Consider the following 115,256-nt stretch of genomic DNA (forward strand, 5'->3'; position numbering starts at 1 on the left):
CGATTCCTTGCGGGCGCGGCGCAGAGCTTCGGCGTCGAGGGACGCCGAGTACATGCGTCGCGCGCGTTCGACCAGGTTGTGCGCTTCGTCCACCAGTACGCCGACGCGCCAACCTTGCTCGAGTGCGAGTCCATAAAGAAACGCGCTCTGATCGAAGTAGTAGTTGTAGTCGCCGATGATCACATCGCTCCAGCGCGCCAGCTCCTGCGACAGAAAATACGGGCAAACGCGGTGTTCGGCAGCCACGTCATCGATGACTGCGCGCGTCATCGTGCCGCGTTCAAGCGCCGCCGCTCGCGCATCCGGTAGCCGGTCGTAGAATTTCTTTGCGAGCGGACACGATTCGCCATGACACGCGGCGTCCGGATGTTTGCAGATTTTTTCGCGCGCGGTGATTTCCAGAACCCGCAGCTTGACCTCGGGCGGTATCAATGCACGCAGCGCATCGAGCGCGAGCTGGCGTCCCGTCGTCTTGGCGGTGAGATAAAAGATGCGATCGATCTTTTGCGCGCCCATCGCCTTGAGCATGGGAAAAAGCGTGCCCATGGTCTTGCCGACGCCAGTAGGGGCTTGCGCCAGCAGGTGCTCGCCCATCACGGCCACTCGATACACCGCTTCTGCGAGCTGGCGCTGGGCTGCATAGAAGTCGAACGGGAAGGCGAGCGATTGCAGCGCCTGGTCGCGGGCCTCACGATGCGCGCATTCCGAGCGGCCCCACACCGCGTATCGAGAACAATGCTGTTCGAAAAAGGTTTGCAGTTCCTCGGCCGAGCAATCCTGCGTCAGCACCGTTTCTTCTTCGCTGTCCACATCGAAGTACACCAGCGCCAGGCGCAGCTCGCTCAGCTGCTGCTGACGACACAGCATTGCGCCATACATCTTGGCCTGAGCCCAATGCAGTTCGCGGTGGTTCTCCGGCATGCGGGACAATTCGCCGCGAAAAGTCTTGCACTCATCGAGTCGCCGCTGGTTCTTGTCATAACCATCGGCGCGGCCGCGCACGTGCAAGCCATCATGAACGGCTTCGAGCGTCTTTTCCGCTTCATACTCGCGCCCGCGACGAGCCGCCACGATACCGTGGCCCGCGATGCCTTCGCGAGCGCTCGGGGCAGGCGTGAAACGCAGGTCCAGATCGCCGCGCTTCGCCGTGAACTGGCACAACACTCGCACAGCCACCGACATGCAGGTGGACGCGAGAGTGACAGCGGCGGGCGCTGACGCCGGCGTCGGGGATTTCCCGGTCGACATAGGAATATGGAATTTCTGTGGTTATATACAGTAGCATCGACTCCGGTGTGAGTTCTACGTGCCCGGCAGGCGCAACGCCGGCAAAGGTGGGTTCCGTGCCTGAAGGCATTCAGATTCGTCGCCTCGAAGTGTTTGGCGAGCGGGAAGTTCAGGGCTTGAGCGACGTGCTGATCGACTGCGTCGAAGGCGGCGCTTCGGTAAGTTTCATGCTGCCCATGACCCGCGACAAAGCGCATAGCTTCTGGTCGAAAGCGGCAGAGAGCGCGGCACGAGGCGAGCGCATGATCTTCGTCGCCGAGGACAGTTCGGGCGCCATCCTCGGCACCGTACAACTGCTCATGGATCAGCCGGAGAATCAGCCTCATCGAGGCGACATATCGAAGATGCTGGTGCACCGACGCGCGCGGCGGCTCGGTCTTGGTGCGGCGTTGCTAACGGCCGCCGAGCAGGCGGCGTTGAACGCCGGCAAGACGGTGCTGGTGCTGGATACCGCAAGTGAAGACGCTGAACGGCTCTACCGACGACAAGGCTGGCAGTACTGCGGCCGCATTCCCGACTACGCGCTCATGCCGGACGGCGCGTTCTGCGACACTCACGTCTTCTACAAGTTGCTCGCCCCTGGCTCGACATAACGACGTCCGAGTCTGTCGTACAAAGTGAACGCCTGTCGGGAACTTTCCTGGACGTCCGAGCGTTCCTCCCGTCATGCCAATGAATAAGCTGCGGCCGGGGCTCCCCTGACGCCGTGGCAACGGCCCGGCGGAATCCAGCAGCGACATGCGCAAACGTTTCGAGAAAGAGACGCACGACGGTTGGTATGTGTTCATCGCGGCGAGCATGCTCGCGATCTTCGTGGTCGACCTGCAGACCCGGATCGGAGTGGCCACGTGGCTGTTCTATCTGATCCCGCTCGGGGCATCCATCTTTCTGACCCGGCCCGGCGCGCCGCTGCTGGTGGCCGGCCTTTCGACCGTGCTGATCGTCGTCGACTATCTGTTCTCGCCGGAAGGGGAGTCCGCGCAGATCGCGATGGCGAACCGCAGCTTCGCTACCGTGGTGATCTGGGCCTTCGCCATCCAGACGCGTCTCACCATCATTTCACGCCAATCGCTGCGCAAGCGAGATTGGATGCGGGTGGCGCAGTCCACACTCTCGCAACGAGTGCTCGGCGAGCTGACGCTCACCGAGATCGGCGACCGGATCGCCACATTCATCAGCGAGTACCTCGGCGCCAGTGTCGGCGCCCTGTATGCGCGTCAGGGCGCCGAGGCGGTCCGCATCGGTGGCTATGCTTTGCCTGCGCAGCACCTTGCACGCGACAGCATCCCAGTACACGAGGGGCTGGTCGGGCAGGCCATCAAGGATCGCAAGCCCATCCATCTGCAATCGATACCGGCGCACGAGCTGGAGATCACCGGCGCGCTCGGTTCGATTCGGCCCAAGACGCTGACCGTCACCCCGTTGATCGCCGATGGCGAAGCAGTCGGTGCGCTGGAGCTCGGCTTCATCGAATCGATCGGCGCGGCCGATCTGGAATTGCTGGAACTGCTGAGCGAATCCATGGGCATCGCGATTCGCACGGCGCGTTTGCGCAGCGAGCGTGAAGAGCTGCTGCGTGCGACCCAGCAGCAAGCCGAGGAACTGCAGACTCAGCAAGAAGAGCTCCGCGTCAGCAACGAGGAGCTCGAACAGCAGAGCAACATGCTGCGCGACAGCCAGGCCCGGCTGGAAGCGCAGCAGGCGGAGCTCGAACAGAGCAATGTGCAGCTCGAAGAGCACATGCAAATGCTGGCGCACCAGAACGACGACCTGGACGCTGCGCGGCGCGAGCTGATCGCCAAGGCCTCCGAGCTGGAGCGTTCCAATCAGTTCAAGTCCGAATTCCTGGCCAACATGTCGCACGAGCTGCGCACGCCGCTCAACAGCTCGTTGATCCTCGCCAAGCTGCTGGCCGACAACGCGCAGGGCAATCTCACCGAGGAACAGGTGAAATTCGCCCGAAACATTTATTCGGCCGGCAACGATCTGCTGGAGCTGATCAACGACATCCTGGATCTGTCCAAGATCGAGGCGCGGCAAATCGATCTGAAGCGCGAAAAGGTCGGGCTGCAGTCGTTGCTCGACAATCTGGCGCAGACCTTCCGGCCGATCGCGAGTCAGAAGCGCGTCGAGCTGCAGCTCTCGGTGGCGCCGGATACGCCGGCGGAGCTGGAGACGGACTCGCAACGCTTGCGGCAGATCCTGCGCAACCTGCTGTCCAACGCACTCAAGTTCACCATGCAAGGCCGGGTATCGCTGCGAATCTTCAGCAAAGCGGGCAGCGGCGACCTGGCGTTCGCGGTCGAGGATACGGGCATCGGCATCCCGGCCGACAAGCAGGAAATCATTTTCGAACCGTTCCGCCAGGCCGACGGCACCACCAATCGCCGTTTCGGCGGCACCGGGTTGGGTCTGTCGATCTCGCGTGAGCTGGCGGCGATGCTCGGCGGTCGTATCGAGTTGCGCAGCGAGCCCGATGTCGGCAGCACGTTCACGCTGATCCTGCCGCGGACCATGCCGGAGCAGGAAGAGAAGCCCGAGCAGGTCGTCGCGCCTGCACCGGTTAGCGCTCCAGTGCGGGCTCGACGCAGCTCCATCTCCGAGACAGCGATAGAAGCGGCGCCGACCAGAGCAAATACCAGCAATGCGCGCTTGTTGTTGATCGTGGAAGACGATCCGTCCTTCGCGCAGACCATCGCGACGCTGGCCGCCGGATTGCAGTTCGAGTGCATGATCGCGCACACCGCCGATGAAGGCATCGACCTGGCCCTCAAGCATCGGCCCACCGCAATCGTGCTCGACATTCGTTTGCCGGATCACACCGGTCTGACGGTGCTCGATCGACTCAAGCACGATCCAGCGACGCGTCATATTCCCGTGCAGGTGATCTCGGGCCACGACTACACGCACGTGGCGCTGGAAATGGGCGCCGCCAATGTCATGAGAAAGCCGGTGGAGCGCGAGCAACTGCTCAGCGCACTCGCCAATCTGGCTCACAAAGCGAACGACGCCAACCGCGCGGTGCTGATCGTGGAAGACAATGCCGTGCAACGGGACAGCATCGAGCGTCTGTTGCATTCCGAGCAGGTCAACACGGTGGCGGTTGCGTCGGCGGCGGACGCGCTGGAGAAGCTGCGCACCTCCACCTTCGATTGCATGGTGCTCGATCTGGCGCTGCCCGACGCTTCGGGCTTCGAGCTGCTGGAGCAAATGGCGACCAACGAGTCGTACTCGTTCCCGCCGGTGATCGTCTACACCGGGCGCAGCTTGTCGGCGGACGAAGAGCAACAGCTGATGCGTTACTCCAAGTCCATCATCATCAAAGGCACGCGCTCGCCGGAGCGCCTGCTCGATGAAGTGACGCTGTTCCTGCACCGAGTCGAATCGTCCTTACCGCCCGAACAACAACGGATGTTGCGCGTGGCGCGCAGCCGGGAATCGGTCTTCGAGAAACGGCGCATCCTGCTGGTGGAAGACGACGTGCGCAACGTATTCGCGATCACGCGAGTGCTGGAGCCGCACGGCGCGATCATCGACATCGCACGCAACGGCCTGGAGGCGCTCGAAGCATTGAAGCGGCAGCCGGACGTCGATCTGGTGTTGATGGACATTATGATGCCCGAGATGGACGGCTTCGAGGCCACTCGCGCGATTCGCGCCGAAGGCCGCTGGGCCAATCTGCCCATCATCGCGCTGACCGCCAAGGCCATGCCCGACGACCGGCAGAAATGTTTGCAGGCGGGCGCCAACGACTACATCACCAAGCCGATCGACATCGAAAAACTGCTGTCGCTGCTGCGCATCTGGATGCCGGCGCGACGAGGTGCGCCGCGTTGAGGCTGGAAATCTCGGAACCCGAGATTGCCCAGCTGCTGGAGATCATCTATCAGCGCTATCACTATGACTTTCGGCAATATGCCGCGGCTTCGTTGAAGCGGCGGCTGCAACAGGCGCTGACGCACTTCCGCTGCGCAACTCTGCAGCAGTTGCAAGACCTGCTGACCAGTGACGAGAGCGTGTTTCCGCGCTTGCTGGAATATCTCACGGTGCAGGTCAGCGATCTGTTTCGCGATCCGGAGTTTTTCCTGACGCTGCGCCAGCAGGTGATGCCGCTGCTCGCCACCTATCCGTCGTTGAAACTGTGGATCGCCGGCTGCAGCACCGGTGAAGAAGCCTATTCGTTCGCCATTGCGCTGGCGGAGGAGGGCTTGCTCGATCGCACCAGGATCTACGCCACCGACATCAACGACGGCAGTCTGCGCAAGGCGCAGAAAGGTGTGTATCCGCTCGATCGCATGCGTCAGTTCACCATGAACCATCGCGCCGCCGGCGGGCACGGCTCGTTGTCGGACTATTATCATGCGTCCCACGACAGCGCCGTGATGTCGCCGACGCTCAAACAACACATCACCTTCGCGGATCACAGTCTCGCCACCGACAGCATTTTTTCCGAAGTTCAGCTGGTGTCGTGTCGCAACGTTCTGATCTACTTCGACCGGCTGTTACAGGACCGGGCGCTCGGCCTGTTCCACGACGCGTTGTGCCGACGCGGTTTTTTGTGTCTGGGGACCAAGGAATCGGTGCGCTTCTCGGCTTACGCTCAGCGTTTCCAGGAGCTCAGTCCGGAACAGAAGATCTACCGGAGGGTCGATTGATGGACGTGCCTGGCGCCGTGGTCATCGGCGGCTCGGCAGGAGCACTCGACGTGCTGCGCGCCATCGTACGCGCGCTGCCGCCCGTCATTCCGTGTCCGGTGGTGGTCGTCATTCATCTGCCCTCGCATTCCAGCGGACTCGCGGAACTGCTGGGCGCGGAGACTTCACTGAAGGTGAAGCAAGCCGAAGACAAGGAACCGCTGGTTGCCGGCGTGATCTACATCGCGCCGCCCAGTTATCACTTGTTGATCGAGTCCTCCGGCACGTTCGCGCTGTCGGTGGATCCGCCGGTGCATTACTCACGACCGGCGATCGACGTGCTGTTCGAGACGGCGCGCGATGTTTACGGCCGCAACCTCATCGGCGTGCTGTTGAGCGGCGCCAGCGAGGATGGCGCGGCCGGCTTGCAGGAGATTCACGCGGCCGGCGGCACGACCATCGTGCAAACGCCGCTTTCAGCCGAGGTCGCCATCATGCCGGCGGCGGCCCTCGCATTGTTTCAGCCCACCTATCTATGGTCGCCCAACGAGTTAGCTTCGAGCTTGAGTCAGTTGCTGAGCGGGAGCGCGATATGACCGAGCGCTCGCGCATCCTGCTGGTTGACGACATCGAGGAGAACCTGGTCGCGCTGGAAGCGCTGCTGCGTCGAGACGACGCGGACATCGTTACCGCACGCTCCGGCACCGAAGCGCTGGAGCTGGTGCTGCAGTATGAATTCGCGCTGGCTTTCATCGACGTGCAGATGCCCGAGATGAACGGCTTCGAGCTGGCGGAATACATGCGCGGCGCGGAGCGTACCAAATATATCCCCATCATCTTTTTGACAGCGGGCACGGGCGATGCGAATCGCGTGTTCCGCGGCTATGAATCCGGCGCGGTGGATTTTCTGTTCAAACCGGTCGATCCGACCGTCCTGCGCCATAAGACCGACACGTTCATCGGCCTGGATCAGCAGCGCAAGAAACTCGCCCTGCAATATCAGCAGTTGCAGGAAAGCGAATCGTTGTTACGCGAAGCGGTACAGGCGCGCGAGGACGTGCTGGCCGTGGTGTCGCACGACATTCGCAATTTCCTGCAGGCCATCAAAAGCGGCGTGCAAATGCTGAACAAGCCGCCGGAGAAATTGGGGCCCGAGGCGCGGGCGGCGATTCACGGGCGCTTATCGAGCACGGTGGATCTGATGAGTCGAGTGATCGCCGATCTGCTGGACATGGCCAGCATCCGCTCGGGCCGGATCGAAGTGGAGCAGCGGCCGCAAATCGCCGGCCAGCTGCTCAACGAAGCGGTTGCCGTGCATGAGCCGCTGGCGGGCCAGAAAGGGATTGTGCTGGTCGGCGAATGTGACGTCGCCGGCTCGGTCGTGCTGTGCGACCGGGAGCGCATCCTGCAGGTGTTTTCCAATCTGCTCGGCAACGCCATCAAGTTCTGTCGCCATGGCGATCGGATCAAAGTCACGATGCGCCAGGTCGAGGATTGCGTGCAGGCGTCGGTGATCGATACCGGCCCGGGCATTGCGAGCAGCGACCTGCCCCTGGTGTTCGACGCCTACTGGTCGGGCGCCACCAACCGGCGCAGCGGCACCGGTCTGGGGTTGTATATCACCAAGCGCATCGTCGAAGCGCACGACGGGCGCATCTGGATCGAGAGCGAGCCGGGCAAGGGCACGGCCGTGCACTTCACCCTCTCGCTTGCGACCGGGGCGGCTGTTACCAGTTGAACAGCGTGCCGTCCTCGAGACGGTTGACCGGCAGGCTGGCGGGCCGATAGGGATATTTCGCGGCCAGCGCTTCATCGATGTCCACGCCATGGCCCGGCGCCTGGCCGGGATGCAAATCGCCGTTCGAGAACGTGTAAGCGTGCGGGAACACCGCGTCGGTTTCGTCCGTGTGGCGCATGTACTCCTGGATGCCGAAGTTCGGTACCCACAGATCGAAGTGCAGGGCCGCCCCCATGCACACTGGGGACAGATCGGTCGCGCCATGGAAGCCGGTCCGCACGTTGTTCAACTCGGCCAGGTGAGCGATTCGACGCACGTGGCTGATGCCGCCCGCGTGCACGATGGTCGTGCGGATGTAATCGATCAGCTGTTCGTCGATGAGTTGCTTGGCATCCCACACGGAATTGAACACTTCGCCGACGGCCAGCGGCGTGGTGGTGTGCTGGCGGATGGTGCGGAAGCCGGCCTGGTTTTCGGCGGGCGTGCAGTCTTCCAGCCAGAACGGACGGAACTCTTCGAGATCCTTGCCCAGCCGGCCGGCTTCCAGCGGCGTGAGACGATGGTGCACGTCGTGCAGCAGGTGCACGTCCCAGCCCAGCGCGTCGCGCGCGGCAGCAAACAATTTGGGCACGGTCGGCATGTACTTGATGGTCGACCAGACATTCTCGGTCGGGCGCGCCGCGTCCGCCGGCTCGTAGAACAGCTTGTCCTTGGACACGCCGTAGGTGGAGGCGAGGCCCGGCACGCCGCTTTGCAGGCGGATGGCTTTGTAGCCTTGTTCCTTGTAGCGCTTGGCTTGCTCGATGGTCTCGTCGATGGTGTTGCCGTTGGCGTGACCGTAGACCATCACCCCGGTACGGCTCGCGCCGCCGAGCAGCTCGTACAACGGCATGTTGGCGTTCTTGGCCTTGATATCCCATAGGGCCACGTCGACGGCGGCGATCGCGGTCATGGTGATGGGGCCGCGGCGCCAATACGCGCCTTTGTAGAAGAACTGCCAGATGTCCTCGATCTGACGCGCGTCGCGCCCGATCAGGCACGGCACGACGTGATCGTTCAGATAACTCGCGACTGCCAGCTCGCGGCCGTTGAGGGTGGCGTCACCCAGGCCGTAGACACCGCTTTTAGTGGTGATTTTGAGCGTGACGAAGTTACGGCCCGGGCAGGTGATGATGACGCGGGCGTCGACGATGGTGTGCATGGTCAGAAGAACGGCATCAGAACATTGGTCATGCCACTCTGGCCTGACCAATGGGCATTGTCAACGCCAGGACGGGCGATTCTCACCGAACGCGACCCAGGTCGCGTTCGGGCGCTCATTGGCTGGCGGCGTAGCGCTTGCGCTGTTCGGCGATCTGCTGCCGGGCTCGTTCCAGCTCCTGCACCTCCGTGGCCTTGAGCAAAGCGTCGATGACCCGGGTCAGGTGCTCTCGCATGGCTGCGCGGGCGCCCTCCGGATCGCGCTGGCGAAGCGCTTTGAGAATCGCGGTGTGCTCGTCGATGCGCGGCTTGACGCCGGTGGCGCGCACCTTGGCGCTGAGCGACCGGCTTTGTGGCGAGCGGGTGCGAGCGTCCCAGAGCATTTTCACGGCGGCGATCATGCCGCTGTTCTGGGTGGCCGCGGCGATGGTCTCGTGGAAGCGCCGGTCGGCGTCTTCACTGAGCATCACGTCCTTCTCGTTCTCCGTGCGCATTTCAGTGAGCAGCGCGTTCAGTTCGGCCAGCTGCGCATCGTCGATGCGAGTGGCGGCGAGGGCGCATGCTTCGCCTTCGATGGAACGTCGCGCTTCGAGCAATTCGAACGGGCCGATGTCGGTTGCGCCGGCCTTGCCGCCGGGCGGCTCGGTGTTCGTGACATAAACACCGGAACCTACGCGCACTTCCACGAGGCGATCCAGCTCCAGGGCAATGATTGCTTCGCGAACCGTGGGGCGGGAGACGGAAAAGGTCTGCGCCAGCTCGCGCTCCGAGGGCAACCGCTGGCCGATCTTGTACTGACCGCGCGAAATATCGTTCGCCAGCTTCTGCGCGATGCGCTCGTACAGTCGCTGTGATTCGGCGGGCATGGGCGGCGCTGCGGGCTCGGGCGTTACGGAATGCCTCGATTATTGCTGGCTTGACCAGGGGGCTCAAGCCGGGGCGAGGGAAAGGTCGCTGGAATTGGACTGGCCAATTTCATAATTGGTAAGACCAATTTCCGAATGCATGTCGGTTATGCTTGCGCATCGCTCACACCTGGGATTGCGATGCATCTGGGCATTCTGGAGACCGGCGCGCCGCCGGGCGACCTGAAAGATCGGTTCGGTTCGTATGGAGACATGTTCCGACGTATGTTGGGACCGGACTACCGCTATTCGTACTACGACGTGCGCACCGGGCGGCTGCCCGAGATCGGTCAGCACACGGCGTACCTGATCACCGGTTCCGCTTCCGGCGTGTACGACGGCGATCCCTGGATCGAGCCGCTGAAGGATTTCATTCAGCAACTGTCCGGGCGCGTTCCGCTGGTGGGAATCTGTTTCGGACATCAGATCATGGCCGAAGCCTACGGCGGGCGAGTCATCAAGTCGCCCAAGGGCTGGGGCGTCGGACTGCACAGCTACGATATTCTGCGTCGCGCCGGCTGGATGAATTCGGATCGTGAGTCGACGTTGAGCATCCCGGTGTCGCATCAGGATCAGGTCATCGAATTGCCCAACGGCGCGACGGTGCTGGCCGCGAGCGAATTCACACCGTACGCGGTGCTCGAGTACCCGCAACGGCGGGCGATTTCGTTTCAGGGTCACCCGGAGTTTTCTCCGGAGTATGCGACCGCGCTGATCGATCTGCGTCGAGGCACTCGCTATCAGCCGGACTTTGCCGATGCCGCCGCGGCGACCTTGAAGAAGCCGAACGACGCGCAGCGAGTGGCCGGTTGGATTCGCAACTTCGTCAGCGGAGCGCGCTGACGTCGGATGCGGGCCAGGCGACCGTGACTTTCAATCCGCCCAAGTCGGAGCGCGTCAGCATAATGGCGCCTCGGGTGGCCTCGACGAGGTCGTTGGCGATAGCCAGGCCGAGGCCGTGACCGGAACCGGCCTCGTCGAGTCGTCCACCGCGCATCAATGCTTCCGTGATTTTCTCAGGCCCGATGCCCGGGCCGTCATCTTCCACCAGCAACACGCCGCCACCAGCCGATTCGCCCGTAATGCGCACGCGCCGGTGCGCGTAGCGCGCGGCGTTTTCAATCAAGGCGCCGGCGATCTCGAGCAGATCTTCGCTTGCTACTGGCAGGCGCAACTCGTCGGGAATGTTGACTTCGAATACCAGCTTCGAGCCGAACTCGGTCTTTTCGACGACGCCTACCAAAGACTCGATCAGTGGTAACGCCGGCGTGAGATCGCCGCTCGGAGCAGCGCGAATCGCGGCTGCGCGGCTGCGAGCCAGCTCACCTTCGATGGCAGCTCTGGCTGCCGCGATGGCTTGATCGAGCCCATCGGCTGCTTCAGTTGCGCCTGCTTCTCGTGCGCGACGACTCTGTGCGGACAGCGCAGCCAAAGGTGTTTTGAGTCCATGGGCGAGATCGGCGGCGCGTCGACGAGCGCGGCTCAGGTCTTTCTCGCGAGCGTCAGCAAGCTCGTTGATGGCGAGCGTGAGTGGCTCGATCTCCGCGACGTGGGCTGCCGTGATGCGTTCGCGAGGATTTCGCTTCAGCGTCTCGACTTCGTTGCGCACGTGGCGCAGAGGACGCAAGCCCAATTCAACCTGCACCCACGAGGCCGCCGCCAGGATGAGCCACAACATCGCCAGAAACATCGCCAGTTCGTTGCCGAATTCCTGGCGCGCGTCATGCAATGACTTTTGTTCGTGCGCCAGCTGAATCAAAACATCGGCGCCGCTGCGCTCGGGCCGAATGATGCGTTCAACCAGCAGGATCTGTTGATCGAACGGCCCGTCGACGATGCGATTGCGCCATTCCAGTGAACTGGCGTTGACGGGGGCGGGCAGATGCTGATCCCACAGCGAGCGGGAGCTTTGCGCGCCTTTGCCGGTGGTGACCTGCCAATACAGACCGCTGGCAGGTTCGAAGAAGCGCGCATCGCCGGGCTCCTGTTCGAGCGCCGGAGTTCCGTCGGGTGCAATCGAGAGCGCGGCGGCGAGCTGCAATCCCTCACGGATCAGGTCGGCTTCGATGCGCCGCTCGACGTGCCGCTCGAACAGCAGCGTCATCGCCACCCATGCAGCGGCAAGCGCCAGGAAGATCGCGATCGCGGCGCTCAGCAGCAGCCGAACGCGCAGGGATCGGGGCATCACCCACCATCACCCGCGAGCAAATAACCGAAGCCGCGTCGGGTCTCGATCACCTGCGGGCCGATCTTCCGACGCAGGCGGACCACCAGCGCTTCGATGGCGTTGGAATCGCCCGGCTCGTCGGCGCCATACAGATGTTCGGCGAGCTCGCCCGCCGACACGGCGCGGCCCGATTGATGCGCCAGATAATCGAGAAAGCGGAATTCCAATTGTGACAAACGGATCGGCCTGCCCGCATAGGTCGCGGACATGCGATGGGTATCGAGCACGAGTTGGCCGACTTCGATGGTCGAGGAGGCGCGCCCGGCCGCACGCCGCACCAGGCCGCGGATGCGAGCGATCAGCTCGCCCATCTCGAAAGGCTTACCCAGATAATCGTCGGCGCCCGCTTCGATGCCCGCGACTTTTTCGGTCCAGTCGTTGCGAGCCGAAAGGATCAGCACGGGAAACGTGCGCTGCGCGCTGCGCCAGCGCTTCAGCACCGACAGGCCGTCGATGCGGGGCAGGCCGAGATCGAGCACGGCCACGTCGTAATCCTCGACGCTGCCCTTGTACCAGGCGTCTTCGCCTTCGGCGGCGATGTCGACCACGAAGCCGGCGCTGGACAAGGCTTGCGCCAGATCCTGAGCCACCGCCGCCTCGTCTTCTATCACCAGCGCACGCAATCAATCGTCCTCGATCTCGAGCACCTTGCCGGTCCGTGCGTCTATTTTCACTTCGCGCACGCGACCGGTGCCAGTGAGTATTTTTATTTCGTACACCAGCGCTTGTTTCTCGTCCTCGAGCTCCACCTCGATCACGTCGCCCGGCACCTGCTCGTTGGCGATGGCGAGGATCTTCACCAGCGGCAGCACCTCGCCGCGCTGTAAGGCTTCGCGCACCACGTTGTGCTCGTTCTTCTTGTCTTTTTTGCCGGCCAATCCGGTGGACATGCCTAGCGACAGGCTGCTCAGCAGCACGATCAGAAGGGCGGAATATCTGGGTTTCATGGCGCCTACTGTGACGATGGGGACCTGACGCCAGGCTGACGCCCCACGACGGGCTGTCGTCAGGGGCGTGCTCGTACATTACGGCCCATGGCACAAGGTTCAGGTTGGTTCGCTTCCTGACCAGTCGCCCATTTTTCAGCAATTTACACAGGAGCACCCAGATGAATATTCAGACGCGTTCGACCGGCCTGCGTACCGGGTTGATTGCCGCTGTTGCCAGCCTGGCCGCGGTGGCGGGCGTGGGTTACGCGCAGACCCAGCAGGCCGCCCAGGAGAAGCTCGTCGAGGTGCCGGCCAATGCACTGAGCGCCGGCGACATCGAGAGCCGCCTGACGGCCCAGGGCATCAAGGTCAAGGAGATCGAGATCCACGACCTGATCGCCGAGGTCGACGGTTACGACGCTCAGGGCCGCGAAATCGACGTGGTCGTCGATCGCCGCAACGGCGAGATGCTGGCGCATCGGTTCGACGATTGATCGAGCCCATCGATTGAGCCCATCGGGGGAGCGCGAGTCAGCGCTCCGATCGAGCCCGCCTCTTCGTCACCGAAGGGGCGGGCCTTCTCACATCAGGGCGAGGACAATCCCAGCGTAATTTGGTTGGCCGCGTTCGCATGCACGGCCGCGAGCGCGGCCATGTTCACGATACGGCGCACCGTCACCGACGGTGTCAGAATGTGCACCGGCGCGGCGCAGCCGAGCAGGATGGGCCCAATGGCCACGTTCTGACCGGCGGCAGTCTTCAGCAGGTTGTAAGCGATATTGGCGGCGTCGAGGTTCGGCAGCACCAGCAGGTTGGCAGGGCCCTGCAAGGTGGTTTCCGGCAGCGCTTTTTTACGGATGGCTTCGTCCAGGGCCGAATCGCCGTGCATTTCGCCATCGATCTCCAGCTCCGGCGCACGCGCGCGCACCAGTTCCAGCACCTTGCGCATTTTCAATGCCGAGGGCGCATCGCTGGTGCCGAAGTTGGAATGTGAGATCAGCGCGACCTTGGGCTCGATGCCGAACTTGCGCACGCCGTCCGCCGCCATCAACGTGATCTCCGCCAGCTCCTCCGCCGTGGGATCCAGATTCACGTGCGTGTCGACGATGAACAGTTGTCGATCCGGCAGCACCAGCGCGCTCATGGCGCCGTAGGCGGAGGTGCCCGGCTGTTTGCCGAGCACCCGATCGATGTATTTGAGATGTCGGCTGCTGCTGCTGATGGTGCCGCAGATCATGCCGTCGCCTTCGCCTTTTTTGAGCAGCATCGCACCGATCAAGGTGGAGCGACGGCGCATCTCGAGCTTGGCGTATTTGGCGGTGACGCCCTGGCGCCCCATCATGCGACGATAATCTTCCCAGTATTCGCGATAGCGCGGATCGTTCTCCGGATCCACGTGGCCGAAATGCTCGTCGCGTTTCAGGCGCAGCCCGTATTTCTGGATGCGTTTGTCGATGACGGCGCGGCGGCCGATCAGGATCGGGCGTCCCAGCTTTTCATCGACCACGATCTGCGCGGCGCGCAGTACGCGTTCCTCTTCACCTTCGGCGAAAATGATGCGCGCTTTCTCCGGAGCCACACGGCGCGCGGCGGCGAACACCGGCTGCATGAACGTGCCGCTGTGATACACGAACTGTTGCAGCTTCTGACCGTAGGCGTCGAAGTCGTCGATGGGCCGAGTAGCCACCCCGCTGTCCATCGCGGCCTTGGCGACCGCCGGCGCGATCTTCACGATCAGGCGCGGATCGAACGGCTTCGGAATGATGTATTGCGGCCCGAACGTCAGATCTTCCGTGTTATAGGCGCTGGCCACGATGTCGTTCTGTTCCTGCCGCGCCAGTTCGGCGATCGCATGCACGGCCGCGACCTCCATGGAGCGCGTGATGGTGGTGGCGCCGACATCGAGCGCGCCCCGGAATATGTACGGGAAGCACAGCACGTTGTTCACTTGGTTCGGATAATCGGTGCGCCCGGTCGCCATCACCGCATCGCTGCGCACGGCTGCGACTTCTTCGGGCAGGATCTCGGGCGTGGGATTGGCCAGCGCCAGGATCAGCGGCTTGGGCTTCATGGCCGCCACCATCTGCGGCTTGAGCACGCCGCCGGCGGACAGGCCCAGGAATATGTCCGCATCGACGATGATTTCCGCAAGCGTGCGCTGCTCGGTGGCTTGCGCAAAACGTTCCTTCTCCGGATCCATCAATTCCTTGCGGCCGGCATAGACCACGCCGGCAAGATCGGTGAGCCACACGTTCTCGCGCGGCAAGCCGATGTCGACCAGCAGATCGACACAGGCCAGCGCCGCCGCGCCAGCGCCGCTCACCGCCAGCTTCACCGACTTGATGTCCTTGCCGACCACCTGCAGACCGTTGAGCACGGCGGCCGCGACGATGATGGCGGTGCCATGCTGATCGTCATGAAACACCGGGATCTTCATGCGCTCGCGCAGGCGGCGCTCGATGATGAAGCACTCCGGCGCCTTGATGTCCTCGAGGTTGATGCCGCCGAAAGTCGGCTCGAGCGCGGCGATCACGTTGACCAGCTGCTCGGGGTCGTTTACGTCCAGCTCGATATCGAACACGTCGATGCCGGCGAACTTCTTGAACAGCACCGCCTTGCCCTCCATCACCGGCTTGGACGCCAGCGGGCCGATCGCGCCGAGGCCGAGCACGGCGGTGCCGTTGCTGATCACGGCCACGAGGTTGCCGCGCGCGGTGTAACGAAATGCATTGAGCGGATCGGCGGCGATGGCTTCGCAGGCCGCGGCTACACCGGGTGAGTAAGCCAGCGCCAGGTCACGCTGGTTGGTCAATTGCTTGGTGGCCGTGATGGCCAGCTTTCCGGGCGTGGGGCGCTCGTGATAGTCGAGGGCCGCCTGGCGCAGATTGTCCCGCGCGTTCGCTGACAAGGAGCTGTCTTGACTCATTGAACGTGGCTGAAGGATCGACCGTGAAATGGGGGCGTCACTGTATTCGATTCGCGGCATTCCTGCATGAAACTTGCGCAAAAGGGACTGGAGCCGACTGCCGCGAGCGCCTATCCTATGCCCGCCTACCGATAAGTAGGTGTACCAGCACTTGAGTAATCACTCGGATATGACCCACTCCTGTGACTTCGTGGCGCCCATCCGCCGCTCGAAAGAGGTGAAGGCGGTTTGCGCGGCCTTGCGTGCCCTGGTGGAGCGCGGCGCGTTGCGCGGCTTTCAGGAAGGCAAGCTGCGCGTCGGCCGCATGCCTTTGGACATCGAATGGCCGGACGGGCGGGTCAGCCGTCTACGCATCGATATCGAAGCGGCGACCTTGACGTTCACCGGCCTGCTTGAAGCGGGCGCCGGCTCGGCGTTGTTTCGAGACTTGAAAGCTCTGGTGCGCACGGCGCAAGCGCCGGCGCGCGATCCTGTTCGCCTCGATGTGGGGCGCGTCGACGCGATCCGAGTGGATCCTGGCCGGGCGATGTTGCGCATGACGGAGCAGGGTGGCGCTGTGTCGCTGGCCATCATCGTGACTCGCGGCGAATATGAATATTGCACCCGGCGCCTGATCGAGCTGGCGCGCGAGGCGCTGGCATTGGCGCTGGAGCCAATGCCGCTTGCCCAAAGCTATTCGCCCGCGCTCGCGAACCAATAGGCGTTCGGTCGCTCGATCAGAACGACCTACCGTCCACCGGCTTGCGCTTGACGCTCGCCAGGTCGAAGTTCTCCAGACAGCGCACGTTGACCGCGGCCATCTTGCCGCCGTCGGGCTTGGCGCCCACACCGAACGGCGCACAACCGCAGCGCTTGCAGAAGTGGTGATGGATCACGTGCTTGTTGAACGTATAGGTGCCGAGGCTCGCTTCGCCCGACTTGAGCTGCAACTGCTCGTGCGGCACGAACGTCAGTAGATAACCCTTGCGGCTGCAATGCGAACAGTTGCATTCGATGACCTCATCGAACGCGGCTTCGAACTCGAAAGCGATTTCGCCGCAATGACAGCTGCCTGAATATTTCATGGGTCCTACCTGCGTGTTAGAGCTGCACGGGACGTTGGAAGACCTTGCTCGGTGAATAATCGGTCACCGTCATGATACGGTCTTCGATGTCGCCCACCAGCTTCCCGTGCTGCGCGCCGGTGCGCTTCTTGATTTCGGCCCATTCCTTGTCGGCCATGAATTTGGCCCAGCGATCCTGCAAGGTGATCTGGTCCGGCCACTGCAGCAGATACACGAACTCGGTGCGGCCGTGAAGTTGCGTTTCCCACATGGCGACGATTTTGAAATCGTACTTGGCCATGATGCGCATGGCGTGATGGCGAAAGCGCTCGTGAAACGCCTGCTTGTTGTTTTCGAAGATCTCGTACACGCGCAATTGATGGATGACTTCCGGCGGCTGCGCAGCGCTCGCGGTCGGTGGCACAGCAGCGAATAACAATGCGGCCAGCATTGACAGAATTGCACGAAACAGACCCGCGCGACGAAAGCAACCCGTAGTCATCCCGATCTCCTGCACGATTCATTCAGTGTGTCGTTCCGCGCCAAGCGCGGTCGAGGCTGGCGTGTGCGCACCAGTACGCGCGTTCAAATGTTAGCTGCTTCCGGGGGCTGCGTCAGGAGCGTCGCCGCTCGTCGTGGTGAGCATGGCTTGCAGATCTGCAAGCGTGTCCGCTTCGCTGGCGGGCTTGTCGGTGCGCCAGCGCACGATTCTAGGAAACCGAAGCGCGATGCCCGACTTGTGTCGTCCCGACGCCGCGATGCCTTCATACGCCAGCTCGAACACCTGCGTGGGTTCGACAGAGCGCACCGGGCCGAATTTCTCCACCGTGTGCGCGCGGATCCAGCGATCCAGTTGCGAGATTTCTGAATTGCTCAACCCTGAATACGCCTTGGCTACGGGCACCAGCTCTCCGTCGCGCCATACGCCGAACGTGTAGTCGGTGTAGAGATTGGAGCGGCGACCTTGACCGGGCTGCGCGTAGATCATCACGGCGTCGAACGAATGCGGATCGATCTTCCATTTCCACCAGGCGCCGCGCTGGCGCCCGGTGCCGTAGCTGGAATCCAGCGCTTTGAGCATGAGGCCTTCGACATTGCGCTTTCGCGATTCGGCGCGCTCCGCAGCCAGTGCTTCCCAAGTCGGTGCGGCGACCAGGGGTGACACTTCCATGAGCGGAGATGCCTGCTGCAGCAACTTCTCCAACTGCTCGCGACGCTCACGCAGCGGCGTGGAGCGATAATCCTGGCCATCGAGCTCGAGCAAGTCATAAGCGAGGAATCGCACGGGCACGGTCGATAAGATCGCGGCCGTCAACTTCTTGCGTCCGATGCGCTGCTGTAACAAAGCAAAGGGTTGTACGCGGCCGTCTTTCCACGCGACCACCTCGCCGTCGAGCACGACGCCGTCGGGCAACGAACCGGCAGCATCGACGATCTCAGGAAAGCGCTCCGTGATGCGCTCTTCGCCCCGCGACCAGAGATGACATTCGCCGGCGCGGCGAATGAGCTGGCCACGAATGCCGTCCCATTTCCATTCGGCTTGCCAGTCGGCACGCTCGCCCAGTTGAACCGGGTCGCCTTCCAGCGGCGAAGCGAGAAAGAATGGATACGGCACGGCAGGATCCGAACGTGGACTTTCCGCAGCATGCAGCGTTTGCCAGAACAGCGCGCCGGGTTGCCACTCGCCCATGAGGCGCCCTGCGAGCTCGGTGCGCTCGATGCCCGTGACATCCGCCAACGCGCGCGTCACCAATAGTTGCGAGACGCCCACGCGCAATTCACCTGTCAGCAGCTTGTTCAACAGGAAACATTGGCGGTAGGGCAACTCACGCCACCAACCTGTAATGGTTTGTCGCCGCACGTCGTCGCTGGCATCTCGCAGCGGCAACAGTCGCTCCTCGAGCCAGTCGGCGAGGGCCGTATCGTCCGAGCTCGAGTCGCCATGAGCGGTGCCGGCGGTCAGCAGGGCAATGGTTTCTGCCAGGTCACCGACCGAGCTGTATGACTCGTCGATCAGCCACTCGGGCAATGCGGCTTCTTCGATCAGCCAGCGCTTCAACAAGGCCGGGCCGATGAAGCGTTTCAGCCGCCGACCCGACAGAATGTAAGTGGCCCAGGCGGCGTCGGCCGGTGGCGCTGCGCGAAAGTAACGTGACATGGCCGCCACCTTCAGATTGGTGGATTGCGTGGTGTCGAGTTCTTCGTACAGCGCGGCGAAGGCTCTCATTGCTGCTCCTCGTCGCCGTACGCCGTCTCGAGTGCGCCGGCTGCAATGCCGAGCTCATTCAGATAGCGAGCGAGCGCATCGGAGTAACCGTGAGTCAGCAGGATCTTACGGGCGCCAGTGGCCTTGAAAGTTTCGATGAGTCCAGGCCAATCGACGTGATCCGAGAGCACGAAGCCACGATCGTACCCGCGCCGGCGACGATTGCCGCGAACTCGCATCCAGCCGGAGCAGAAGCCGCTGGAATGGTCGCCAAACCGACGCATCCAGGGCGTGCCGGCGGCGCTTGGAGGGGCAATGATCAAAGCGCCGCGATAGTCGCTCTTGCGTTCGCCGGTGACCGGCATGGTCGGCAACATCGCGAGGCCCTGCTGGCGATACACATCGGTCAAGACGTTGACGGCACCATGAAGATAGACCGTCTCATCTGTGAACGCGCGCAACTCTGCGAGCACGCGCTGCGCTTTACCCAGGGCGTAGCAAAACAGCACGGAGGCCAGGCCGCGCTCGCGATTCGCCCGCCACCACTCGTAGATTTCTTCGACGACCTCGCCGGTGGGCTGCCACTGATACACGGGCAGCGCAAACGTCGCTTCGCTGATGAACACGTCGCACTGGAGCGGCTCGAACGGCGCGCAGGTCGGGTCGGGCTGACGTTTGTAATCGCCCGAGACCACCCACACGTGGCCCTGGTGCTCTATGCGCACTTGCGCCGAGCCCAGGATATGACCGGCGGGATGCAGCGAGATCGTGGTCGCGCCCAGCTGCAGCCGCTCGCCATATTTTATCGGCGCGAGCTCGTGATCCATGCCAAGGCGATGGCGTGCGATGGCCACGCCGGGCTCGGCCAGCAGGTAACGCGTGCTGCCGTAACGTAAATGGTCGCCGTGCGCGTGAGTGATGACCGCCGTGGGCACAGGTCGCCACGGATCGATGTGAAATTCACCGGCCGGGCAGTACAGGCCGTTCTCGGTGACCGTCACCAGCGGAGGGGGCATTGCGGGCATCTATGGATGAAGCGAGTCCTCAGGCGGCGAGTTCCCGCGCCCGCCGTAAATCATCCACCAGGTGGGTGCGCAATGTATCGGCGTTGGCGGCGTCCGCTCGCAGGATAGCGGACGGATGGTAGGTGCAAACGATGTGTGCGCCGCTGGCATGTGAAATTTGCAGCTGACGGGCGGAATCGATCGAATCCGTCAGTCCGCCGATGGCGCGCAGCGCCGACGCACCGAGCGCCACGATGATGCGAGGCTTGACCTGTGACACTTCGGCTTCGAGCCAATGATTGCAGGCGGCGATTTCTGCCGCTTCGGGTCGCTTGTGCAGTCTGCGCTTGCCACGCGGCTGCCATTTGAAATGTTTGACGGCGTTGGTGATGTAGAGCTCTTTGCGCTCCAGTCCGGCATCTCGGAGTGCAGCATCGAGCACGCGGCCCGCTGGCCCGACGAACGGCCGACCGCGCAAATCCTCCTCGTCACCGGGCTGCTCGCCGACCAGCATGATCGCGGCCGAGTTCGAGCCTTCGCCGAGGACGGCCTGGGTCGCATGACGCCAGATATCACAACGCCGGCAGGCCGCCGGTCCTCCGGAGTAATCGGGCAAGTCGGCCAACGCGCGCTGCATGGCGCGAGCTTTGGTCAGCTCTACGTCGATCGCTTCGCGTTGGCGCTGCTCGAAGCTCGCCTGACCGTCGCGCAACAGATTCTGAATCTCGATCGATTCGGGGAGGTTGCGCCAGTAGCGCTGGGGCATTTCACGCCGCATGGCGGGTGGGTTGATGCGCGAAACATTGCAGATGTTTCGATAGTACGTGCGCCACAGCCCTTCGTGCGCGTCGGCCTTGGGCAGTGAGGACTTATCGGGCGTCTCGATGAATTGCAACGCGCCGTCCTGCCACAATGCCGTGCCGTCGGGCGTAGCGATCATCCATTCCATGTTCGGGAAGCGTTTGCAGAAGAACGGCGCGCCGAGACGCAGCACTTCATGCGTGGGCTCGAACCATGCGAAGTATTTCTTTTCGCCTTGCTCGTCGGTCATTTCGCGGAAGCGCACGAAGGCATGCATCTTATGAACTTCGCGATTGACCGCGTTTTCCATCTGCATGGCGCGGTGGACGTCAGGATCGGCGGCGTCTTCCAGCAAATGTGGGTGCCGCAACCAGCGCCAGGCCAGGCGATACATCAAATCCCATCGACCGTCGTGGCGAAAGCAGCTGATGGTTTCCAGCAGCTCCACCAGGCGACGCGAGAGTCGCAGAGGCGCCGTGTTTGCGATGGCGGTTGCAGGGTCTGTCCACGCCAGAGGCTCGAAGCGCGGACCCACGCGCCATTCCATGTCCTCCGGGACGATGCCGGCGGTGAGCAGCGGACGCGCCACCTCTCGCCACTGCACATATTGTTGCACGCTGGCCGAATACATACTCAGAACAACGATTGTTGCTGCGGGTTGCTGATCAATGCGCGGCGCAGGCCGTCCGAATCGCGCTCGCCCTGCGATGGTCGATAATCGACGGTGCAGATGAAATGGCGCGCGCGCTTGAGCGTTGCGCCCATCGTTTTCAAGTCCTGGTAGCGCAGCCGTCGGTGGCGACGTGAGCTGATGATGCGATCGATCACGCGCACCCCCAGTCCAGGAACTCGCAACAGCATGTGCCGCTCGGCGGTATTCACGTCGACCGGAAACTGATCGCGATTGGCCAGCGCCCAGGTCGTTTTGGGGTCCACGTTCAGATCCAGTTTGCCGCCCGGCATGGCCTGGGAAAGCTCGCTCAGCGAAAAATCGTAGTAACGCATCAGCCAGTCGGCTTGATACAAACGATGCTCGCGCATCAGCGGCGGCGCGCGATTGGGCAGTCGGACGGAGGCGCGCTGAATCGGGCTGAACGCGGAATAGTAGATCCGGCGCAGTTTGTATGAGCGATACAGCGTGTCGGCCGTCTCCATGATGGACGCATCCGAACTGTCGTCCGCGCCCACGATGAGCTGCGTGCTCTGACCGGCCGGAGAAAACTTCGGCGCTTTGGCGCCGGCTTCGGCCTTTTCGTCGAGCTTCAAGCGGATCTCGCCCATGGCGCGCTTGATGGAAACATCGCTTTTTTCCGGCGCCAGCGTGGTCAGCGCCTCGCGCGTGGGCAGTTCGATATTCACGCTGAGTCGATCTGCGTAGCGCCCCGCGGCTTCGACCAGCTCCGGACTGGCTTCAGGGATGGTCTTGAGATGGATGTAACCGCGGAACTCGTGTTCTTCACGCAGGGTGCGGGCCACCAGCACCAGTTGCTCCATCGTGTAGTCGGCGTTACGGATGATGCCGGAGCTGAGAAACAGACCTTCGATGTAGTTGCGCCTGTAAAAGGAGAGAGTCAGGTCAACTACTTCCTGCACCGAGAAGCGTGCGCGCGGGATGTCGCTCGAACGGCGGTTGATGCAGTAAAGGCAGTCGTACAGGCAGAAGTTGGTCAGCAGGATCTTGAGTAGCGACACGCAGCGACCGTCGGGCGTGTAGCTGTGGCAGATGCCCATGCCGGTGGTCGAGCCCATGCCTTTGCCCGGCGCGGCGCTGCGCTTGGGCGCGCCGCTGCTGGCGCACGAGGCATCGTATTTGGCGGCATCGGCCAGAATGGCCAGCTTGGTCTCCAGCTCCATGTCTGGCTGTATATACAGTCGGCGCGGCGCGCGCAAGCTGGCACGATCGCTGTCAGGGGAACGCGCTCAAGACGCTAAAAAATGGCAGGTTTCAGCGTTCGAACTTGGTGGACAGCACGATCGACGAGGTGGTGCGTTCGACGCCGTCGAGCTCGCCGATGGCGTCGATCAGTTCGTCCATATCGGTGATCGAGTCGGCCACGGCGAGCGCCATCATGTCGAACGAGCCGCTCACCGCTTGCAGGACGCGAACCTGGCTCAGCTTGCGCACTTCGCGCTCGACCTGGCTGGCGTGTTTTGGTTTGACCGTGATCATGATGTAGGCGTGAACGGCGCCGCGCTCCTGCGCTTCCGACAGGCGCACGGAGTAACCGGTGATGACCTTGGAACGCTCCAGCCGTTCGATCCGGCTCTGCACTGTCGTGCGCGACAGACCGAGGCTGCGCGCCAGGGCGGCGGTCGGGGCGCGAGCATTCTCCCGCAACAAGGCAATCAGTTGCTGATCGACGGAATCCAAAGGTTGCGGGCGCTGCTTCATGCGAAATCGAACGAGTCCACGGCGAACTGACGAGGATAACCGACAAAACGCCGAAACACTGCCGGCAGCTCGGCGCTTTGGCAATACCGGCTGGCGCTGACCTTCCCGACAATGGCCGCATGAAACACATCGTTGTCGCAGGCGCCGGCAAGATCGGCGTCACCATTGCCGATATGCTCGCCGCCAGCGGCGACTATCGAGTCACCCTGGCGGATCGCGCGGTGGGCCGGTTCAACGGCTTGAGCCCGAGCATCGAGACCAAGGCGGTGGATGTCACCGATCCGCGCGCCTTGAGCGAGTTGCTCAAGGGCAGCTTTGCGGTGCTGAGCGCGGTGCCGTTCAATTTGACGGGCGGCATTGCCGTCGCTGCCAAGGAAGCCGGCGCGCATTATCTGGACCTCACCGAAGATGTCGCGACCACGCGCAAGGTGAAGCGCCTGGCGGAGGGCGCGCAGACGGCGTTTATTCCTCAGTGCGGCCTTGCGCCGGGCTTCATCACCATCGCTGCTTACGATCTGGTTCGTCGATTCGACACGCTGCATGACGTGCGTATGCGGGTCGGCGCGCTGCCGAAGTTTCCCTCCAATGCGCTCAATTACAATCTGACGTGGAGCACGGAAGGGCTGATCAACGAGTACTGCGAGCCCTGCGAAGCCATCGTCAATGGCGAGCGTCGCGAAGTGCCGCCGATGGAAGAGCTGGAGGAGTTTTCGCTCGACGGTGTGACTTACGAGGCGTTCAACACGTCGGGTGGCTTGGGGTCGATGTGCGAGACCTTGCAGGGCAAGGTGCGCAATCTCAACTATCGAACGATTCGTTATCCCGGGCATGCGGCCATCATGAAGGCGTTGCTGAACGATCTGCGCCTGCGAGATCGGCGCGATGTGCTCAAGGACATCCTGGAGAATGCGTTGCCGGCAACGTTGCAGGATGTGGTGATCGTGTTCGTGACGGTCAGCGGGATGCGTGACGGGCAGCTGGTGCAGGATACGTACGCGAACAAGATCTATAGCGCCGAGGTGGGTGGGGTGATGCGGAGTGCGATTCAGATCACCACGGCGGCGGGGATCACTGGCGTGCTCGATCTGCTTGCCGCGGGGCAGATTCCGGCTCGCGGTTTCGTTCGGCAGGAGGACATCGATCTGTCGACGTTCCTCGCGAACCGCTTCGGGCGCGCGTACGCGCCCCGCTCATAAAAGTTGAAAGTTTTGGCGCCGCCTCCGGCGGCGCCCACGTCTGGAGAGGCAAGCCGCCTCCGTTGGCTCGCCCGCCCGGAAAGGATGCAGCCGCCGACGGCGCTCCCGTCGGAAGAAATGTTTCTCGGCCTGGGCCGGGCCGTCGCAGGGAACCGATTCCGGCGGTGCCCTTCGCAGATTGCGATGGCCGCATCCGGCGGCGCGCTTGTGCAGCCATTCATTGACAGGATTCTTTCATGACTCAATCGAACGTCATCCAAGATGTGACCGAAACGTTGGCGCGCCTGGGCGTGCGGGCGGAGCGATTCAGCAACGGCAGTCTGCCGGCGAGGTCGCCGATCAGCGGTGAGATCGTGGCGCGGGTGCCGGAGTGCACGGTGCAGCAGGCGAGCGAAGCGATCGAGAAGGCGCATCTGGCATTCATGGCCTGGCGTGCGGTGCCGGCGCCGAAGCGCGGCGAATTGGTGAGGTTGCTTGGAGAGGAGTTGCGAGCGGCGCGTGAGGACTTGGGGAGACTGGTGACGCTCGAGGCGGGCAAGATCCTGTCGGAAGGGCAGGGCGAAGTGCAGGAGATGATCGATATCTGCGACTACGCCGTGGGCCTGTCACGCCAGCTGTGTGGTCTCACAATCGCTTCCGAGCGCCCCGATCACCGCCTGATGGAGAACTGGCATCCGCTCGGCGTAGTCGGCGTGATCTCCGCATTTAATTTTCCGGTCGCAGTGTGGTCCTGGAACGCCGCACTGGCGTTGGTCTGTGGCAACCCGGTGGTCTGGAAGCCATCGGAAAAAACTCCGCTGACCGCAATAGCAGTGCAGACGCTGTTCGAACGAGCAGCAGCGAAGTTCGGCGGCGTGCCCGAAGGCCTCTCCACACTGCTCATCGGCGGAAGAGCCGTCGGCGAAGTCCTCGTAGATCACCCGCGCGTGCCGCTGGTCTCGGCCACGGGCTCCACGCAAATGGGTCGAACAGTCGCGCCGAAACTCGCCGCAAGATTCGCTCGTTCCATTCTCGAGCTGGGCGGCAACAACGGCGCAATCGTTGCGCCGACCGCCGATATGAACCTGGCGCTAAGAGCGATCGCGTTCGGCGCGATGGGCACAGCGGGGCAGCGCTGCACGTCGCTTCGTCGACTGTTCGTGCACACCGCGGTCTACGAAGACTGCGTGGCGCGTCTGAAAAAGGTTTATGACTCCGTGGCCATCGGCGACCCGCGACGCCAGGACGTGCTGATCGGCCCGCTGGTCGACAAGCAGTCGTATCAAACCATGCAGCAGTCTCTGGAACAGGCTGTCGCCATCGGCGGCAAGGTGCTGGGCGGCACGCGCGTGCAACCGGAGCTCGGCGACGACGCTTACTACGTGCGCCCTGCGCTCGTGGAAGTGAACTCGCAAGACGACGTGGTGCGCCGAGAAACCTTCGCGCCGATTCTGTACGTGATGAGATACGAGAATCTGCAGGACGCCATTCACCTGCACAACGAAGTCCCGCAAGGCCTGTCGTCCTGTATCTTCACCAACGACCTGCGTGAAGCGGAATATTTCCTGTCGGCGCTCGGCTCCGACTGCGGCATCGCCAACGTGAACATCGGCCCCTCGGGCGCGGAGATCGGCGGTGCGTTTGGCGGCGAGAAAGAAACGGGCGGTGGCCGCGAAGCAGGCTCCGATTGCTGGAAAGGCTACATGCGCCGCGCGACCAACACCATCAACTACGGCACCCGTCTGCCGCTGGCGCAGGGCGTGAAGTTCGATATCTGAACTAACGACGCCGCCACACCAGCAGCCGGTTGTTGGCCGGCATGGTGTGGTCCTTGACGAGCTCGCAACCGATGCCGTTGGCCAACCGGTCAACGGCTTCGAAATCGCGGATACCGCTCGAACCCGAACGTTGTTTGAGCCAGCCATCGAACTCACGGTTGCTATCGCTCGTGTACGCGCCGCCATAGTTGAAGGGCCCGTACACGGCGAGCACGCCTCCTGGCTCAAGCACACGACCCACGCCCGCGAAGAATTGCTCCACGGCCGTCCAAGGCATGATGTGCAGTGAGTTCGCCGAGAACACGGCGTCGAATCGTTGTTGCGGCCATGGGCCCGTCACATCGAGTACGAGGGGAGGCGGCAGGTTGGGTAATGCCGCATCGTCCAGCCACAGGCGAATGCCGGGCAGATTCTCCTCGACATCGGACGTCTGCCAGATCGCATTCGGCAACGCCGGCGCGAAAAACACGGCGTGCTGGCCGGTCCCGCTGCCGATCTCCAACACGCGCCGGCGATCGTGGAAGTAGTGCCGGAGCACTTCCAGAATAGGCCCTTGATTGCGTTCGCAAGCGGGTGCGATGGGTTTTTGCGGCGTCATGGCGGCGAGCTTGGCAGTGCGAGCGTGACGGCCTAGTCTACGCCGCTTTTGGGCCGCTTTCGGGCCGCTTTTGGCGAGGACCACGCATGCAAGCAAAGACGTTCGCAATTCTGCTGCTCATGTTGCCAGGCGTGCGCGCCCATGCGCAGAACTGTCCGGACATTGCGCCCTATCAACCGGCGAGGGAGGTGATCGAGGATCTCGGTCGCATCGTCGCTCCCACCGGAGTGCAGGAGTCCTACAAGGCGAGCATCGGTGGCATCGAGCAGTGGATCACGGTGCGTGGCCAGGATCGCGCCAACCCCGTCATCCTGTTCGTCCATGGCGGCCCGGCGTCGCCGCTTACGCCGACTCTGTGGCAGTTCCAGCGACCGCTGGAAGAATATTTCACCATGGTGACTTGGGATCAGCGCGGCGCCGGCAAGACGTTCGTCAGCAATGCGCCCGAGCCGGTCGCCGACACCATCCATATTCCGCGCTACGTCGATGATGCCATCGAGATCGCCGAGCATGTGAAGAAGCGCTACGGCAAGAGCAAGCTCATTCTGATGGGGCACAGCTGGGGCACGGTCGTCGGCATGCACGCGGCGCTGAAGCGGCCCGATTTGTTTCATGCCTACGTCGGCATCGGCCAGGTGATCAACGTGCGCGACAACGAAGCGTTGAGCTTCGAGCACGGCTTGCAGCAGGCCAGGCTGCACGACAATCAAGAGGCGCTGAAGGAGCTGCAGAGCATCGCGCCTTATCCCGGCAATCAACCGCTGAGGCGCGAGCGGATCGTTCTTGCCCGCAAGTGGGCGCAGTTCTATGGCGGCATGAGCGCGTATCGGGAAACGTCCAGATATTTCTTCCGCGCCGGCCGACTGTCACCGGAATACTCCGCGGCCGACGTGTGCGCCATCGATCAGGGCAATGTGTTCACGCTCGAAAAGATTCTGCCCGAGTTCCTTCAGGTCGATTTCAAGGGGGTGCGGAAGTTTCCGATTCCGGTGGTGATGTTCATGGGCCGGCACGATTACACCACGCCCTCGCAACCCACCGAAGCGTGGTTGAACAAGGTTTCCGCGCCGAACAAGAAAGGAGTTTGGTTCGAACGCTCCTCCCACATGATTCCGTGGGAGGAGCCAGGAAAAATGCTCGTGAGTCTGTTGGAGCACGTGCGTCCGCTGGCGAGCCCACCGGAAGGCTGAGCCTTCGCGGTGGGCTGCGGGTACGCGCTTTAGCGCCTGCTTGCGCCGTTGAAGCGGAGCTTGCGGGCGCTGAGCTCAGCTGACTTGTGGCTCACGATCGCGGGCGCCCCGAGCGGCTCGTAATCGTAGAAGCGGACCAGCGTAGTCGGGATGCCCTGGTCCAGCGTTCCTGCAGGCGGCGCGGTCTGGCGGTACTCCATCCAGTAATAACGGTTGCCGTTGCGCGCCAGCGGCACGAGGTGGCGCATGTCCCAAACGATGCAGTCGGCATCGATGAGCGCGCAGCCATACACGTCATCCACGATGTGATACGTGTGCTGGATGACCACGTCTTCGCCGTCCACGATCCAGGAGAAGGCGAGCGATGGCGAGTTGCTGTCGGTCTCGGTCATGAGATCGTCGCCGTCGATACGGTCGTTCTCGAGCGAGCCTGCGCCGCCATCGTTGAACCGCAGGCGGAAGCCCTTGGTGCGCGAATCGCTGGAGCCTTCGATGCCCATGCCGAACTGGTAGAAGCGGCCCGGCATCTCGGCCGGGTTGAACACCAGCGGCAGCTCGGGGTCGGCATACACGGACGCGCCGGCGTCGACGAAGCGGGCGCTCGGTGTCTCGATCTCGTAGAACAGATCCGTGGTCACCAAGTCCACTTCGCCCAGCGACCGATAGCGGCCGACGCTGCCGTCGTCGAACGAGATATCGACGATGCGGCTGGTCGCGTCGAGCGCCCAGGTGAACGACTTGTTGAAGGCCCAGGTGGTGCCGGTGCCATCGGCGTTCAGATCGGCCACGTCGGCTCGCACCCCGAGGCCGTCGACATAGACATAGATCGACTGGCTCGAGTCGTCCAGATCGTCCGGCCCAAGCACCTCGAAGTCATCGTCCGAGAGAATGGTGCGAGCGACTGTCGTGGTCTCGGTGCGCGGCTCGATGTCACACGGATAAGAGATCTCGCTGGTCTCGGTGATGGCCAGCACCCGATCGCTCAGCAATGTGAGCTTCACGCCGTTGCTCGTGTATGTCACCTCGGTCTGGATCGCGTCGCCGGGACATACCGCGGGTTCGTAGCTAGTGACCTCCACGGTCGAGCCGTAGGTGATCACGACGCTCGAGCCCTCCACGGTCCAGGTGGTCTGCCTGTGCCAGTCGCCGGCCGCGGCCGTGCCGGTGCCGTCGGTGTTGAACGTGTAGTTGTGGACGCGATTGCTGTAGTTGAACGTGAAGTCGGTCGCATCGGACAGCATGGCCGCCGTGAGCGAGGCGGGCAGCGTCTCCGCGCTCACCGGCTGCGTCAGCGCGCTGTCGTTGACGATCGCGCTCTGTGTGCTCGAAAACATGGCCGGGTTCTGGTTGTAGGTCGCATCGACGAACTGCTCGCGCTCGGTGCTGTCGGAGATCAGATCGAGCAGCGAAGTTTCGCCGTCGGGCATCGGATAATTGTCGGCGTCGTCGACCAACAGCTTGATGGCGGTGGCGAGGTCGAGCACTTCCTGGCTGTTCAGATTTGCCGACAACGAGCGCAGCAGAGCTTCGCTGGTCACGGGCTGGCCATCGTTGGCTTCCCGGAGCAGCACGGCCTGGGCGGTGCTCACGTTGGTGATCTGCGTGGCGAAGTTCTCGGTGTTTGACAACGTTTGATCGCTGCCGGCCTGAGACTGTAGTGAAGCGAACGTGCCGGCGAGGCTGGTGAACTCGACGTACGACTGCGAGCCAACGCCGCGCGCGGACAAGGTCACGAAGCCGTCGGTCGCGCCTTCTTCGATTTCGATCTCCAGGCTGTAGTTGCCGTTGGCGTCGGCGTTGACGGTGAACGTTTCAGCGCCGACGGTCGCAGTCACCACCGCGTTAGCGATAGGAGCATCGGTGACCGTGCCCGTCAGGGTCAGGCGACTGAGGGTCGGCGCCGGCGGATTCGGATTGGGGTTGCTGGTCGGCGGCGGGGTCGAGCCGTTGTTGTTATTGTTATTGTTATTGTCGCTGCTGCTGCAGGCCGCGAGCGCCATCATCAAAGTAGACAGCACCGCCGTGCTCAGACGGCGGCTGTGCCGGGAGAAAATCATCGGATGCTCCTGTAGTGCCAGTTTTTTGTCAGCCGCGCGAGCGGTATGCGGGCCACGGTAGAGAGCCGCGTTTTTCAGCGCATTGCCAATTTGGGATACGTGGCTGGCCGATTTCGCAATCTGTGAAATCGACCTCGCGGGCAATGAGAAGCAGGTCGCATCCAGTATCATCCGAAGCCAGTCGAAAGGACGGAGTCACATCGTGCGAACAATCTGGACGGCATGCATTGCGAGCTTGGGGGTGGCAATGAGCGCGGCTGAAGCCGGCCCACGTTGGGCGATTGTCGTGCATGGCGGGGCGGGCGTGATCGAACGTCAGCAACTGACCGCCGAGCAGGAGCGCGCCTACCGAGACGCCATGCGCAAAGTCACGGAGCACGGGGCCAAGCTGCTGTCGGCTGGCAAGCCGGCGCTGGATGTGATCGAGGCCACCATTGGCCTGATGGAGGACGACCCGCTGTTCAACGCAGGTCGTGGCGCGGTGTTCACGGCCCAGGGCCGTAACGAGCTCGATGCCGCCATCATGGATGGCGAAACGTTGAAAGCGGGCGCGGTCGCTGGCGTAACGCGCACGCGCCATCCCATCTCGCTGGCCCGTCGTGTCATGTCAGCGTCGCCGCACGTGATGCTGATGAGCACAGGCGCGGACGAGTTTTCGCGACAGCAGGGGCTGGAGCAGGTCGAGCCCGGCTATTTCTATACGCAGCGCCGTTGGGATGCGTTGATCAAATATCTCGAGGCCAACAAGTTGCCCGTTCCGGCCAAGCCGACCGGGATCCAGAGCGAAGATCCGGCCAAAGGCCTGGCGCATGACGAAGGCAAGCAGGGCACCGTCGGCGTGGTGGTGCTCGACAGTTCAGGCAATGTCGCGGCGGGAACCTCGACGGGTGGCACGACCGGCAAACGTTGGGGGCGCGTCGGCGACAGTCCCATCATCGGCGCGGGCACCTATGCATCCAATCGATCCTGCGCCGTGTCGGCGACGGGCACCGGTGAATATTTCATCCGTCTCAGTGTCGCGCACGAGATCTGCTCGCTGGTGCGCTATCGCGGCATGAGTCTGCAGGCCGCGGCCGATGAAGTGATCCAGAAGCAGCTCACCCAGCTCAAGGGCGACGGCGGCATCATCGCGGTCGCACCCGATGGTCAGATGGCCTGGAGCTTCAATACGTCTGGCATGTATCGAGCACGGGCGGCCGAAGGTCAGCCGGTGACTGTCGGCATCTTCAAGGATGAGAGCTGACGCGCTTGTCTTCGTCGGGCCTGCTGTGCTCGACATCGTCGAGGCGATCGAGCACGGTCACCAGCCATTGCGTGACGGAGTGACGCGATTTGACCAGGCGCGAACTCGACACTTTCATGTCACCTCAAGAGACTTGCGACTGATGCACGGCGGAGCTTGATGCCGCCTCGCTATCGGCGTCCGACAGCTCGAAATAGAACGTCGTGCCGCCGGGCCCGGTGTCGAAGCCGATCTGCCCACCCAGCCGTTCGATGATGGCGCGACTGATGGCGAGCCCGAGCCCCGTGCCGGTGCGGCTGCGTGAGTCGGACGAGTCGGCCTGAGAAAATTTCTGGAAGATGCGCGGCTGAAACTCCGGCGGAATACCTTTGCCAAAGTCGCGCACGGCCACGCGCACCTTGCCCCGATGGCAACGTGCAGTGACTTCGATGGCCGAGCCGGGTGGCGAAAATTTGCTGGCGTTCGACAGCAGGTTCGCCATGACTTGTAAAAAGCGCGTCGGGTCGACCAGCACGGCGGCATTGCAAAGCGGCTCGGGCGTCACGAAGCGCACGTTCAACGAATGCGCGAAGCCGGCATTCTCTTCCAGCGAGCGCATCAACAGCTCGCTCACCTCCATGCGCCGCACATCGAAGCGCTGCTTGTCCGACTCGAGCTTTTCCATGTCCAGGATGTCGTTGATCAGCATCGTCAGGCGCTCGCAGTTGTTCAACGCCATCTGAACCAGACCCGCTGCGCGGTCGGGCAGCTTTCCAGCAACGCCTGCGGCGACCAGTCCGAGCGAACCACGAATCGACGTAAGCGGTGTGCGCAGTTCATGCGACACCGTCGCAACGAACTCGTTCTTCATGCGCTCCACACGCTGTACGTCGGTGATATCCCAGATCAGTCCTGTCATGCGGGTGGCGCGGCCGCTGGCGTTACGCAGCGTCAGGCCTGAAGCGCTGATGACGCGCTCCTCGCCGCTGGGACGGATGATGCGAAACGTCGTGCGCAACTGCGGTTGTTTGCCGCTGAGCGCGGCGATCAGCTCGCCGCGCGCACGTTCGGCGTCTTCCGGATGGAAGACGCGCATCATGTATTCCATGTTGGGTGTCAGGTCGCGCGGCGCGCCATAGATTTCATACATGCGGTCGTCCCACGTCAGCGTGTCGCCTTGAACGTCCCAGTCCCAAATACCCATGCCGCCGGAATGAGTCGCGAGCACGAAGCGCTCGTTCAAGTCACGCAGCTGATGATTGGCGACGGCGAGCGCGCGCTCGGATTGTTCCTGAACGCGTTGCTGCTCGCTGGCCTGCAGGCGTAGCAGAATGTTCTCTCGAATGTGCTGACTCAGGCGCAGGCCGGCCGAACCGATTACGTACGCATACAGCGCGGTCATCATGCCCATCGTAGTGCTGAACGCACCCGGCTCGAGCAGCAGTCTGATCGACAGCGGCATCACACAGGGCAGCACGAAGCCCAGCGCGGCGCGTTTGTCGGCAGCGAGCGTGGTCACCGCGCCCGCCGAAACGCCTGCGATCAGGAACGCTAGAAAGGATTGCGCATCGGTATCGCCCTCGGGAAATACCAGCACCGCGGCCGTGCCCCAAGCTGCGCCGGCGACGATACAGCCAGCATGGAACAGCTCCCACCATGCAATGTTTTCACGCCGAGGGTTGCGACGGTAGGCCAGCAACAGCGCGAAGCGAGCGGCAGTGACGCTGCCGATGCCGATTGCCGCGATGAGTGTGAGCTTCATGTCGACTTCGCCGGTCAATTCGGCTGCGGCGATCGTCAACAGCAAGAGCACGAGCGTCGCGAGCAGCGAGGAGGGCAGCGCTGCAAACAGCAGCTGCAGCTGCTCGTCTCTGATACTTCGTTCTGTGGGGTCCGGTCGGTCCAAAGACGTTCCTCGTGACCGTGCGACTTGTCGATCGATCTGGCCGTGAGTGCCGATGCTGGCGCCGATTGCATCGAACATAAACGGAACTACGGGAATCACTCATGCCAATGCTGTCGGTGACCTGCTGTCATGCGGCGCAGGCGGCCGCGCGGCATAAGGCGCTGATATGCCTACACAATGCGATCGCTTCGATGAGCCAACCCCCGGAACTACACGCGGCGCGGCCCTCGAACTGTTGCATGCTCAATAGTTTCCTGTCGTCATCACCGCTTGGCGGATGCCGCGCATGCATGGCATTCGGTTGACCGAGACTCTGCGCGGCTCCGTTTCCTGCTTCGCGGCGCACTTGAGCAAGGCAGTCGCGCCTCCACAATGACGAGTCCGCAATGAATCGAGACAGCCTGCGCGAGATTCTGTACGTCGACGACGAGCCCGACATTCGGGAGATCGTGCAGATGGCGCTGGGCCTGGTACCCAGCTGGTCGGTGAAGACGGCGGACTCGGGGCTGCAGGCGCTGCAGAGCATGCAGTCGAGCCGGCCGGACCTGGTGCTGCTCGACGTCATGATGCCCAACATGGATGGGCCGACCACCCTGCAGCAGATGCGCAGCCAGCCCGAGTTGCAGTCCATTCCGGTGATCTTCATGACGGCCAAGGCCATGCCGCAGGAAGTGGCGCGCTTTCGCGCGCTCGGAGCGGCGGCGGTGATCGCCAAACCTTTCGATCCCATGCTGCTGGCCGAGCATGTGTTCGGTATCTGGGAAGCCCTTTGAATGCCCGACCCGCCGCAGGAACTGCGCGCCAGAATGATCCAGATCGCCGGCCGCTTTCTCGACCGGGTGAGCAGGGAGATCGTGCAACTGCGCGGCATGATCGATGCCGCAGCCGGTGGCGATCTCACCATGGTGCGCGAAATCGAGACGCTCGCTCACCGCATGCATGGCAGCGGCGCGATGTTGCGATTCAACGAGATCGCCGATCGCGCCGGCGAATTGGAGCGGCTGGCGGCAAGCTTCGTTGCCGCCGGTACAGTCGATCAGCCGCGCATGCTCGATTTGTATCGGCAACTGCAAGCGGCGATCGAGAAGGCGTGCGCGGCCCGGGCGGCGTCAATCCCGCCGCCTTGACGTCGTATTCAGCGCGGCTGTAAACCCAGCTCGAACAGCTCGATGAAACGCTGGGCGATTTCGCTGGCCGCGAGCTGGTCGTCGCTGCGATACCAATGCGCGATCCAGTTCAACGCGCCCGCCAGCGCGAACGCCGTCATCTTTTCATCGCAGGGACGGATCGAGCCGTCCGCGACGCCGGCGCGAATCAGGCTGCGCAGACCCTGGTCGATCTCCGACTTCAGCGCCTTCACCTTGCGGCTCATGGTCGGGCTCAGGTCCTGGTTTTCCGCCTGCACCATGCACCAGCCAAAATCCGAAGTGATGGCTTCGGCGTAACGCGCGATCACGGCAGCGAGGCGCTCGCGCCCGGTCGCGGTCGATTCCTGCTGTGCTTCGATGCCGTTCATGATCAAGGCCAGGCCGGCCCGAAAACATTCGAACAGCAGCTGCTCCTTGTTTTCGACGTAGTGATAGACGGTCGGCTTGGTGACGTTGAGCTCGCTGGCGATGTCGTCCAGCGAAGTGTTGTGATAACCGCGCTCCCGGAACGCCCGCGCGGCGGTCATGATGACCGCATCCCGCTTGCGCTCCCGATCGCGCACCCGCGCCCCCACCGAGGCCCACAGGGCCGGGCCGCTGGCCCGTTGCGGAATGCTCTTGCGCGCTTGTCGACCTGCCACCGGGAATCCGCTCCTTCAAGAGAATCGACGCCGATCATAGCCTGACGCCGCCGCGCTCGGGGCTCTGATTGACCGGGCGGGGTGGCTCTAAATATACTCGTCGGTAAATTAGGATCCAGCCCCCATCCGTCCTTGAAATGCTCTAAATCGCCCCGAGGCGAGCCGCTATGAACACCGCCGCCCAAGCTTCCAATGTGTTGCCGTTCCGTGCCGACAATCGCGCCACCCGCTCGGAGGCGCATCCGTTGCGGTTCGTCAGCGCCGCGTCCTTGTTCGACGGGCACGACGCCGCGATCAACATGATCCGGCGACTGTTGCAGTCCCATGGCGCGGAGGTCGTGCACCTCGGCCACAACCGCAGTGTCGCGGACATCGTGCGGGCGGCCATTCAAGAAGACGCGGATGGCATCGCCGTGTCGTCTTACCAGGGCGGACACAACGAATACTTCGCCTACATGGTTGACATGCTGCGCGAGCAGGGCGTCGAGCACATACGCGTGATCGTCGGCGGTGGCGGCACGATCGCGCCGCATGAGGTGGAGGCGCTCGAGCGCCACGGCGTCGAGAAGATCTATACGCCCGAAGACGGCCGCCGCCTCGGTCTCGACGGCATGATCGACGATGTGATGAAGCGCGTCGCTGCGGCAGCCAAGCCGAACTACATGTTCGATGCAGGCAGCGCGTTGGATCCTCGCGATCATCATCGGCTCGCGCAGGCTATTTCTCTGCTCGAAGCGTCGGGCGAGGAGGATGCAGCGAGTCAGGAGATCCGCAAGGCGATCGCCAAGGTGCAGGGCGGCGCGCCGGTCATCGGCCTGACAGGTACCGGGGGCGCGGGCAAATCCAGCTTGAACGACGAACTGTTGCAACGGTTCGTCCGTCACTTCCCGGATCGAAACATCGCCGTGGTTGCGATGGATCCGACGCGTCGTCGCTCGGGCGGCGCCTTGCTGGGCGATCGCATCCGCATGAACTCATTGGCGGCGCCGAGCGTATTCATGCGTTCGCTCGCGACTCGCCGGCAAAACCTCGCGACTAGCGCGGTCCTGAAAGATGTGATCGGACTGCTGCGCCTGGCGAAGTTCGATCTGATCATCGTCGAGACCGCCGGCATCGGTCAGTCGGACACCGAGATTGCCGACATGGTCGATATCTCGGCCTATGTGATGACCAGCGAATACGGCGCGGCCAGCCAGCTCGAAAAGATCGACATGCTGGATTTCGCCGATGTGATCGTCCTCAACAAGTTCGAGAAGCGCGGCGCTGAAGACGCGTTGCGCGATGTGCGCAAGCAGTGGCGTCGCAATCATCCGGATCGCGCGCGCCTGCCGGACGAGCAGCTGCCGGTGTTCCCCACGATCGCCAGCCGCTTCAACGACCCCGGCGTGAATCATTTGTTTGCCGAGCTGTGCACGCTGCTCAATGCCAAGCGGCCGGAGCGGAGCGATCGGCAGTGGTCGCCAGGCGATGTCGGGCCAACCAAGTTCGTGTCGCGCGATCCGCTGATTCCAGGCACTCGCAGCCGTTATCTCGCCGAGATCGCAGGCGCGGGTCGCAAAGCTCGCGCGGACATCGAAGCGAGGGTCGACGCCGCGCGGCGCGCCTCGGGACTGTACGAGTCGCTCCGCGCATTGCATGACCCGCGATTGCCGGGACCGCTGGACCGCTTCCCCGAGGAGGCGCTCAACGATGAATCCGTCGACGCCACCCGACGCGAGCTGCGCGCCGCTTATAACAAGGCGCTGGATGAAGTCGGCGCTGAAGGCGTGGGCGAACTGAAACGCTGGCCGCAGCGGGTCAGAGGCGTCAGCGACGAGAAGTATTCATACAAGGTGCGCGACAAGGTCGTGACTGGCGACAACTACGTCACTTCCTTGAGCGGCAACGCCATGCCCAAGATCGCCGTGCCGCGCTTCAAGGACTGGGGCGAGACGCTGCACTTCATCCTTTCGGAGAATCTGCCCGGCAGCTATCCATACACTGGCGGTGTGTATCCGTATCGCCGTACGGAAGAAGACCCGATTCGCATGTTCGCCGGCGAGGGCGGGCCCGAGCGCACCAATCGGCGCTTCCACTATCTCGCCAGCGGTCACGGCGCAACGCGCCTTTCGACGGCGTTCGATTCCACTACGTTGTACGGCGAAGACCCGGATACGAGGCCGGACATCTACGGGCGCACGGGCAATTCCGGCGTATCGATTGCCACGCTCGACGACATGAAGAAGCTGTATTCCGGCTTCGATCTGTGCGCGCCGACCACGTCGGTGTCCATGACCATCAACGGGCCCGCGCCCATGCTGCTCGCCATGTTCATGAATACGGCGATCGATCAGCGGGTCGAACGGTTCCTGCGAGCTGAAGGTCGCTGGCAGGCGGCGGAGCAGCGCATTTCCACGCTGCGCAGTGAGATGAGTTCCAAAGGATATGACCTGGCGCGCTACAACGGCGATCTGCCGCAAGGTCACGATGGCTCCGGCATAGCGCTGCTGGGCATCACCAGCGATCAGCTGATTGCCCCGGGCGTGTTGACGGCCGAAGAGCATGCGAAGCTGCGCGCCGAGGCGATGTCATTGGTACGCGGCACGGTGCAAGCGGACATTCTCAAGGAAGATCAGGCGCAGAACACCTGCATCTTCTCCACCGAGTTCGCGCTGCGCATGATGGGCGATGTGCAGCAGTTCTTCATCGACAACAAGGTGCGGAATTTCTATTCGGTGTCCATTTCCGGATATCACATCGCCGAGGCGGGCGCGAATCCCATCAGCCAGCTGGCGTTCACGCTGTCCAACGGTTTCACCATCGTCGAGTACTACCTGGCGCGCGGCATGAAGATCGACGACTTCGCGCCGAATCTGTCGTTCTTCTTCTCCAATGGCATGGATCCGGAGTACGCCGTGATCGGCCGCGTCGCTCGTCGCATCTGGGCGCGCGCCATGCGCGATCTGTATGGCGCCGGCCCGCGCAGCCAGATGCTCAAGTATCACGTGCAGACGTCCGGTCGTTCATTGCACGCGCAGGAGATCCAGTTCAACGACATCCGGACGACGCTGCAGGCCATGTATGCGTTGTTCGACAACTGCAATTCGTTGCATACCAACGCGTATGACGAAGCGCTCACCACGCCGACCGAGGAGAGCGTGCGTCGCGCGGTCGCCATTCAGCTCATCATCAACAAGGAGCTGGGGCTGAACAACAACCAGAATCCGTGGCAGGGCTCGTTCTTCATGGAACAGCTCACCGATCTGGTGGAAGAGGCCGTGTATCGCGAGTTCGAATCGCTCTCCGAGCGCGGTGGCGTGCTGGGCGCGATGGAAACCATGTACCAGCGCGGCAAGATCCAGGAAGAGAGCATGTATTACGAGAAGCGCAAGCACGACGGCTCGCTGCCGCTGATCGGCGTGAATACCTTCCTTTCGGAAACCGACGCCAACGAAGCCGCCAAGAGCGTGGCGCTGATTCGATCCACCGATGCGGAGAAGGATTTCCAGGTCGCAGCCGTGAAGTCTTTCCAGCAGCGCAACGCAACGCATACGCCCGACGCCCTGGCCCGGTTGCAAAAAGCGGCCACCTCGGGCGGCAACGTCTTTGCCGAGCTGATGAACGCAGTTAAGGTATGTTCGCTCGGCCAGATCTCCCGCGCGCTGTACGAAGTGGGCGGGCAGTATCGGCGCAGCATGTAAGCCCCAACAGGTCCCACTCATGTACAAAGCACCTCTGAAAGAGCTCCGCTTCGCCATTCACCAGCTGATCGGCGACCAGCCGCTGGTCGGCTTGCCGGGGCTGCCCGACTATTCGACCGAGCTCACCGACGCCGTGCTGGAGGAAGCCGCGCGCTTTGCCGAAGGCGTGCTCGATCCCATCAATCGCCTCGGCGATCGCACCGGCGCCAAGTGGACCGCCGAAGGCGTGCGCATGCCGGCCGAGTTCAAGGCGGCGTACCAGAAGTTCGTTGAAGGCGGCTGGACGCAGCTGCGCGCGGCGCCCGAATTCGGCGGTCAGGGAGCCCCCATCCTGCTCGGGACGGCCGTCGAGGAGATGTGGGCGTCGTCGAATCTCGCCTTCAAGCTTTGTCCCATGCTCACGCAGGGCGCGGTCGAAGCCATCGATCGCTGCGGCAACGAGCAGCAGAAGCAGACGTTCCTGCCCAAGATGATCAGCGGCGAATGGAGCGGCACCATGAACCTGACGGAGCCGCAGGCCGGCTCGGATCTGGCCGCCATTCGAACGCGGGCCGTGCGTGAAGGCGATCACTATCGGTTGTACGGGCAGAAGATCTTCATCACCTACGGCGACCACGATTACACCCCGAACATCATCCATATGGTGCTCGGCCGCGTCGAAGGCGCGCCCGCGGGCGTGCGCGGCATCTCGCTGTTCATCGTGCCCAAGGTGCTGGTGAACGACGATGGCAGCCTCGGCGCGCCCAACGATGTGCGCTGTGTGTCCATCGAGCACAAGCTCGGTATCCATGCCAGCCCGACTTGCGTGCTTTCTTACGGCGATAAGGAAGGGGCGATCGGTTATCTGGTCGGCGAGGAGAATCGCGGGCTGGAATATATGTTCATCATGATGAACGCTGCGCGGTTGTCGGTTGGCTTGGAAGGGTATGCGCTTGCGGAGCGTGCGTATCAGCAGGCGCTTGAATATGCCCGCACGCGCAATCAGGGCAAGCCCAAGACCAGGAATGTGCCCGAGGGCGGCAAAGCATCGCCGATCGCGTATCACCCTGATGTGAAGCGCATGCTGCTTACGATGAAGGCGTACACGGATGCGGCTCGCTCCGTCGCTTTGTATGCAGCGCTGCAGTTGGATCTTGGTAAGCAGCTGCCGGCTGGCGATGAGAAAGCTAAAGCGCAGGCGCGTGGCGATCTGCTGATTCCTATTGTCAAAGGCTGGTCCACCGAGCTGGGCGTGCTCATGGCGTCGCTCGGTGTGCAGGTTCACGGCGGCATGGGTTTCATCGAAGAGACCGGCGCCGCGCAGACGCTGCGCGACTCGCGCATCGCGCCGATCTATGAAGGCACGACTGGAATTCAGGCGAACGATTTGGTTGGACGTAAAGTCGGGCGCGACAACGGCGCGGCGATGTATGCGTTGATCGCCGATATGCAGGCGGAGCTCGAGCAGCTGTCATCGTCCGATGCCGGCGTGGCCGCCAGCAAGGCTGCTGCGCTCGAGGGCGTCGCTGCGCTGAAGGACGCCACTGCCGCCATTCTCAAGGACCCTGACGGCGCGCTCGCGACCTGCGTCCCTTATCTGATGCTGGGTGGCGTCGCGATCGGCGGCTGGCTCACAGCCAAGGCCCACGAGCTCGCGGTTCGCTCTATCTCCGAAGATCCAGAGTTCTTCGCCGCCAAACAGCAGATCGCACGCTTCTACGCCAGCAATCTTCTGCCCGAAGCGCAGACCCTGGCTCGCATCGTCAAATCCGGCGCCGCCGCCATCCTCGACGCGGACCCAGCGAAGCTTTGAGCTTGGCTGCAGCCTGCACAACGCGAGGCGCGAGATCGATCGCGCCTCGGCGTACGATTGCCATACAAAAGTGACCTCGCTGTAACTGCTGCGTCATCCAGCCTGCCGATACTCGCCGTCCGAATAAAACCAACTAGGGGCGAGTAAACAAATGAAGGTGAAGATGCTTGCAGCCGTCATGCTGACGGCGCTGCTCAGCGGCTGTGGCGGTAGCGACAACAACCCGCGGGCGACGAATGCGGGTGGCAATTCGCAACCCGAAACTCCCATCGGCGATCCGGGCGCTGGAAAAGGCGACGACACCGGAGCCCCTGGCGACGAGCCCGAGGCGCCGGGCGGCGAGCCGGGCACGCCGCAGACACCAGAGCGCAGCGCGCTGAAGATCGGCATCCTGCCGGACACTCAGGGCGGCGGCGAAAACGTGTCGATTCATCCGATGGAGGCCGTGCTCGCGAAGTTCGAATCGCTGGGCGTGGACATCGTGATCCCGGTCGGGGATCTGACCGACAATGGTTCGACGCGCGAGTTGCAGCAGTGGACCGGCATTGCCAGCAAGTATCGAGACCGCGGCATGGAATTCCTGCCGCTCATGGGTAATCACGAAGACAGCTACGCCTACATGGTGGAGTGGATCGAGAGCATGAAGGAGTACATCCCCCAGGATGCGGTCCACATGACGGGCGCGCAGTATCTCGATTACTTTGTGGTGCGCGACAACGTGCTCATCATCGTTTTGAAATACTACCATCTGCCTGTCGCGTTCCAGTGGATCAAGCAAGTGGTCGAGCAACATCGCGACGATGTCGAGCACATCGTGATCGCCAGCCACGACGGGCTGGTGGGCGCCAAGTATGGCGAGACGCGCGAGATGATCGTGGAGGGTGTCAAGGGCGACGATCGGTTGTTCCATCAGTGGGACGATATCCGCGCCTTCTTCTCGAAGCACGATGTGCTGTGGGTGCAAGGTCATGAGCACATGTATCAGCGCTCGGTGATCAAGGCGCCGCTGGGCATCGACGCAAGCTCGTGGCGCGTCTCCGATCGCAACTACCGCTTGCCGCAGTACACGCAGATCGTCTCGGGCAATGCCTCGTACAAGGGATATGAGTTTCGCTACGGCGAGCGCGAGCTGGTGCAGAGTGTGATCCAGCAGAAGATGGCCACGCTGTCGAACGGCTCCGTCGCTTTCGACGCCAACGCCACGGTGCTCAGCTTCGAGGGTCCGCGTGTGGACATGGAAGCTTATTTTGTCGAGCACACCATCCAGAACAACGAGCAGGGTGCGAAGGAGCTGGAAAATCCGCAGTGGCGCTTGTTCGATAAGTTCTCGCGCACGACCGATCGTTGCGAACGCATCGTGTACGCCAACTCGATTCCGGCCAGCACGCGTCCGGTGATGGTGCTCGATCCGCAATACTGGACCAATAACTGCATCGCCAAGGACGGTTCGCAGGCGCGGCTCGTCGCCGGCGTCAACAACACCTTCAACCGCGTGGAGAGCACCACGCGTACGCTGGGCTGGACGCCCGGCTTCAGTCGCGCCGAGAGCCAGGCCGACTTGATGCGTCTTGCCTACCAGTTCCTGTTCCAATATCACGAATCGTGGACCCCGAACCTCAACGGTCGCGACCGTCTGCGCCCGAGCGCCGACGAGTTCGAGGTGCAGGTGCCGGAGACCACCATCGATATGAAGGAGCACGTCACCCTGAGCTGGCTCGAGGCCGCCGCTGACACCGCTTCGGATATTCTTATCGTCAGCGGCACGCAGCAGCAGACGGGCACGTTCAGCAGCGCCTATGGCGCGGCCAAGGACATCGAAGTGGATGCGGGCCTGCCGGGCAGCCAACCTGACGGCAGCGCCAAGACACCGGTGCAGCTGCCGCCACGCGCCACCAAGAAGTGGGATATCTCCGACGCAGTTTCCGATCCTTATGTTCTGCAGTTCACCGCCAACGCGGGGTTGCAGCCCAGCGATCACACGCTGGCGCGTCATGTAGATGGCAAGTGGCAGCCGCTGGTGACCGAAGGCTGCATGCTCGATATGCCGTTCGGCGAGGGCATGTTACAGACTGCGCCGGCCCGGCCCGCGGGCTGCGAAGGCCAGCCGCTGGTCGGCTATGACAAGAGCTTCGGCAACCGCTGGTGGGCCGTGCTCGACAGCGACGTGGAAGTGGCGCTGATCCGCAAGTGAGGTCGCATTCGTCCGGGCCGGCGCGCGCCGCCGGCCCGGCGGATGCTCGAATTCAACTCGCCCGCTTTGGCAACACGTCGAGCAGGCGGTCGATGTCGTTCATATCGTTGAACACAGCGACCGACACTCGGAAGCGGTGCTGCGACAGAGTGATGCGGACGTTCGCTGCCTTGAGCGGCTCTGCGAGTTTCGCCCGGGCGTCTTTCAGGGCGAAAGCGACCATGGAGGTTTTGGATTCGAGCGGCGTCAAAGGCTGGTAGCCGCGGGCGCGAAGCTCTTTCTGCAGAGTGTCGATCATGGGCTGACGCCAGGTCTGAATCTGCGCGACGCCGACTTTCTCGAGCCAGCTGAGCGAATGGTTCAGGTGCACGACGCCAGTCCACGACGTGGTGCCCATGGCGAAGCGGCCCGCCGTGTTGGGCGACGAGGTGTAGCTCGCGACGCCTGCGCCTGGTTCGTCGAAAGGAAACACATGAGTGCGGAAGCTCGCGAGCTGGTGATAACCCCACCAGGGGCGACGGATCTTGTCCTGTACTTCACGCCGCACATAAAGAAAGCCCAGCCCGAAGTCGCCCATCAGCCACTTGTATGAAGAGCACGCCGCGAAATCCACGCCGCTGGCGCGCAAATCCGTGGGCACAGTGCCCGCCGCATGCACAACGTCTGCGTATACGTACGCGCCATGCGCATGCGCGATATCACATACACGTTTCAGATCGTGCTGAAAGCCGTTGATGGTCGACACCAGGCTGATGGACACCAGCCGAGTGCGGGAATTCACCGCTTTCTCCAGCTCGGCCATGTCGATGCGCCCCTCGGACGTCATCGGCAACGTCACCACGTCCATGCCCGCCTTGCCGAGCTCACCATAGGTGTAGAACGAGCCGAAGAAATGCAGCACGTCGGTGACGATGCGGGCGCCTGCTTGCGGAAATCCCAACGCCTGCAGCACCAGGTTCTCGCCCATCGTCGTCGATTGAACGAAGCACAGCTCGTCCGGCTGCGCGCCGATCAAGCGGCCGAAGCTCTCTATCACGGCTTTTTCCATCGCGCCGATGCTGTAACCGGGCAGCGAGCCATCCTGCGTTTTATAACGCAGATATTCTTCCAGCGCGGCCTTCGCGCCGAGGCTCATCGGATGCGTCGAGCCGGCGTCGAGATAAGTCATCGGCATGCGTGCAAAGGCCGCTTTCGCCGGCAGCGCTGCAGGCGCGACTTTTTCAGCGGCTGCGACCTTGGAGATCGCAGGCAGGGCCGCCGCCCCGGCCAGCACGGCTCGTCGAGTGAGGTTCATCGGAGTTTGCGCGCTTTGAGCGGGATGGCCGTGGTGCTCTTGGTTTCCGCCAGCGTGACGATGGAGCGCACGTCCTGCACGCCCGGCAGTTTGAGCAACGTGGAGAAGATGAATTCCTGATACCAGGTCACATCCGGCGCGATGATCTTGAGCATCACGTCCATCTCGCCGAACACCGTGTAGCACTCGAGGATCTCGGGGATGTTCTGGATGGCGCGCACGAAGTCGGCGCGCTCCGATTCGCTGAGCCGCGCCATTTTCATCTGCGCGAACATCTGCATGTGGTAGCCGAGCTTGAGGCGGTCGACGATCACCACTTGCGACTTGATGTAGCCTTCTTCACGCATGCGCTGGATGCGCCGCCAGCAGGGCGATTGCGACAGGCCGACCCGCTCGGCGAGCTCGGCCGTGGACAGCGATGCGTCCTGCTGCATCAGGCTCAGGATCTTCAAATCGATTGTGTCGAGTTCGGAGGGCATAGCTTATGTTCCGATCAGGCTGGCTGGAGTATAACGCATGCTTCAATTGAAGGTGGATGCGCTTTGAACGAAAAGAAATACCCGAGGACGCCGCATAGGATTCGCGCCGATGACATTCACAGGGAATCCCGCGCGGTCATGAAGCGAATCGTCCTGATCCTGGCCATGTTCCTGGGCGCCGGCGCGGTCGGCGCCTCCGATGCCGACCGTGAACGTGTGACGTCAGTCACAAAGCACGTCGGCACTTTCAACAAGCAGCGCGTGAAGTATTCGGCGACAGTGGCCGAGACCATTCTCGACGGCCCGGACGGCAAGCCGGCTGCCTCGATGATCAATACGAGCTACGTGCGCGAGGACGTGAAGGATCGCGCCAGCCGCCCGGTGATGTTCGTGTTCAACGGCGGCCCCGGCGCCTCATCGTCGCCGCTGCATATGAATGCCTTCGGTCCGCGACGCATCGGCGGTGAACCGAATGCGCGCAAGCTCATCGACAATCTGTACAGCCCGCTCGATACCGTCGATCTGGTGTTCGTCGATCCTGTCGGCACCGGCTTCTCGCGGCCCCTGCCCGACGTGGACGGTCAGCCGTTCTGGAGCATCGAAGGGGATGCGGCTTCGGTCGTGACCTTCATCAAACATTGGCGCAAACAGAACCGACGCGAGAGCTCGCCGCTATTCATTTGTGGCGAGAGCTACGGCACGACGCGTGCTGCTCAAATCGTGAGCTCCGCGCCTGAGCTCGGATTGCGCGGAGTGTTGCTGCTTTCCATGACGGGCGGCCCGGACGGCCCCGATATGCCCTACATGATTACCTTGCCGACTTTCGCGGTGACCGCGGCATTTCACGGCAAGACCGAGGCCGCGGGCCGTTCGCCAGCGCAGATCTTCGCTGACACAGTTCAGTTCGCACGCACCGACTACATCTCGGCGTTGATCCAGGGTGATTCGCTGCCTGCAGCCGACAAGTCACGCATGGCGCAGGAACTGTCCCGACGCATCGGGCTGCCGGCCGACTTCATCGCGGCCAACAATCTGCGCATCGGCAAGCAGGAGTTCATGTTGAATCTGCTCAAGGATCGCGGGTTGCGAACAGGTCAGCTCGATGCCCGCATGACCGGCAAGCTGGCAGAGTACGCAAATAAAAAACCGCCGCGAGACGATCCTTCCATGTTCATTGGCGGCTCGACCGCGCCGCTGGTGCACGACTACTTCACGCGCGAGCTGAAATTCCCGGCCACCGATAACTATCGGACGCTGAATCTGGAAGTGAATTCGAAGTGGCAGTTCAAGGGCGAGGCTTTCGGCAACCCCGCCGGTCTGGTGGGCAAAGCCATGCAGGAGCGCCCGGAGTTGCGCGCCTTCTGGGGTGCGGGGTACTACGACATCACCACGCCGCTATACGCCGGACGTTACATCCTGGATCACGCCGGCATTCCGCCGGAGCGGCTGGTGGTCGCGGAATTCGCGACCGGCCATACCGTCTTCGATGGCGACGAGAACCTGGAGCGATTCACTCAGGCAGTGCGCGCGTTCATCGTGAGCCGATGAACTTGCGCACATCGTCGGTGAGCGCCTTGAGGGCGGCCTCGTCGGTGTAAGCCATGTGGCCGCCTTCGTAAGTACGCAGCAGCACGCGATCGGCAGGGAAGTTGCTACGCGTGACCAGGTATCGCACCGGACCGAACGTGGTGGTCGTGTCATACAGGCCGGTGCCGATGAACAAACGAAACTCCGGCTGCGCACTCATCACGCGTGAGATGGCGGACGGAAAATCATAGTCGGCGAACGGCGAGGTCGGGCCACCGTAGTCCCATGCATTCGGGGTACGAATGGCCTCATCGGCGGGACGATACTCGTCGCTCAGGCTCACCTTCAGATTGTTCTTCAGATGATCGATGACGGCGGCGACGAAGGCAGGCTGCACTTTCATCGACGGATCGCCCGCGCGCTTGCCTGGCTCAGGCGCTGGCGCTGTGTAGCGGGCATCGTACATGCCGACGATCTGCCCCTTGTCCTTCAGCAACTCGGCGCGAAACTTCTCTTTGGAGATCGTCAGATCGTTGGCGAGGTAGTACTCGGCGCCGATGCCCGTCAAAGACGCCAGACGCGCGGCGATCTGCTCACGCCGCGGCTGTGACAATTGATTGCCCTGAGCGAGGGCAGCCAGATAGTCCGTCATCGCGAAGCCGTAGGACTCATCGATCAAGGCTTGCTGCGAGCGACCTGCGACATCGATGCGGCCGTGATAGGCGGCGATGCTGGTCAACGCCGGCAGATTCACGGCATAGCCCACAATGTTGCCGGCGCGCTGCACGGTTTCGACGATGTTCACGGCCTGGCCGAACAGGATCACACCCGCGAGCGGATGTTTCTTCGACAGCTGTTCGGCCACCAGCACTGCGCGAATGGTGCCGTAGCTCTCACCCAAAACATATTTCGGCGAACGCTCGCGGCCGTTGGCTTCGCTCCAGCGGGCGATGAATTGAGCCACCGCTTTGGCGTCGCCCGCAGCAGAGCGGAATGGCTTGGGATCTACGCCAGTCAACAGGCGCGAGTAACCGGTCTCGGGCGGATCGATGAACACGACATCGGCGACATCCAGCACTGTGTAGCTGTTGTCGATGAGCTCGAACGGCGGTGTCACGTCGGCGGCGATGTCGTGCGGCAACTTGACGCGTTTCGGCCCGAAGGCGCCCACATGCAACCACATCGAGGCCGCGCCCGGGCCGCCATTGAACAGAAACAACACCGGGCGCTGTGGAATCTGCTGCGCTTCAACGTCTTTACGAACATACGACGTGGCGAACAGGCTCGCCGTCGGGGTGCCGGCCTCATCTTGCAGAATGATTTCGCCCACCGTGGCGGTGTAACGCAGCTTGACGCCGTTGAACGTGCCGCGGTGCTCGGTGGCGAAGGCCCGCAGCGGCGCCGCTGTCTGCACGGGCGTTTCGGGCTGAGCCCGAAGCGCGGGACCGTGTAAAGCGGCGAGGGCGAGGATGCCGGAGGCAGTGGCGTGCAGGAGTCGGGTTTTCAACACTTCAGTTTTCATAAGGCGGCCAGGGTACGGACGGCGTCGAGAAATTTCTTGCCCTTGTAGGGCGTGAACCGGCGCATGCCAAGCATAGTGGGCAACTCGTCATCCGGTCGCGTGCATGAACAATCCCTGGCAGGGTGCCCCGGTGGGGAAAAAGGAAAAGAAATGTCCCGGGGCCGCACCCACAATGAATGAAGACCCGCCTGGGAGATCTGTCTTGCAAGAGGAAACGGTGCGGCCATCGGCCCCGCCATCGACCGAGCCGGCGCGCCCCAAGTCGGGACGGCTGGCGACAACACGAGCCCCGGCGCACGATGTGTTCGCGAATCCGGATTATGTCGGCTGGTATCGCGAGTTGTCGGCTCTGCTGTCGGCGGGCGAGAAGGGCCGGCTGCTGTTCGACAGCACCATCCTCGAACCGACCGCGCAATTGTATTCACGTGCCCGCCAGGCCTTCGACGCCGGTCAGCCCTCGCCATTTCGCAGCACCTTCGGTTGGGGCAGCCCGCTGCTGATTGGCGCGATCGCCAAGCGTTACGGGGTCGACGAGCGCAGCATCCTTACCACCACCGGCTGCACGGGCGCGATCTGGCACGTATATACGGCATTTCTCAAACCCGGCGCGCACGTCATCATCGAACGGCCGTATTTCGAGCTGTTGCCACGCTTCGCCAACAGTCGTGGTGCGAGCGTGAGTTTCCTGCCGCGGCTCGAGCCCGACTTTCGCGTCGATCCGGAGCGACTGGAAGCGCTGATCCAGTCCAACACCGAACTGATCGTGCTGACCAACGCCCACAACCCGAGTGGCGCCTATCTGGACGACGCTGCGCTTCGTGACATCGCGCGCGTTGCCAACAAGCACGGCGTGGCGGTGCTGGTCGACGAGGTGTACGGCGACTTCGTACCGAACAACGTACGCAGCGGTCCGGCGGCTCGCATCGATCCATGTTTCATCAGTGTCAGCAGCCTCACCAAAGTTTATGGGCTGCACGGCTTGAAATGCGGCTGGGTGATCGCCTCGGACAGCGTGCTGCAACGGTTGCGGCCGGTGTATGCGGAATTCGAAACGGGTTCTTCGAAAATCACTCACGGCATCGCGGCGCTGATCCTGGAGGACATTGCCGAGTTCGGAGCGCACTGGCGCTCGGTGCTGGCCCGCAATCGTCCGCTGCTGGTGGAGACGGTGCGTCAGCTGCAGGAAGAAGGCTTGATCGCGGGCGCCGTGCCCGAGTACGGTTGCATGTACTTCCCTCGGCTGGTCAAGGTCCGCGACACGCGTCGTTTTGCTTCCTGGATGTGGGAGCGCTCGCGGCTGGGCTTGGCGCCCGGAGATTTCTTCGGTGCGCCCGGTCACATTCGGCTCGGATTCGGTCAATCTCATCAGGAGCTCGCCGCGGGTCTGGCATTGCTCGCCGATGGATTGCGTCACTATAGAGAAGTATAAGGACATCCTGAATCGTTGAGCCTCTTGTCGTGAGTCATACCACCTCGACCGAGCTGCTGGTCATCAGCGGCGCCGATGTGCGCCGGCTGTTGCCGATGCGTGATTGCATTCCCGTCGTCGAGAGCGCGATGCGCGAAGTCTCACGAGGCGGTGCTCAACTGCCGCTGCGCATCGGCTGCATTCCTCCTGGCACTCAGAACATCATGGCGGTGATGCCCGGCTATCTGGACGAGCCGGCCAGCATGGGAGCGAAGGTCATCGCTGTGTATCCGTCGAATGCACAGCGCGGACTGTCGTCGCACATGGGCGTGGTGGTTCTGTTCGAGCCGCGCGAGGGTGTACCGCTGGCCGTCATCGACGCGGCTGCAATCACCGGCCTGCGTACTGCAGCTGCCACTGCGGTGGCTACCAAAGCGCTGGCTCCGGAACGCTCGGGCGATTTAACCATCATTGGCACTGGCGAGCAGGCGGCTGCGCATTTGCTCTCGATCAGCCTGGTTCGCAACTTGCGCTCGATTCGCCTCTGGGGTCGCTCAGCAGATAAAGCGCGAGCGTTCGCTGAACGTGAGGCGCTTCCTGGCCAGCCACGCATCGAAGTGTGCGAATCGATCCGCGACGCGGTGGCCGATGCCGATATCGTCTGTACAACAACGGGCGCGCGCGAGCCCATCGTCGAGGGCGCCTGGATCGCACCAGGCGCGCACGTCAATCTGGTCGGCGCAAGTTCCGCCGCCGCTCGTGAAGTCGACAACGCGCTGGTCCTTCGCAGCAGCTTCTTTGTCGATTACCGCGGCTCGGCGCTGGCTCAAGCTGGCGAGCTGTTGGGTGCGATGGGCGCAAACGCCGCCGGGCACATCCGAGGCGAGATCGGTGAAGTGCTCAACGGCAGCGTGCCGGGGCGCACCGCTGAAGACGAAATCACCGTTTATAAATCGCTAGGCATCGCGGCTCAGGATCTGGCCGCGGCCCACGCCATTTATCAGCGCGCTCGACAATCCGGAGCGGGAGTGCGGGCCGCACTGTGATGTCGGCCAGGCGGCTTGGCGGTGTCCTCGATGGCCACCACCAGTGCGTGCACGTTGGTGATCACGGTGAGCTTGTCCTGCTCGATCAGCCAACGCCGGTTCAGTTCGTGCAACTCATTGTTCGGATCGAAACGATTCAAATAAACCACGGTCGGGATCGGCCCCACGGCGGCCAGTGTCAAGCGCACCGAGTTGATGGTGCCAAGCTCGGCGTCGGCCACCAGCAGCAGTTGATCCACTTCCAGACGTCGCAGCAGTTCGAGGCTGTCGCCGTCGCATGCTAGCGGCGAGCGCACGCCGCCGGCGGTCTCGACGAATCCGACATCGACGTCCGCGGGCCAGCGAACCTCGCTGATGATTTCCGACATCCACACCGGGCCGCGGCCCAAAGCGTGAGCGGCCATCGGCGGCGCTAGCGCGAGTGGATACCAACGGTGCGCAGGACAAATATCTGCTACGTCTTCGCCACTCGCGCCGGCGAGGCGTGCGGCATCGGTATTGATATCGTCCGGCGCGTACGATTGCACCGGTTTGCGCGCGGCCACTCTTGCGCCGCGCAGCTTCAGAGTTGCCAGAAGCTGAGCGGTCACCCAGGTCTTTCCTACTTCCGTGTTCGTACCGATGACACCAATCAATAGGGAAGGTCTGGAAAGAATCACAGTCATGCGTGCTTGAGCGATGCAACGAGGTTGAGTTGGGCAAGCGCGGCTTGCAGCGTGCCGACCATTGTTTCGGTATGTGACGCGGACAGCGCGACACGCAGCCGGGCCGTTCCCTTGGGAACGGTGGGCGGACGAATCGCCGGCACATGAATGCCGGCGGCGCGCAGCTGTGATGCTGCAGTCACGGCCGCAGCATCGTCGCCGAGAATCACCGGCACGATGGCCGATGGATGGCCCGGACGAAGCATATCGATGAGAGATCGCAGCCTTGCTCGCAATTGTTCGCCTTCCTGGCTTTGTACGATGCGCACCGCCGCCAAGGCGGCGGCCGTGTCGGCGGGTGACAGGCCGGTCGTGAATATGAAAGTTCGTGCGCGATTGACCAGCAACTCGATCAGACGCGCGGAACCGGCCACGAACCCGCCCAGGGAGCCTAGCGTCTTCGAAAGCGTGCCGACGTGCAAGACCTCGAGGCCGGCAATCGGCCGGAGCTTCGGTCCGAGCGCGGCATGCGCCGAGTCGATGACCAGCAGCGCGCCGTGCTCGACGCACAATTCCGCGAGCGCCGACAGCGGCGCGGTGTCGCCATCCATGGAGAACACCGATTCCGTGACTACGATTTTCCGACCTGGAGTTTGTCTAAGCAGACTCTGCAGCTGCTCCAGGTCCAGATGCCGATAGATTACGGTGCGCGCCTTCGCCAGGCGACAGCCGTCGATGATCGAAGCATGATTGAGCTCGTCGCTGAATAGCGTCACATCCTGTCCGCCCAATGTTGTTAGCGCGCCGAGATTCGCCGAATACCCGGACGAAAACACGAGTGCGCGCTCCGAAAGGTTCCATGCCGCCAGCTCGGCTTCTAGTTCGACGTGCAGGCTGCGCGTCCCTACCACCAAACGGGACGCCAGTGCGCCCGTGCCGAACCGTTCGATCGCCGAGAGCGCCGCCAGCTTGACCTGTGGGTGCGAGGCGAGACCCAGATAATCGTTGGATGCAAACGAGATGAGCTGGCTGTCGCGCACCCGGCCGATCGGGCCGTCGCCGTCGAAGGGCAGCGGTTCTCGATATCTGCTGATGGCGCGGAGGCTTGCGAGCTCGCGTTCCGCCCAATCGCTCCACTCCGTCATTTCGTTTCCTCGAGGGCCGCGGCGAGGGTGGAGACGATGCGGTCGATCTCCGTCGCGGTGATGGTCAGGGGCGGCACGATGGTCACCACCGGGCCCATGGAGCGCGAAAGAACGCCGCGCTTCACCATCGCTGCACAGGTCCGGCGCGCGAATTTGGGATCGTCGCTGGTATCGAGCTCGACCGCGCCCATCAATCCAGCGAGCCGGATCTGCTTGACGCGCTTGAAGGGGGCGATGTGTGTGTTCAGCGCGTCACGCAGTTGGCTGGAGCGCTCACGAACGTTGTCAAGGACGGGCAGAGACGTCATCAGCTGTAAATGTTTGAGAGCGACGGCCGCTGCCAGCGCGTTGCCGCCATACGAGTGGCCGTGGTACAGGGTCTTGTCACTCAGGTCGGGTCCGAGGAAAGCGGCGAACACGCGCTGGGACGCGACCGTTGCCGACATCGGCAGATAGCCGCCCGTGATGCCCTTACCCAGGCACAGCAGGTCGGGGCGCAGGCCGCACTGTTCCGATGCGAACAGAGTGCCGGTGCGTCCGAAGCCGGTCGCAACTTCGTCGCAGATGAGCAGCACGCCGGTCTCGTGACACGCTTTGCCGAGCGCGGCGAAGTCCGCAGCGGGCGCGATCGACATGCCGGCTGCGCCTTGGACCAGGGGTTCGACTACCACGGCGGCGAGTTTGCGATGGTGTTCCCGAACCAGCTGCGCGGCGCTGTGCAGGGCGCCGGGTTCGGAGAAGGCCGGAGCGCGGATCACTGGGAAGCGCAGGGGATCGAAGATCTGCGTGCCGAACCCGCTGCCTCCCAGCGAGAGTGAACCGATGGTGTCGCCGTGATATCCGTCGCCGAAGGCGAGGTAGGTGGTGCGACCTCGTTCGCCCTTGTTGGTCCAGTACTGAAACGCGATCTTCAGGGCCTGCTCGACCGCAGCCGCGCCATCGGAGGCGAACAAGGTGTGTGCTCGATCCACGGGCACGACCCGGGCCAGCGCTTCGGCGAACTCGATGACGATGCGATTGCCGTTGCCGAGCATGGTCGAGTGCGCCACGCGATCGAGTTGTTCGCGCAGGGCCTGATCCAGTTCGGGGACGCGATGGCCCAGGGTGGTGACCCACAGCGATGAGATCGCGTCGAGATAGCGGCGCCCGTCGACGTCGATCAGTTCGCGGCCTTCGGCCCGCTCCACGATCACCGGGCTGTTGGCCCCATAGCAATCCATTTGAGTGAAGCCGTGCCAGACGGCGGCGGCGTCGCGTTCGAGCCAGTTCATGCTGTCAACCTCGTCTACGGATGCAAGTCGACAGTGTAAGCGACTTGGGCCGGCGATGTATGATCGGTCCATGGAAAAAACCTATATCTCGGCTGAATCCCTACTGCGGGACTCGCTGGCGCTGGGCGTTCAGATTGTGCGCAGCGGATTTCGTCCGTCGTTCCTGGTGGGGGTTTGGCGGGGTGGGGCGCCGATCGGCATCTCGGTGCAGGAGGTGCTGGAGTTCAATGGCATCGAGTGCGATCACATTGCCATTCGCACTTCGTCCTACACGGGGATGAATCAGCAGGCCAAGACGGTGCGCGTGCACGCCATCGATTACCTGGTGTCGCGGCTGAGCTTCGAAGATCAGTTGTTGTTGATCGACGATGTATTCGACTCGGGTCGCAGTCTCGAAGCGGTGGTCGCCGAGCTGCGGCGGCGTTGTCGGCGCAACATGCCCGAGCAGGTGCGGATCGCGACCGTGTACTACAAGCCGTCGCGCAACACGAGCTCGCTGAAGCCGGATTATTTCATTCGGGAAACGGATCAATGGCTGGTGTTCCCTCACGAACTGCAAGGTCTTACTCGCGAAGAGATCCTGGCGAATAAGCCGGTCGGCGAAGATTTCTTCCTGCCGGGGTAATAAGGACCACCGACCGCTACTGTTGGTTTGGCTCATCTTCCGCTGCAAAACCTCTGCATCACGCGCGCAGTAGATCCACGAGCGTGAGCGCAACCACCGCGGTGGCTTTCCTGAGGTCCTCGAGGCGGAGGCATTCATCCGGGGCGTGGCCGTTGGCCTCTTGCAGCGTGCGGGGGCCGGCGCCGTACAGGACGGTGGGGATGCCGGCGGAGGCGTAGTGCCTTGCGTCAGTGTAGAGCGGCACGCCTTGCACGGGCACGGCAACGCCGAACTCCTCCTCGGCATGAGTGCGAAGCGCGATGATCATCCGCGCGGCGCCCGGAAGCTCGAGCAGTGGTTCAGCAAGCAAGATCCGATTGATCGTGACTGTGATATCCGGCCGGTGCGCGACCGCATCCTGAATCAGTTCACGCAGATGAGATTCGGCGGTCGCAGCTGATTCTTCCGGGATGATGCGACGATCGAGCCGCATGGTGACGCGGTCGGGAACGACGTTGGTATTGATGCCGCCTTGGATCAAACCGATGTTGAGCGACGCGGTCGTGATGCCTGGCACCTTCGAGTGCCGACGTGACAGCTCGTCGCGATACTCATATAAAACATTGAGAATGTCCGTCGCCGCCTGCAGCGCGTCCGCGCCCGAGGAGGGCTGGGCCGCGTGTCCGGCTTTGCCATCGACGACGATTTCCAGGTGCAGGCAGCCGTTGTGCGCGCTGGTCACCGCATAGGAAAAGCCGGCGCAAATCGCCAGGTCCGGCTTGCTGAGCCGCTGATCGAGCAGGCGCTTGGGCCCGACGGCGCCACCGGCTTCCTCGTCGTACGTGAAGTGCAGTTCCACGACGCCGTTCAGAGGCACGCCTTGTTTCTGCAGCTCGATCAGCGCCAGCAGCGCCCACGTGTAAGTCGCGAAATCCGATTTGCTCACCGCAACGCCGCGACCAAACATCACCAGGCCTTGGTCGGGATCGTCGATGATTTCCGCGCCATGGGGATCGTGCGTCCAGCCGTTGCCGGGAGGAACAACGTCACCGTGCGCGTTTAGCGCGATGGTCGGTCCGCCCTGGCCGAAGCGACGGCGCACGATGAGATTGGTCGCCGAAATCATGCCCGCCGCTTTGGTCGCGGCCGCAGGCACCGCATCGGTGTCGACTTCGAGATCGAGCAGGTTTTCCAACAGCTCGTGCGCCCGCTCGGCGGCGCCTGCGCAATCGCCGGGCGGGTTGTCGCTGGGTACGCGTACCAACTCGGCAAGAAACTCGACTTGACGGATGAACTCGCGCTCGAGGTAGGCATGTACCAGCGCGCGGGCGGTTGCAGACATTCAGTTATCCCTGGCGTGGCCGTGAGGGGCGCATTATAAAGTTCGCACGATGGTTCACGCAGCGAACGTCATTGACGAAACGTTGACATTCAACACGATGCGTGTGTCTTTTGGAACCATCGGTCAAGTCGACCGCTTAGTAGGGGACCGAATCGATCGGATACTTCGTGGAGGATAAGACAATGCGTGCGTATGCTTTGCTTGCCGTTTCTGCGCTGCTGCTAACAGCCGGTTGCGCTCAAAAGGATGACAGTGCGCAAATGAACTCGCCGCCGGCGGATAGCGCGCCGACCTCGCCAGCGCCGGCTGAACCGTCGACCGCTCCGATGCCGTCGGATACACCGCCTGCGGATACCACCACTCCGCCGGCAGACACGACGCAGCCGCCGTCGGATCCGGGCACCACTCCGCCTCCCCCGGCGCAGTAATCTCGTCCAGACACTGAACATCTCGGGGCAAAGAGGCGGCGTCGTGGGACGCCGCCTCGATAACCAGAACGCCCGGGTTCTCCATTTCAAGAATTGACGGCCGCGGGGCGATGCACTCGCGCCTCGAGCGCCATTTCATCGGAGCCATGTCCCAGAGTGGCGCGAATTCGCGGCAGGCTTTCGGGATGATGTTTCTGCAGGAACGCGATCAGCCGTTCGCGGATCTCACAACGCAAATCGAACGACTCGCCGGCGTCGCGTGAGCTGACGATCACGCGTACTTCAACGGTGTTCTGTTTGGTGTCCGTCACCTGCAACGCCATGACTTTGCGATCCCACAGCGGCGAAGCCTCTACTACCCGTTGTAGCTCCGCGCGTAGCGGCTGCAATGGCACGCTGTAATCCAGATATAGAAATACCGATCCAATAACCTCGGCGCTCGTGCGCGTCCAGTTCTGGAACGGCTTTTCGATGAAGTACGAGATCGGCAACACCAGCCGGCGCCAGTCCCAGATGCGCACCACCACGTAGGTCAGGGTGATTTCCTCGATGCGGCCCCATTCGCCTTCGACGATCACCACATCGTCGATACGGATAGGCTGCGTCAATGCAATCTGCACGCCCGCCAGCAAGGTCGCGATGCTCTTCTGAGCAGCGAAGCCGAGGATGATGCCAGCGACGCCGGCCGAAGCGATGATCGCCGTGCCGAAGTGACGGACCGAGTCGAACACCATCAGCATGGAAGCGACGGCGATCAGCACCAGCACGGAAGTAACGATCTTTCGCAGCAGGGTCACTTGCGTGTAGATCGCACGCGCACGGCGATTGTCGCTGGCCTTCAGCTGCTGCTTCTGCAGGATCAGCGAGGTGCCGACCTGGATCAATTGCAAGCCGATGTAAGCGAGCGTGGCGATGATCAGAATGCTGATCGAGCGTTGCACGATGAGCTCGGTGCGCGGCGACACTGCCAATGCGGGAGCGCCGAGTAGAATGGCTATCAATGGCAGCACCCAGCGCACGGCGCGGCCGGCGAAAGGCACCAGGATCTCGCTCCAGTTGTTATCGCTGCGAATGGCGATCTTGCGCAGAGCTTCGTCGATGGTGGCGCCGATGCGGATCATCAGCCAGGTGATCGCGGCGAGGTTGCCCACGCCTTGAAACCACTTCAGCGTCGCCAGCATGTCGATGGAGAACTGATACTCCTCGAGAGCGGCGACCAGGGTGGCCGCCACGAAATGCAGGCCATTGATCCAGATCAATAGCGCGAGTGGACGTATGCAGCGTGTTGCTCCCCGCCAGATCCAGCGGCGGATGGAGGCTTGGGTGCCGTCTTCCAACGGCATGTGCGTTTTGACCTCGCGCGCCGCCTTGTACTTGATACACCAACTCAGAATTACATGCGCCAGTAATAGCCCCAGAAGCGCAAGTGCGACTGTGGTGATCGTGGCTCCGTCGAGGCTGCCGAACGCTGCGCTCAGCTCTTGCATGAGATCTCCATCATCGTCATGAACAACCTGTGCGCCACGGAGAACATCCCGCCGCGCATCTTCGAGTAACCAAGCAAGCGTCGCAAAGTTCGATATTTCGGCGCCGTGCCCGGTCGGTAGTTTCCGGAACCCCGCCGTCGACGGCAGCGTTGCTTTGGCAAGCACTCCGTCATTCGTATTCTGACGCCCCAGAGTCACAGTGCCCACGAGTCAAGACAAACGTGCCGTGCATGTCCCCGAGCCACGCAAGCTCGGCGTGTCAGCGCAAGTCGATAAACAAACATTCGTCACTCGCTTTCACCAGCGCTTCTACGATCCGGCGTTCGATGCATCGAGAGCGCAGATCGACGCACTGGCCGAGATTGCCTGGCAGGCGTACCAGGAAGGGCGCAAGGCGCCTCGCACCCGCGCCGCGGGTCCCGAGTTCGAGAATCCGGAATATCAACTTTCGGAGCAGTGGCTGCAGGCGCGCGAAGAGATTCGCAGAGCGCAGCAGCTGCACGACGACGACAGTGGGCCGCCACGCGTGCTGTTGATCAGCGGCGCGGCTCGCCACGAACAAACATGTCCCGGAGAAGTGTCCAAGTCCTATCGTCTGTGCCAGCTCGCCGAGCAGACCCTGGTGGCCGAGCATGCGCTGGTCGATCTGCTCGACCTCAGTCATCTCTCCGCGGAGTACGGCCGCGTGATCTATCCTTGCAAGTCATGTGTGGCTACGGCCATGCCGCTGTGTCATTGGCCGTGCTCGTGTTATCCCAATCATGCGCTCGGCCAGGTCAACGACTGGATGAACGAGATCTATCCGCGCTGGGTCGCGGCGCATGCGGTGATGATCGTCTCGCCGGTGTATTGGTATCAGGCGCCCGCGGCCTTGAAGTTGATGATCGATCGCTTGGTGTGCGCCGACGGCGGCAACCCCGATCCCACGCGCACCGACGGCAAGGATGCCAGGAAGGCCAAAGCGATCGAACTCGAAGGTTGGTCCTATCCCCGCCATCTGCAGGGCCGCGCGTTCTCGGTCATCGTTCACGGCGATACGGTGGGCGCCGAAACACTACGTCGCAATCTCCATGACTGGCTTTGTGACATGCAACTCGTGCCGGCCGGCGGCGACGCCAACATCGATCGTTACATCGGCTACTACGAACCGTATGCCACGAGCCACGAGGCGCTCGATAGCGACCAGGCCATTCAGCAAGAGGTTCGCAATGCAGCTCGGCACCTGCTTGCGACTGTGTCGCGGCTGCGAGCGCGGGCATTGCGTGAGAGCGTGCCGCCGAGTGCACGGCCGAAATAACGCGGCTCGCATGAGCCTGTCGCTTAACGTCATAGCCAGTCGCCCCAAGCCATTGCGCGCCGGCGGGCTTCGCGCCATTCTGCACCGTCACTCCCGGGGGAACTAGGATGAGCGACGTCAGCTACCAAGAACGGGGTCGGATCGCGGTCGTCACACTCAACCGGCCGGATGCGCTGAATACATTCACGCAGCAGATGCGCATCGGCATCATCGATGCATTCACCCAATGCGCGACGGCCGCTCATGTTCGTGCGGTCGTGTTGACGGGCGCGGGACGCGGTTTCAGCGCGGGCGCGGACCTCAACAGTCTGCCGCCAAAGGGCTTCGAAGTCGCGGCGATGCTCGAACACGAATTCGGTCCCGGCATCCTGGCCATCGCCGAACTGCCCAAGCCTGTCATTGCAGCGGTGAACGGCTTCGCCAGCGGCATCGGCGCGGGCTACGTGATGGCGAGCGACATGGTCGTGATGGGAGAGAAGGCATTCCTGCAGTTGCCGTTCGCGAAAATCGGACTGGTGCCCGACGGCGGTCTGACCTGGCAGTTCGCGACACGAGTGGGGCCACGCCTGGCGTTCGAGCTTGCCTTGAGCGGCGATCGTATTCCCGCCACGCGTTGTGTCGAACTCGGGCTAGCGAACAAAGTTGTTCCAGACGCGGAGGTGTTCGATGCAGCCTTCGCGCTGGCCGAGAAACTGGCGGACGCTGCCCCGCTGGCTGTGGCTGGCACCAAGCGTCTGCTTCGACGCGCGCCCTCCATGGATCTGGCCCAGGCTATTCTCGCCGAGGGTGCAATTCAGAAAGATTGCATCGACAGCGACGACTTCCGCGAGGGTGTGAAGGCGTTCTTCGACAAACGCGCGCCGAAATTCACCGGAAGCTGACACCGCTGGTGCGGCGTGCGGCGATGCCGATCGGCGACAGTCTGGTCGCGTCTGCCATCCATTCTGAACCGCCGATGCGAATATGACTGGGAAGTCTCAAGCGAGGGAATCCCAGTGGCGATGGCAAGAGGATCGGTGTGGTCGGCGACTGAACGCAACGGAGCGGCGCTGCCGCGGTCCCTCGACAAGGACCTGTTCCGATGACGCAGGTAGTCGCGCTTTCGGGAGGCATCGGCGGCGCCAAACTGGCGCTCGGGCTGCAGCACATCCTGCCGCCGGGCGAGCTCACCGTCGCGGTCAATACCGGCGACGATTTCGAGCATCTGGGTTTGTCCATTTCACCGGACATCGACACCGTGCTGTACACGTTGGCCGGCCTGGCGAATCCGGAGCTGAGTTGGGGACGCGCCGGCGACAGCTGGAACTTCATGGCCGAGATCGAGCGCCTGGGCGGGGAGAACTGGTACCGGCTCGGCGACAAGGATCTCGCGCTTCACATCGAGCGCACGCGCCGGCTCAATGCTGGCGAAAAGCTGACCGGCATCACTGCAGACTTCGCGCGCCACTTCGGCGTGCTGGGCAGGGTGGTGCCAATGTCGAACGACCTGGTGCGTACCATGGTGATCACGGACGAAGGCACGTTGGACTTCCAGCATTACTTCGTCGAGCGCCGTTGCGAGCCGGTGGTGAAAGGCTTTGCCTATGCAGGCGCGGCCGATGCGCGGCTGCCGGCCCAACTGCAGGAGGATCTGCAGGATCCGTCGTTGCAAGCTATCGTCATCTGTCCGTCCAATCCCTGGCTGAGCATCGCACCCATCCTGGAGATCCCGGCCTGGCGCGAGGCGTTGCTCGAAGTGACCGCTCCGGTGATCGCAGTGTCACCACTGGTCAACGGCCAGGCGGTGAAAGGACCCATCACCAAGATCATGAGCGAGCTGCAGCTGGAGCTTTCCTCGGCTTCGATCGCCAGGTTCTACGAAGGAATCATCGACGGCTTCGTGATCGACAAGTCCGAGGCGCACGTGGCGCCGGAAATCGCCGTGGCCACGCATGTGACCGGCACGCCGATGAAAACACCGGTCGACAAACAGCGGCTGGCGCGAGAAGTACTGGAGTTCGCCCGCTCGTTCGGTAAATTGTGACTGCCCGGGGGGTGTGCGCGATCCGCCGTCTGAGTCACAATGGCGTGCTTGGGAAGCACCCCGCGGCCCACGCACAGTCGGCTGGAGCAATTGAATGAGTATTCGTTTGAACGTGGTGGACCGCAACGGCGGCGAACACGAGGTGGAAACGGCGCCGGAAGGCTCCTTGATGGAAACCTTGCGTGAGCTGGACTATGGCGTGGCCGCCATTTGCGGCGGCATGTGTTCGTGCGCCACTTGCCATGTCTATATCGCTCCGGAATGGCTGGATAAACTGCCGCAGCAGCAGAGCGACGAAGGCGATCTGCTGGCCGAGCTGCAATTCCGTCAGGACAATTCGCGGCTGTCGTGTCAGCTGCAGTTGCAGCCGGAGTACGACGGTCTGCGCCTGACTCTGGCGCCGGAAGAATGACGGCTCGTTAGATATTGCTCATGTCCACGCATTCCGAAGATCACATCTATGTCGTCGGCGCGGGTCATGCCGGCGGCGAGCTTGCGTTCGCGCTGCGCCAGCAAGGCTATGCCGGGCCGCTGACCATTATCGGCGAAGAAGGCCACTTGCCCTACCAACGGCCGCCGTTGTCCAAGGCCTTCCTGAAGGGCGAGTGTGAAACGCCGTCGCTGTATTTGCGGCAACAGGCGGCCTACGACAAAGCAAACATCGGTCTGTTGCTCAGCCGCCGCGTGGAGCGACTGGATCGCGCTGGCAAGAAACTGATCTTCGACGACGGCCGCGAGGTCACGTATTCCAAACTGGCGCTCGCCACCGGCGGTCGTGCTCGCCGCATGACCATCAACGACGCCGCGCGCGCCGAGCGCACCAGGAATTTCCATTACCTGCGTAACATCGACGACGTGCTCGCGATTCGCTCGCGCTTCGAAGCCGGGCAGCGCCTGGTCATCGTGGGCGGTGGATACATCGGACTCGAAGTTGCCGCTTCGGCGATCGCACGAGATCTGAATGTCACAGTGTTGGAAGCGCTGCCTCGCGTGCTGGCTCGCGTGACGGCCCCGCAGATGTCGGCTTTCTATGAGCAGATACATCGGAACGCGGGCGTGGATGTGCGCACCAACGTCGAAGTCATCGGGCTCGATTTCGATGCAGAGGGTGATGCGGTCACCGCGGTTCATTGCACCGGCGGCGTGGTGATCCCTGCCGATGCGGTAGTGGTCGGCATCGGGTTGTTGCCGAACACGGAGCTGGCGCAAGCTGCCGGGCTCGACGTGGACAATGGCATCGTCGTCAATGAGCATGCCGCGACTTCCGATCCGGATATCGTCGCGGCCGGCGATTGCACCAACCATCCGAGCGTATTCTGCGGCCGGCGCATTCGTCTGGAATCGGTGCCGAACGCGGTCGAGCAGGCGCGCGTGGCCGCTGCATATCTGGCCGGAAAGCCGCGCACGTACGACTCGGTGCCGTGGTTCTGGTCAGACCAGTACGACTTGAAGTTGCAAATGACCGGGCTGTCGCAGGGCTACGATCAGTTCGTGCTGCGCGGCTCGATGCAGAACAAGTCGTTTGCGGCGTTCTATTTGAAGGAAGGCAGATTGATCGCCTGCGACGCCGTCAATCGTGCGCAGGAGTTCATGATCGCCAAGCGCATGGTCGCCGCCTGCAAGCCGTTCGATCCGGTGGCGCTGGCCGATGAAACGGTGCCGCTGAAGACGCTCGCTCCGCCGCTGCAAGCGGCCGCTCCGCCCGCCTGATTGCCGCCGCTATCGTTGCCGAGCGCCGGCGCGGCTTCGGCAAAACCCCATTGCGTGTGGCAAAGTGATGCCCGATATCACACCACCATCGAAGACTCATGCAAGCAGGGGGTAGGCGATGTCCGAAGCAAGCTCGAGCAGTGGCTTCAAGCCGAAAAAGTCCGTGGCGCTCTCCGGCGTCACCGCCGGCAATACGGCGCTGTGCACCGTCGGCCGCAGCGGCAACGATCTGCACTATCGCGGCTACGACATTCTGGATATCGCCAACAGCTGCGAGTTCGAGGAAATCGCCTACCTGCTGATTCACGGCAAGCTGCCGAATCGTGCGGAACTGGCCGGCTACAAAGCCAAGCTCGCACGCCTGCGCGGCTTGCCGGCAGCGGTGAAATCCGTGCTGGAACAATTGCCGGCCGCGACGCATCCGATGGATGTCATGCGGACTGGAGTCTCAACGCTCGGCTGCGTCCTGCCAGAGCCCGAGCATCATGCGGCCACCACGGCCAGAGACGTCGCCGATCGCCTGATTGCGAGTCTCGGCTCCATGCTCACGTATTGGTACCACTACAGTCAGCGCGGCCGTCGTATCGAGGTGGAGACGCAGGACGATTCCATCGGCGGTCATTTCCTGCATCTGTTGCATCAGCAGACGCCTTCCCGCGAATGGGTGCATGCAATGCATACGTCGCTCATCTTGTATGCCGAGCATGAGTTCAATGCGTCGACGTTCACCGGGCGCGTGATCGCCGGCACGGGGTCGGACATGTACTCGGCGATCACGGGTGCGATCGGCGCACTGCGTGGGCCGAAGCACGGCGGGGCGAACGAAGTCGCCTTCGAGATTCAGCAGCGCTATGAATCGCCGGACCAGGCCGAAGCAGACATTCGCAAGCGCGTGGCGAACAAAGAAGTGATCATTGGCTTCGGGCATCCGGTCTATACCATCTCGGATCCGCGCAATGAAGTGATCAAGGATGTGGCGCGCAAGCTGGCGCAGGACGCAGGGGACACCAGGATGTTCGACATCGCCGCGCGACTGGAAAAGGTGATGAAGGAGATCAAGAACATGTTCCCGAATCTGGATTGGTACTCGGCCGTGTCTTATCACCTGATGGGCGTGCCGACTGCGATGTTCACGCCGCTGTTCGTGATCGCGCGGACCACCGGCTGGGCGGCGCACGTCATCGAGCAGCGCGAGGATGGCAAGATCATCCGGCCCAGCGCCAACTACATCGGGCCCGACAATCTCGAGTTCGTGCCTTTGGATCAGAGGAAATAAGCCGCACCGTCATGTCTCTGCACGATATCAAATCCGCCGAGCGGCCTGCGCCCGACGACGTTCTGACCGCCATCGCCGACTACGCGCTGTCGTATGAAGTGAGCAGCGAGGCTGCCTACGAAACCGCTTACTACTGTTTGATGGATACATTGGCGTGCGGGTTTCAAGCGCTGCAATATCCGGCTTGCACGAAGTTGCTGGGGCCGGTGGTGCCAGGCGCGGTGATGCCGGGCGGCTCGCGTGTGCCGGGCACGAGTTTCGAGCTCGATCCGGTGCAAGCTGCGTTCAACATCGGGGCGATGGTCCGCTGGCTCGATTTCAACGACACCTGGCTGGCGGCGGAATGGGGCCATCCTTCCGACAACCTCGGCGCCATTCTTGCTGTTGCTGATTACACGTCGCGCCGGAATGCGGCGCAGGGTAAGGCTGCGTTCAGAGTGCGAGACCTGCTGACGTTCATGATCAAGGCGCACGAGATTCAGGGCGTCGCGGCGCTGGAAAACAGCTTCAATCGTGTCGGGCTCGATCATGTTTTGCTGGTGCGCGTGGCGTCGACGGCTGTCGCCACTGCCATGCTCGGCGGGACGCGCGAGCAGGTCATCAATGCGGTTTCGAATGCATGGATCGATGGCGGCGCGCTGCGCACATATCGTCATGCGCCGAACACGGGGTCACGTAAGAGTTGGGCAGCCGGGGATGCGACCAGTCGGGCCGTGCGTCATGCGTTGATGGCGATGGCGGGCGAGATGGGTTATCCGTCCGCGATCACGGCGCCGACTTGGGGGTTCCAGGATGTGCTGATGAAAGGCAAGGCGCTGTCGTTTCCGCAGCCGTTCGGCAGCTATGTGATGGAGAATATCCTGTTCAAGATTTCTTTCCCGGCGGAGTTTCATGGGCAGACGGCGGTGGAGGCGGCGCTGAAGTTGCATCCACAGGTGCGGCGCCACTTGGACGAGATCGAAAGGATCGTGATCGAGACGACCGAGTCGGGCGTTCGCATTATCGATAAGACCGGGCCGCTCGCGAACCCGGCGGATCGCGATCACTGCATTCAATACATGGTCGCGGTGTCTCTGATCTTCGGTCGGCTGCAAGCGTCGGATTATGAAGATGTCGTCGCCGCAGATTCGCGCATCGATGTGCTACGGGAGAAGATGGTCGTCAGCGAGAACGCCACTTTCACCGAAGAATATTACGCGCCGGATAAACGTCACATCGGCAACGCCGTCCAGGTCTTCTTCAAGGACGGCACGCGTACCGAACGGGTACAGATCGACGTTCCCCTCGGCCATCGAAAACGTCGCGCCGAAGGCATGCCTGTGCTCGTGCAGAAATTCGAATCCGCGGTCGCCGCTCACTTCTCCGCGAAACAGTGCGAGGCGATCAAGTCGCTGCTTGCTGATCGACCCAAGCTGGAGAAGATGGCTGTCCACGAGTTCGTAGCCGCGCTCGTGAAGAATCACTGAGATCGAGCCGAACAACTCTTTGCAGTTTGATGACACGGCGTTGCATAGCCTGCAACTCGGCTGTCGCTCTGTGCGCTCGCCTGTCGCGGTGGGCTGATCGAAGCTTGCCGGATTCCTGGCAAGGTTCGAGAAAGCATTCATGTGGAGCAGTAAGCGTTCATCCGATTCCTCTCTGAGCACCCCGTTGTGCGGCGCTGTGGCCATGCTGTTGGCGACGGCGGCGGTGGCGCAGGAGCAGGACGTGGAGTTGGCGGAGGTGGTAGTAGTCGGCAGTCGGGGCACGCCGCGGCTGGTGACGGAGTCGGCTTCGCCCATCGATCTGATCGACGGCGAGCAGTTGCGCGCTACTGGATTCAACGATTTGAGCAAGGCGCTGCAGTTCCTCGCGCCGTCCGTCAACTTCCCGCGCTCTGCTACAGCACCGTCTGCTGCGAACACAAGAGGCGTCACCCTGCGCGGCCTGAGTCCGGATCAGGTGCTGGTGCTGGTGGATGGGAAGCGTCGTCATGCGTCGTCAGTTCTGAACTTCAACAATGTCGTGGGCCGCGGCACCGTGCCCGTGGATCTGAATACCATCCCACTCGCCGCAGTCGAGCGAGTCGAAATCCTGCGCGACGGCGCGGCCGCGCAGTACGGGTCGGATGCAATCGCAGGAGTGGTGAATATCGTCCTGCGGGGCGCCGACTCGCAATCGTTCACGTCGCTCCAAGGCGGAGCCACCGAGAACGGCGACGGCGAGAGTGCAATCCTCGCGGCGGGCACGAGTTTCGATCTGCGCGAAGGTAGCATCACGGTCACCGCCGAATCGCGTTATCGCGATTTCACCAACAGCGCGGGGATCGACAGTCGGGTCGGCCGCATCACCAATCGTCAAGGCGATCCCGAGTCCCTGGATCTCGGCCTGGTTGTCAACGCGCGCCTGCCGCTGGGCGACAATGATCTTTACGGCAATATCATTGTGTCCCAACGAGATTCGGAAAGCGCCGCGCAGTATCGCGCGCCCAACGTGTCGCCGCTGTACCCCGACGGTTTCTTGCCGCTGATCGAGCTGGACATGCTGGATATGGCGGCCACCGTCGGTTGGTCCCGGCCGTTATCCGCATGGACCCTGGATGTCAGCAACACCTTCGGCAGCAACCGCGCGGATTTCAAAGTGGGCGACAGTGTGAATACGTCGCTGGGAACATCGAGTCCGACTTCGTTCGACGCCGGCGGCACACGCTATCAACAGAATGTCCTCGGCGTCACCCTGACTCGGCCGCTGGACGTGCTATCTGGTGCGAACCTCGCGTTCGGCCTCGAAAGCCGCTATGAAATGTTCGAAATCGACAGTGGCGAGCCGGCCTCGCTCTTGGGAGCGGGCGCGCAGGGCTTCCCTGGCTTCAATCCACCCAGCCCCATCGACGAAAGCCGCAGCGCATGGAGCGCCTTCGTCGACGCCGAGTTACACCTCACGCCGGCAGTGACGCTCGGCGCCGCCGCCCGTTATGAGGACTACGATGACTTCGGCGACGAAATCACGGGCAAGTTGTCCGCGATGTTCAAGCCCACTTCCGTCATCGCCTTCCGCGCCACTGGTAGCACCGGCTTTCGTGCGCCTTCGCTACAGCAGCAGTATTTCAGTACCGTCAGCAGCCAATCGAGCGGCGGTGTGTTGGTGAACGTGGGAACATTCGCTGTCGACGATCCGGTGTCGCGCGCTCTCGGCGCGCAGCCGCTGCAGGCGGAGACATCCGAGCATGTGAGCGCTGGCATCGTGCTGACCCCGATGCAAGGCCTCACCGTGTCTCTCGACGCGTTCCGCATCGATATCGAGGATCGAATCGTCCTGAGCGAGTCGCTGAGCGGTCCTGCGGTGGCGGCGATTCTGCAGCAGGCCGGCATCACCAACGCCAGCCAGGTGAGATTCTTCACCAACGCCGCCGATACCGAGACCGAAGGATACGAGATCACCGCCGCCTGGCGGGGTACGTGGCTCGATGCGGTGCGCAGCGCATTGACGTTGGGTTACATGTCGGCCGATACCTCGCTGGAGCAGATCAAGAGCAACACTGTCGTGCCTTCCGTGCCGTTGCTCGGGCTCGCGTCCATCGATCTACTGACCGAAGCTCAGCCCGAAGACAAGGTGACATTCAGCTCGATGCAATCGTGGGGCCCGTGGCAGCTACGTGTCGATGTGACGCGCTTTGGAAAGTACAAGAACGTCCCGGTACTCCTTGAACAGGAGTACGGCGCGGTGACCACGGTCGACCTTGGTGTCGACTATGAGCTGACGCCCTCGATGCGTCTGAGCGTAGGAGTGATCAACGCCACCGACGCATACCCGGACAAAATCGCTCAGCGCGCCTTGTTGCAAGGAGGCAGCCTGCAATATTCGGAATCCGGCGGTCTCGGCAGCGATGGGCGTGAGTACTACGCGCGTCTTTGGGCTGGATTCTGATCGACCCGCGCAACAGACTGATGCACCGGTGGAACGTCCGCATGTTCCCAACTTCCGGCGCGGGCAACCGCGTCGGCGAAGTGCTGCTGCGAATGGGTGATCTCGGTATGCAGCCAGCGCGCAAAGCGTCGCATGTCGGTCCGGCGGCTGATCGCTTCGCTGGCGTAGATGAGCGAGTACCAGTAGTCGATGGGCTGTTTCAGCGCGAAGCAGGCTTGCAGCCGACCCTCCTGGAAATATTTCTCCATGAACAAGGGCATGCCCAGAGTCACACCCAGCCCGGCCGCCGCCGCCTCGTACATCATCAGCAATGTTTCATGATGGGTGAACGACCACGAATCGGTGGTATCGAGCCCGGCAGCGGCTAGCCACGTGTACCACAGGTTCGGCGCATGTTCCTCACAGAGCACGTGGTGCCCCGCAAGCTCCCGCGGATGGCGCGGCGGCGTCCGGCCTCGTAGCAGCGTTGGCGCTGCGACCACCGCAGCCTCTAGCTCGATCAATCGATCTTGCGGAAAGCTGTGAGGCTCGTTCGGCCCGACGGCGATCACGGCATCCACCTTGCCGGCGCGCAGCTCATCCAGACCGCGACCGATCGTGACCTCGATCTCGATGTCGGGATTGAGCGCCATGAACTTCGCGGTTCGCTGCAGTAGCCAGCTGATGGCGAACGAATGCGGCGCGCGGATGCGGAGCATGCCCGCAGTTTGCTCGCCGCGAAAATCGAGTGTGGCCCTGAACAAGGCATCCATCGCCGGCTCAATCGCTTGCAGATACTGCTCGCCCGCCGGCGTGAGGCGCGCACTGGCTTGGCTGCGATCGAATAACGGAGCGTGCAGAAAATCTTCGAGGTTACGGATACGCCGCGAGAATGCGGACGGGCTGAGCGCGAGCTTATCGGCGGCCCCGCGGAAACTCCCAGTCCGTGCGGCGGCAACGAAGGCTTCGATGAACTCGAGCGGCGGAGCTTTTCTACGCAAGGGAAGTGGCTAGACAGTAGAACTGTCTAGCATGGAGCCCTTTTGTTGCAATTCGGTGAAGCGCTCAGCGCTCGCGCGAGCCCGGCTCGGCGCGCAACGCCCAGCGCAGCACTTCCGTCAGGCGATAACCTGCCAACGTCAGCCGTTGCTCCGCCACTTGTACGGATCTATCCAGATATCGTTTCGGCAGTTCCGGAGCTTTGCTGGCGGCATCGCTGGCGCGCAGATCGGGACCGTAGGCCATCGTGCTTGCGAGTTGGTGGCTCTCCTGCGCCCACGCCGAGAATTCAGCCGTTTCCCGGAATGGCTGCAACTCCTTGAACTGCGTGCGTGGCAGGCGACGCATGAGCTCGGCGGCGCGACGAGTGGCGAACTCGGGCTCGCCGTCGCGACTGACGCTGTCGTCCCAGAACCAATGCAAGCTGACCGGCTCTTTGTCGACGGGGTCGAGCACGAACTGCAGACTGCCGCCGCGGTCCCCTTCGGGGAAACGTTTGGAAACCCATGACACGCTGTGCAGCGGCTGGTGCATGTCGCCGACCAGATGAAATATCCAGGACAGCGCGACCGCGCGCTCACCCGCCGAAGCTCGCGGATCCGAGGCAACGCTCAGATTCAGTGCAAACGCCTCGGCGGCGGAGCCCTGCGGCACGTCGTCCGGCAGCTTGGGTGGTGGCGATGCGGAATCCACGAGAGGCCGCGACCAGTAGTGCCACGTCGGATGGTCGTGAATGCTGCCGCGAGTGTCGTCGGGCCAGCGAGCCAGTTCGAGAAAGATGCGACGACTGCGTTCTTCGCCCTTGGCCCGGCCGATGGCCACTTCGAAGGCGCCTCGATCCGGATGTTTCTCGGCCAGCGCGACGATCTTATCGACGATCCGCCGTTCCCGCGCACTCAGCTCCTCATAGGCAATGGCCGCGCTCACCATGTGACCGGGTCGAGACCACGCGAAGGCGGTGGAGCAGGGCAGGACAACAGCAAGCAGCAGTGCAACGAGTGGCTTCATCGATACGTCCGCGACAATCGGCCATGTCAACATGGATAGCAGGCCGGCATGAATAGCAGACCGGGCGCCGCTCCGGGCGGCGTGATCTCGAAGCAGTGTTGCACGAAATGCAAGCCGCGACAGCCCATTCTGCCGTCAGTCTGCAAAACAACTTTCATCAACCGGCAACGCAAAGCGCCGATGGTATGTGCTTCAGCCCAAGGAGCCGGACATGAGCGCTTTAAGCCGTCGCGAATTTCTTGCCACCCTGTCGGCTGCCGGCATTGCGCCAACGGCTTTCGCCGGCGGTCGCGGCGGCGAACGGCCTGGCGGCGGCGCCGGCCCTGCATTTCTGCACGGCGTGGCCAGCGGCGATCCGTTGCATGACCGCGTCATTCTGTGGACGCGTGTGACGCCGAAGCGGCTCGGCGACGTCGTTCACGGTCGCTGGAGCGTCGCCACCGATCACAAGCTGAGAAAGGTGGTTCGCTCCGGCGGGTTTGTCACCGATGTGACGCGCGATTTCACGGTGAAAATCGACGCCGCGGGCTTGAAACCGGACAGCGTTTACTACTATCGCTTCGAAACGCGGGGCGCCGAGTCGGTCGTCGGTCGCACGCGGACGCTGCCGCTGTTCTTCAAGAAGCGCTGGCGGATGGCATTTGCGTCGTGCTCCAACTATCCGTACGGCTACTTCAACGCTTATGGTCGGATCGCGGCGCGCACCGATATCGATCTGGTGCTGCATCTGGGCGACTATCTCTATGAGTACGCGCAGGGCGAGTACGCCAATCCCGCGCTCGCGAGCCTGCGCGATGTGGTCCCGTCGAACGAGATCCTGTCGCTCACCGACTATCGGCTGCGTCATGCGTTGTACAAATCCGATCCTGATCTGCAGGAGTTGCATCGGCTGCAGCCGTTCATCTGCGTCTGGGACGATCATGAAAGCGCCAACGACGCCTGGCGTGACGGCGCCGAGAACCACGATCCGGAGAACGGCGAAGGCGAATGGGTGGTCCGCCGCCGGCAGGCCGTGCGGGCGTACAACGAGTACATGCCGATTCGCAGCGGCCACTATTTCGACGACCGGATCTATCGCCGTTTCCGTATCGGCAACCTGGCCGATCTGATCATGCTCGATACGCGCCTGCACGGCCGAGACCTGCAGGCTGCGTTCAAGAGCGGACAGTCGGAGCTGCCCGCGAACGATCCCACGATCAACGACGGCGCTCGAACGCTGCTGGGCTTCGATCAGGAGGCGTGGCTCGAGCGTCGATTGTGGGAGTCCAAGATGCGTGGCGCGCAGTGGCGTGTGCTCGGCCAGCAAGTCATGATGGCGCAGCTCAGCAGCACGTTCGGGCAGAGCTTCATCAATCCCGATCAATGGGACGGCTATCGTCCGGCGCGCGAGCGCCTGTATCGCCACCTGCTCGATAACGACATCGCCAACAACGTGGTGCTCACCGGCGATATCCATTCGTCCTGGTGCAGCGATCTCACCTTGAATCCGTGGGATGCCGCCGCCTACAACCCGCAAACGGGGGCGGGGGTGGTGGGAGCGGAGTTCGTTTGTCCCGCGGTGACGTCACCGGGTCCCGTGCCGGACGCCGCGGCGGACACGCTCGCCATGCAGCTGCGCTTCGTCTCGCCGCACATGAAGTACATCAACCTCAATCGTCGTGGCTATGGCGTGCTCGATCTGTCGCACCAGGCGGCGAGATGCGAGATCTATCATGTCGCCACGGTCGACGCCAAAGATGAGCGGGAAACGTTGGCCACGGTCATGGTGAGCGAAGCTGGCAACAACGTCGTCAAGAGCGCCAGCGAGCAGGCGCCGAGCTCACCTTCGGCCGTGAACTTCTAGTCCACCAGAGCTCACGCAGGTCTCTTTTGTGACCTGCGTGGGCGGTTCAGGCGTACCGCATCACGGTCACGTCGTCCGCGGGAGTTATCATCAGCGCGTCGCTTTCCGGCGCGGGTGACTTGTGAATGCCGTGGACGGTCCAGCGAGCGCGCATGCGGCGGGTGTCACGACGGATCTGCTGGTTGCGCTCGCGGCTTTCTTTGGTCTTATAGGGACGCTCGTGGTGCAAGTGGACGCAGATGGCCGAGTAGCGAATCTGCAGGCCGCGCACCCCGCTGTTCTCCAGGCGTTCGCCGAACTCCCGATCCTGCGCCCAATAGGCCATGCGCTCGTCGAAGCCGTTGATGCGGATCATGTCGCTGCGCCAGCCCGAGGCATTGTGGCCGTTCCAGGTCGGACGGGTCGGCGTGATCGCGTTCATCAGCCCGGCGCGCCACGGGCTGCAAGCCAGTCGACCGAGCTTCCGCGATCGAGGCATGCCGTTGGCGATCAGCCATTGGGGATCGAGCGCGTGGCCAGCGAGAATGTCTTCAGCCGTGATGCGCGAGGACGCCTTGGCGGAGAGTTTGAAATAGCCACCGGACAGGAACCGGCCCGGTCGCGCACGCTCCAGGTGAGTCGCGACGAAGTCCGCGCGTGGAATGCAGTCGCCATCGGAGAAGATCAGATAATCGGCGCCGGTGCTGGCGATGGCCTGATTCAGGATGCGGCACTTCCGGAAGCCCTGGTCCTCGTGCCACACGTGCTTGATGGGCAAAGAGAACTGCGAGGAAACATCTTTGATCAGCTCGCGCGTTGCGCCGGTGGAGCCGTCGTCGGCCACGATCAGTTCGAAGTCACGATGAGTCTGCGCGGCATACCCGACCAGGGTTGGCCGCAGACGATCGGGAGCGTTGTAGGTGCTCAGAATGACGGCAGTTTTCATGTTCGCACGCAGTCATGGAGGACCGCGGCGATGATGGGGGGCGACTGTTGCAGCAATACTGTGAAGCCGCGACAGAATGGCGACAGTGTGCGGAACTCAGGGCTCGATGCCGTGCTGTCGTAACAGTTTGTGAGCCAGCTCACGCGAGTGCGGGTTCTGTTGCAATTCGAAGTAACGCAGCCTTCGATACACCGCCTGCGTGGCCGCGATCTGGGCCACGACATAACCGCGTGCACCGTCCAGAAACGCCAGGCGCAAAAAGTAGTCTTTGAGAAAGATGGCGATGAATATGAAGGGGCAGCTCCACAGCGGCGCCGGCTTGCCGCGCTCCAGCCAGTCGTAGGTTTTGAGCTCGGTGTAGCGGAGAATTTTCAGGTGCTTATGGACCAGCGTCGGATTGTGGTGATGAATGAACGGTTGATCGAATGTCGCAACCGGGCCGGAGAAACGTAGCGCTTCATGCACGCGGGCGTCGGTCCAGCGAGCGCGCTGGCGATGGTACAGGCGGGCGATGCGCTCTGCCTTCATCGGCCGGTACCAGCGCATCGGCTTGCCCATGTACAGCGTTTTCCTGCGCAGGATCGCGCCTGCCGTGTCAGAGCGCATCAGGGCAGGCAGCCGCGCATACAACTCCGCAGCCAGCTCAGGTGTGAGCTGTTCGTCGGCGTCGAGAGTCAATATCCAATCGTGACGAGCGTGTGACGTAGCGAAGTTGCGCTGCGGCCCGAACCCCAACCAGTCTTGCACGACGACTCGGGCGCCATGAGCAGCGGCTATCTCGCACGTTGCGTCGGTGCTTCCGCAATCGACGACGAGCTTGTCGGCGACGAAGGGCACGCTGTCCAGGCACTGTGCCAGCGTCGCGGCTTCGTTGCGTGTGATGACGATCAACGTGATCGGCAACTGTTCGGGGATACTCAAGCTGAAATCGCGGGTGGCCGGCGGCCCGATTGCCGCCGGCGCGAAGGGTGTCAGGACAGTGTGACGGGACGATTGCAGCGGGGGTTATTTCAGGCCCATGCAATTGGCGTAGTACGTGACGGTCGCCGGCCAGTCGGAGAAGACGCCAATGACGCCGACTTTGCGCGCCAGCACGTCGAGTGCTTTGTACATGTCGCTATCTTTCTTGAGAGCGCGGCCGGTCGGGTCGAAGCTGTAATAGAAGCCCGCCCCAACACCGCCGTTGCGCAGATCCGAGCGTTCGAACGACCAGGTGATGATCTGGAAGCCCAGGCTCTTGATATCGAGCGCGTATTGGGAAGGCACGATCTCGTCGGCTTCGTTCACCGCCAGCAGCACACCCATCGGTGGAGCGATGATTTTCACGCCGCGCTTTTTGAGCTGCTTCAGCTCTTCGAGCGACAGGCGCGGCAGATTGGCCGAGGGATCGACGTCATCGAGATACACGGCCTGCTGACCGAAGCGGGGCTCGTGCTCGATCCAGTAAAGCACGTCGCGAATATCGAACGATTGCGGCCACACATCCTTGGGGTTCACGCCCGCGGCCTTGAATTCGTCGATCATTTTCTGCGCGTAGTTTTCCTGGCCGCCGAACACTGTCTGCAGACGTTGCGGGTCGCCGGACTTCAGCTCCGGCGTATGTTTGACGCCGAGTTTCTTGTTCAGCTCGATGCTCTCGCGCAGTGTGAGCAGCGTGCCGCGGCCGGTATAAAGATCGGTGCGCCAGGCGGCGGTGCCGCCGAGATAACCCTTGGCCGTGGTGGCGTTCGGGTTGGCCGCGTCCATCTTGCCCTTCAGTGTTTTGAATTCGGCCAGCGTCAGATCACTGGCGCAGCACTTGGGGGTCGAGCCCGGGCCAGACCACGGCACGGTGCATTGGCCGTTGAGCGGAGTGTCGACGATGTTGGTGGTGGTGTGCAGGTCGCATTCGGCGTGACGACACACCAGTTCGCCGTCCTTGGTGAAAGTCACATCGCACTCGACGATGCCCGCGCCCTGACGCGCGCCGGCCTGGTACGCTTCCTTGGTGTGCTCGGGAAATTGCAACGGCGCGCCCCGATGCGCGATGGAGAAGTCGGTCTTGTAGAACGGACCGTTCTCGCAACGCTGCAGCTTGTCTTTCAAGCGGCCGTCGTCGAGCCCGTCGACCAGATAGAACGGCCGGTCGCCGACCTGCACGGAGCTGCGCGGCCCACGATCATTGCTGTTGCGATCGTAGTCGCGGCCACGATCGCCGGCGACTGATGCGAAGGAGCAAAGCGCTGCCAGCAAAGCCGCGGACGCGGCCAGATGCAAATGGTGGGGCATTGAACTCTCCTGCGAATGGATAGGGAGTCCGGCGCCACATGCTGGTCGACTTGCTGAGGCGCGCGAACCGGCCTACTGATACGCCGGCGAAGTTCAAACGAGGTTGCGGTTGGATGATCGCTCGATGACGATCGGAACCACCGGGCGGGCTCAGCTATCGGAGCTCCGCTCCGCGTGTAGCACGTTGCGGACCAGGCGGGTGGCGAGCACGGACACGAAAGTCTTGACTCGCGCTTGCGAATTCAGCCGCGCATGCTCGATTTCGTAGAGCTCGCGAACATGTTCAACCGGGGTGTCGCTCTCCCTGGCGAGAGCTTCGATGGCTTGTTGATGTTTGGCCGGATCACCTGCGTTATTGCGCAAGACGGTCATGATCCCTCCAGATTTTCTCAAAGGCCGGTGCATCGACGGCGCGCATGTTAGCCGTAGTCGGGGCGGGAACGGCCAACTTCCAGGTCCGTGCGCCATGCAGGTGCGGGCGCTCAAACTGGTTTCTCTGCCGTGTCAGTCACTTGCAGCGGGATGCTGGGCGGCGGCCGATAACCTGTCACATTCGCGGAACGCGCCGATTGCGCAAGTCAAGCAATAACTTCCAAGGCTGTAAAAGATTTCCGCCAGAACGAGCCCGGCGCTACCGGAGCCCGGACACGCTAGGAATCTTCCGTAGGGCCGGTTAGGGCGAACCCCGAATCCCTCGATGTTTGGTCAAGCGGGCCGCCGCGCCGACCGATAACCGCTTGCAGTACTTTGTGATCGGATGAGGGGAGTTGTCGTGGGTTTGTCCAGACTCAGCATCAATGCGCGACTGAGCGCGGCCTTCGCAATCGTGATCGCGATTCTCATCGTGTTGATCACGGTGGCTACAGTGAGCCAGGGCAGGCAAGTCGACGCGCAGCGCGCCAACATCGAGACCTACCAGATCATCGAACAGGTCAACGGCCTGAGCGATGCGCTGATCAACATGGAGACCGGCGCGCGCGGCTTTTTGTTGACCGGTGACGACGCGTTTCTCGAGCCGCTGGTGACAGGCCGCGAGAACTTCACGGCGCACGCCGCGAAGATCGAGGAGTCCAGCGAAGATTCACGGTTGCTGGAGAGGCTGGACAAACTGCGCGCGGCGCAGACGGATTGGCTGGCGCATGCGGTGGAGCCCGCGATCGGATTGCGTCGTGAAGTGAGCACTGGCGACGCGACTATGTCCGACGTGGTTGCGCTCGAGCGTGAAGCCCGCGGCAAGAAAGGCATGGACGCCATGCGCGTCATGCTCGCCGAGCTCGAACAACTCGAGCACGAATTGTTAGAGGAGCGCGCTGTTGCCGCGGAACAGGCGCGAGCTTCGTCTGCGATGGTCTTGATTGGCGGCGGAGCCATCGCCGTCATTCTGTCCATCGTGCTGGCCATCGCCATCGCACGCAGTATCGTTAATCCGTTGCGCCAGGTGTTGCGCGCGACCGAGGATCTGCGCGCCGGCGACGGCGATCTCACTTATCAACTGCCGGAGATGAATGCCGAGTTCGGCGAGATCTCTCGTTCGTTGAACGGCTTCATCGGCAAGCTCCACCAGATCATCTCGACCACCAAGTCGCTGTCGGCGTCCATGTCCAGCGGTGCTCTGCAAATCGCCCGCGGCAACGACGATCTCAATCAGCGCACGCAGGAACAGGCGGCCGCGCTGGAACAGACAGCGTCCAGCATGGAAGAGATGACCGCGACTGTGAAACAGAATGCCGACAACGCGCGGCAAGCCAATCAGCTGTCCAGCAATGCGCGGAGCCACGCCGAGAAAGGCAGCCAGGTCGTGCAACGAGCCGTGGGTGCAATGGAACAGATCAATGCTTCCAGCCGCAAGATCGCCGACATCATCGGCGTCATCGACGAGATCGCGTTCCAGACCAACCTGCTGGCATTGAATGCAGCTGTCGAAGCGGCGCGCGCCGGCGAGCAGGGCCGTGGCTTCGCCGTGGTCGCCACCGAAGTCCGCAGCCTCGCGCAGCGTAGCGCCAGCGCCGCGAAAGAGATCAAAGATTTGATAAACGATTCGGTCAGCAAGGTGCGCGCCGGCACCGAGCTGGTCGACGAATCGGGTCGCACGCTGACCGACATCATGGAAGCGGTGAGAAAGGTCAGCGACATCGTTGCCGAGATCGCCGCGGCCAGCGAGGAACAAGCCGAGGGCATCGATCAAGTGAACAACGCGGTGTCGCAGATGGACTCGATGACGCAGCAGAACGCCGCGTTGGTCGAGCAGGCGTCCGCTGCCAGCAAGTCGCTCGAACAGCAGGGCCAGGGGCTGGTGGCGCAAGTCGGCCAGTTCCGGACCGCTGAGAATGTGACTTCGCAGGTCGTCGCTCCGATCGTGGCCGCCAAGCCTCGGGCGACGCTGCAGTCGACCGCCAAAGCCGCCACGACGGCCATCAAGAAACCGGTCAAGAAGATCGCGCGCGTGCCTGCCACGCCTCTTGCAAAGGCAAGCGGCGACGATTGGCATGAGTTCTAAAATTCAGCGCTGACGCCAGAGTGCTGGTCGGCCGCCGATACGGCAGCCGCCGGCAATGTGAGATAGAAGGCGGCGCCCTTGCCGACCTGGCTTTCCGCCCAGATGCGACCGCCATATCGCTGCACGATGCGTGCGGATGTGGCGAGCCCGATGCCCACACCAGGAAATTCGGCTAGCGTGTGCATGCGGCGGAACGGCTCGAACAGATGCTGGGCGAAGTTCATATCGAAGCCCACGCCATTGTCGCGGACCACGAAGCCGGGCCCGGTCTCATCGTCGATGCGCGTCAGCTCGACCGAAGGCCGCTCGGCGTGCTTGGTGTATTTCCACGCGTTGCTCAGCAGGTTGACCAGCAGACTGCGTATCAACCTGGGATCGGCGAACAGCGGCGAGCCGCCGTCGATCCGGTAATACACGCGATGGTTGGGATACTGCTGTTGCAATTCCTGAATCACTTCGGCGGCGACCACGTTCAGGTCCACCGGCCGGCGCACCAGCTCGATCTTAGTGAGCTGCGCCAGCCCCAGCATACCGTCGATGACGTCGTTCATTCGTCGCACCGACGCATCGATGCGCTCCATGCGATGCCGCGCTTCTTGGTCCGGCAATCCTCTGATCAATTCGCGCAGCATGCCGCAGTGGCCGGCCATCGCATTCAGCGGCGCCCGTAAATCATGTGCGGCCGAGGCGGTGAATTCTTCCAGGTCGCGGTTGGCGTACATCAGCTCCTGATTCATCACCTCCAGCTCGCGAGTCCGCTCCTGCACGCGGCGCTCGAGCGAGGCGGTGTGCCGATCGAGATTCTCCCGCAGCAGCGCCTGCTGAAGTGCGATCGCAAGCTGATCGGCGATGCTGTGCGCGGCCTGAATGTAGTCGTCGGAGAAGCAATTGGGGCGACCATCGAGCAGCTCGAGCATGCCGAGCAAATGCTGCTCGCCGCGTAGTGGCAAGCCTGCGTACGAAACCATACCGGCCTTGCGCAGATCGGCAAACAACTCGCAATCCGCCGCGGCGTTCAGATCTCCGAGCACGATGGTCGAATCTGCGCCGGCGTCGCGTAATGCTTGCTCGTATGTTGCAATGGAGTGGGCGCGAGGCAGGACGTGTGCGTCTGCGCATGCGCCGGCCGCCACCAGGCGCCGAGGGCTGGAATTTTGTTCGAATACGACCAAGCTGGCGCACGCGCAAGGAACCATGCTGCGCAGATGATTCAGAGCCTTCTCGGCGATCTCGCGGGTGGATCGCATGCCCAGAATCGCGCGATCCATTTCTGCCACTGCCTCGACGCGACGCAAATGCGCGCGCAGCGCTTCATCACTGCGGCGAACAGCCCGCGAATTCCACCAGATCAGCGAAGAAAAAATCACGATGTTGGCGGCGGTGAAGCCGGCGAGGCCCAGCTCCGGGCCGTACCAGCCGCGACGCTGACCTTGCAGCAACAACCAGCCGACGATACAGGGCAGCAGAATCGCAGCCGGCAACAAGCGCCGCATTTCCGCGCCGGCCTGATCGAGCGCCATGATTTGTCCGGCCAGCACGAAGCGCGGATGCACGGTTAGCACGCCGGTGGTCAGCAGCAGCAATCCCAAAGCGGTATGAAATGCCACCACGGAAAAACCGGGCAGTGAATATAGCGGCGCCGCCCGATATGCGTAACCGAGCAGCATGATGAACGCCGCAACGGCGGTCACCAGCACCAGCAATTCCATCCCTTGCCACCATCTTTTGAGCCGCGCTGGCCAGGGCAACGTAGCGATGCCAAGCACGCTGAAGCCCAGGGCGCTGATCGGGGACATGCGCCAGGGGAACACGCGCAGATTGTTGGGTGCGCCGTCCGGTACCAGCAGTTTGTCGATGCCCGTGGTCATGTTCAGCACATAGCTGAGCAGCGTCAGGCTGGCGACCAGCAGCACCAACAGCGCGGCCACCGGCTGAATGTGTGACAACGCCCGATTGACGAATCCCTCGCGCGGTTCGGCGGGCAAACCCGCGAGCGCCAGGCCGCCGAGCGCGAAACACAGTGCTGTATTCGGTTTGAGCGTGCCCAGGCCGGGCACGATGCTGTTGAACAGCGGTTTGGAGAACCACCATCCCACCAGCGCCATGCCGCCGACAGCCATGCAGACTGCGGCGATGGTGCGAGCAAACGGCATGAAGGCAGGCGGCGGGCCGGCGCTTGCCACCGCTACGGCGGCCGGAATAGAGGAAGCATCGTCGTGTTTGTTGTTCAGGGGATCTCCTCGCGCGCCCGGTTCCCGTCCGGCTTCGCTCACCCTGGATTTTGCGAGCAGTCTATGCGTGAGCCCACCGTCAGGCGTCCGCATCTATACGCACCTCTGCTTAAGGGATGCGTAGCAAAGCGCAGGCGGCGCAACAGCGGATACAACCGTGCATCATATGTTATCCCCGCAGCGCCGCCGTGAGGCTGGCGGCCATGCGGACGTTTGGGCGCGAGACGTTCAGCTCAGCCCGAGCCCACGCTGGATTGAATGATCATGTGCATGCGGACCAGATGGGCCAGCGACTGGGCGCTCATCTTGTCCATGATGTTGCCGCGATGAACCTCGACGGTGCGCTCGCTCAAGCCCAGGTCGAGCGCGATGACTTTGTTGGCGCGCCCCTCCACAACCAGCTGCAACACTTCTTTTTCGCGCGCACTCAGCGTCAGGAAGCGGGCGCGGATATCGGCATGCCGACGAATGCTCTCGCGATTGTTCGCATCCTTTTTCAATGCGGCGTTGAGGCGCTCGAGCAGGTCCGGCGGCTTGACCGGCTTTTCCAGGAAATCGAACGCGCCTTCGCGCATGGCTTCCACCACCATGGGAATGTCGGCGTGGTTGGTGATCAGAATCACCGGCAGGATGGAGCCGATGCGATTCAGATGACGTTGCAGCTCCAGGCCGCTCATTTCCGGCAGCCGCACGTCGAGGATCAACGCGCCGGGCGTGGCCTGATCGAGCTTCTCGAGAAACTGCGACGGTCGACTGTAAGAAACCACGACATGGCCGGCCGACTGCACGACTGCGGCGAGCCCGTCGCGAACCTCCTGATCGTCATCCAGGATAGAGACGACCGGTTGCGCCGATTTATTCATCCCCCACCTCTCCCTGATGTTTTACTGTTGTCGGCGAGTGTACATCGGCTGGGAAAAAACCACGTATCTGGCGCTGGACTGCGGTTGCAGTCACTACGGTTGGCGCGGCAACGAAAGTACGAAACGACGTCGACCGGCGATGCTGTAGGCGCGTTAACTACCGATTGCTACCAGTGGCCTCGCTCTCTATTGTGCCGCGCGGCGTCGAAACTCGTGCCCACCGACCTGATGCTGAAACATTTACTGGATCATGCACGCCAGCTCGCTAGGACAAACCGGGCTGTCTGACCCCGCTCCGAACGCCGCCCTGCTCGGATCCGAGCATTTCAAGACGCCCGTGGGGGCGCAATCGCAGTCGGCCCACTCGGCTGCCGATCGCCGTTCCTGGCTGCCCGTCTGGGTGCGTATCGGCGCCGGCTTCGGCGTCGCCCTGGTGCTGCTCGCGGTGCTCGGCATGGGTGTGAATTCCCGCCTGACCGCCAGCCAGCTGGAACGTCGCTGGATGCAGCAATCGCAGGAAGTATTGAGAAAGAACGAGCATGCGCTGCGCCTGATGCGCCAGGCCGAATCGGCTGCCCGCGGCTTCAGGCTGAGCGAGGCGTCCATGTTTCGCCACCAGTTCGATAGCGCGGTCATCGAAACGGAACGAACGCTCGAGGAGCTCAGAACACTCACGGAGGACAATTCCACTCAGCAGCAACTGGTCGGCACGCTGATCCCGGTGGTCAGGCAACGTTTCGATTCCATGCGCCGGTTGTTCGATCCGCGACGCACCGATACCGAGGCGCTGGTGCTCGAGGGGGCGGCGCTCATGGAGCGCGTCGAGCAATTGGCCGCTTCGATCGATCGTGAGGATCGTCGTCTGCTCGAGGAGCGCCGTGCGCGAGCGCGAGCCGCCGAAGCGTTGGCACGGCAGGTGTCTACATACGGTTCCTTGACTGTCGTGCTGCTGATCGCACTGGTCGGATGGTTTGTGAGCCGCAGTATCCTGCGACCGGTGGCTGCGATGGCCGCCGGGGCCAGTCGCATCGGTCGCGGCGATTATCAGCAGCCAATCCCTGTCCACCGCAGGGACGAGCTCGGCCGGCTCGCGATGGCGTTCAACGACATGGCGGCGCAGATCGCCGCGCGCGAGCGGGCGCTGGCGGAACAGGACTGGTTGAACAGCAGTCTGGCGCGCCTGTCGCGTCTGATGGAAGGTGCGCGTGATCCTAAAAAGCTGGGCACGAAGTTGCTTGGCGAGCTCGCGGTGCTGCTCGGCGCCAGGCAATCGCTCATCTATGCGCCGGCCGGCGAGGAGGGCATCGTCCTGGAGCTGCAGGCCAGCTATGCCAGCGACAATCCCCCGCAGCGGCTCATTCGCGGCCAGGGCTTGATCGGCCAGTGTTATCGCGATTGCACCGGCGTGGTGCTCGACAAGGTTCCAGAAGACTATTTGCGCATCAGCTCCGCACTGGGCCGCGCGCCGGCCGCACAGGTCGTGGTGATGCCGGCGGCGTTCGAAGGCAGGGTCAAGGCCGTGATCGAGCTGGCGACGTTGAGCAGTTTCTCGGCGGCGCAGCTCACGCTGCTCCAGCGCTTCTGCGAAAGCTACGGCACCGTGCTGCATGCTCTGGAGGCTGCCAAGAAAACCGAGGAGCTGCTGGCCGAAGCCACCTCGCTATCGGAGAAACTGCGCGAGCAGCAGATCGAACTGCAGCAGGCCAACGCCGAAATGGAGCAGGTCAACGAGGAGCTGCAACAAAGCAATGTCGAAATGGAAGAGCGCGCCACGGTGTTGCAGGAACAGCGCGAAGCGCTGGAGCACGCCAACAAGGAAGTGGAGGTGGCGCGTGCGGCGTTGGAAGAAAAGGTCCAGCAGCTGGCGCTCAGCTCCAAATACCAGTCCGAATTCCTGGCCAACATGTCGCACGAGCTGCGCACGCCGCTCAACAGTCTGCTGATCCTGTCCAAGATCCTGGCGGAGAACAACGAAGGCACGCTGACGCCCAAGCAGGTCGAGCGCGCCAACACCATCCATGGCGCCGGCCACGATCTGCTCGAGCTGATCAACGACATTCTGGACCTCGCCAAGATCGAGTCGGGCACCGTCACCGCCGAGATCATGCAGGTGCGTGTCCGCGATATCACGCAGCAGATGCGGCAGGCGTTCGATCACGTGGCCGAGAACGCGCATCTTAGATTCACCGTGGACGTGGCGGACGATGTGCCCGAGATGGTGATAACCGACGGCCGCCGCTTGCAGCAGATACTGCGGAACCTGCTGTCGAACGCATTCAAGTTCACTTCCAAGGGCGGCGTGACTCTGAAGGTCGAACGTGCCGCGTCGGGTTGGGGCGACCATGTTCCAACGCTCGCCGCCGCCGACGAGGTGGTCGCGTTTCACGTGATCGATACCGGTATCGGTGTGGCGCAGGATCGTCAAGAGCTCGTGTTCGAGGCATTTCGGCAGGCGGACGCGGGCACGTCGCGGCGTTATGGCGGCACCGGTCTCGGTCTGTCCATCAGTCGCGAGCTCAGTCGCTTGTTACAAGGCGCGTTGACCATCGACAGCACGCCCGGGGTCGGCAGCACGTTCTCGCTGTATCTGCCTCGCGCGATGAGTGCCGATGCGCCGGTGCGGGAAGCACCCGAAACCGCTGCAGTGTCCCGTCCAACACTGCGCCTGGTGGAGCAGCTCCCAGTGACACCGGAGAGTCCGCGGCTGGAGGAAACGGAAGCGGCGAGCGAGGACGATCGGCTCCATCTATTGCCGGGCGAGCGGATCCTGCTGGTGATCGAGGACGATCGCAGCTTCGCCGCGGTGCTCGCCGATTTCGCTCGCGAAAAGGGTTTCAAAGTCATCATCGAGCGCTCGGCGCAGGAAGCCATTCGCGCCACGCGCCGTTACAAGCCGAGCGCGATCACCCTCGACCTGCTGCTCAGGGACAGCAATGGCTGGGCGGTGCTGGATCGTTTGAAACACGATCCGGAGTTGCGCCATGTGCCGGTGCACGTGATCTCGGTGGAAGACCAGCGCGAGCGAGCGCTGATGCAGGGCGCGCTCACGTTTCTGCACAAGCCAGTCACGCGCGAGATGCTGGACGAGGTGCTCGGCGACACGCTGGAACTGCTCGACAATCCCACGCGCCGTCTGTTGATCGTCGAAGACGATCAGCGGCAACGGGGCGCAGTGGTCGATCTGTTCAGCGCCACGGATGTGGAGATCGTCGCCCGAGGCACGGCCGCCGAAGCGCTGCAGGCGCTGGGCGAGGGCCGCTTCCACTGCATGATCACCGATCTGGTGCTGCCCGACATGAGTGGCGCCGATTTGATCGCCACCATGCAACGCCGCTGGGGCAGGAATTCGCCGCCGGTCGTCATCTATACCGGCAAGCCTTTGTCGCGCGCCGAAGAGACCGAGCTGCGCGCCGTGTCTGAAGCCATCATCGTCAAAGACGCGAGCTCTCTGGAGCGGTTGCTGGACGAGACCGCGCTGCTGTTGCATTACCCGGCGGCTCGCCTGCCCGAATCGCGACGTCAGTTGCTGGAGCGAGCGCGGAAAGAAGATCCCACACTGCGCGGACGCAGCGTGCTGGTGGTGGATGACGATGTGCGCAACATCTTCGCCATCACCGCCGGGCTGGAAAGTCATCACATGCGCGTGCGCTACGCCGAAAGCGGCGCGGCCGCCATCGAAATCCTGCAGTCGCCGGAACAGTTCGACGTGGTGCTGATGGATGTGATGATGCCCGAGATGGACGGCTTCGAAGCCATCCGACGGATCCGGCGAATCGAGCGGCACGCGCAGCTGCCGATCATCGTGCTCACTGCCAAGGCAATGGCGCGGGCGCGTGAGGAATGCTTGCAGTCGGGCGCGTCCGACTATCTGGCGAAACCGGTCGATCTGGATCAGCTGCGCTCCATGCTGCGTGTCTGGCTGTACAGAGAACGATAGCGCGCGACGCTAGGGCAGGCGCATGACTCCGGGCGAACATCCATCCTGCGACGATCCCGGCTGGGATACGAATGTAGCCGGCCGGGAGGCCGCGCAACTGCAAGGATTCCTGGAACGGCTGTTCGATTTGAGCGGCGTGGATCTCAGCGGCTATGGCAAGCGCGCGTTACACCGGCGCCTGCGCAGCGTGATCAAGGGCGAAGGTCTGTCCGGGCTCGGCGAACTGACCGAGCGCATGCACGCCGATCCGTGCTTCCTCGCCAGAGTGCTGGATCGCATCCTGCTCCGGGTCACCACGATGTTTCGTGACCCACCGTTTTTTCGCTTGTTTCGCCAACGAGTCGTGCCGGTGCTGCGGACCTACCCCTATCCGCGCCTGTGGGTCGCCGGCTGCTCCACGGGGCAGGAGGCCTTTTCGCTGGCCATCCTGCTGCGAGAAGAGGGGATGTACGACCGCTGCCGAATCTATGCCACCGACATCAACGAGGCGGTGCTGGAACAGGCGCGCGCCGGTTTGTTGCCGCTCGCCTCGCTCGATGAATACGAGCACAACTATAGGGCAGCGGGCGGCATTCGGTGTCTGTCCGACTACTACACGCGCCGCGAGACGGCGGCGGTTCTCGATCCGGCGGTGCTCGATCGTATCGCCGTGTTCCGGCACGACCTGGCGCGCGACGCTTCGTTCAACGAATTTCACGTGATCTTCTGTCGCAACGTGCTGATGTATTTCGACGAAGCCCTGCGCGAGCGCGTGCATCGGCTGTTCCGGGAGAGTCTGGTGAGATTGGGCTTCCTCGGCCTGGGACAAAGTGAAGCGCTGCAGCTGACCCGGCATGAATCGGCTTATGAAGCGCTGGCGCCGCGCCAGCGCCTGTACCGCAGAGTGCGCTAGCGGCGAGTCTGGGAGAAGAGTGGATGACCGACAAGACGGCTCACAAATCGAACATCCTGCTGGTGGACGACGAGCAAGCCAATCTGGACGCGCTGGAAGCGGTGCTGGAACGGCTGGGTCAGAATCTGATCACGGCGTCGCGGGGCGAACAGGCCTTGAAGTGCGTGCTGGAGAACGACTTCGCGGTGATCCTGCTCGACGTGCAGATGCCTGGCATGAGTGGCATCGAAACGGCCGCGCTGATCCGTGCGCGCGAGCGCTCCCGCGCCACGCCGATCATTTTCCTCACAGGCATGGTGCGCACCGCGGAGATGGTGTTCAGCGGCTACTCGGCCGGTGCGGTGGACTACCTGATGAAGCCGCTGGAGCCCGAGGTGCTGCGCGCCAAGGTTGCAGTGTTCGTCGAGCTGGACAAGGCGCGCTTCGAATTAGAGCAGGAGATCGCCGAGCGCGTGCGCATTGCCGAGCAGGTGAGCGAATTGAACCGAGCCTTGCGACAAAAGAACGACGATCTGCTGGCGGCGAACTCGGATCTGGAATCTTTCTGCCATTCGGTGTCGCACGACCTGCGCATGCCGCTGCGTCACATCCATTCGTATGTATCGATGCTGGAAGCCTCGGCGGCCAGCAAGCTGGATGCAGAAGAGCGGCGTCATGTGCAAACGGTGCAGAAGGCCACGATGCGCATGACGCGCCTGATCGACGACCTGCTGGCGTTCTCACGCATCGGCCGGGCCGCCATGCACCGTCAGCGCGTTCCTATGGACGAGCTGATCGACGAAACCTTCCAGGAGCTCGGGCCAGAGCTCAACGACCGGCATATCGATTGGCAGCGGCACGAGATCCCGGACATCGTCGGCGACCCGCAGCTCATGAAACAAGTGTGGGTCAATCTGCTGGCGAACGCGGTGAAATACACCCGGCCGCGCGATCCGGCGAAGATCGAAATCGGCGCGGACGTAGGCGAACACGAGGTGGTTTATTACGTTCGTGACAACGGCGTGGGCTTCAACATGAAATATGCGGATCGCCTGTTCGGAGTGTTCCAACGCCTGCATGCCGACACAGACTTCGAGGGCACCGGTGTCGGGTTGGCGAACGTGCGAAGGATCGTGCAGCGGCACGGCGGCCGCACCTGGGCGGAAGGCGTCGAAGGTCGCGGCGCGACCGTTTATTTTTCGCTGCCGACCGCCGGTAACGCCTGAGGCCGGCACCAGCGCTGCAGCACCCGGTCGAAATCGGCGCTGCTATAGGGCTTGGAGATGTAGTCGTCCATGCCCGCCTCGGTGCAACGCTCGCGGTCCTGACTCATGGCGTTGGCGGTGAGCGCGACGATGGGAGTGTGCGGGCGTCCAGTTCGCTCGCGTTCGCGAATCACGCGCGTGGCTTCGAAGCCGTCCATTTCGGGCATCTGACAATCCATGAAGATCAGATCGTAAGCCTGCTCCGAGGTGCGCTCGCAGGCGATCCGTCCGTTCTCGGCCAGGTCCACTTCGCAGCCGAGCTTGGCGAGCAGGCGAGTGGCGAGCATGCGATTGACGGCATGATCTTCGACCAGCAGCACGCGCGGATGGGCCGCGCTGACCGCCTGTCGATGCGCCGACGCCCGGGATACATCGAGAGTGAGCACGCGATGAGTGCCGGTGTTCTCGCTTCGTTGCGCCAGCGGCAAGGTGAACCAGAACGTCGAGCCGACGCCCGGCTCACTGCTGGCGCCGATCTGTCCGCTCATCAGTTCGATCAGTTGTTTGGAGATGGCCAGGCCCAGGCCGGTGCCGCCGTACTTGCGCGTGGTCGAGGAGTCCGCCTGGGTGAACTTGGCGAACAGCCGGGACAACTGTTCGGGCGTGACGCCGATGCCCGTGTCCACCACTTCGATGCGGATCATGCCCTCACTTTCGGCGGCCGCACGAATGGTGACACGGCCGCTTTCGGTGAACTTGATCGCGTTCGAGGCGAGATTCACCAGGACCTGTCGCAGTCGGCCGGCGTCGGCGATGATGCTGGTCGGCACCGTGTCCGGCCATCGAACGTCGAACTGCAGATGCTTTTCCGCCGCGCGGGGCCCCAACAGCGTCAATACGTCATGCGCGACTTTTCTGGCGTCGACCCGTGCGCGCTCGATGGTGACGCGTCCGGCTTCGATGCGTGAGAAATCCAGGATGTCGTCGATGATGGTCATCAGCGCGCGGCCCGAGTCTCGAATGGTGCTTGCCATGCTTTGCTGTTCGGCAGTCAGCGCTGTTTCCAACAGCAGATCGGTGAAGCCGATGACGCCGTTCATGGGCGTGCGAATTTCGTGGCTCATGGTGGCAAGGAACTCGCTCTTCGCCTTGCTGGCGCTCTCGGCGGCGTTGCGCGCCTTGATCAGCTCGACTTCGACCAGCTTGAACGGCGTGATGTCCTGATAGGTGCCGAGTACGCCCCACACTTCGCCGCGCGCATCGATCAGCGGCACCTTGCTGGTCGTGCGCCATTCGGTGTGCTCGCCGTGCGTGAACTGCTGCACCAGATTCAGCACGGGCTGGCGGCTCTCCATGATGTGATGATCCATATCCACCAATGCGTCGGCCGAGCCGTCGACTTCGGTGCTCGCCCACGGCACTTCGCTGTCCGTCTTGCCGACGATCTCTTCCACGCCCGCGTCCATTTTGAAGTTGCGATTCGCGCCCAGAAAACGGCCGTCGCGATCTTTCCAGAACACCCGCTGCGGCAGCAGGTCGATCACGGTCTTGAGCAGCGCCTCCGACTGCTCGGCCTGGCGCATCGCATCCCGCAGCTGGGAGATTTCGATGGCCGTGCCCGAGATGCGCAACGCCAGACCGTTCTGATCGCGCTTGTTCACCGAGCCGCGAAACAACATCGAAACCCAATGCCCGTCCTTGTGGCGCAGCCGGGCTTCGCACTCGAAGAAGGGCGTCTCGCCCTGGGTGTGGCGCTCGACCTGTTGCAAGGTATGAGCGAGATCGTCCGGATGCACGGCGCTATCCAGGGCGGCGCGCGACATCAGACTCACGTCCTTGCGAGGGTAGCCGAGCATGGGGCCCCAGTTGCCGTCGAACTGCACCAGGTCGCGCACCAGGTCCCAGTCCCACAGGCAGATGCCCGAGCCCTCGATGACCAGCTTATGGCGCTCTCGCAGCCTCGCCAGCATGTTTTCGGCGTTCTTGCGCGCCGTGATGTCGACGCACACCGAGGTGTATCGGGTCACCCGACCGGAGCTGTCGGTGGTCGGAATAATGGTGATATCCAGCCAGAAGTGACTGCCATCCCTGGCGCGATTGCGAATCTCGCCACGCCACTGCTGGCCGGTGGCGATAGTGCGATACATATCCATGAAAAACTTGCGCTGGTGGTAGCCGGAGTTGATCAGGCTGTGATTGCGCCCGATCAGTTCCTCGCGCGTATAACCGCTGATGCGACAGAACAGCTCGTTGACGTGCGTGATCCGACCGCTAGCGTCGGTGCTGGAGACGATGCTGCAGCTGTTCAGAACGGCGAGCTCGGATTCCAATTGCTCGACGCGATTCCTCAGTGCACCGACGAACGGCCGCGCCAGCAGGGAACATAGCTGTTGTAGCGGTCGATACCACTTCCCCCGACACGCCGATCCGCTGGATGAGGACTGTTCACGGTCGCCGTGTTCCGAGGCGGTGCCGATGGAAGCGGAGATGGGCATACGGACTATCTGCCAACCGGCTGCGCATTCGTCACTAGGGACTGACACCTAGTCAGTGGCCATAGACCATCGGTTGGTTCAACTCGCGCTGCCGCATAACGACCGCAATCGTTAGCCGCAATCGAACGGTAGCCAGCCGTGCAAACCCGGCAGCATGTGGACGAACCCAGGGCCGAAGAGTGTCAGCACGGCGCTCGCGAGTAACACCGAACCCGCGGCATGGCGAGCCCCCGCCTTGGCTGCAAACGCAGCGACTCGCTGAGCGCCGAATGCTGTCATCAACAATGCCGGTGCGGTTCCCAAACCGAAAGCCGCCATCGTGATGGCGCCGTATAGAGCGTCGAGCTGCAGGGTGGCGATCAGCAGAACGGTGTAGACGAAGCCGCATGGCATCCATCCCCATATCGAGCCAAACGCAAAGGCGCGCGGCATGCTTGTTACAGGCAGCAACGGTCTGCCGAGCTTCGCAATCTTCGGCCACACTCGTCGACCGATCGCTGTACCGGGGTCGCCTACGTGTCCGAATGTGACCAGCGCAGCCAACAACAACGTGAGTGCGGACAGCGCACGCAGCGTATTGCCGATGACCTCGATGTCGAGTGCCGCGACGAAGCCGCCGAGCATGCTCGCAAACAGCAGCCCCGCGAGCGCATACGAAGTGATGCGACCCAACTGATAGTGGATCAAGAGCCATGCACGGGGACGACCGTTGCGATCTTTCGCGGTCGCAAGTCCAAGCGCGGTCGAGATACCGCCGCACATCACGACGCAGTGACCGCTCGCGACCAGCCCCAGCAACGCAGCTGCGCCGACAGTGAGAACTCCGCTCATGACCGAGGCGCCTCATGCTTCGGCTTGTCGTCGAGCGCCAGCAAGCCCGGCGTTTCCATGTCGTCGAACTGATCGTGATCGACGGCCCAGAAGAAAGCGATGGCTGCACCGATCATCAGCAGTAGCGACAACGGGATCATGACCAAGATCACGTTCATGCCGCGCTCACATTCGATGCGATCGGTGGCGCGCCGACGGTTGCGGCCGTGTCGCGCGTTGCACTCCGATGCCCGATCCGCAGTGCGTTCAGAATCACGCACAGCGAGCTGAGCGACATGCCGATCGCGGCGAGCCAGGGTGGCACGAATCCCAGTGCGGCGAGCGGCATGGCCGCGAGGTTATAGAACAGCGTCCAACGCTGATTCTGTTCCAGAATGGTGAGCGCCTGGCAGGCGATGGCCCGCGCTTCCGGAAGTGAATCCAAGCGTTCGCCTGCAAGCACGATGTCACTGGTCGCTCGAGCGAGCTCGGCCCCGCTGCCCAGCGCAATCGCGACATCCGCACCCGCCAGGACTGGCGCGTCGTTCACGCCGTCGCCGATGGCAATCACCCTTGCGCCATTGGCGCGCAGCGCCTGCAACCATGCGAGCTTGTCGGTGGGCAGTTGGCGCGCGCGCCACTCGCGAACTCCCAACCTCGTGGCGATCTCTGCAACTTTGGCTTCGGCACCGCCGCTCGCGATGGCGACTTCCAAGCCGAGTCCTTGCAGCGTATCGATCATCGCGCGCGCGTTGGGTCGCAGCCGCTCGCTCAATCGAAACATCGCAATCGGCCCGGCATCGTCAGCAAGTACGACTGCCTCATCGCACGAGGAGTCGCGACCCGCCACGCCAGGGGCGGCGAAATCGGCGCGGCCGAGACGCAGCTCGCGGCCGCCAACCGTCCCGCTGATGCCGAGACCGGCCTGCGAGCGCATGTCAGCTACGGTTTCGAATCGCGTGTCGTCATAGGCTGCAGCGATCGCGCGCGCTGCTGGATGAACGCTGAGCCGCGCGAGCGACGCCGCTAGCCGCAAGGCGGTTTCGCGCGGTACGCCATCGAATGTTTCTATGTTGGCTAGCGCGAGCTGCGGCTCGGTCAGCGTGCCGGTCTTATCGAACACGACGTGACTCGCGCCGGCCAGCGCTTCGACAGCGTCCGGTTTGACGACCAGCACGCCGCGGCGAGCCAACACTGAGAGTGCGCGTGTGATTGCTGCGGGAACGGCTAGGGCGAAGGCGCAAGGGCAGGATACGACGAGTACCGCCAGCGCGGCCGAAAATGCGCGCGAGGGATCAACGAAGCTCCATCCTACGATGGTGAGCGTGGTCAAGCTCAGCACGCGCGCGACGAAGCGTGCGGCCGCGCGTTCGCCGGCCTGCGCCAGTTTCGGGCGCTCCGCCTGTGCGCGACCGACCAACGTGGCGATGCCCGCAAGCTCGGTGTCTGCACCGACGCGCTTGAGATCCAATTGCGCGGTTCCATCGACAAGCACGCTGCCAGCGATCAACAGATCGCCACGTTGTTTGGAGACCGGTACGGATTCGCCGCTGAGCAATGCCTCATCGACGCGGCAGCTGTCATTGGTGAGCACGCCATCCGCAGGTACGATGCCGCCCTCGCTCACATGCACTCGGTCACCCACGCGAAGCTCGTGGATGCCGATTCGTTCGAGCTTGCCGTCCGCGAGTTGGCGCTGCGCGAAGCGCGGAGTGATGCGCGCCAGTGCATCGGTGAGATCGCCAGCGCGATGTCGCGCCCGCATTTCGAGATAGCGCCCCGCGAGCAGCAGGAACACGAACATCGACACCGAATCGAAATAGACTTCGGCGCCGCCACGCAGGGCCTCGACCAGACTGGCGCAGTAGATCAGCCCGATGGCAAGCGAAACCGGAACGTCCATGCCGAGTTGATGCGCTCGCAAGGATCGGACCGCGCCCCGAAAGAAAGGCTTGGCGGAATAGAGCACCACGGGCGTCGCGACGAGGAAGCCCAACCACCGGAACAGTTCGTGCGTCGCAGGCTCGAGCGCATCGACGCCGCCCAAATACAGAACTGCGGCATACATCATCGCTTGCATCATGCCGAAGCCAGCGACGAGCAAGCGCTTGAGTGCATCGCGCGACTCGCGGCGGCGCAGGTCGTCGAGCGACTGGGCATCGAGCGGGAGCGCGCGATAGCCGGTGCGCGACAAGGTGTGCAGGATCTGCGGCAAGTTCGCTGTCGGCTCCTGCCACACGACGCGAGCGCGTTGTGCCGCTGCATTTACTTGTACGCTGGTGACACCCGGCGCTGCGCAGAGCGCGCGTTCAATCAGCCAAACGCAGGCGGCGCAACGTATGCCATCGATGAGCAACATGGTTTCACGACGACCGTCGCCAAGGTCACGTGTCACGTGTTGTGCAACCTCGAATCGTTCCCACGCAGCGTGGTGGTGCTGAAGATCTTCAGCCGGTTTCAGAGCTCCCTGCGTACGCAAGCGGTAGTAATCGCCGAGGCCAAGTTGCTCGATCCACTCCGCAGCCGCGCGGCAGCCGTGGCAGCACATGGATCTCTGCACACCGTCGATGTGCGCATGAACGACGTCGGTGGCGGGCAGCGGCTCACCGCAATGCCAGCAGCTCGTAACATGTGCGTTCATCCAGCGCTACCCGTCGAGCGTGCCGCCGGCATCTTGAGCAATCGTTCGCTGGTGATCGGCAGCGACTCGTCGCCATAGCGCGTGCCCAGTACGACCATGCTGATGCAGCCGGTGAGCGAAGCAAACAGGATCGCCGCGCCCAGCCACAGAATTGGCTGCCGGTACCAATCTCCGCCTGCAGTAACTTTGCTCACATCAGCTCCCGGCCGCGTGATGGCCCTGAGCAACGACCCACGCGGCGATCGCGCGCATCTCATCTTCGCTGAGCCGAGAACGCCAAGCGGGCATGACGCCGCTGCGTCCCTCACGAATCGACGCTGCGACGCTGGAGAAGTCGCCGCCGTACAACCAAACGTTGTCGGTCAGGTTCGGCGCGCCGAGCGCAGGATTGCCGCGTCCATCCGCGCCGTGACAACTCGCGCACATCATTTCGAATCGTAGTTTTCCCGCGGCCACCCAATCTTGAGGCGCATCGACCCCACTCAGGCTCAGCACGTAGGAAGCCACTTCGTTCACGCCGTCGCGACCCAGCGCGCTGCCCCACGGGGGCATCACACCGTTGCGTCCATCGCTAATGCTGGCAAGGAGCGCGGCGCTATCGCCGCCGTACAGCCAGTCACGATCGGCGAGATCGGGCGCGCCCAATGCTTGATTGCCACGTGCTTCGCTGCCGTGACATGCCGCGCAGTTGTCCAGATACAGCCGATGACCGATCGCCGCACTTCGCGGGTCGGCCGCGATTTGTTCGATGCTCAACGGCCGCAACGGCTCGATCGCGGCCTGGAATCTCGCGTCGTTCGCGTCGGCGTCGCGCTCGAGTTCCTGAGTGGATGTCCAATCGAGCAGGCCTTTGAATCCGCCGAATCCCGGGTACAGCGCGAGATAGGCGACGCCGACGACGAACGTCAGCGCGGAAAACACAATCCACCATCGCGGCAGCTTGCGCACGCCTTCGCGCAGCACTCCGTGCGCCCAGACGTGACCCGTCGTGCCGTCCGCCCGCGTGGGAATCTTGATGCGCAAGGCCAGTATGAACAGAAGGAACGTGATGCCCAGGTTGAGCACTACCAGGAACTTCACCCACCCCGACCAGAAGCCGCTCATTGCAATCCACCTTCATCGAGTGCCGCGCGCGTGTCGTCGCGCGCCGGAAGTCGCGCCAGTGCATCGAAATTTTTCTTGTGGAACGGTAGCCACGCCCAGATCCAGATGCCGATGAACGACAGCATCATCAGCAGAATGACGATACCGACTACATGACCCCACGCCGCACTCACGGTGCACCTTCCTTCGCCGCGGCCGGCACATTCTTCGCGCCCAGCCCTTGCAGGTATGCGATCAGCGCATCCAGCTCAGTCTTGTCCGCGACCGCCGCGGGCGCGCCTTCGATGTCTTGATCGGTGTATGGATCGCCGAGAAAACGTAGCGCGCGCATGCGAGCCTGAATGTCTTCCCCGTCGATCACTTCGTCCTGCAGCCATGGATAGGCCGGCATGTTGGACTCGGGCACGACCTGCTGCGGTTTCAGCAAATGCAGTCGTTGCCACTCGTCCGAGTACTTGCCGCCGACGCGCGCGAGATCCGGCCCGGTGCGCTTGGAGCCCCATTGAAAGGGTCGGTCGTAGACCGATTCGCTCGCGACCGAGTAATCGCCGTAGCGCTGCGTTTCGAAGCGCAGCGTGCGGATCATCTGTGAATGACACACATGGCAACCTTCGCGGACATAGACATCCTTGCCGGCCAGGCGCAAGGCGTCGTAAGGCTCGATACCGGGCGCCGCCTCGACCGTATGCGCCTTGATGAACAGCGGCGTGATCTCGGCGAGGCCGCCGAGCGACACCATGACCGCGATCAGCACGGCGAGCAGGCCGGCATGCTTCTCGATCGCCTCGAAATGTTTGTAAGGTAACGCCATGATGTACTCAGCCTCGCGCAGGCAGCGGCGCGGGGAATTGGTTTTCGGCCGGTTCCGGGATGACCTCGGGAATCGGCACCAGGATCGGCTTGATCAGCTTGGCGCGCGCAGCGGCGGCGGTGTGCCACAGGTTCCAGGCCATCACGACCATGCCACCGAGGACGAGCAGGCCGCCCAGCAAGCGAATCGCGTAGTACGGTTTCACTGCGATCAGGCTTGCAAGGAAGCTGTAAGTCAGCGAGCCGTCCGGATTGGTCGCGCGCCACATGAGACCTTCGGTCACGCCAGCCGCCCACATCGCGACCACATAGAGCAGCAGCCCGGCGGTGTGCATCCAGAAGTGCAGTTCCATCGCACGGTGCGAATGCATCGCCGGACGATCGAGCGCGCGCGGCGCCATCGCGTACAGCGAGCCAATCGTGATCATCGCGACCCAGCCGATCGAGCCGGAATGCACGTGCGCGACGGTCCAGTCGGTGTAGTGGGAAAGCGAGTTCGCGGACTTGATCGCTAGCATCGAGCCTTCGAAGGTCGAGGCGGCATAGAACACCAGCGCCAGCACCATGAACTTCGCGGCCGGATCGGTCTTGAGCTTGTCCCACGAGCCGTTGAACGTCAGCAGCCCGTTGGCCGCCGAGCCGAGACTCGGCATCAACAGCACCAGCGAAAACGCCATGCCGACCGACTGCACCCAATCCGGCAGCGCGCTGTACAGCAAGTGATGCGAGCCGGCCCACATGTACACCGAGATCAGCGCCCAGAAATTCACGATGGAGAAGCGATAGCTCCACAACGGCTGCTGCGCCTGGCGCGGCACGAAGTAGTACATCATCCCGAGGAAGCCGGCGGTGAGAAAGAACGCCACCGCGTTATGGCCGTACCACCATTGCACCATCGCGTCGACGACGCCGGAGTAGATGGGATAGGACTTGAGTGACACCGGCACGGCGAGGTTGTTCACGATGTGCAGCAGGCCCACCGCGATGATGAATGCGCCGTAGTACCAGTTCGCGACGTAGATGTGCCGAATGCGCCGCCGCGCCAGGGTCGCGAAGAACACGACCCCAAACGAGACCCACACGACCGCGATCAACAGATCGATGAACCATTCCGGCTCGGCGTATTCCTTCTGTTGCGTGATGCCGAAAGGCATCGTCGCCATCGCCAGCAGCACCGCGGCCTGCCAGCCCCAGAATGTAAACATCGCTAGCCGGCCGAAGGCGAGTCGCGTATGGCCGGTACGTTGCGCGACGTAGTAGCACGTGCCCATCAAGGCGGACCCGCCGAAAGCGAAGATCACCCCGAACGTATGGTTGGCGCGAATGCGGCTGAAGGTCAGCCACGACACATCGAAGTTCAGTGCGGGCCACGCAAGCTGCGCGGCGGCGAGCACACCAATCGCCATACCGATGACGCCCCACACGGCGGCGGCCAGCAGGAAGAGTCGAACGACATGGTCGTTATAGGATTCTGTTCGCGGCATGAAGGGAGTCGAGTTCCTGGTTTGCTGTAACGGTAAGAAAACGGCGCTCGCGACTCACTACGGAAAGTTCCGGAGCGGATGCGCGGTAGCACTCAGGCAATGGCCTCGAGGCCGCGGGCGATGACAAAACTGAGAAACGGGTCTCCTTCGCCGGACGAGAGCAAGGATGAGCGCGCCTGGCGTCCAGGCCAGAAACAGCCTCGGAAATCTAACGTGAGACTTTAGAATTCCGGGGTGAGAGCACCGGCCCCGAAATCGCTCGGGGTTTGCCGGGTCGAATCAGACGACTTTGGAGTACTGCGCCGGCGCCGTGCGCGGCAGGTACGCGTCGAACACCATGGCGATGGTGCGCAGGAGGGGGCGGCCGCGTTCTGTGACGTGTAGCGTCCGGGCTTGATTCGCAACCAGGCCGTCCGCAACCAGTGTCTCGAGTTCGCGCAGTTCCTTGGCGAAGTAGCTGGCGAACTCGATGGTGTGGCGTTGCTCGATGTCTTGCATGGAAACGTGTCCATTGCACATCAAACGTTGAATGATTTCACGCCGCAGCAGGTCGTCCATGCTCAAGGTGATGCCGCGCTCGACGGGCAGGTGGCCCTCATCGAGCGCCTGGTAGTAGCCGCCGAGTTGTTTGCTATTCTGCGAATAGCAATTGCCGACCGCGCTGATGGCGCTGAGGCCAAGGCCGACGAGATCGCAATCGCCGTGCGTGGAGTAACCTTGGAAGTTGCGATGCAGACTGCCGTCGTGCATGGCGCGAGCGAGGTCGTCGTCTGGCAGGGCGAAGTGATCCATGCCGATGTAAACATAGCCTGCGGCGGTTAGCCGCTCGACGGTCATCGCCAGCAGCTGCATTCGTGTTTCTGGATCCGGCAACTGCTCGGCGCGAATCGCGCGCTGCGCTTTGAACAGCCGGGGCATGTGGGCGTATCCATAGGCTGCGATTCGATCCGGCCGCATTCGCACCACTGTCTCCAGCGTGGCCCCAAAGCTCGCGATGGTCTGCAAAGGCAGACCATAGATAAGATCGAAACTTACCGAGCGGTAGCCCAGCGTGCGAGCCTGAACCATACATCGTTCGATCTGCTCGACGCTCTGCTGCCGATTCACCGCTCGTTGCACCCGTGGATCGAAATCCTGCACACCCAGACTGAGCCGGTTGACTCCGAGCGCTGCCAGAGCGGCCAGCGTGGCCGGTTGCAGCGTGCGCGGATCGATCTCGATGGAGATCTCCCGTTGCCCGGAGCGGTCGATGCTGAAGTGCCGGCCCAGCCGGTGGAACAGCGTCGCCAGTTGCTCCAGGCTCAAAAAGGTCGGGGTGCCGCCGCCGAAGTGCAGCTGGCGCACGGCGCGGCGGCGATCGAACAAAGCGCCTTGTAGCTCGATCTCACGCTGTAAACGTTCCAAATATTGCTCGGCATGCGCCGGATCGCGGGTCACGATCTTGTTGCAACCACAGTAGAAGCAAGGCCGCGCGCAGAACGGTACGTGCACATAGAGCGACAGCGGTCGGTTGATTCCACAGTTGCTCAGCAGCGTCGCGCGTCGATAGTTTTGCGCATCGAAGCCGCTGTGAAACTGCACCGCCGTGGGATAGGACGTGTAACGTGGTCCGTGGCGGTCGTAACGGCGAATGAACGCGGCATCGAGTTTCATGAGGCTCGATTTATACCCAGGCGGGGTCGAGGCGGCGCTCCGGAGCTCCACGCAGCGCCTGCGGGGTAGTCCGGGGATGGCGACACGCTGTAATCCTTGCCGATAGCTCGCACTCGGACCGGGGCAGGTCCGGCGGAAGGTCCGGCCGACTCTTGCATCGAACTGAAAAAATCCCAACTATGTCGGTTGGCGACTGCCAGCGGGGGGCGGAGACAACAATGCAGACCTCTGAACAGCGGCCTATGACGACGTTTCGTGTGGCGAGAGACGCGCCACCCGGCTCCGTGCGGCAGGAATCTTCCAGCGCGACTGCACCGGCTGCCGGACCCCACTCCTTCGAAGGGCGCCTGCTGCGCGCATTGCTGCATGCATTCGGCGATCCGCCGGTTCAGTTTGCGCTCTGGAACGGCGAGCGCGTGCAAGCAGGTAGCGAAGACCCGGTCGCCACGCTGCACGTTCCGGATCGAGCCACGTTGATACAGCTGTGCCGGGATCCGGATGTGCAGTTCGGCGAGCTGTACAGCGTCGGCAAGATCCAGGTGGAAGGCGACCTCGGACGGCTCATCGAGGTGTTGTATCAGGGCGCGGCTCGCCCGGGGCGCAATTCGATTTGGGCGCTGCGACGGCTGGGCCAGTGGCTGCATCGGCGCCCATCCAACACGCTGCATGGCTCGCGCGAAAACATTCATCACCACTACGACATCGGCAACGAGTTTTATTCGCTATGGCTGGGCTCCACCATGGCGTACACCTGCGCTTACTTTCCGACGCCCGAAACCACCCTCGACGAGGCGCAGCTCGCCAAGTTCGAGCATGTCTGCCGCAAAGTGCAATTGCGGCCCGGGCAGCACGTCGTGGACGCCGGCTGTGGCTGGGGTGGGCTGGCGCTGTACATGGCGCGTCACCATGGCGTGAAAGTCACGGCGTTCAATATCTCTCGCGAACAGATTGCATATGCGCGCGAGCGAGCCAAGGCCGACGGGCTGGATCGCCACGTGGAATTCGTCGAAGACGACTATCGGAACATCCGCGGCTCGTACGACGCGTTCGTGTCGGTCGGCATGCTCGAGCACGTGGGAGTGGAGAACTATCCGGCGTTGGGCGAGCTGATTCGCCGATGTTTGAAGCCCACGGGGCTGGGCCTGATCCATACCATCGGCCGCAATCGCTGGAAGCCCATGCATCGCTGGATCGATCGGCGCATTTTCCCGGGCGCCAATCCGCCCTCGCTGAAGCAGATGATGGATATCTTCGAAGAGTCCGGCTTCTCGGTGCTCGATGTGGAGAATCTGCGCCTGCATTACGCCAAGACCCTGGACTGGTGGTGGCGGCTGTACGAGCAGTCGCGCGATCAGGTGGCGCGCATGTTCGACGAGAATTTCGTACGGATGTGGCGGCTATATCTGGCGGGCTCGCGAGCGGCGTTCGTTACCGGCGAGATGCAACTGTTCCAGGTGGTGTTCGCGCCTGGAACGAGTAACAACGTGCCGATGACGCGGCAGCACCTGTACCGATCATGAGCGCCGACAGCTGTGATGTATTGATCGTCGGCGGCGGGCCGGCTGGCTCCACGTGCGCTCGCGCCTTGAAACAGGCCGGGCTGGATGTGCTGATCATGGACAAAGCCGTGTTCCCACGCGACAAAGTGTGCGCGGGCTGGATCACGCCGCAAGTGGTGCAGGAGCTGTCCCTCGATTTGGGGGACTACGCGCGCGGGCGCGTGTTGCAACCCATCGATTCATTCATCACGGGCATGGGCGAGCAGGCCAATGCCGAAGTGAGTTATCAAAAGGTGGTGAGCTACGGCATTCGACGCTGCGAGTTCGACCACTACCTGCTCGAGCGTAGCGGCGCCCGGCTGCGATTGGGCGAAGCGTGGAAATCGATGGAATGGCAGGGCGGGCGCTGGCTGGTCAATGGCGAGGTGTCCGCGGCGCTGGTCATCGGCGCTGGCGGTCACTTCTGTCCGGTCGCGCGACATCTCGGGGCGCACCTGGGCAAGGAAGAACGCGCGATCAGCGCGCAGGAAATCGAGTTCGAAATGACTGACTCGCAGGCGGCGCAATGTGCGGTCACGGGCGTCCGGCCGGAGCTCTACTTCTGCGAAGATCTCAAGGGTTACGGCTGGTGCTTCCGAAAGGGCAATTACTTGAACGTCGGCCTGGGTCGCGAAGGCAATCACCGGCTCGCCGAGCATGTACAAACATTTGCTCGATCGCTGGCCGCGCAGGGGCGGATTCCGCCCGACCTGCCTGGCAAATTCAAAGGTCACGCTTACTTGTTATATGCCCACGGCAATCGGCCCGTGATCGGCGACGGCATCATGATCATCGGCGACGCCGCCGGGTTGGCTTATACGCAAAGCGGCGAGGGTATCCGGCCTGCGATCGAGTCGGGTTTGATGGCCGCCACCAACGTGCTGGCCGCGAGTGGCGATTACAGGCGCGAACGTTTGGTTCAATATGAGACGGCTCTGCGGGCTCGCTTCGGCGAGCGCGGCGAAGCGCCTGCATTGTCCGTTCTGCCCGCCAAGCTGCGCCTGGCCCTTGCCCGCGCCCTGATGCGAACCCAATGGTTCGCCCGCAATGTCATCCTCGACCGCTGGTTCCTCCACTCGCAACTGCCCGCGCTGAATCTGTCACGGTCGGCTACTTAACCGTCCAGATCCAGTCCCGAACCTCCGGCATATCCTCGCCGTGTCGGCGCACGTACTCGCGATGCTCGATGAGCTTGTCGCGCAGACGCTGGCGCAGGTGGCCGGCCTGCGCGCCCAGGCTGGGGACCAGATCGATCGCAGCCTCGGCCAGGTGGAAGCGATCGAGGTCGTTCAGCACGGTCATGTCGAAGGGCGTGGTGGTGGTGCCTTCTTCCTTGTAGCCCCGCACATGCAGGTTGTCGTGACCCTTGCGGCGATAGGTGAGGCGATGAATCAGCCAGGGATAGCCGTGGAAAGCGAACACGATGGGCCTGTCCGTGGTGAACATGGCGTCGAACTCTTTGTCGCTCATGCCGTGCGGATGTTCGCTCTCGGGTTGCAGGGTCATGAGGTTGACCACATTCACGACTCTGATCTTGAGCGATGGCAGCCATTCGCGCAGCAGTGACACCGCCGCCAATGTTTCCAAGGTCGGCACATCGCCGGCGCACGCCATGACGATGTCGGGCGCGCCGTCCTGATCGTTGCTCGCCCAGGTCCAGATGCTGGCGCCGGCGCTGCAATGTTTGATGGCGGCGTCCATCGACAGCCATTGATGCTGCGGCTGTTTGCCGGCCACCACGACGTTCACGTAATTGCGACTGCGCAGGCAATGGTCGGTCACGCTCAGCAGCGTGTTGGCGTCGGGCGGCAGGTACACGCGCACGATTTCCGGTTTCTTGTTCACGACATGATCGATGAAGCCTGGATCCTGATGGCTGAAGCCGTTGTGATCCTGCCTCCAGACGTGCGAGGTCAATAAGTAATTCAGCGAGGCGATGGGGCGGCGCCACGGAATGTGATTGCAGGTCTTGAGCCACTTGGCGTGCTGGTTGAACATCGAGTCCACGATGTGGATAAAGGCTTCGTAGCAACTGAAGAATCCATGGCGGCCGGTCAGCAGGTAACCTTCCAGCCAACCCTGGCATTGATGCTCGCTCAGCACTTCCATCACCCGTCCGTCGGGCGCGACCGCTGTATCGGTCGATTCGATCTCCGCGACCGACATGCGAGAGGTGACTTTGAGCACTTCGTCCCAGCGATTGGAGGTGAACTCGTCCGGCGCGAACAGGCGGAAGTTCGCTGTGCCCAGGTTCATCTTCATCACGTCGCACAGGAACTTGCCTTGCACGCGCGTGGCCTCGGCAACGCGGGAACCGGGCGCCGGCAGCTCGATCGCGTACTCGCGAAAGTCCGGCATGCGCAGATCTCGTAGCAGCACGCCGCCGTTGGCGTGCGGGTTGTCGCCCATCCGGCGTTTGCCGACCGGCGCCAGCTCGCGTAGCTCCGGCCGCAACTTGCCCTCGGAAGTAAACAACTCCTCCGGCTTGTAGCTGCGCATCCAGGTCTCGAGCTGCTTCAAGTGGTCGTTCTTCTCGGCGAGCTTCGCCAGCGGCACTTGATGCGAGCGCCAGCTGTTCTCCACCGGCACGCCGTCCACTTCCTCCGGCCCGGTCCAGCCTTTGGGGGTGCGCAATACCAACATGGGCCAGCGCGGTCGCTGGCGGAATCCCTGACTGCGCGCGTCGGCCTGGATCTGCCGGATGCGTTCGATCATGCGATCCAGGGTCTTGGCCATGGCCAGATGAGTGGCCGCGACGCTCTGCGCTTCGTCGACGAAATAGGGTTCGTAACCGTAGCCCTGCATGAGTTGCGTGAGCTCTTCGCGAGGTATGCGCGCAAACACGGTCGGACCGGCGATCTTGTAACCATTCAGATGCAGGATGGGCAGCACGGCGCCATCGCGCACCGGATTCAGAAATTTGTTCGAATGCCAGCTGGTGGCGAGTGGGCCGGTCTCGGCCTCGCCATCGCCGATCACACACGCGACGATCAGGTCGGGGTTGTCGAACACGGCGCCGGTGGCATGCGACAACGCATAGCCCAGCTCGCCGCCTTCATGAATGGAGCCGGGCGTTTCCGGTGCGACGTGACTGGGAATGCCGCCCGGAAACGAAAACTGCTTGAACAAGCGCCGCAGCCCGATCTTGTCTTCGGAGATATTCGGGTAGTACTCGCTGTAAGTGCCTTCCAGATAAACGTTGGCCACCAGCGCCGGCCCGCCGTGGCCGGGCCCGGCTACGTACAACATGTTCAGGTCGTACTTGCAAATGACCCGATTCAAATGCGCATAGATGAAGTTCAGGCCGGGTGTGGTGCCCCAGTGGCCCAGCAGGCGCGGCTTGACGTGCGACAACTGCAGCGGCTGCTCGAGCAGCGGGTTGTCCATCAGATAGATCTGACCGACCGAGAGATAATTGGCCGCGCGCCAGTATGCGTCGAGCCGGGTCAGATAGTCTTGGCCGAGGGTGGGATCGTCGCGCTTCTCTGACATGGTCACCTCGAAATCGTTGCGTTGGAAGCGGGCTGCCGCGTTCCAACCCCCAAACGCCAACAGCTAACTACTGCCCAGAGTTTCGCCATTCAAGGTGAGATGCATCTTCACCAGGTGCGCCACCGAGCGCGCCTGCATTTTCTCCATGACGTTGGCGCGATGGATTTCGACGGTGCGTTCGCTCAAACCCAGATCGATGGCGATGACTTTGTTGGCGCGGCCGTCCACCACCAGCGCCATCACTTCGCGCTCGCGCGGCGTGAGCGATTCGCTGCGCCGCTTGAGATCGGCATGCCGCTCCACGGTCTCGCGATTCTCCGCATCTTGTTTCAGCGCCCCGTTGATGCGATCGAGTAGGTCCTGATCTCGGAACGGCTTCTGCAGGAAATCGAACGCGCCGTCCTTCATCGCCTGCACCGCCATGGGGATGTCGCCGTGACCGGTGATGAGGATCACCGGCAGCATGGAGCCGCTGCGATTCAACTGTTGCTGCACTTCGAGGCCGCTCATTTCCGGCATGCGCACGTCCAGCACCAGGCAACCGGGCTGATTGGGATCGAGCTTCTGCAGGAATTCGGCGGGGCGCTCGAAGGTGACGGCGTTGTAACCCACGGTCGACATCAGCACGCTCAGGGCGCGACGCATGCCGTCGTCGTCGTCGACGATGTAGATGGTCGGCTTCCTGCGCTGGGTGGTTTTGAGCGTGCTCATTGTTGTCTTGCGGATTATTGGGGCGCGGCGGGCAACCTGAACCAGAATCTGGCGCCGCCGTCGGCAACGTCATCGAATCCGATGGCGCCCTCGTGCGCCTCGACGATAGCGCGGCTGGAGGCGAGGCCCAAGCCCGTGCCTTGATCCTTGGTAGTGAAAAACGGCCGAAACAAATGAGCGCGCGCCTCGGTCGTCAGGCCCACGCCATTGTCGATCACGGTCGTGGTCACCGCGTAGCGATCGCCGGTCACTTCTACACGGACGCGCGCCGGCCGCTGTTCCGGACGGTGCACTTCGAGCGAATTCTGCACCAGCGTGAAAAGCACGTGCTGGATTCGCAGCCGATCCACAGATACCGGCGGCAACGACGCTTCGACTGCAACTTCAAGTTGCACGCCGGCGCGGCTCGCCAGCAGTTCCAGTACCGGCATCAATTCGGCGAGAACGTCGGTCATGGCGCAGGGGCTGCGCGCCACGGACGTATCGTTGAACAGCTTACGAATGCGCCGGATGCCCTGACCGGCGTTGAGCGCCTCGTTGCTGATGTGACGCAGAACCTCCACCGCCTGAGCGGTCATGGGTTCGGGCCGGGACAACATGCGTTCGGCGGCCTGCGCGAAGGTGGCGATGGCGCCGATGGGCTGATTCAATTCATGGGCGAAGCCGCTCGCCATCTCTTCGAGCGCTGAAGTGCGCGCGATCTGCATCAGCTGTTCCAGCAATCGCGAGGTCGCCGCGTCGGAAGCCGGCTGCGGCCCGGTTTCAGCGCCCGTGCTGGAACTGTCGGCCGACGACATAGCGATGAGGCTGGAGCGCGGTTGCCATTCCATCAGTTTCATATGCAGGGCAGAGTGCCGCAACCCCCTGCGCCGGACACCCGCGACTTCCACGGAAGTCACTACGCCCGTCCCGTAGATGCCATCGATATCGTGCCGCGGCCAAAAGCGGCATAATTTGCCGACGATGGACCTGCTCAGCGACATCACGCAGCACCTGCTGCGTTTCTCCCCCGACGCGCTCATCGTGGTCGACGCCAGCGGCCGTATCCGGTTCGCCAACCAGACGGTGACCCAGCTGTTCGGCTACGCCCCGGAGCAGCTCCAGGACAAACCGCTCGACACGCTGATTCCAGAGCGGTTGCGCGGCAAGCACGTCAGTCATCTCACGGCCTTCCTGAACAAACCAGGCAATCGTGAGATGGGCGCGCGTATCGCCGACTTGTTCGCGCGACGGGCCGATGGCAGCGAGTTCGCGGCCGGCATCCGGCTCGCGCCGTTCGAGATCGGCGGCGCGCTGTTCGTGGCCGCGGCCATTCGCGACAACACCGAACGTCAGCAGATCAATGAGGCGTTGATCGCCGCGCGTGAAGATGCAGATCGTGCGAATCGAGCCAAGAGCCGCTTTCTGGCCACGGCCAGCCACGACCTGCGGCAGCCCATTCAGACCATTCGTTTGTTGAATGCGGCCATGCTCAAGGTGTCGCCACCCGACCTGCGCGAGCTGTTGCAACAGCAGGAGCGGGCCATTGAAGGCATGACTCGCATGCTCAATGCCTTGCTGGACATCAGCCGCCTGGAGTCGGGCGCCATCGAGCCGCAGGTCACCAACGTGCCGCTGCTGGAATTGTTTCATCAGCTGATCACCGAATTCGAGTCGATAGCGCAGGCTCGCGGCATCACTCTGCGCATCGAGCCTGCGGCTTTGATCGTCTCGACCGATCGCAACTTGTTTTATCAGCTGCTGCAAAATCTGGTCGGCAACGCTTTGAAATATACCGATCACGGCGAAGTCGCCGTCACCTGCGTCGCCGACGCCGCCGCGCTCGCCATCACGATCAGTGACACCGGCATCGGTATCCCTTCCGACAAGTTGGATAGAATCTTCGATGAGTACTACCAGGTCGATACCCAGGGCGCCAAGCGCATGGGTGTCGGGCTGGGGCTTGCGATCGTGAAAGAGGTCGCGCGTCTGCTGGGCTTCAGCGTGAGCATCGCCTCACGCATCGGGCAAGGCACTCAGGCCACCGTCAACATTCCTCATCGATTTCTCGCCGCGGTGCCGACCGGCAACGACGCGGCGAGCAGTGTCGAGCCGGTGGAAGGCACCACACGACGCGCGCGAGTGCTGCTGGTCGAAGACAACGATGGCGTGCGACTTGCCACCGAGCTGTTCCTGCGTTTCGAAGGCTTCGTGGTCAAAAGCGCTCATTCGGCGGCCGAGGCGGAGAGTTTGTTTGCAAACTGCCAGCCGGGCGACGTGATCGTGGCGGACTATCATCTGGACAGTCGCAATACCGGTCTGGACCTGCTGACGCGTTTGCGCCAGCGGTTGGGCTACGACGTGCCGGGCGTCGTGCTCAGCGGCGATCTACCCTCGGTATTGCGCTCGGTACGCACCTCGGTTCCGAACTGCCGATTCCTCAGCAAGCCCGTGGATACCGTGGCCTTGCTCGATGCGATCGACGAACTGTCGGTGGCGCGGGAACAAGCCCAGGACTGACATGCGCGATATCAAACAGATACTGGTCATCGTGGATCCTACGGGCAGCGAGCATCCAGCCGTCACCAAGGCGGCTCTGCTCGCCGAGCAGTTCAACGCGCGGTTGGAGTTGTTCGTCTGTGACACCAAGGCCGCGCGCGAAACACGCTTGCTGTCACATGTGCGCATCCGCCCCGGCGCGCCAGTGCCGGTGAGCCTCAAGGCGATGCTGGAGTCGCTAGCGGCGCCGCTTCGAACGCGCGGGCTGGATGTGACAACCGAATGCGAGTGTGCCGAGCCATTGCACATCGGGCTGATCGAGCGCACTCGCCACACGCACGCAGAACTGGTGGTGAAGGACACGCATCATCATTCGCTGGCGCAACGAACCTTTCTGACCAACACCGACTGGCAGTTGATTCGCGGCTGCCCGGCGCCGCTGCTGTTGACCAAGAGCCGACCTTGGGCATCTGCGCCGCGCATTGTCGCGGCCGTCGATCCTGGTCATGTCAACGACAAGCCCGAAACGCTCGATCGTCGGATCGTCGAGCATGCGGCGCGGTTAGCGCAGCGGCTGCAGGGCGAGCTCCATGTGGCGCATGTTTATTTGCCGCTCGCCATCGTCGGCGCGGCCACCATGTCCGGTCCTTCGATGGCGGCGGCGATGACGCCGGAAGATCTGATGCGAGAGGAGCAGGGACGCCGCAAGCAGATCGCAGCTTTGGTGAGCGAATATCACGTTCCGCCGGAAAACATTCATCTGGAGTTGGGCGGGCCGGCGCAGGTCCTGCCGATCACCGCCGCCCGCGTGCACGCGGACGTGCTGACGATGGGCGCGATCGCCCGCAGCGGCTTGAAACGAATCTTTGTCGGTAGCACGGCGGAGGATGTGCTCGAACGCTTGCCGTGCGATGCCTTGATTGTGAAACCCGCGCAGTTCGCGGGAAGTGCGGCGCTCTGAGCGAGCGCCGCAAGAATTGTTACTTCGCGCGTCTCAGCAACGCGCCCGCCGCCGAGTAGCCGCCGCCGAACGCAATCAACAGCGCGTATTCGCCCGGTTCAAGCTTGTGGGCGAAGCGATGCAAAGTGATCGCGACGCTGGCGCAACCGGTGTTGCCCAATTCGCCGATGGTCAGTGCCACTCGTTGCGGGCTCAGGCCGAGGTCGTTGGCGACACTGTCGATGATGCGCTTGTTGGCCTGGTGCGGAATCACCAGCCGGACGTCACTCATCGTCAGATTGTTACGTTCCAATAGCAGACGCGCCATGCCAGCCATCTCCCGGCAGGCGTGCATGAAAATGTCCTTGCCATGATGCATGACCAGGCCGCCGTCTCGCGGCACCATGGTGATGCCGAACGGACCCTTACCGCGATCCGCCAGCCCCACGGTGTGGGTATCGAGCACTTCCAGCTGCAGCTTGCCCGGCGTGTTGCCCAGAATCAGTGCAGCCGCGCCGTCGCCCCACAAATGGCCGGATTTCTCATCGCCGTCGGACGAGTACAGGCTGTTATGTTCGGACGCGACCACCAGCGCCTTGCGCGAGCGGCCCGAGGCGAAGTACGCCGAGGCCATGTCGATGGCGTCGATGAAAGAAGAACACGCCGTCGACAAATACATCGCGCGCGCATCGGCCAGCGAGAACTCCCGCTGCAGCACATGCGCGATGGTGCCGATCGTGTCCCAAGGCGTGTAGGACGCGCCGATGATCAGGTCGACGTCTTCGAGATTGGCATCGCCAGTGCGCAACAGGTGCTTCACGGCGGCGATCGCCATCGTATTGGCGTTCTCGCCTTCGCCGGCGCGGCGGCGCTGGCGGATGCCGGTCAACTGCTCGAACCACGGCGAGGGCCGGCCGGTCAGCCGCGAGAAATAGTCGTTGTCCACGACTCTTTCCGGCAGGTACTCACCCGAGGCATGAATGAACATCGGTCGTCTCTGGACTGTCAAAGCGGGCCGTGCGAAGACCCTGGTAACTGGGATAACGGACGAGCCACGCCTCCGGCGGCTCGTGCAGCCGCGGGATTATACAGGCGCGCGGGCCGAGCGGATTTCGTCGGTGAACAACTGCCCGTAACGCGCCAGTTTCGCCTGACCCACGCCCGGGATCGCGGCGAATTCTTCCAGGCTGGCAGGGGCCCGGCGCACCATTTCGCGCAAGGTGGCGTCGTGGAAGATGACGTAGGGCGGCACGCCGCTCTGATCGGCCAGCCGTTTGCGCAAGGCTCGCAGCCGGTCGAACAGTGGCTGATCGGCCACATGCACGTCCTCAGCGCCGGGCCGCGTCTCGGATTTGCGTCGGCCCGAGGGTGGCGCATCGGCGATTTGCACCTTGCGCTCACCACGCAGGACCTCCCAGCTGAGCGCGTTGAGCGACAGTACCGGATAGCCATCCTGGGTCTCCTGGACCAGGCCCTGATGCAACAGGGCGCGCGCCACGCCGCGCCAGGTCTCGATGCTGTGGTGTTTGCCGATGCCGTAGACGCTCAGCTGCGCGTGTCCATTGTCGATCAGGCGCTGTGACTGGCTGCCGCGCAGGATGTCGATCAAGTAGGCGGCGCCGAATCGTTCGCGTCTTTGGGCGAGTCGCGCGATACACGATAGAAACTGTTGTGCTTCGATGGTGCGGTCCTGAAGCTGGCGTGGGCTGCGACAGTTGTCGCAATTCCAGCACGAACCGTTCAGCACTTCGCCGAAGTAACGCAGCTGGATTCCCCGCCGGCATTCGGTGGACTCGGCGTAGTTGAGTACCTGTCGGAGTTGTTGACGCGCCAGACGTTGCTCGTCGGCCAGCGGCTCGCCCGTGTCCGGGTCGACCTTTTGCTGGATCAGGAACTCGGCGGTGCGGATGTCGGCCGCACTGAAATACAAAATGCATTCGGCGGGATCGCCGTCGCGTCCGGCGCGTCCGGACTCTTGATAGTAGCTTTCCAGGGTGCGTGGCAGATCGTAATGGATCACCCAGCGTACATCGGGCTTGTTGATGCCCATGCCGAACGCGATGGTCGCGACGATCACGCGTGCGTCGTCCCGAATGAAAGCTTCCTGATTGCGTCGACGTTGCTCGGCATCCAGCCCGGCGTGATAGGGCAGGGCCGCGACGCCGTCGGATTGCAATTGCAACGCGAGCTCGTCGACCCGCTTGCGGGACAGACAGTAAACGATGCCGGCGCTTTGCTCGCGCGCTCGCGTCAGCAACTCGTCATAGGTTCGTTTGTTTTTCGGCCGCACGCCGTAATACAGGTTCGGTCGATTGAAGCTGGCGACGTGCACGGCGGGCTCGTGCAAGGCGAGCTGATTGATGATGTCGTCGCGAACCCGCGGCGTGGCCGTGGCGGTGAACGCGAGCACCGGAATGTTCGGATGGCGATGCCGAAGCGCGGCGAGCTGCCGATATTCCGGTCGGAAATCGTGACCCCATTCGGAGACGCAATGCGCCTCGTCGATCACGAACGCATTCACGCCGCGGCCGGCGACCAGACGCTTCAACACGCCATCGAAGAATCCCGATTGCAACAAACGTTCTGGCGCGAGGTATAGCAGCTTGTATTCGCCCTGCGCGGCGCCTCGCAGACGCGCGCCGACTTCGTTCGGCTCTAGGCTCGAGTTGATATACGTGGCGGCGATGCCGTTGTCCTGGAGCAGGCGCACTTGATCCTGCATCAGCGCGATCAATGGCGAGATCACCAGGGTGATGCCCGGCTGCAGCACCGCCGGCAATTGAAAGCACAGCGACTTGCCGCCGCCGGTGGGCATGATGGCCAGCAGATCGCGACCGGCCAGCGCGTCGCGCACGACCGCTTCCTGGCCGGGACGGAACGAGCTGAAACCGAAGCGGCTCTTCAACGCGGCGGCCAGATCGACATCGTCAGGGGTCGGCTGGGTCAGGGCGTTGGCCAGAGGGTCGGGAGGAGAGGCTGTCACCCGCACATCATCGCATCTCGATCCCCGCTTGGGGACTCGTCATGGCGAGCCGCTTGCACAATTCTTTGAACACCCGGTGCGCTGTACGAGTGGTACCCTCACGCGGCCACTCCGCTAAACAACAAGGGGGACTTCGTGACCGAACAGCAGAGGAACGCTCGGTTCGCGCTCGCGGTACTGTTCGGCGTCAATCTGATGAATTTTTTCGATCGGCAGATCGCTGGCGCGCTGGGCGAGCCGATCCGCGTGGAGTTTGGGCTGAATGACACGCAGCTGGGCCTGCTCGCCACGGTGTTCACTCTGGTGTATGCCTGCGTGGGTGTGCCGCTCGGGCGGCTCACGGACAGCTGGCTCCGCACGCGCTTGATCGCCATTGGCGTGACCTTCTGGAGCTTGCTGACCGCAGCGTCGGGTCTCGCGTGGAACTACACATCCTTCCTGCTTACACGCATTGGTGTCGGCATCGGTGAAGCAAGCTGCGCGCCGGCCGGTCAGTCGCTCATTGGCGATCTGTACCCACCCGAAAAGCGCGCGCGGGCCATGGCAGTCTTCATGCTCGGCCTGCCGTTTGGGCTGTTCGGGGCGTACATGCTCTCCGGTGTCATCGGTCAGGCCTGGGGATGGCGTGCGGCATTCTTCGTCGCCTGCGTGCCAGGCTTGATACTGGCGGCGCTGGCGCTGTTCATCAAAGAGCCGCCGCGCGGCGCGCTGGAAGCGCGGACATCGCTCGCAATGCCGGGATCACCGTATCGCGCCGTGCTGCGAATCAAGACCATGTGGTGGATCGTGTTGTCCGGTCTGCTGTTCAACTTTTTCACGTACGCAGTCAACGTGTTTCAAACGCCGTTCCTGCAACGATTCCACGAACTCGGACTGAAGGAAGCAAACACCATCTCAGCGGTGTCGTTGGGACTCACCGGCGTGATTGGCTTGTTGCTCGGGGGCTGGCTCGGCGATCGATTGCGCACGCGGGCGAATGGGCGCGTGCTGGTAGGCGCGGTGGCTCTGCTGTTAGCGGCGCCTTGTGTACTCCTGGCGGTTCAACAGCCCAAAGGCGGCGTGGTGATGTTCACTGTGCTGATGTCTGTGTCGGGCGCGCTGTGGTTTGCCTATTACTCAACCGTGTACGCGGCGATTCAAGACATCGTTCCGCCCAATCTGCGTGGTACGGCCGTATCGTTGTACTTCTTCGCCATGTATGTGCTTGGCGCGAGCTTCGGCTCGACCATCATGGGGGCGCTCAGCGACTACTTTGCGCATCGGGCCATGATCGATGCCGGCGCAACCGAGATGGCGGATGTGTTTCGTGCGTCCGGCTTGCACAGTGCGATGTATGTGATCCCAGCGTTGCTGTTGTTGTGCTCGGGATCGCTGTTCGGAGCCGCGAAGACCATCGCGGCTGATATGCGTGCAATGACAACACAAACGAGATGAGACTTCGAACGGGTACATGGATGTACCCGCCACCGCAGGTGGCGAGCGAGCGAAACCACGCCTTTCGCTCAGCTCGCACGCGGGTCTTGGCAGGATGCCCGATCCCGCGTTTTATCAGCGCGTGCCTGTCAGGCTTTCCATCATCAGGCCGGTGCCGCCCTTGGACACATGGGCGACGATGGCCGTGCGACGATGAATCTTGGTGACCACGCCCAGATTGATGGCGAACGCCAGATGCACCGTGGCGCCTTTTTTCAATCCGAGGTTTTCGGTTTCAATGAACACACCGTTCGCGCTCAAGTTGCGCGCACGGCATAGCTTGCCAGGACGTCCCGGGACGGAAACGTAAACGGCAGTACGCGCTCTGTGACGTGTATGGAGACGTCGCTCCATGCTCAACTCCGCGAATTTCGATGCGTGATCATTATGCCGCGCTCGCGCGAACCTGCGAAGCCTGTTCGCGAGGTCTTATGTCGCAACCGGATAGCGCGCCCATGTACCCTACGTGGTTCCGCTAGTGAAGGAATTTCGACAGCTCATGGTGTCGCCACTCACACTCGACGAAATACGCCTGGCCGCCGGTCGGCTGGGCGATGACGTCGTGCGCACGCCCGTGCATCGACTGCAAACTCCAGAGCTGCAGCAGCTGCTTGGCGATACAACACAAACATGGTTGAAGCTCGAGCTGTTCCAACGCACCGGCACCTTCAAGGCGCGCGGCGCCTTGCTGAATGTGCTCGCTCTCTCCGACGACGCCCGTAAGCGCGGCGTTACCGCAGTAAGTGCCGGTAACCATGCGGCGGCCGTAGCTTTTGCCGCGGCCACCGCGGGCATCAGCGCCAAAGTCGTAATGTTCGGGTCCGCCAATCCGTTGCGGGTCGAATTGTGTCGCTCCTTCGGCGCCGAAGTGGTTTTCGCCGAGAACGCCCATGCCGGATTCGAGCTCGCCGCTCGCCTCGCGGAACAAGAGGGTCGAGCGCTCATCCACCCTTTCGAAGGCCGGACCACGGCGCTGGGCACGGCGACTGTCGGTTTAGAAGTTTGTGAGCAGATTCCCGGCTTGGATGCCGTCGTCGTACCGATTGGCGGCGGAGGTTTGTGCGCGGGGATCGCCTCGGCGGTCAAATTGTTGTCGCCCGGTTGCGAGGTTTTCGGCGTGGAGCCCGAGGGCGCGGATACAATGCATCGTAGTTTCGCGGCGGGCGAGCCACGCTCCATCGAACGAGTCGCGACGATTGCCGACAGCTTGGGCGCGCCGTACGCCTTGCCCATCTCGTTCGAACTATGCCGGCGCAATGTCGATGGCCTGGTCCGCATCACCGACGCCGAGATGCGTTCAGCCATGCGCTTTCTGCTTCGTAACGCCAAGCTGGCAGTGGAACCGGCGGGCGCGGCGGCGACCGCGGCCTTGCTCGGCCCTCTGAAGGAACGTTTGCGCGGCAAGCGCGTGGGCCTGATCGTATGTGGCAGTAACATCGATTCGGTCACTTATGCTCGGCTGATCGCTGACGACTCTCAGCAACAAACCCGGCAATAAGTCCAAGTCACAATCCTCAGCGACGCTTCATGATCAACGCCAATGCGCTTCCCATCGGGGTGTTCGACTCCGGTGTCGGTGGTCTGACTGTGCTCCGCGCACTGCGTGAGCGGCTGCCCCAGGAACAGTTCATTTACCTAGGCGACACCGCGCGGTTGCCTTACGGCACCAAGAGCAGTGACTCGGTATTGCGCTATTCCATCCAGGCGGCCGAGTCGCTGGTGAATCAGGGCATCAAGTACCTGGTGATTGCTTGTAACACCGCGTCGTCGGTTGCGGTCGAGGCGCTGCGCGAACGTTTCGCGCCCATGCCGGTCATCGGCGTGATCGAGCCAGGCTCGATAGCCGGCTGCGCAGCGTCGAAGTCAGGCCACATCGCCGTGCTCGCGACCGAGGGCACGGTGCGCGGCGGCGCGTATCAGCGCGCAATCACGCGACTGGAGCCCAAGGCGCAAGTGATGGCGCAAGCGTGCTCGTTGTTCGTGGCGCTGGCCGAGGAGGGCTGGACGGACGGCGCCATCGCCGAAGCCATCGCGCATCGTTATGTTGACGAGCTGTTTCGTAACGATCCGTCGATCGACACGTTGTTGCTCGGCTGCACTCATTTCCCAGTGCTCGCGTCCGCATTGCGCGCGGTCATCGGGCCGTCGATCACCATCGTCGATTCGGCGGAGACGACGGCGAGGGCGGTGCACGCGGAACTGGTGGATCGAGGTTTGTTACGTGACGCCGGGCCGGCGTTGCGCCCGATCCTGCAAGCAACGGACAGCCCGGAGCGCTTTGCGCGCGTTGGCAGCCGTTTCCTTGGTGAATCGTTCGACGCTTCGCAGGTCGAACTCGTTGACCTCGGCTTGACGCCACCCCGGATACGTACCCCGCCACCGTAGCGGCGGAAGAGCAGCAAAAGTCTCGCCTTTTGCTGCTCGCACGAGGGCATGGCAGGTGCCCGATCCCGAGCTTTAACGTGCGCTGCGCCGTGAGGTCGGCAATTCGTCGTAGGACTCCACGCGATTGCGGCCGCACAGCTTGGCTGCGTACAGCGCGTGGTCGGCCGCTTCGAGCAATGCGAGCGTGCTCGGGAAGCGTTGTTTGGTTGTGTAAGTCGCAACACCGATGGATGCGGTGATGTGGATGCCGCCTTCCTCGGCTCCATGATCGGCGCCCGCGAGCGCAGCCAGAATGCGTTGGGCCACTTGCCGTGCGACGGTGCGATCGGTGCTCGGCAGCACCACGATGAATTCTTCACCGCCGAAGCGGGCGACGAGATCGCTGCCGCGGACCACTGCTTGAATCGCCTGTGCGCAGCTGTGCAACACCTTGTCGCCGACGGAAGTGCCGAACTTTTCGTTGACCAGCTTGAAGCGATCGAGGTCGATGTGCGCGACGCTCAGATCGCGACCGAACACCACGGCCTGGGTGAACTCACGATCCAGTATGCGATCCAGCCACGGGCGGTTGAGCACGCCAGTGAGCGCGTCGCGACGGCTCGAATCTTCGGCTTCCTCGGTGCGCGTGAGCAGGACGCTGGTGGTCGCCTGCAGGTTGGTCACTTCCTGCAGGGCGTGCAGGTTTCTCACTGCGAGGAGCTCACGCGCCTCGGCAAGAAGATTCTCGGAGTCATCGGCTTCGAGAATGCTGGTCTCGTACACCGCTTCGATTTCAGGGATCAGGCTGAGGATGCGCGCGACCACTTCATTGAACTGCTCGTGGCTCATGTGCAGCAGGCGATGCGCTCGCTGCGCGAGGGCCGGAACCGAGCTTGCGCGCTCAGAAGACAACACAGCCTCGGCAAGGTCACTGCCTAGTGCGACGCAGCGTGCGAACTGACCTTCCTCACTGGTGGCGGCGAACATCTGCGGCGAATGGCTGGCCTCGACCGGCTTGCACAGCCGCTCCGGCAGGTTCCAGGACCGCAGCATCATGCTTGTGTAGAAGGAATGATCCCTACCCACCTTGGCGATTTCGTACGCGACCCAATCCGCGTGGGTGGCTTTCGGCGGCAGCTGGCTATAGAAGTCGCGCGCGGCGCGATCCAGGGCGAGTACGCCCATGTCCTGCAGCAGCGCCGCTAGAAAAATGTCCTCGCCGTGGCCGGTTTTCGCTGCTTCACCAAAGGCGCGTGCCGCGGTGGCGGCGAGCAGCGCTCGTCGCCAGAAGCGGCTGTAGTCAATGCCCGTCGGTCGTAGCGCGCGCATTGAAGATACGAGTGAGAAACTCAACGCGAGGGTGAGGGCTGCGTTGAGTCCGATGATGATCAGCGCCTGACGCAGGTTTTGGCTCGGGCGCCGCTGTGCGTAAAATGCGGAGTTGGCGATGCGCAGGATCTTGGCCGTCATGGCTGGATCGCGGCCCACGGCGGCAGCCACCTTGGTCATTTCGATTTCCGGATCGCGCGCGAGCATGATGATCTCCGTCGCGACCTGCGGCGGACTCGGAAAATCGACCTGGGCCTTGAGGCGTTGTTCTAGGTCCTGCGGCAGCATAGCCAGCATCCGATCGTCTATGATTTGGGCGGCGTAAAAAGCGCGGAAGGCGCCCCGGCCAGGGGCTTCGAGCCCTGTATCGGCGCTGGCGCAGATGACTTAAGCCGGAATTTTGCTAGCGAAACCCTGAAGGTGGTTCAACAACGCCAAGTTGCTGTTGACACTCAAAAGGTTGGCGAAGAGAATGCCCGGCTCTTATGTCCGCGGAGGGGTACCCAAGCGGCCAACGGGGGCAGACTGTAAATCTGCTGGCTTATGCCTTCGTAGGTTCGAATCCTACCCCCTCCACCACTCCTTCAGCGGGTGTAGTTCAATGGTAGAACCTCAGCCTTCCAAGCTGATGGTGTGGGTTCGATTCCCATCACCCGCTCCATTGCGCACACCGCGATGAGTCGGCGGACAGTAAGAGATATATAGAGTTAGACGGTTTCGAAGGGTCGCTCACGTAGCTCAGTTGGTAGAGCACGTCCTTGGTAAGGACGAGGTCACCGGTTCAATCCCGGTCGTGAGCTCCAGCCGATTCCGCGGCCGATTTTTTGTTGTTGGCGCTGTGTCTGCCATACGAACGAGTGACTTCTAGATAGAGGAACGCCGCTGTGGCCAAAGAGAAGTTCGAACGCACCAAACCGCACGTGAACGTGGGCACCATCGGTCACGTCGACCATGGCAAGACGACGTTGACGGCCGCTCTGACCAAGGTGATGGCAGAGAAGCACGGCGGCGAGTTCAAGGCGTACGACCAGATCGACAAGGCGCCTGAAGAGCGCGCCCGTGGTATCACGATTGCGACGGCGCACGTGGAGTACACCTCCGATGAGCGTCACTACGCGCACGTGGACTGCCCGGGCCATGCCGACTACGTGAAGAACATGATCACGGGCGCGGCGCAGATGGACGGTGCGATTCTGGTGTGCTCGGCCGCTGACGGCCCGATGCCGCAGACGCGCGAGCACATCCT

Annotated in this window: 94 protein-coding genes and 3 tRNA genes (1 of these 97 cut by a window edge); 45 read left to right on the forward strand and 52 right to left on the reverse strand. The window is 62.7% G+C overall.

The window, feature by feature from the left end; genetic code table 11:
* Window positions 1-1,182 carry the 5' portion of an ATP-dependent DNA helicase gene (locus JM946_RS25520; RefSeq protein WP_203170207.1) on the reverse strand. 1,050 nt of this gene lie to the left of the window's left edge, so the window shows 1,182 of its 2,232 coding nt (coding positions 1-1,182); it begins with the start codon at window positions 1,180-1,182; the stop codon falls past the left edge of the window.
* A gap of 161 nt (window positions 1,183-1,343) precedes the next feature.
* Here JM946_RS25520 and JM946_RS25525 point away from each other — a divergent pair, with 161 nt between their 5' ends.
* The 5 genes from JM946_RS25525 to JM946_RS25545 all read left to right on the forward strand — a co-directional run bounded on the left by JM946_RS25525 (window position 1,344) and on the right by JM946_RS25545 (window position 7,659).
* Window positions 1,344-1,880, forward strand: coding sequence for a GNAT family N-acetyltransferase (locus JM946_RS25525; RefSeq protein ID WP_322110979.1), 537 nt, complete (start codon window positions 1,344-1,346; stop codon window positions 1,878-1,880).
* A 145-nt stretch (window positions 1,881-2,025) separates the two neighbouring features.
* Window positions 2,026-5,124 (forward strand): response regulator, encoded by a 3,099-nt coding sequence (locus tag JM946_RS25530; RefSeq protein WP_203170209.1) that lies wholly within the window; start codon window positions 2,026-2,028, stop codon window positions 5,122-5,124.
* Window positions 5,121-5,942, forward strand: a complete 822-nt coding sequence (locus tag JM946_RS25535; protein WP_230979967.1) for a CheR family methyltransferase — start codon at window positions 5,121-5,123, stop codon at window positions 5,940-5,942. The genes JM946_RS25530 and JM946_RS25535 overlap by 4 nt, the downstream gene beginning before the upstream one ends.
* Complete coding sequence (locus JM946_RS25540; protein ID WP_203170211.1) at window positions 5,942-6,517, forward strand: chemotaxis protein CheB; 576 nt, start codon at window positions 5,942-5,944, stop codon at window positions 6,515-6,517. The genes JM946_RS25535 and JM946_RS25540 overlap by 1 nt, the downstream gene beginning before the upstream one ends.
* Window positions 6,514-7,659, forward strand: a complete 1,146-nt coding sequence (locus tag JM946_RS25545) for a hybrid sensor histidine kinase/response regulator (protein ID WP_203170212.1) — start codon at window positions 6,514-6,516, stop codon at window positions 7,657-7,659. The genes JM946_RS25540 and JM946_RS25545 overlap by 4 nt, the downstream gene beginning before the upstream one ends.
* Here JM946_RS25545 and manD read toward each other — a convergent pair.
* Complete coding sequence (gene manD, locus JM946_RS25550) at window positions 7,649-8,860, reverse strand: D-mannonate dehydratase ManD (RefSeq protein ID WP_203170213.1); 1,212 nt, start codon at window positions 8,858-8,860, stop codon at window positions 7,649-7,651. The two genes, JM946_RS25545 and manD, sit on opposite strands and share 11 nt — an antisense overlap.
* A 115-nt stretch (window positions 8,861-8,975) precedes the next feature.
* A complete protein-coding gene (locus JM946_RS25555) occupies window positions 8,976-9,725 on the reverse strand; it encodes a FadR/GntR family transcriptional regulator (protein ID WP_203170214.1) in 750 nt (249 codons plus the stop codon).
* A gap of 180 nt (window positions 9,726-9,905) precedes the next feature.
* Between JM946_RS25555 and JM946_RS25560 the strand changes: the two genes are divergently transcribed.
* Window positions 9,906-10,607: a glutamine amidotransferase-related protein gene (locus JM946_RS25560; RefSeq protein WP_203170215.1), complete on the forward strand. Its 702-nt coding sequence runs from the start codon at window positions 9,906-9,908 to the stop codon at window positions 10,605-10,607.
* Here the strand turns inward: JM946_RS25560 and JM946_RS25565 are convergent.
* Genes JM946_RS25565 through JM946_RS25575 form a run of 3 tightly spaced genes read right to left on the reverse strand, consistent with a single transcriptional unit; the run spans window position 10,591 to window position 12,938 of the window.
* Entirely contained in the window at window positions 10,591-11,949 is a 1,359-nt protein-coding gene (locus JM946_RS25565) for a sensor histidine kinase (protein ID WP_203170216.1), read from the reverse strand. The genes JM946_RS25560 and JM946_RS25565 overlap by 17 nt on opposite strands.
* Window positions 11,949-12,614, reverse strand: a complete 666-nt coding sequence (locus JM946_RS25570; protein ID WP_203170217.1) for a response regulator transcription factor — start codon at window positions 12,612-12,614, stop codon at window positions 11,949-11,951. The genes JM946_RS25565 and JM946_RS25570 overlap by 1 nt, the downstream gene beginning before the upstream one ends.
* A complete protein-coding gene (locus JM946_RS25575; RefSeq protein ID WP_203170218.1) occupies window positions 12,615-12,938 on the reverse strand; it encodes a PepSY domain-containing protein in 324 nt (107 codons plus the stop codon). It lies immediately after the preceding gene.
* A 161-nt stretch (window positions 12,939-13,099) separates the two neighbouring features.
* On the opposite strand from JM946_RS25575, the gene JM946_RS25580 reads away from it, so the two are divergent.
* The gene (locus JM946_RS25580) at window positions 13,100-13,414 is read left to right on the forward strand and encodes a PepSY domain-containing protein (protein WP_203170219.1); all 315 of its coding nucleotides are present in this window, start codon (window positions 13,100-13,102) and stop codon (window positions 13,412-13,414) included.
* A 92-nt stretch (window positions 13,415-13,506) separates the two neighbouring features.
* Here JM946_RS25580 and JM946_RS25585 read toward each other — a convergent pair whose 3' ends face one another.
* Complete coding sequence (locus JM946_RS25585; RefSeq protein ID WP_407700596.1) at window positions 13,507-15,906, reverse strand: NADP-dependent malic enzyme; 2,400 nt, start codon at window positions 15,904-15,906, stop codon at window positions 13,507-13,509.
* A gap of 109 nt (window positions 15,907-16,015) precedes the next feature.
* Between JM946_RS25585 and JM946_RS25590 the strand changes: the two genes are divergently transcribed.
* Window positions 16,016-16,546 (forward strand): hypothetical protein, encoded by a 531-nt coding sequence (locus JM946_RS25590; RefSeq protein WP_203170221.1) that lies wholly within the window; start codon window positions 16,016-16,018, stop codon window positions 16,544-16,546.
* A 16-nt stretch (window positions 16,547-16,562) separates the two neighbouring features.
* Here the strand turns inward: JM946_RS25590 and JM946_RS25595 are convergent, their stop codons facing one another.
* The 7 genes from JM946_RS25595 to JM946_RS25625 form a co-directional block, all read right to left on the reverse strand.
* The gene (locus JM946_RS25595) at window positions 16,563-16,910 is read right to left on the reverse strand and encodes a GFA family protein (RefSeq protein ID WP_203170222.1); all 348 of its coding nucleotides are present in this window, start codon (window positions 16,908-16,910) and stop codon (window positions 16,563-16,565) included.
* 16 nt (window positions 16,911-16,926) lie between these two features.
* On the reverse strand, window positions 16,927-17,391 hold the full coding sequence (locus tag JM946_RS25600) for an NIPSNAP family protein (RefSeq protein ID WP_203170223.1): 465 nt from the start codon (window positions 17,389-17,391) through the stop codon (window positions 16,927-16,929).
* 90 nt (window positions 17,392-17,481) lie between these two features.
* Window positions 17,482-19,116, reverse strand: coding sequence for an ATP-dependent DNA ligase (locus JM946_RS25605; RefSeq protein ID WP_203170224.1), 1,635 nt, complete (start codon window positions 19,114-19,116; stop codon window positions 17,482-17,484).
* Window positions 19,113-20,111 (reverse strand): ligase-associated DNA damage response exonuclease, encoded by a 999-nt coding sequence (locus JM946_RS25610; protein ID WP_203170225.1) that lies wholly within the window; start codon window positions 20,109-20,111, stop codon window positions 19,113-19,115. The genes JM946_RS25605 and JM946_RS25610 overlap by 4 nt, the downstream gene beginning before the upstream one ends.
* 28 nt (window positions 20,112-20,139) lie before the next feature.
* Window positions 20,140-21,531: a UdgX family uracil-DNA binding protein gene (locus JM946_RS25615; RefSeq protein ID WP_203170226.1), complete on the reverse strand. Its 1,392-nt coding sequence runs from the start codon at window positions 21,529-21,531 to the stop codon at window positions 20,140-20,142.
* A 2-nt stretch (window positions 21,532-21,533) separates the two neighbouring features.
* Window positions 21,534-22,754, reverse strand: coding sequence for a putative DNA modification/repair radical SAM protein (locus JM946_RS25620; RefSeq protein ID WP_203170227.1), 1,221 nt, complete (start codon window positions 22,752-22,754; stop codon window positions 21,534-21,536).
* 91 nt (window positions 22,755-22,845) lie between these two features.
* The gene (locus tag JM946_RS25625; protein WP_203170228.1) at window positions 22,846-23,292 is read right to left on the reverse strand and encodes an Lrp/AsnC family transcriptional regulator; all 447 of its coding nucleotides are present in this window, start codon (window positions 23,290-23,292) and stop codon (window positions 22,846-22,848) included.
* A 173-nt stretch (window positions 23,293-23,465) separates the two neighbouring features.
* Between JM946_RS25625 and JM946_RS25630 the strand changes: the two genes are divergently transcribed.
* Together JM946_RS25630 and amaB are read left to right on the forward strand one after the other, a co-directional pair.
* Window positions 23,466-24,488, forward strand: coding sequence for a saccharopine dehydrogenase family protein (locus tag JM946_RS25630; RefSeq protein WP_407700603.1), 1,023 nt, complete (start codon window positions 23,466-23,468; stop codon window positions 24,486-24,488).
* 236 nt (window positions 24,489-24,724) lie between these two features.
* A complete protein-coding gene (amaB, locus tag JM946_RS25635) occupies window positions 24,725-26,245 on the forward strand; it encodes an L-piperidine-6-carboxylate dehydrogenase (RefSeq protein WP_203170230.1) in 1,521 nt (506 codons plus the stop codon).
* A gap of 1 nt (window position 26,246) precedes the next feature.
* On the opposite strand, the gene JM946_RS25640 is transcribed toward amaB, so the two are convergent.
* Complete coding sequence (locus JM946_RS25640) at window positions 26,247-26,843, reverse strand: DUF938 domain-containing protein (protein WP_203170231.1); 597 nt, start codon at window positions 26,841-26,843, stop codon at window positions 26,247-26,249.
* 86 nt (window positions 26,844-26,929) lie between these two features.
* On the opposite strand from JM946_RS25640, the gene JM946_RS25645 reads away from it, so the two are divergent.
* Window positions 26,930-28,033, forward strand: coding sequence for an alpha/beta fold hydrolase (locus JM946_RS25645; RefSeq protein ID WP_203170232.1), 1,104 nt, complete (start codon window positions 26,930-26,932; stop codon window positions 28,031-28,033).
* A gap of 29 nt (window positions 28,034-28,062) precedes the next feature.
* On the opposite strand, the gene JM946_RS25650 is transcribed toward JM946_RS25645, so the two are convergent.
* Window positions 28,063-30,090: a carboxypeptidase-like regulatory domain-containing protein gene (locus tag JM946_RS25650; RefSeq protein ID WP_203170233.1), complete on the reverse strand. Its 2,028-nt coding sequence runs from the start codon at window positions 30,088-30,090 to the stop codon at window positions 28,063-28,065.
* Window positions 30,091-30,337: 247 nt separating this feature from the next.
* Between JM946_RS25650 and JM946_RS25655 the strand changes: the two genes are divergently transcribed.
* Window positions 30,338-31,333 (forward strand): isoaspartyl peptidase/L-asparaginase family protein, encoded by a 996-nt coding sequence (locus JM946_RS25655; RefSeq protein WP_203170234.1) that lies wholly within the window; start codon window positions 30,338-30,340, stop codon window positions 31,331-31,333.
* Here the strand turns inward: JM946_RS25655 and JM946_RS31060 are convergent.
* Window positions 31,317-31,451 carry a hypothetical protein gene (locus JM946_RS31060; RefSeq protein ID WP_269141106.1) on the reverse strand — a complete coding sequence of 45 codons (135 nt, stop codon included), beginning with the start codon at window positions 31,449-31,451 and terminating at the stop codon, window positions 31,317-31,319. The genes JM946_RS25655 and JM946_RS31060 overlap by 17 nt on opposite strands.
* Window positions 31,452-31,457: 6 nt before the next feature.
* Window positions 31,458-33,296, reverse strand: a complete 1,839-nt coding sequence (locus JM946_RS25660) for a sensor histidine kinase (RefSeq protein WP_203170235.1) — start codon at window positions 33,294-33,296, stop codon at window positions 31,458-31,460.
* A 308-nt stretch (window positions 33,297-33,604) separates the two neighbouring features.
* Between JM946_RS25660 and JM946_RS25665 the strand changes: the two genes are divergently transcribed.
* Together JM946_RS25665 and JM946_RS25670 are read left to right on the forward strand one after the other, a co-directional pair.
* Window positions 33,605-33,991 (forward strand): response regulator, encoded by a 387-nt coding sequence (locus JM946_RS25665; protein WP_203170236.1) that lies wholly within the window; start codon window positions 33,605-33,607, stop codon window positions 33,989-33,991.
* A complete protein-coding gene (locus JM946_RS25670) occupies window positions 33,992-34,345 on the forward strand; it encodes an Hpt domain-containing protein (protein WP_203170237.1) in 354 nt (117 codons plus the stop codon).
* Between the two features lie 8 nt (window positions 34,346-34,353).
* Here JM946_RS25670 and JM946_RS25675 read toward each other — a convergent pair whose 3' ends face one another.
* The gene (locus JM946_RS25675) at window positions 34,354-35,007 is read right to left on the reverse strand and encodes a TetR/AcrR family transcriptional regulator (RefSeq protein WP_203170238.1); all 654 of its coding nucleotides are present in this window, start codon (window positions 35,005-35,007) and stop codon (window positions 34,354-34,356) included.
* 167 nt (window positions 35,008-35,174) lie between these two features.
* Here JM946_RS25675 and JM946_RS25680 point away from each other — a divergent pair, with 167 nt between their 5' ends.
* From JM946_RS25680 to JM946_RS25690, 3 genes are all read left to right on the forward strand, one after another.
* Window positions 35,175-38,687 carry a methylmalonyl-CoA mutase family protein gene (locus tag JM946_RS25680; protein WP_203170239.1) on the forward strand — a complete coding sequence of 1,171 codons (3,513 nt, stop codon included), beginning with the start codon at window positions 35,175-35,177 and terminating at the stop codon, window positions 38,685-38,687.
* A gap of 19 nt (window positions 38,688-38,706) precedes the next feature.
* The gene (locus JM946_RS25685) at window positions 38,707-40,479 is read left to right on the forward strand and encodes an acyl-CoA dehydrogenase (RefSeq protein ID WP_203170240.1); all 1,773 of its coding nucleotides are present in this window, start codon (window positions 38,707-38,709) and stop codon (window positions 40,477-40,479) included.
* 151 nt (window positions 40,480-40,630) lie between these two features.
* The gene (locus JM946_RS25690) at window positions 40,631-42,670 is read left to right on the forward strand and encodes a metallophosphoesterase family protein (RefSeq protein WP_203170241.1); all 2,040 of its coding nucleotides are present in this window, start codon (window positions 40,631-40,633) and stop codon (window positions 42,668-42,670) included.
* A gap of 52 nt (window positions 42,671-42,722) precedes the next feature.
* Here the strand turns inward: JM946_RS25690 and JM946_RS25695 are convergent, their stop codons facing one another.
* Together JM946_RS25695 and JM946_RS25700 are read right to left on the reverse strand one after the other, a co-directional pair.
* On the reverse strand, window positions 42,723-43,964 hold the full coding sequence (locus JM946_RS25695; protein WP_203170242.1) for an aminotransferase class V-fold PLP-dependent enzyme: 1,242 nt from the start codon (window positions 43,962-43,964) through the stop codon (window positions 42,723-42,725).
* Window positions 43,961-44,443, reverse strand: coding sequence for an Lrp/AsnC family transcriptional regulator (locus JM946_RS25700; protein ID WP_203170243.1), 483 nt, complete (start codon window positions 44,441-44,443; stop codon window positions 43,961-43,963). The genes JM946_RS25695 and JM946_RS25700 overlap by 4 nt, the downstream gene beginning before the upstream one ends.
* A 138-nt stretch (window positions 44,444-44,581) precedes the next feature.
* Here JM946_RS25700 and JM946_RS25705 point away from each other — a divergent pair, with 138 nt between their 5' ends.
* Entirely contained in the window at window positions 44,582-45,991 is a 1,410-nt protein-coding gene (locus tag JM946_RS25705; RefSeq protein ID WP_203170244.1) for a S10 family peptidase, read from the forward strand.
* Here the strand turns inward: JM946_RS25705 and JM946_RS25710 are convergent.
* Window positions 45,975-47,477, reverse strand: coding sequence for a S10 family peptidase (locus tag JM946_RS25710; protein ID WP_203170245.1), 1,503 nt, complete (start codon window positions 47,475-47,477; stop codon window positions 45,975-45,977). The two genes, JM946_RS25705 and JM946_RS25710, sit on opposite strands and share 17 nt — an antisense overlap.
* A 217-nt stretch (window positions 47,478-47,694) precedes the next feature.
* On the opposite strand from JM946_RS25710, the gene JM946_RS25715 reads away from it, so the two are divergent.
* Both JM946_RS25715 and JM946_RS25720 read left to right on the forward strand, forming a co-directional pair.
* On the forward strand, window positions 47,695-48,921 hold the full coding sequence (locus JM946_RS25715) for a pyridoxal phosphate-dependent aminotransferase (protein WP_203170246.1): 1,227 nt from the start codon (window positions 47,695-47,697) through the stop codon (window positions 48,919-48,921).
* A 29-nt stretch (window positions 48,922-48,950) separates the two neighbouring features.
* Window positions 48,951-49,946, forward strand: coding sequence for an ornithine cyclodeaminase family protein (locus JM946_RS25720; protein ID WP_203170247.1), 996 nt, complete (start codon window positions 48,951-48,953; stop codon window positions 49,944-49,946).
* Here JM946_RS25720 and bioD read toward each other — a convergent pair.
* From bioD to bioA, 3 genes are read right to left on the reverse strand one after another with little or no spacing between them, the layout of a single operon-like run.
* Window positions 49,901-50,611: an ATP-dependent dethiobiotin synthetase BioD gene (gene bioD / locus JM946_RS25725; RefSeq protein ID WP_230979968.1), complete on the reverse strand. Its 711-nt coding sequence runs from the start codon at window positions 50,609-50,611 to the stop codon at window positions 49,901-49,903. The genes JM946_RS25720 and bioD overlap by 46 nt on opposite strands.
* Complete coding sequence (locus JM946_RS25730; RefSeq protein WP_203170249.1) at window positions 50,608-51,735, reverse strand: aminotransferase class I/II-fold pyridoxal phosphate-dependent enzyme; 1,128 nt, start codon at window positions 51,733-51,735, stop codon at window positions 50,608-50,610. Before JM946_RS25730 ends, bioD begins: the two co-directional genes overlap by 4 nt.
* On the reverse strand, window positions 51,732-53,006 hold the full coding sequence (gene bioA / locus JM946_RS25735) for an adenosylmethionine--8-amino-7-oxononanoate transaminase (RefSeq protein WP_203170250.1): 1,275 nt from the start codon (window positions 53,004-53,006) through the stop codon (window positions 51,732-51,734). The genes JM946_RS25730 and bioA overlap by 4 nt, the downstream gene beginning before the upstream one ends.
* Window positions 53,007-53,076: 70 nt before the next feature.
* On the opposite strand from bioA, the gene JM946_RS25740 reads away from it, so the two are divergent.
* Window positions 53,077-53,631, forward strand: a complete 555-nt coding sequence (locus JM946_RS25740) for a phosphoribosyltransferase (protein ID WP_203170251.1) — start codon at window positions 53,077-53,079, stop codon at window positions 53,629-53,631.
* 58 nt (window positions 53,632-53,689) lie between these two features.
* Here the strand turns inward: JM946_RS25740 and JM946_RS25745 are convergent, their stop codons facing one another.
* On the reverse strand, window positions 53,690-54,952 hold the full coding sequence (locus JM946_RS25745; RefSeq protein ID WP_203170252.1) for a M20/M25/M40 family metallo-hydrolase: 1,263 nt from the start codon (window positions 54,950-54,952) through the stop codon (window positions 53,690-53,692).
* A gap of 514 nt (window positions 54,953-55,466) precedes the next feature.
* A complete protein-coding gene (locus tag JM946_RS25750; RefSeq protein WP_203170253.1) occupies window positions 55,467-56,867 on the reverse strand; it encodes a mechanosensitive ion channel family protein in 1,401 nt (466 codons plus the stop codon).
* Between the two features lie 199 nt (window positions 56,868-57,066).
* On the opposite strand from JM946_RS25750, the gene JM946_RS25755 reads away from it, so the two are divergent.
* The 8 genes from JM946_RS25755 (at window position 57,067) to JM946_RS25790 (ending at window position 67,079) form a co-directional block, all read left to right on the forward strand.
* On the forward strand, window positions 57,067-58,164 hold the full coding sequence (locus JM946_RS25755) for a flavodoxin family protein (protein WP_203170254.1): 1,098 nt from the start codon (window positions 57,067-57,069) through the stop codon (window positions 58,162-58,164).
* A gap of 107 nt (window positions 58,165-58,271) precedes the next feature.
* Window positions 58,272-59,045, forward strand: coding sequence for an enoyl-CoA hydratase/isomerase family protein (locus JM946_RS25760; RefSeq protein WP_203170255.1), 774 nt, complete (start codon window positions 58,272-58,274; stop codon window positions 59,043-59,045).
* Between the two features lie 200 nt (window positions 59,046-59,245).
* Window positions 59,246-60,187: a 2-phospho-L-lactate transferase gene (gene cofD / locus JM946_RS25765; protein WP_203170256.1), complete on the forward strand. Its 942-nt coding sequence runs from the start codon at window positions 59,246-59,248 to the stop codon at window positions 60,185-60,187.
* A gap of 94 nt (window positions 60,188-60,281) precedes the next feature.
* Window positions 60,282-60,599, forward strand: a complete 318-nt coding sequence (locus JM946_RS25770) for a 2Fe-2S iron-sulfur cluster-binding protein (RefSeq protein ID WP_203170257.1) — start codon at window positions 60,282-60,284, stop codon at window positions 60,597-60,599.
* Window positions 60,600-60,619: 20 nt separating this feature from the next.
* Window positions 60,620-61,897: an NAD(P)/FAD-dependent oxidoreductase gene (locus tag JM946_RS25775; protein WP_203170258.1), complete on the forward strand. Its 1,278-nt coding sequence runs from the start codon at window positions 60,620-60,622 to the stop codon at window positions 61,895-61,897.
* Between the two features lie 118 nt (window positions 61,898-62,015).
* The gene (gene prpC, locus JM946_RS25780) at window positions 62,016-63,173 is read left to right on the forward strand and encodes a bifunctional 2-methylcitrate synthase/citrate synthase (RefSeq protein ID WP_203170259.1); all 1,158 of its coding nucleotides are present in this window, start codon (window positions 62,016-62,018) and stop codon (window positions 63,171-63,173) included.
* Between the two features lie 11 nt (window positions 63,174-63,184).
* Window positions 63,185-64,639 (forward strand): bifunctional 2-methylcitrate dehydratase/aconitate hydratase, encoded by a 1,455-nt coding sequence (locus tag JM946_RS25785; RefSeq protein WP_203170260.1) that lies wholly within the window; start codon window positions 63,185-63,187, stop codon window positions 64,637-64,639.
* Between the two features lie 202 nt (window positions 64,640-64,841).
* Window positions 64,842-67,079 carry a TonB-dependent receptor plug domain-containing protein gene (locus JM946_RS25790; protein WP_203170261.1) on the forward strand — a complete coding sequence of 746 codons (2,238 nt, stop codon included), beginning with the start codon at window positions 64,842-64,844 and terminating at the stop codon, window positions 67,077-67,079.
* On the opposite strand, the gene JM946_RS25795 is transcribed toward JM946_RS25790, so the two are convergent.
* Together JM946_RS25795 and JM946_RS25800 are read right to left on the reverse strand one after the other, a co-directional pair.
* Window positions 67,052-68,059, reverse strand: a complete 1,008-nt coding sequence (locus JM946_RS25795) for a LysR substrate-binding domain-containing protein (RefSeq protein ID WP_203170262.1) — start codon at window positions 68,057-68,059, stop codon at window positions 67,052-67,054. The two genes, JM946_RS25790 and JM946_RS25795, sit on opposite strands and share 28 nt — an antisense overlap.
* Before the next feature lie 64 nt (window positions 68,060-68,123).
* On the reverse strand, window positions 68,124-69,065 hold the full coding sequence (locus JM946_RS25800) for a S1/P1 nuclease (protein WP_203170263.1): 942 nt from the start codon (window positions 69,063-69,065) through the stop codon (window positions 68,124-68,126).
* Between the two features lie 211 nt (window positions 69,066-69,276).
* Between JM946_RS25800 and JM946_RS25805 the strand changes: the two genes are divergently transcribed.
* Window positions 69,277-70,908: an alkaline phosphatase D family protein gene (locus tag JM946_RS25805; RefSeq protein ID WP_203170264.1), complete on the forward strand. Its 1,632-nt coding sequence runs from the start codon at window positions 69,277-69,279 to the stop codon at window positions 70,906-70,908.
* A 46-nt stretch (window positions 70,909-70,954) separates the two neighbouring features.
* On the opposite strand, the gene JM946_RS25810 is transcribed toward JM946_RS25805, so the two are convergent.
* The 4 genes from JM946_RS25810 to JM946_RS25825 form a co-directional block, all read right to left on the reverse strand.
* Window positions 70,955-71,833 (reverse strand): glycosyltransferase family 2 protein, encoded by an 879-nt coding sequence (locus JM946_RS25810; RefSeq protein WP_203170265.1) that lies wholly within the window; start codon window positions 71,831-71,833, stop codon window positions 70,955-70,957.
* Window positions 71,834-71,929: 96 nt separating this feature from the next.
* Window positions 71,930-72,754: a glycosyltransferase family 2 protein gene (locus JM946_RS25815; RefSeq protein ID WP_203170266.1), complete on the reverse strand. Its 825-nt coding sequence runs from the start codon at window positions 72,752-72,754 to the stop codon at window positions 71,930-71,932.
* An 84-nt stretch (window positions 72,755-72,838) separates the two neighbouring features.
* Window positions 72,839-74,101: a glycerophosphodiester phosphodiesterase family protein gene (locus JM946_RS25820; RefSeq protein ID WP_203170267.1), complete on the reverse strand. Its 1,263-nt coding sequence runs from the start codon at window positions 74,099-74,101 to the stop codon at window positions 72,839-72,841.
* Window positions 74,102-74,251: 150 nt separating this feature from the next.
* Window positions 74,252-74,473 (reverse strand): DUF3562 domain-containing protein, encoded by a 222-nt coding sequence (locus tag JM946_RS25825; RefSeq protein ID WP_203170268.1) that lies wholly within the window; start codon window positions 74,471-74,473, stop codon window positions 74,252-74,254.
* A 400-nt stretch (window positions 74,474-74,873) separates the two neighbouring features.
* Here JM946_RS25825 and JM946_RS31390 point away from each other — a divergent pair, with 400 nt between their 5' ends.
* Window positions 74,874-76,598 (forward strand): methyl-accepting chemotaxis protein, encoded by a 1,725-nt coding sequence (locus tag JM946_RS31390; protein ID WP_322110980.1) that lies wholly within the window; start codon window positions 74,874-74,876, stop codon window positions 76,596-76,598.
* On the opposite strand, the gene JM946_RS30690 is transcribed toward JM946_RS31390, so the two are convergent.
* On the reverse strand, window positions 76,595-78,871 hold the full coding sequence (locus JM946_RS30690; RefSeq protein WP_203170270.1) for a sensor histidine kinase: 2,277 nt from the start codon (window positions 78,869-78,871) through the stop codon (window positions 76,595-76,597). The two genes, JM946_RS31390 and JM946_RS30690, sit on opposite strands and share 4 nt — an antisense overlap.
* Before the next feature lie 191 nt (window positions 78,872-79,062).
* On the reverse strand, window positions 79,063-79,692 hold the full coding sequence (locus JM946_RS25840) for a response regulator transcription factor (RefSeq protein ID WP_203170271.1): 630 nt from the start codon (window positions 79,690-79,692) through the stop codon (window positions 79,063-79,065).
* A gap of 250 nt (window positions 79,693-79,942) precedes the next feature.
* Between JM946_RS25840 and JM946_RS25845 the strand changes: the two genes are divergently transcribed.
* The 3 genes from JM946_RS25845 to JM946_RS25855 are packed head-to-tail and all read left to right on the forward strand — an operon-like array spanning window position 79,943 to window position 85,726.
* Window positions 79,943-83,629, forward strand: a complete 3,687-nt coding sequence (locus tag JM946_RS25845) for a response regulator (RefSeq protein ID WP_203170273.1) — start codon at window positions 79,943-79,945, stop codon at window positions 83,627-83,629.
* 22 nt (window positions 83,630-83,651) lie between these two features.
* Complete coding sequence (locus JM946_RS25850; RefSeq protein WP_203170274.1) at window positions 83,652-84,521, forward strand: CheR family methyltransferase; 870 nt, start codon at window positions 83,652-83,654, stop codon at window positions 84,519-84,521.
* A gap of 23 nt (window positions 84,522-84,544) precedes the next feature.
* A complete protein-coding gene (locus JM946_RS25855) occupies window positions 84,545-85,726 on the forward strand; it encodes a sensor histidine kinase (RefSeq protein WP_203170276.1) in 1,182 nt (393 codons plus the stop codon).
* Here the strand turns inward: JM946_RS25855 and JM946_RS25860 are convergent.
* From JM946_RS25860 to hemN, 10 genes are all read right to left on the reverse strand, one after another.
* Entirely contained in the window at window positions 85,693-88,200 is a 2,508-nt protein-coding gene (locus tag JM946_RS25860; protein WP_203170278.1) for a PAS domain-containing hybrid sensor histidine kinase/response regulator, read from the reverse strand. The two genes, JM946_RS25855 and JM946_RS25860, sit on opposite strands and share 34 nt — an antisense overlap.
* 111 nt (window positions 88,201-88,311) lie before the next feature.
* Window positions 88,312-89,031 (reverse strand): sulfite exporter TauE/SafE family protein, encoded by a 720-nt coding sequence (locus tag JM946_RS25865; RefSeq protein ID WP_203170280.1) that lies wholly within the window; start codon window positions 89,029-89,031, stop codon window positions 88,312-88,314.
* Entirely contained in the window at window positions 89,028-89,189 is a 162-nt protein-coding gene (gene ccoS, locus JM946_RS25870) for a cbb3-type cytochrome oxidase assembly protein CcoS (RefSeq protein ID WP_203170282.1), read from the reverse strand. Before ccoS ends, JM946_RS25865 begins: the two co-directional genes overlap by 4 nt.
* Window positions 89,186-91,651, reverse strand: a complete 2,466-nt coding sequence (locus JM946_RS25875) for a heavy metal translocating P-type ATPase (RefSeq protein ID WP_203170284.1) — start codon at window positions 91,649-91,651, stop codon at window positions 89,186-89,188. Before JM946_RS25875 ends, ccoS begins: the two co-directional genes overlap by 4 nt.
* Window positions 91,648-91,845 carry a hypothetical protein gene (locus tag JM946_RS25880; protein WP_203170285.1) on the reverse strand — a complete coding sequence of 66 codons (198 nt, stop codon included), beginning with the start codon at window positions 91,843-91,845 and terminating at the stop codon, window positions 91,648-91,650. Before JM946_RS25880 ends, JM946_RS25875 begins: the two co-directional genes overlap by 4 nt.
* 1 nt (window position 91,846) lies before the next feature.
* On the reverse strand, window positions 91,847-92,755 hold the full coding sequence (gene ccoP / locus JM946_RS25885) for a cytochrome-c oxidase, cbb3-type subunit III (protein WP_203170287.1): 909 nt from the start codon (window positions 92,753-92,755) through the stop codon (window positions 91,847-91,849).
* A complete protein-coding gene (locus JM946_RS25890; RefSeq protein ID WP_203170289.1) occupies window positions 92,752-92,928 on the reverse strand; it encodes a cbb3-type cytochrome oxidase subunit 3 in 177 nt (58 codons plus the stop codon). Before JM946_RS25890 ends, ccoP begins: the two co-directional genes overlap by 4 nt.
* Window positions 92,925-93,566, reverse strand: a complete 642-nt coding sequence (gene ccoO, locus JM946_RS25895) for a cytochrome-c oxidase, cbb3-type subunit II (RefSeq protein WP_203170291.1) — start codon at window positions 93,564-93,566, stop codon at window positions 92,925-92,927. The genes JM946_RS25890 and ccoO overlap by 4 nt, the downstream gene beginning before the upstream one ends.
* A gap of 7 nt (window positions 93,567-93,573) precedes the next feature.
* A complete protein-coding gene (ccoN, locus tag JM946_RS25900; protein ID WP_203170293.1) occupies window positions 93,574-95,049 on the reverse strand; it encodes a cytochrome-c oxidase, cbb3-type subunit I in 1,476 nt (491 codons plus the stop codon).
* A 279-nt stretch (window positions 95,050-95,328) separates the two neighbouring features.
* Entirely contained in the window at window positions 95,329-96,702 is a 1,374-nt protein-coding gene (hemN, locus tag JM946_RS25905; protein WP_203170295.1) for an oxygen-independent coproporphyrinogen III oxidase, read from the reverse strand.
* A gap of 218 nt (window positions 96,703-96,920) precedes the next feature.
* Between hemN and JM946_RS25910 the strand changes: the two genes are divergently transcribed.
* Window positions 96,921-98,222 carry an SAM-dependent methyltransferase gene (locus tag JM946_RS25910; RefSeq protein ID WP_203170297.1) on the forward strand — a complete coding sequence of 434 codons (1,302 nt, stop codon included), beginning with the start codon at window positions 96,921-96,923 and terminating at the stop codon, window positions 98,220-98,222.
* Entirely contained in the window at window positions 98,219-99,358 is a 1,140-nt protein-coding gene (locus tag JM946_RS25915) for an NAD(P)/FAD-dependent oxidoreductase (protein WP_203170299.1), read from the forward strand. Before JM946_RS25910 ends, JM946_RS25915 begins: the two co-directional genes overlap by 4 nt.
* Here the strand turns inward: JM946_RS25915 and JM946_RS25920 are convergent.
* The 3 genes from JM946_RS25920 to JM946_RS25930 form a co-directional block, all read right to left on the reverse strand.
* Window positions 99,351-101,732, reverse strand: a complete 2,382-nt coding sequence (locus JM946_RS25920; protein ID WP_203170301.1) for a phosphoketolase family protein — start codon at window positions 101,730-101,732, stop codon at window positions 99,351-99,353. The two genes, JM946_RS25915 and JM946_RS25920, sit on opposite strands and share 8 nt — an antisense overlap.
* 63 nt (window positions 101,733-101,795) lie before the next feature.
* Window positions 101,796-102,443 (reverse strand): response regulator transcription factor, encoded by a 648-nt coding sequence (locus JM946_RS25925; protein WP_203170303.1) that lies wholly within the window; start codon window positions 102,441-102,443, stop codon window positions 101,796-101,798.
* 14 nt (window positions 102,444-102,457) lie between these two features.
* Window positions 102,458-103,273: a sensor histidine kinase gene (locus tag JM946_RS25930; RefSeq protein WP_203170306.1), complete on the reverse strand. Its 816-nt coding sequence runs from the start codon at window positions 103,271-103,273 to the stop codon at window positions 102,458-102,460.
* Window positions 103,274-103,406: 133 nt separating this feature from the next.
* On the opposite strand from JM946_RS25930, the gene JM946_RS25935 reads away from it, so the two are divergent.
* On the forward strand, window positions 103,407-104,942 hold the full coding sequence (locus tag JM946_RS25935; RefSeq protein ID WP_203170308.1) for a hybrid sensor histidine kinase/response regulator: 1,536 nt from the start codon (window positions 103,407-103,409) through the stop codon (window positions 104,940-104,942).
* Between the two features lies 1 nt (window position 104,943).
* Window positions 104,944-105,882 (forward strand): universal stress protein, encoded by a 939-nt coding sequence (locus tag JM946_RS25940; RefSeq protein WP_203170309.1) that lies wholly within the window; start codon window positions 104,944-104,946, stop codon window positions 105,880-105,882.
* 19 nt (window positions 105,883-105,901) lie between these two features.
* Here JM946_RS25940 and JM946_RS25945 read toward each other — a convergent pair whose 3' ends face one another.
* Both JM946_RS25945 and recQ read right to left on the reverse strand, forming a co-directional pair.
* Window positions 105,902-106,849, reverse strand: coding sequence for a 3-oxoacyl-ACP synthase III family protein (locus JM946_RS25945; RefSeq protein ID WP_203170311.1), 948 nt, complete (start codon window positions 106,847-106,849; stop codon window positions 105,902-105,904).
* Between the two features lie 96 nt (window positions 106,850-106,945).
* Window positions 106,946-108,844 (reverse strand): DNA helicase RecQ, encoded by a 1,899-nt coding sequence (recQ, locus tag JM946_RS25950; protein ID WP_322110981.1) that lies wholly within the window; start codon window positions 108,842-108,844, stop codon window positions 106,946-106,948.
* A 135-nt stretch (window positions 108,845-108,979) separates the two neighbouring features.
* On the opposite strand from recQ, the gene JM946_RS25955 reads away from it, so the two are divergent.
* Window positions 108,980-110,278, forward strand: a complete 1,299-nt coding sequence (locus JM946_RS25955; protein WP_203170312.1) for a spinster family MFS transporter — start codon at window positions 108,980-108,982, stop codon at window positions 110,276-110,278.
* 114 nt (window positions 110,279-110,392) lie between these two features.
* On the opposite strand, the gene JM946_RS25960 is transcribed toward JM946_RS25955, so the two are convergent.
* Window positions 110,393-110,563 (reverse strand): hypothetical protein, encoded by a 171-nt coding sequence (locus tag JM946_RS25960; protein WP_218043109.1) that lies wholly within the window; start codon window positions 110,561-110,563, stop codon window positions 110,393-110,395.
* A 253-nt stretch (window positions 110,564-110,816) separates the two neighbouring features.
* Between JM946_RS25960 and JM946_RS25965 the strand changes: the two genes are divergently transcribed.
* Both JM946_RS25965 and murI read left to right on the forward strand, forming a co-directional pair.
* Entirely contained in the window at window positions 110,817-111,815 is a 999-nt protein-coding gene (locus JM946_RS25965) for a threonine ammonia-lyase (RefSeq protein WP_203170314.1), read from the forward strand.
* Between the two features lie 29 nt (window positions 111,816-111,844).
* Window positions 111,845-112,702, forward strand: coding sequence for a glutamate racemase (murI, locus tag JM946_RS25970; RefSeq protein WP_203170315.1), 858 nt, complete (start codon window positions 111,845-111,847; stop codon window positions 112,700-112,702).
* A 72-nt stretch (window positions 112,703-112,774) separates the two neighbouring features.
* Here the strand turns inward: murI and JM946_RS25975 are convergent, their stop codons facing one another.
* A complete protein-coding gene (locus JM946_RS25975; protein WP_218043111.1) occupies window positions 112,775-114,307 on the reverse strand; it encodes a sensor domain-containing diguanylate cyclase in 1,533 nt (510 codons plus the stop codon).
* A 196-nt stretch (window positions 114,308-114,503) separates the two neighbouring features.
* Here JM946_RS25975 and JM946_RS25980 point away from each other — a divergent pair.
* The 4 genes from JM946_RS25980 to JM946_RS25995 form a co-directional block, all read left to right on the forward strand.
* Window positions 114,504-114,589: transfer RNA gene (locus JM946_RS25980), tRNA-Tyr, on the forward strand.
* An 8-nt stretch (window positions 114,590-114,597) separates the two neighbouring features.
* A tRNA-Gly gene (locus JM946_RS25985) sits at window positions 114,598-114,671 on the forward strand.
* Between the two features lie 66 nt (window positions 114,672-114,737).
* Window positions 114,738-114,813, forward strand: a tRNA-Thr gene (locus JM946_RS25990).
* An 81-nt stretch (window positions 114,814-114,894) separates the two neighbouring features.
* The coding region (locus tag JM946_RS25995; RefSeq protein ID WP_203170317.1) for a GTP-binding protein at window positions 114,895-115,256 on the forward strand (362 nt) is incomplete at its 3' end.

Source organism: Steroidobacter gossypii (assembly GCF_016801985.1).
Lineage (GTDB): Bacteria > Pseudomonadota > Gammaproteobacteria > Steroidobacterales > Steroidobacteraceae > Steroidobacter > Steroidobacter gossypii.

Excerpts from the sequence above, each read along its gene's own strand:
- ccoN (WP_203170293.1), bottom strand. The coding sequence starts at position 95,049 with ATGCCGCGAACAGAATCCTATAACGACCATGTCGTTCGACTCTTCCTG.
- murI (WP_203170315.1), top strand. The coding sequence starts at position 111,845 with ATGATCAACGCCAATGCGCTTCCCATCGGGGTGTTCGACTCCGGTGTC.
- JM946_RS25845 (WP_203170273.1), top strand. The coding sequence starts at position 79,943 with ATGCACGCCAGCTCGCTAGGACAAACCGGGCTGTCTGACCCCGCTCCG.
- JM946_RS25575 (WP_203170218.1), bottom strand. The coding sequence starts at position 12,938 with ATGAAACCCAGATATTCCGCCCTTCTGATCGTGCTGCTGAGCAGCCTG.
- JM946_RS25670 (WP_203170237.1), top strand. The coding sequence starts at position 33,992 with ATGCCCGACCCGCCGCAGGAACTGCGCGCCAGAATGATCCAGATCGCC.
- JM946_RS31060 (WP_269141106.1), bottom strand. The coding sequence starts at position 31,451 with ATGAAAGTGTCGAGTTCGCGCCTGGTCAAATCGCGTCACTCCGTCACG.
- JM946_RS25695 (WP_203170242.1), bottom strand. The coding sequence starts at position 43,964 with ATGAACCTCACTCGACGAGCCGTGCTGGCCGGGGCGGCGGCCCTGCCT.
- JM946_RS25595 (WP_203170222.1), bottom strand. The coding sequence starts at position 16,910 with ATGAAATATTCAGGCAGCTGTCATTGCGGCGAAATCGCTTTCGAGTTC.
- JM946_RS25665 (WP_203170236.1), top strand. The coding sequence starts at position 33,605 with ATGAATCGAGACAGCCTGCGCGAGATTCTGTACGTCGACGACGAGCCC.
- JM946_RS25825 (WP_203170268.1), bottom strand. The coding sequence starts at position 74,473 with ATGACCGTCTTGCGCAATAACGCAGGTGATCCGGCCAAACATCAACAA.
- JM946_RS25580 (WP_203170219.1), top strand. The coding sequence starts at position 13,100 with ATGAATATTCAGACGCGTTCGACCGGCCTGCGTACCGGGTTGATTGCC.
- JM946_RS25940 (WP_203170309.1), top strand. The coding sequence starts at position 104,944 with ATGCGCGATATCAAACAGATACTGGTCATCGTGGATCCTACGGGCAGC.
- JM946_RS25620 (WP_203170227.1), bottom strand. The coding sequence starts at position 22,754 with ATGGAGCTGGAGACCAAGCTGGCCATTCTGGCCGATGCCGCCAAATAC.
- JM946_RS25785 (WP_203170260.1), top strand. The coding sequence starts at position 63,185 with ATGTCTCTGCACGATATCAAATCCGCCGAGCGGCCTGCGCCCGACGAC.
- cofD (WP_203170256.1), top strand. The coding sequence starts at position 59,246 with ATGACGCAGGTAGTCGCGCTTTCGGGAGGCATCGGCGGCGCCAAACTG.
- JM946_RS25555 (WP_203170214.1), bottom strand. The coding sequence starts at position 9,725 with ATGCCCGCCGAATCACAGCGACTGTACGAGCGCATCGCGCAGAAGCTG.
- JM946_RS25855 (WP_203170276.1), top strand. The coding sequence starts at position 84,545 with ATGACCGACAAGACGGCTCACAAATCGAACATCCTGCTGGTGGACGAC.
- JM946_RS25605 (WP_203170224.1), bottom strand. The coding sequence starts at position 19,116 with ATGAGAGCCTTCGCCGCGCTGTACGAAGAACTCGACACCACGCAATCC.
- JM946_RS25865 (WP_203170280.1), bottom strand. The coding sequence starts at position 89,031 with ATGAGCGGAGTTCTCACTGTCGGCGCAGCTGCGTTGCTGGGGCTGGTC.
- ccoO (WP_203170291.1), bottom strand. The coding sequence starts at position 93,566 with ATGGCGTTACCTTACAAACATTTCGAGGCGATCGAGAAGCATGCCGGC.
- JM946_RS25860 (WP_203170278.1), bottom strand. The coding sequence starts at position 88,200 with ATGCCCATCTCCGCTTCCATCGGCACCGCCTCGGAACACGGCGACCGT.
- JM946_RS25615 (WP_203170226.1), bottom strand. The coding sequence starts at position 21,531 with ATGTATTCGGCCAGCGTGCAACAATATGTGCAGTGGCGAGAGGTGGCG.
- JM946_RS25775 (WP_203170258.1), top strand. The coding sequence starts at position 60,620 with ATGTCCACGCATTCCGAAGATCACATCTATGTCGTCGGCGCGGGTCAT.
- JM946_RS25610 (WP_203170225.1), bottom strand. The coding sequence starts at position 20,111 with ATGCCCCCTCCGCTGGTGACGGTCACCGAGAACGGCCTGTACTGCCCG.
- JM946_RS25760 (WP_203170255.1), top strand. The coding sequence starts at position 58,272 with ATGAGCGACGTCAGCTACCAAGAACGGGGTCGGATCGCGGTCGTCACA.
- ccoS (WP_203170282.1), bottom strand. The coding sequence starts at position 89,189 with ATGAACGTGATCTTGGTCATGATCCCGTTGTCGCTACTGCTGATGATC.
- JM946_RS25740 (WP_203170251.1), top strand. The coding sequence starts at position 53,077 with ATGGAAAAAACCTATATCTCGGCTGAATCCCTACTGCGGGACTCGCTG.
- JM946_RS25660 (WP_203170235.1), bottom strand. The coding sequence starts at position 33,296 with ATGTTCGATGCAATCGGCGCCAGCATCGGCACTCACGGCCAGATCGAT.
- manD (WP_203170213.1), bottom strand. The coding sequence starts at position 8,860 with ATGCACACCATCGTCGACGCCCGCGTCATCATCACCTGCCCGGGCCGT.
- JM946_RS25630 (WP_407700603.1), top strand. The coding sequence starts at position 23,466 with ATGCTCGCCGCCAGCGGCGACTATCGAGTCACCCTGGCGGATCGCGCG.
- JM946_RS25850 (WP_203170274.1), top strand. The coding sequence starts at position 83,652 with ATGACTCCGGGCGAACATCCATCCTGCGACGATCCCGGCTGGGATACG.
- JM946_RS25645 (WP_203170232.1), top strand. The coding sequence starts at position 26,930 with ATGCAAGCAAAGACGTTCGCAATTCTGCTGCTCATGTTGCCAGGCGTG.
- JM946_RS25540 (WP_203170211.1), top strand. The coding sequence starts at position 5,942 with ATGGACGTGCCTGGCGCCGTGGTCATCGGCGGCTCGGCAGGAGCACTC.
- JM946_RS25545 (WP_203170212.1), top strand. The coding sequence starts at position 6,514 with ATGACCGAGCGCTCGCGCATCCTGCTGGTTGACGACATCGAGGAGAAC.
- JM946_RS25965 (WP_203170314.1), top strand. The coding sequence starts at position 110,817 with ATGGTGTCGCCACTCACACTCGACGAAATACGCCTGGCCGCCGGTCGG.
- JM946_RS25530 (WP_203170209.1), top strand. The coding sequence starts at position 2,026 with ATGCGCAAACGTTTCGAGAAAGAGACGCACGACGGTTGGTATGTGTTC.
- JM946_RS25810 (WP_203170265.1), bottom strand. The coding sequence starts at position 71,833 with ATGAAAACTGCCGTCATTCTGAGCACCTACAACGCTCCCGATCGTCTG.
- JM946_RS25680 (WP_203170239.1), top strand. The coding sequence starts at position 35,175 with ATGAACACCGCCGCCCAAGCTTCCAATGTGTTGCCGTTCCGTGCCGAC.
- JM946_RS25840 (WP_203170271.1), bottom strand. The coding sequence starts at position 79,692 with ATGAATAAATCGGCGCAACCGGTCGTCTCTATCCTGGATGACGATCAG.
- JM946_RS25800 (WP_203170263.1), bottom strand. The coding sequence starts at position 69,065 with ATGAAGCCACTCGTTGCACTGCTGCTTGCTGTTGTCCTGCCCTGCTCC.
- JM946_RS25925 (WP_203170303.1), bottom strand. The coding sequence starts at position 102,443 with ATGAGCACGCTCAAAACCACCCAGCGCAGGAAGCCGACCATCTACATC.
- JM946_RS25745 (WP_203170252.1), bottom strand. The coding sequence starts at position 54,952 with ATGTCTGCAACCGCCCGCGCGCTGGTACATGCCTACCTCGAGCGCGAG.
- amaB (WP_203170230.1), top strand. The coding sequence starts at position 24,725 with ATGACTCAATCGAACGTCATCCAAGATGTGACCGAAACGTTGGCGCGC.
- JM946_RS25875 (WP_203170284.1), bottom strand. The coding sequence starts at position 91,651 with ATGAACGCACATGTTACGAGCTGCTGGCATTGCGGTGAGCCGCTGCCC.
- JM946_RS25585 (WP_407700596.1), bottom strand. The coding sequence starts at position 15,906 with ATGCCGCGAATCGAATACAGTGACGCCCCCATTTCACGGTCGATCCTT.
- JM946_RS25655 (WP_203170234.1), top strand. The coding sequence starts at position 30,338 with ATGAGCGCGGCTGAAGCCGGCCCACGTTGGGCGATTGTCGTGCATGGC.
- JM946_RS25930 (WP_203170306.1), bottom strand. The coding sequence starts at position 103,273 with ATGGAATGGCAACCGCGCTCCAGCCTCATCGCTATGTCGTCGGCCGAC.
- bioA (WP_203170250.1), bottom strand. The coding sequence starts at position 53,006 with ATGAACTGGCTCGAACGCGACGCCGCCGCCGTCTGGCACGGCTTCACT.
- JM946_RS25685 (WP_203170240.1), top strand. The coding sequence starts at position 38,707 with ATGTACAAAGCACCTCTGAAAGAGCTCCGCTTCGCCATTCACCAGCTG.
- hemN (WP_203170295.1), bottom strand. The coding sequence starts at position 96,702 with ATGAAACTCGATGCCGCGTTCATTCGCCGTTACGACCGCCACGGACCA.
- JM946_RS25705 (WP_203170244.1), top strand. The coding sequence starts at position 44,582 with ATGAAGCGAATCGTCCTGATCCTGGCCATGTTCCTGGGCGCCGGCGCG.
- JM946_RS25935 (WP_203170308.1), top strand. The coding sequence starts at position 103,407 with ATGGACCTGCTCAGCGACATCACGCAGCACCTGCTGCGTTTCTCCCCC.
- JM946_RS25625 (WP_203170228.1), bottom strand. The coding sequence starts at position 23,292 with ATGAAGCAGCGCCCGCAACCTTTGGATTCCGTCGATCAGCAACTGATT.
- JM946_RS25640 (WP_203170231.1), bottom strand. The coding sequence starts at position 26,843 with ATGACGCCGCAAAAACCCATCGCACCCGCTTGCGAACGCAATCAAGGG.
- JM946_RS25650 (WP_203170233.1), bottom strand. The coding sequence starts at position 30,090 with ATGATTTTCTCCCGGCACAGCCGCCGTCTGAGCACGGCGGTGCTGTCT.
- JM946_RS25945 (WP_203170311.1), bottom strand. The coding sequence starts at position 106,849 with ATGTTCATTCATGCCTCGGGTGAGTACCTGCCGGAAAGAGTCGTGGAC.
- JM946_RS25750 (WP_203170253.1), bottom strand. The coding sequence starts at position 56,867 with ATGCAAGAGCTGAGCGCAGCGTTCGGCAGCCTCGACGGAGCCACGATC.
- JM946_RS25915 (WP_203170299.1), top strand. The coding sequence starts at position 98,219 with ATGAGCGCCGACAGCTGTGATGTATTGATCGTCGGCGGCGGGCCGGCT.
- JM946_RS25565 (WP_203170216.1), bottom strand. The coding sequence starts at position 11,949 with ATGCCCCGATCCCTGCGCGTTCGGCTGCTGCTGAGCGCCGCGATCGCG.
- JM946_RS25820 (WP_203170267.1), bottom strand. The coding sequence starts at position 74,101 with ATGCCCCACCATTTGCATCTGGCCGCGTCCGCGGCTTTGCTGGCAGCG.
- JM946_RS25730 (WP_203170249.1), bottom strand. The coding sequence starts at position 51,735 with ATGACGGAGTGGAGCGATTGGGCGGAACGCGAGCTCGCAAGCCTCCGC.
- bioD (WP_230979968.1), bottom strand. The coding sequence starts at position 50,611 with ATGACTGTGATTCTTTCCAGACCTTCCCTATTGATTGGTGTCATCGGT.
- JM946_RS25790 (WP_203170261.1), top strand. The coding sequence starts at position 64,842 with ATGCTGTTGGCGACGGCGGCGGTGGCGCAGGAGCAGGACGTGGAGTTG.
- JM946_RS25920 (WP_203170301.1), bottom strand. The coding sequence starts at position 101,732 with ATGTCAGAGAAGCGCGACGATCCCACCCTCGGCCAAGACTATCTGACC.
- JM946_RS25600 (WP_203170223.1), bottom strand. The coding sequence starts at position 17,391 with ATGACTACGGGTTGCTTTCGTCGCGCGGGTCTGTTTCGTGCAATTCTG.
- JM946_RS25910 (WP_203170297.1), top strand. The coding sequence starts at position 96,921 with ATGCAGACCTCTGAACAGCGGCCTATGACGACGTTTCGTGTGGCGAGA.
- JM946_RS25975 (WP_218043111.1), bottom strand. The coding sequence starts at position 114,307 with ATGCTGGCTATGCTGCCGCAGGACCTAGAACAACGCCTCAAGGCCCAG.
- JM946_RS25805 (WP_203170264.1), top strand. The coding sequence starts at position 69,277 with ATGAGCGCTTTAAGCCGTCGCGAATTTCTTGCCACCCTGTCGGCTGCC.
- JM946_RS25560 (WP_203170215.1), top strand. The coding sequence starts at position 9,906 with ATGCATCTGGGCATTCTGGAGACCGGCGCGCCGCCGGGCGACCTGAAA.
- ccoP (WP_203170287.1), bottom strand. The coding sequence starts at position 92,755 with ATGAGCGGCTTCTGGTCGGGGTGGGTGAAGTTCCTGGTAGTGCTCAAC.
- prpC (WP_203170259.1), top strand. The coding sequence starts at position 62,016 with ATGTCCGAAGCAAGCTCGAGCAGTGGCTTCAAGCCGAAAAAGTCCGTG.
- JM946_RS25690 (WP_203170241.1), top strand. The coding sequence starts at position 40,631 with ATGAAGGTGAAGATGCTTGCAGCCGTCATGCTGACGGCGCTGCTCAGC.
- JM946_RS25590 (WP_203170221.1), top strand. The coding sequence starts at position 16,016 with ATGACCCACTCCTGTGACTTCGTGGCGCCCATCCGCCGCTCGAAAGAG.
- JM946_RS25700 (WP_203170243.1), bottom strand. The coding sequence starts at position 44,443 with ATGCCCTCCGAACTCGACACAATCGATTTGAAGATCCTGAGCCTGATG.
- JM946_RS25770 (WP_203170257.1), top strand. The coding sequence starts at position 60,282 with ATGAGTATTCGTTTGAACGTGGTGGACCGCAACGGCGGCGAACACGAG.